The organism is Arthrobacter sp. TmtSoilC48, assembly GCF_059739425.1.
This window is the reverse complement of the sequence record NZ_AP046049.1, coordinates 1,076,381-1,188,669: the sequence shown is the minus strand read 5'-3', so window position 1 is coordinate 1,188,669 and position 112,289 is coordinate 1,076,381. Positions and strand designations below refer to the sequence as shown.

The window sequence follows — 112,289 nt, the reverse complement described above, 5'->3', positions numbered from 1 at the left end:
AACTGGGCCTGGAACTGCTGGAGCGCTGGGGCGAAGACGGCCGGAAATACCACAGCCGGACGCACTTGCTGGCTGTACTTGAAGCCTTGGATACGTTGACCGAACCCGCGCTGCCCGCCAGGACAGTGTCTTTGGCAGCCTGGTTCCACGACGCCGTGTATGAAGGCGTCGCGGGCCAGGATGAGGAGGACTCGGCACGTTTGGCCGAGGACCGGCTCTCTGCTGCCGGTTTGGCGCCCGACGATGTTGCTGAGGTGGCGCGCCTTGTCCGGCTGACCGCCACGCATAGCCCCGAACCCGGTGACCACGCCGGCGCACTCCTCTGCGACGCCGACCTCTCCGTCCTTGGTGGCGACGAAGAGTCCTACGCACGGTATCTGGCCGCCGTCCGCGAAGACTACGCCCACGTCAGCGACGCCGATTTCGCCCAAGGGCGCGCCGCCGTCGTACGCCATTTGCTGTCCTTGGAACCGCTCTTCCACGGTGACCGCGCCAAAGCGCTGTGGGCCGACGCCGCCCATCGGAACCTGGTCTCCGAACTCGCATGAGCGAAGCCGGAGCGCCGCAGCGGCAACTTCCGTACTCAGTGCGGTTTGAATGGGGGCTCGACGGCGCCCGTGCAGTGGTGCCGCATGCTGACCTTGCGGTGGTTGTGGACGTCCTCTCGTTCACCACGTGCGTCAGCGTTGCGGTTGATCGTGGGGCGGCCGTTTTCCCCTACCCGATGAGGGACGCTGCTGCGAGCGAGTTTGCTGCACATCATCACGCTGCGTTGGCGGGGCCGCGCGGTGGGGAGGGGTTGAGTTTGTCGCCGGCGAGCTTGCGTCATGCGCCGCACCTGGAGCGTGTGGTCCTGCCATCGCCCAACGGCTCGACGCTCAGCCATGAGCTCGCCAACTCAGCCCGGCAAGTAGTGGCTGTGTGCCTACGCAACGCCGCCGCGACCGCCGACTGGGTCCATGCGAACCTGCCGGATGACGCCGTAATAGCTGTCATCGCCGCAGGTGAGAAGTGGACCAATGGTTCGTTGCGGCCCGCTTTGGAGGACGAGCTAGGAGCAGGAGCCTTCATCGCCGGACTAGCAGGCTCGGGGCGCCGTAATTTCTCACCGGAAGCCGGATCTGCGGCCGCGGCCTTCGACGCAGCCGAGCCCAACCTGGCTTCCGTGATGCGGGGCTGCTCAAGTGGTCGTGAACTGATCGATGGCGGCTTCATTGAGGACGTGGCAATCGCGGCCGAGTTGGATGGCAGCACGATGGTTGCCCTGCTGACGGATGGGTCTTTTCAGGGCATCCGTCCCACCGATTAGACGACTCGCTGCAGGCCAGACGGTAGGAATCGTCTGCCGCGCTGCGAGTCGTCTAAATGGAGCGGATCACCTCAGCGATAGGTACTGACGAACGGCTGGTTGGTCGGCACAATCTGCTTGCCGAGAGGCATGAGCGACACCGGGATCAGCTTCAGGTTGGCGATTGCCAGCGGTATCCCGATGATGGTGATGGCCATGGCGAAAGCAGTGACCACGTGGCCAATCGCTATCCAGATGCCCGCGACCAACAACCAAATCACGTTGCCCAAAAGCGCGAAGACACCCGTTCCGCCTGGCTTCTCCACCACCATCCGGCCAAACGGCCACAAGCAATAAGCGCCGATCCGGAACGAAGCGATGCCCCAAGGAATGGTCACAATGAGCACGCAACAGATAATGCCTGCTGCGAAATAGCCCAATGCCAACCAGAAACCACCGAAGACCAGCCAAATGATGTTGAGCAGCGTTTTCATAGTCTCAATTCTCCCTTGCCGGACCGACATTAAGCCTAGGGGTGTGCCCTGAATTGGCCCTGACTTTTGCTAGGCCAGGAGCCCGTCCAGCTTGTCGAAGGACGTTCCCCAGCCCTCGCGGGTCATGTCAACCCATTCTTCGGATTCGAACGGCCCCTGCGTCATTACCAGGCGGGTTCGTCCGCCCAGGTCTTCGAACTCCAGGCGCATCTCGAGCTCATCGCTGCTGGATTCCTCGCCCGATTTCGCTGAGGCCACGAGAAGCGCCGGCGGGTTGAGCTCCGTGATGACAGCATCGATAGGACCTTCTTTGGTTTCATCGCCCTCCGTCCAGGTCATCACCACTTGCCACACGCCGCCAACGCGCGGGTCAATGACGATCGTCTCGCGCGGAGAATCAACCCCGGCCGGCCCGAACCACTTGGTCAGCTGATCTGGGTCCATCCAGGCGTCGAAGACGCGCTCACGGGGAGCATCGAACTCGCGGGTCATGGTCAGGGTGTGTTGTTCTGTGCTCATTGTGTGACTCCTGGTTTTCGTGTGGTCCGTTGGCTTGGTTCCGTGTTCCGTGCGGGTCCGTGTGTGGTTCCGTGCGTGGTTCCGTGTGTGGTTCCGTGTGTAAAGTCCAGTGGCGTGTTCCAGTGAATCGTGTCGTCGGGAGCGAGTCCAGGGTGTGCCAGTGCTAATTCGGATGCTCTCTCACATCATCACCCGATTTGTCCAACGTTCTCTCACATCATCACCCGAATTGCCCAACGTTCTCTCACATCATGAATCGTCGGAGACGTCGTGTCAGCCGCAGGACGTGAGAGAGGAACACACCAAAAACCGCAGGACGTGAGAGAGGAACACACCAAAAACCGCAGGACGTGAGAGAAGAACACACCAAAAACCGCAGGATGTGAGAGAGGAACGCACCAAAAACCGCAGGACGTGAGAGAGGAACGCACCAAAAACCGCAGGACGTGAGAGAACGTCAGGCTTTTGCAGCTTCCACGAATGCTCGGATCTTCGCCAGGTCCTTCACTCCCCGGGACGACTCAACACCCGAGGAAACGTCCACGCCCCAGGCATCGGCCGCTGCGGCAGCGAAGGCCACGTTTCCGGGTTCGAGTCCGCCTGCGAGCAGCCACTCCCGGCCGCCGAGTCCCTTCGCCCGTACTGAGGCATAGTCCCAGGATTCTCCCGAACCCGGCACGGCGGCATCGATCAAGAGCAGATCCTCGCCCAGATCACTGAACTCGTCCGGAGCGGCACCCATGGTGACGGCCCGGATGAGCCGCATCCCGGCGTCGTGCACTGTTTTGACGTCCTCGGCAGTCCGCGTGCCGTGCAGCTGAACCCAGGTGAGTCCTGCGGCGCGCGCAACAGAAACGGCATCGGCGGCGGGCTCGTGCCGGAAAACAGCCACGGCCTTAACGTTTGCGGGGACCAGTGGCAGCAGGATACGCACCTGGTCCGGGGTGACTTCACGTGGGCTCGAAGTCAGCACAAAGCCGACGGCGTCCGCACCCGCGTCCACGGCAGTGCGCACGGATTCGGGCGTGCTCAAGCCGCACACTTTGACGAACATTCCGTGCCTCCAACCGTATTCCCACGTTTTCCACATATGACGTTAGCAAGCCATGCTGACAACGCAGAAGCTGTGTCCACCACTAGGCTGGTCGGATGGAGATCATCCGCTTTGCCGACATCCACCCCGAACCGTGGCGCAACGGAGGCGGGGTGACGCGCGAACTAGCCAGCCACCCGAAGGTCGCCTCGGCCCAGGACGGGGCTTGGGATTGGCGCGTCAGCATCGCCGATGTTTCCAAGGCCGGAGACTTCTCCAATTTTCCGGGCATGGAACGGGTCATCACCATCATTGACGGTGAGTTGCTCCTGCTGACCGTCGACGGCGAAGAGCACCCGCTGGAGAAGTATCGTCCGTTCCGTTTCTCCGGAGAGGCGGCATCGTCGGCCACGCTGCCCACCGGCGACATCCGGGACCTCAACGTCATCGCCCGCGCAAGTGCCTTCAAGGGGTACACCTCCATCGTCGAGATCTCGAAGAAACGCGCCCACCCCGTGTTCGAGGGACAGTTGGCCGTCCTGCTGGAAGGCAAGGCGACGGTCGCTCCTGGCACGGATCCGGTGGAAGGCGCCTCTGTGGAGAATGAGTCCGACAGCGCCAGCCCGGCTACCAGCGCGGCCGAACCGGTTGAACTGAACCGCTACGACGCCGTGGTGGGCTCCGATACGCGCAGCCCCGAGATCTCGGGACGGGGTTTTGTTGCCGTGATCTCCATCGACAAAGTGGACCCCGCGAACGTCTAGGCTGGTGACTTTCGCCACCCGAAGTGGCCACGGTCTGCAGGAGTTGCTAGCCTGAAATGAAGGTTCCGCTCTGGAACCTCCGGACGACGGTTCAGTACCCGGCACGCGACAAGACTGGCCAAAGGATCTGTCATGTCGTGGTTAATTCTCATTCTCTCCGGAGCGCTCGAGGCCGTTTGGGCTGCTGCCCTTCACCGCTCAAAGGGATTCCGCAAGCCAGTCCCCACTGTCATTTTCCTGGTAAGTGTCATCGCCAGCACCGGCGGCCTCGCGATCGCCATGCAATCCATTCCCACGGGTACGGCGTATGCGGTGTGGGTGGGCGTCGGCGTCCTCCTGACGTCGGCTTACGCCATGGTCACCAAGGTGGAACGCGCGACGACGGCCCGGCTCCTGCTGCTCGCAGGTATCGGCGCGTGCGTGGTTGGCCTGAAGGTGGTGGCGTAGCCATGGCTGCCACAACGACCACCCGGAACTCTGCGAAGAACGGCCTCTTCTGGCTGGTTCTCCTTGCCTCCGCCGTCCTCGAAGCCGTGTGGGCCACAGCTCTGGGACTCTCCAACGGCTTCACCCAGCTCGCACCGACGATGGTCTTCGCTGTCACCGCGCTGCTGAGCATGTTCGGTTTGGGCATAGCCGTGAAGCGCATCCCCCTCGGCACGGCCTATGCGGTATGGGTGGGCATCGGTGCGGCGCTCACTGTTGGCTGGGCCATGCTCAGCGGCGTCGAACCCGCCAGCCCGTTGAAGCTGTTCTTCATCGCCGGAATCGTGGGTTGTGCTGCCGGTTTGAAGGCGCTGCCGTCCGACAAACCCCAGGCGTCCGCCGAGTAGCCAGCACTCCTCCGCGCTCCTTCCCAGTTGCCTCTCCCGGCACCCCTGGTCGAGCAGGAGAAACCCCGCAATCACAGGGGCGGGCATGCATGCGGGCCGGGTGCTACCCGGACCAACTGGGAAGGAGCGTCGCCCACACCCGGAGAACCAGCAGGAATACCCAAGCCCACGGCGGGGTTCACGCCAACAAAGGGCACTTCGAATACCAACACGCATGGGAGAAGTTCATGACTGCAGTTCAACTCGGCGATGGCCTTACTGTGAGCCCCCTTGGCTTTGGCGGCATGGCCCTGACACCGGTCTATGGGGGAATCGACCCCGCTGAAGCCTTGCAAACCCTGCGGCATGCGGTGGATGCGGGAATCACCTTCATCGATACCGCAGATGTTTACGGCGCCGGAAGCAACGAGGAGTTGGTGGGCCAGCTCCTGAAAGACCGGCGGGACGAGGTCCAATTGGCCACGAAGTTCGGGATAGAGGGCAACGCCGCGAACGGGTACACGGGAGTTCGCGGCGATGCGCCCTACGTCAGGCAGGCAGCAGAAGCGAGCCTGCGCCGCCTGGACACTGACGTCATTGACCTCTATTACCTGCACCGCCGTGACCTCCGCGTTCCGATAGTGGAAACCGTGGAGGCCATGGCGGAGCTGGTCCGTGAGGGCAAAGTTCGCCACCTCGGCCTGTCTGAGGTGACAGCCGAGGAGCTTCGGCAGGCCAACGCCGTCCATCCCATTGCCGCAGTCCAGAGCGAATGGTCAATCTGGAGCAGGGATGTTGAGCAAAACGTTGTTCCTGCAGCGAAGGAACTCGGTGTTGGCTTTGTGCCTTATTCGCCGCTCGGCCGCGGGTTCCTCACAGGAACCATTAGCGCGAGCGACTTGGGCGAAAACGACTTCCGCCACAAGATTCCCCGCTTTGGTGACGAGGCCCTTGATGCAAACCAGGCCGTCGTGGCCGCGGTTCGTGAGGTAGCCGATGACCTGGGTGCAACTCCTGCCCAGGTAGCACTGGCCTGGCTGTTCACCCAGGGCAAGCGCCTTGGGCTGCCGGTGGTCCCCATCCCCGGTACGCGCAAAACGCACCGCATCGACGAGAACCTTGGCGCGCTGTCCCTGCAACTGGGAACAGCGCAACTTGAAGTGCTCGACCAAGCCGCGGACGCCGTCGTGGGTTCACGTTCTGCGGACCCCAACTGGGTGTCGCAAGGCCGCGAAGCCAACAGGACCACTGCGTAGACTGAGCCGATGGATTCGCTTATTCACTCATCGCGCGACGTCACCATACGGAGCATCTCCGTCAGCGAGATGAACAACAACGTGTATCTGCTGACCTCGAAGTCCACAGGCGTGCAGCTGTTGATCGACGCCGCCGATGACCTTCCAGCCATTCAGCAACTCCTGAAGGACAGCGAAGCGGATACTTCCGAAGTGCCGAAGCTGGTCCGAATCGCCACTACCCACCAGCATTGGGACCACATCCGCGCCTTGGGTGAGCTGGTGTCCGCGACCGGCGCCAGCACTTCTGCAGGAGCGGACGACGCCGATGCGCTGCCCGTTCCGGTGGATGTCCGGCTTGGTCACGGCGACGTCGAGCGGTTCGGCGACTTCGAGATCACGGCGGTCCACTTGCGCGGACACACCCCTGGCTCGATCGCTTTCATTTACCAGGATCCGGACGGGCCGGCCCACATTTTCAGTGGAGACTCGTTGTTTCCGGGAGGCGTCGGCAACACACAGGGCGATCCTTCACGTTTCACTTCACTGTTGAACGACGTGAAAGAGCGGCTGTTCGACGTTTATCCGGACGAGACCGTGGTGCACCCGGGCCATGGATTGCCCACGACCCTCGGCGCCGAGCGGCCACACCTTGAGGAGTGGCGCGCCCGAGGCTGGTGAGCAGGCGTTGCGGGGACTTAGCGGCCGCGACGCTCGTTCGACGCGGGAGCCGAGGCGCGACGCGGGCCACTGCGTGCCGGACGACCCGCGCCTGAGCCCCCACGAGCGGAGTTGCCGGAGGCACCCGAACCGTAGGATCCACCGGACGTAGCGCCCGTAGCGGAAGACCATACGGCCTTGTTTCCGCTGGTACGGGTGCTCGTGGTGGAAGCCGTGCGCGGAGCCGAAGCCGAGCGCTGGCCACCGGTGGCAGCGCGCTGGCCCGAAGCGGGACGACCACTACGGCCGCCTTGGCCCTGCGAGCCGGGAACGTCGTTGCGGTGAGTTGCGCCAGCCTTGCCGCGACCACGTGAACTGCGGGCGACGTCGTCGTTCATTGCCGCGCGACGATCAGCGCGGTTGATGTCCGTGCGAACCGGCTCAGCGGCGACCTTGCCGCGTCCGCCGCGGCCGCCACGGCCACCCGTTGTGGGAGCCGCCTGACCGCCAGTACGGCGTGCGCGCTTGCGCTGGGCATTGGCGCCCGTGGAGGTGCCGCCACCCTGCGGGGCTTTCGCCGCGAGGAGGGCTGCACGGGTGCGGGGGTCGACCTTGTCCGCGATGTCGCCCACGAGCTCGGCGACAAGCGGGGAGTTGGCCGTGACGCGCTCGAACGATACGTCCACGCCGGCAGCCTTCATGAGCTTCTTGACGTCGCTCTGCTGCTCCGGGAGTGTCAGCGTTACAACGGTGCCATCGGAACCGGCGCGGGCCGTACGGCCTGAGCGGTGGAGGTATGCCTTGTGCTCCGTGGGCGGGTCAACGTGGATGACGAGTTCGACATCGTCAACGTGAACGCCGCGGGCTGCGACGTCGGTGGCCACCAGGACGCGAACGTCACCGTTGGAGAACTCGGCCAGGTTGCGGTCGCGGGCGTTCTGCGACAGGTTGCCGTGAAGGTCGACGGCGGGGATGCCGGCGTCGGTGAGGGTCTTGGCAAGCTTGCGGGCGTGGTGCTTGGTCCGCATGAACAGGACGCGGCGTCCGGCGCCGGAGGCCAGTTCGACGATGAGCTGCTTCTTGACGGTCTGGTCGTTGACTACCAGGACGTGGTGTTCCATGGTGGTGACGGCAGCCTGCGGGTCATCCACGGAGTGGGTGAGCGGGTTGGAGAGGTAACGGTTGACCAGCTTGTCAACACCGTTGTCCAACGTCGCGGAGAAGAGCAGGCGCTGACCCTGTGTGGGGGTCATGTCCATGAGCTTCTTGACCACCGGAAGGAAGCCGAGGTCTGCCATGTGGTCTGCCTCGTCCAGCACGGTAACTTCGACGGCCTCAAGGGTCAGGATGCGCTGGCGGATCAGGTCTTCGAGACGGCCCGGGCAGGCAATGACGATGTCGACGCCGGCGCGCAGTGCCTTTTCCTGGCGTGCCTGGGAGATGCCGCCGTAGATCACCGTGGTGTTCAGGCCCATGGCCTTGGCCAGCGGCTCGATGGTGGCGTTGATCTGGGTAGCCAATTCACGCGTCGGAGCAAGGACCAGGCCCATGGGGCGGCCCGGCTTGCGGAAGTGCTTGGCTTCACGCTCGGCCAAGCGGGCCACAAGCGGGATGGCGAAAGCGATGGTCTTGCCGGAGCCGGTGCGGCCCCGGCCCAGGACGTCGCGGCCTGCGAGCGTATCCGGGAGGGTCTTCACCTGGATGGGGAATGCCTCTTCGATGCCGTCTGCGGCGAGGGATTCAGCAATGGCCTTGGGCGTGCCAAGGGCAGCAAAAGTAGTCATTTACTAATGTCTTTCGGGCGGTGTCCAGTTGCGGACATCGGCCCCCGACGCCGGTTGGGCCAGGGGTTCGCCGAGGAAAAGTCAGGTGGTCTACCGGTTCGCTGCTGGAGCGTTGGCCGGGACCAAATGGAACGCGTTCATCGACGCAGGATGTGCCTCTCACATGAAAAATGCCCCGTCACGTAGCCTTTTGGGCCACCTGCTTCAGGGCGTCACCGCACATCAAGTGTCCCCAGTCTAGCAGTGTTCGGCGTCGAGTCCCGCATTGGGCTACTTATGCGTACGTTCGGCTACTTATGCAGCGAGGGCTCAGGTTGGGCTTCCCGCGTTGTGGAGGCGGCCGCCCGGGTGGCGACCCGGGGCGCCATGGCGAGCCCGACGACGGCGATCACCGCCGTCAGTGCGAAGACCCCCGCAAACGGGTTCGTCGTCGTAAATGCTGCGAAGACGAGCCCCGTGGCAGCGAGGGCCAGGGCGCCTCCCAGGGAATCGGAGATGGACATCGCTGCGCTGTTGAAGCCCTGGTTATCGGGAGTCGAGAGAGCCAACGTCATGACGCTCAGGCGTGGGTACATGAGCCCCATGCCCCCGCCGGCAAGGATCCAGCCCCCAATGGCAATGGCTGCCGGCAGCGCCAATGCCGCAGTCACCAGGGCCAGCACGATTGCCACCAGCACCAGCGCGGCACCAATTTTCACCGCAAGGGCATCGGGCAGCTTGGAACCCAACCGGCCTTGGAGGGCAGACGCCCCTGCCCATGCGAGCGCAGCGCCGGTCAGTGTGAGCCCGGCAAACGTCGGCGTGAAAGCGTACTGTTCGGTCAGCAGGTATGGCAGGTAGACCTCGGCACCGAAAAACGCTGCCGACGCCAAACCGCGGGTGAGGATCACGCTGGGAAGGCCGCGGTGGGCGACCAGCGTTCCGCGCGGGACCAAGGGCCGTACCGCCACCACGGCAAGGACAAGCGCGACGACGGCAATCACCCCGCCCACGCCCGGCACCTCTGCTGACAGGTTCAGTGCGAGGACGGTCAGGGCGGCCAGCGCCGCCCAGCCCATGCGTCCGAAAGCCCACGGCACAGTTTCGGTGGCGGGCTCCGAGGTCATTCCCCGCACAGCCGGCACCACCATCAGCAGTGCCGGAACAACCAGCCCCACCACGCCCAGGAATACCCAGTGCCAGCTGCTGAGCTGCGCCACGATGCCAGCGGCGAACGGGCCCACGAGTGATGGGATAACCCAGGATGCGGCAAACGCGGCGAAGATTTTGGGATGCAGAGCCGGCGGGTAGACGCGGGCCACCAACACATACAGGGCAACGGTCATGGCACCGCCACCGAGTCCCTGCACGAGGCGCCCCAGCACCAGGACTTCCATGCTTCCGGCTGTTCCTGCGATCAACAGGCCGGCGACGAACAGTGCCACCGACGCGTACAACGGTGCCGCCGGACCCCGGCGATCCGACCAATTACCTGCTCCGACCATGCCCATCACGCCGGTCGCCAAGGGGCCGGCGAAGGCCAGCGCGTAAAGGGTGGCTCCGTCCAGGTCGCGGCTGACGAGCGGCATGATGGTGGTTACCGCCAGGGACTCGAAGGCGCTGAGGAAAACGAGCGCACAAGCACCAACGGTAGCCAGCAGGTATGGACGGCGGAGTATCCCGGCCGTTGAGGTGTCAGAGGTCATGGACGCTACCCTAGAACCTCAACTAATGTTGAGGTCAATCCACCACGACCAGCACCGGAGGACCAGCCATGCCACAAGTTCCCGGCAGCGCCCATCGGCCCCTGAGCATTGGCGAGCTTTCCGAGCGGAGTGGGGTATCGCCGTCGGCCCTTCACTTCTATGAACGAAATGGGCTCATCACAGCCGAACGCACGGCCGGAAACCAGCGGCGGTACCGGCGTGAAACGCTGCGGAGGGTGGCTTTCATCAAAACATCGCAAAGAGTTGGCCTTCCTCTGAAGGACATCCGCGAGGCGCTGGACTCCCTGCCGGACGGACGGACGCCCACCAAACGGGACTGGACACGGTTGTCGTCGCGGTGGCGCAAGGAACTCGACGAACGGATTGCTGCGCTGCAACACCTGCGGAACGATCTGGATGGCTGCATCGGTTGCGGTTGCCTGAGCCTGAAATCGTGCACGCTTCAGAATCCGGCCGACGAGCTGGGGGCGACCGGGGCAGGAGCGCAACGCTGGAACCTGTCCGGCCAGCCGCATTAGATGATCGCCGTCATGACGTTCCATCCCACTCCCACCTGCACGCGCGGCGAGTATCCCCCGAAGCCCTGCCCTGGGTAGAGCCACAGGGTCCCGCTGGCGTCGCGCGCCAGGATGTCCGGCACGTCGTCGCTGTCGAAGTCGCCCGGCGTGACGATGGCAGACATGACGTTCCACTCAATGCCAACCAGCAGCGGCTGATGCCAGCCGCCCGTGCCGTCCGGTTCGTAAAGGAACAGAGTTCCCCACGTATCCCGGGCAAGGACATCGCTCCCTGGCGAACGCAGGTTTCCCGGCCCCATGATGGCCGTCATCACGTTCCAGCCCGTGCCGACCTTCGATTTGGGAAGCCAACCGCCTGAGCCGTTCCCCGGATACAGCCAGAGGTCACCAGCACTGTCCCGGGCAAGGACATCGGCTTTTCCATCGTCATCGAAATCGCCTGGGGCCACGACGGCGGTCATCGCGTTCCAGCCAACGCCGACTTTGGAGCGGGGCAGCCAATCAGCATTGCCGTCGCCCGGATACAGCCACAAATCACCAGCCTCGTCGCGTGCCAGGACGTCCGGTTTGCCGTCACCGTCAAAGTCGCCTGAGGCCATCAACAGGTTCATGATGTTCCAACCGGAGCCAACCTGTGAACGGGGCAGCCAGCCTTTATTGCCGTTTCCGGGGTACAGCCACAGGCCGCCGGCGGAGTCCCTCGCCAGAACATCCGTGGCGCCGTCAGAGTTGTAGTCTTTCCAGACGTTCTCCGGCTGTCCTGTACTAACAGCCACGACGTAATTGCCCTGGTTGCCAGGAACGACGTACCCCATGGAGCCGTCCGGAACGATGACAAGTTGACGTGGAAGCAACCCGTCATCCAGGTTGATGACGCCCGCAGGCTTGAGCGTCGGCAAGCTGAGGACATTGATGCTGTGGCCAAGCACATAGAGTCGTCGGCCATCCGGGCTGACCTGGACCGTGAGGGGCCCCATGTTCATGACCGGGCCTTCAGAGAGGCTGACCGGCGTCAGTGAATTCCCTTGAAGATCGACTTCAGCCACGTAATAGTCATTGGGGCGCTGGTCCACCACGAAGGCCCGTGAACCATCGGGGGTGAAACTTGGTGCGGTGGCCACGGACTGGGTCACCACTTCCCCGATCACGGTATTCGTGGTAACGCCTGCGATGGCAATCCCGCCTTCGAGCTTGGGATAGTACAGCCTGGATCCGTCCGGAGACATGGATCCTCCGGTTGAGGTCCCGCCGAGCGGAATGGTGCTGGTCACGGTGTTCGTCGACGTCTCGATGGCGGAAACCGACTGGTCCAGGAGATTCAGTGCGAAGACCTTGGCCCCATCCGGCGTCACAAGTACCTGCGTGGGCTCGCGACCAACGGGAATCGAGGAAACCACGGACGCCGTCGCAACATCGATGACCGCAACCGAGCCCGGCGTCGAGCCCGTGTCCGCCGGCGTCCCATACACAGCCGCGTAAACGCTGGACGCGTCGGGAGTAAATGCGAGGCTGAAGACCGGGCCGTCCACCGGTATGTCCACGACCGTTATGGCGGCGGTGTCCACGACAGTCAGGAAATGCTCCTGGGACTCGCTTGTTGCCAGGTAAACCCTGGCGCCGTCCGGGCTGACCTTCATGGCAGTAACATCCCGGACATCGATGCTCGCAGATACGGTGCTGGTGGCAACGTCGATCGTGGCGAACGCCCCGGAGCCGGACACTGTGAACAGCTTGCGCCCGTCCGGACTCGCCTCAGCGAAGTTGGGGCTGGGAACCTCGATCCTGTAAGGCGTCCCGAAAGTCGCCATGGGTGCGACGGTTGGCACGGTGGCTGCCGCGACGGCGTCGGGCTTTAGCGTATTGGCCTGGGCCGGTAACCCTGAAGCCATAAGCGTTAAGGCCGCCGCCAAAGCCACAAAGGCAGCACGCGCAGTGAATGTAGGCGTCCGGAACATCATGAATCCCCCGTTTCATGCGCCACTGACTTGTGTCCGGCGCTTGGCTCAAACGCTAGTCACCATCAAATGGAAAAACCAGATCATTTGTTCGTATGTGTGTTTTGCCGAAGCAGCAACGGGCGTTGCCTTTCGTAGCCTGCTCACGGCACGCTTGGCTTATGGCTGAACACACTCACGACGGCGGCACTCCCCACCCCACGGACGGCACCTCCGGCAGCACCCTTGGCAGCGGACACCAGAACGCCCATCAGGACACTGACCACAGTGGACCGCGGCATGGCGGGCTCAACCTCCACGAGGACGCCGACAACGCCGCTGACATGTGGGACGGCATGTACAAGGAGCGTCCAAAGGTCTGGAGCGGAAATCCGAATCCCCAGTTGGTCGCCGAAGTGGCCGGCCTCCGCGCCGGAACGGCCCTGGACCTTGGCTGCGGCGAAGGTGCAGACGCCATCTGGCTCGCCGGGCAAGGCTGGACGGTCACCGGAATGGATGTATCGGCCGTCGCGCTTGAACGGGCCGCAGCCCACGCATCGGAGTCGGGCTACGCTCACCGGATTACCTGGCAGCAGCAGGACCTTGCCGAGTGGAAGCCGGAACCCATCTTTGACCTCGTGTCAGCACAATTCCTCCACAGCCCCCTCCTGCCGTGGCGCGACTCCGTGGCTTCCGCGGCAGCGGCTGTGGCTCCGGGCGGGACGTTGTTGGTGGTCGGACATCACCCTCATGGGCTCGCGCCGTGGAGCCACCACCGTGAAACGGGCATGTTTTTCTCGCCGGAACAGTTGGCTGGGGCGCTTCGCCTGGACCGCGAGCCGTGGTTCGTCAACGTCCTTACTTCCCGGGAACGCACCGTCACCGGCCCAGAAGGCGGGGCGGCTACCGTTTTGGACACCGTCCTGCGGGCCACCAAGCACCCCTGATGCTGGCGGAACCGGCACCCCAGGCCGGCCACGCCGTCGTCGTAAACCCGGGTTCGGGCGTGAGCTCACGCCGTTTCAGGCAGCAGTTCCCCGTACGGTGCCACCACTGTCCCTGTGGCGGTCGAGTCCGGGTTCAGCATCCAGCCAACCCGTTTGGCCGTGTTCAACATGACCACACTCTCCACGAGTTCGATGCCCGGGATCCGCTGCTGGATGGCGAGTTCCATCTCCATGATCTCGGCCAGCGACCGGAGCCACATGATCATGGTGAAGTTGGTGCGTCCGGTGGTGGACGCCGAGAACCTGACATTCCGGACCGAACGCAGTTCCGTCGCGGCGGCTTCGTGCCGGCCCGCCGGAACGTTCGCAAACCACTGAACGGTGATGGGGAAACCGGAGAATTTTTGGGCTATCTCACAGCGGAAGGAGAGCATCCTGCTGCTCAGCACCCGCCCCAACTGGCGCTGCACCGTGGCGGGATGGCGCCCCAGAGCCCGCGCAATCTCAGCAGCAGAAGCACGGCCGTCACGGGAAAGGAACGGGATGAGGGCCAGATGGCTCTCCGGTAGCGGCACGACTATGGCGTCGGGAGCCGACGGGTTGGCTGATTCAGGCCCCGCCAGTGCCCGGAGCGCCTGCTGTTCCCCCTTCGTGAGCACATTCAGCCGCCACGCATAGCCACTGGTGTGGATGCGTGTACACAGCGACGTGTGGTACTTGGTGAGCCCCCGGACTTCTTTGAGCCGCGGCAGCAGGCTGGTGCTGAACTGATCGAGGTCCTGGGTGATGACCGTGAGTGTGAGGTCGCGGTTGCTGGCCGCTTCTTCGACGGTGATGACCTCGGGGAGCTCTGCCAGGGCTGCCGTGACCTGCGGCCGGAGATCCATTTCGCAGTCGATGTCCACCATGGCAAGGCACATGTTCTTCGGATCGCCCATGAGATGCGCAGTAGTCCATGCCGCACCGGCAGCCTTCAGGCGGTCCCACCGCGCGGCCAAGGTTGTGGCGTGGACGCCCAGGACTTCGCCGGCGTCGGACCAGCTGATGCGGGGCGAAATCTGCAAGGCATTGATGAGGCGTAAATCCTCTTCGCTGAGTTCCATGAGTTCATTCTCGCAAACGGTGCATGAATCCTGCGTTTCTTGGCCTTTCGTGCATTTTTATAGATGTTTTCAGAATTGTGAGTTCAGTCACCACAGAATTGCAGGAAGAACCAATACCCCCAGCACGAGCAGGAGAACACATGACCATCGCCGCCGACGCCAAGGAACTCCAGGACGACATCGTCCGCCTCCGCCACGACCTCCACCGCGAACCGGAGATTGGCCTGCAACTCCCCCGTACTCAGGAAAAAGTACTGAAAGCGCTCGACGGACTCCCGTACGAGATCACCCTGGGCAAGGACACGACGTCGGTCACCGCGGTTCTGCGCGGTGGCGCTGCTTACGCGTCAGCCCAGAAGCCCGTGGTGTTGTTGCGCGCAGACATGGACGGCCTTCCGGTCCAGGAAACCACTGGCGTTGACTACACCTCCCGTGTCGACGGCGCGATGCACGCCTGCGGGCACGACCTCCACACGTCCATGCTCGCCGGAGCAGCTACCCTCCTGGCTGAACGTCGTGATCAGCTGGCCGGCGACGTCGTCCTCATGTTCCAGCCCGGCGAAGAAGGCTTCGACGGCGCCAGCTACATGATCAACGAAGGCGTCCTGGATGCTGCCGGCCGACGGGCAGATACGGCCTACGGCATGCACGTCTTCTCCGCGCTGGAACCCCATGGCCAGTTCGTCACCAAGAACGGTGTGATGCTCAGTTCCTCGGACGGACTCGTGGTGACTGTGCTTGGCGCCGGCGGGCATGGCTCTGCACCCCATTCAGCCAAGGACCCTGTGACCGCAGCAGCGGAAATGGTCACGGCCCTCCAGGTCATGGTGACCCGCCAGTTCAACATGTTCGATCCCGTTGTCCTCACCGTCGGCGTACTTCACGCCGGAACCAAGCGGAACGTGATCCCGGAGACCGCCCGCATCGAAGCCACCATCAGGACCTTCTCCGAAGAGTCCCGGCAGAAGATGATGGAGGTAGTACCCAAGCTGCTCCAAGGCATCGCTGCAGCCCACGGTTTGGAGGTTGATGTGGATTACCAACAGGAATACCCCCTCACCATCAACGACGAGGACGAAACGAACACCGCGGAAAAGGTCATCGCCGGCATGTTCGGCGAGTCCCGACTCACCCGGATGGCAACTCCCCTGGGTGGTTCCGAGGACTTCTCCCGCGTCCTGGCCGAGGTTCCGGGAACCTTCGTCGGGCTCAGTGCCGTTACCCCCGGCACCGACCACGCGACGTCGCCCTTCAACCACTCGCCGTACGCGACGTTCGACGACGGCGTCCTCACCGACGGCGCTGCCCTCTACGCCGAACTCGCCGTATCCCGCATCGCGACCCTCGCCGCCAACTAACTCCCAGCCCTACCCCACCTTGGAGAAACACATGACCGCCACCGTTGGAACGTCCACCGAAGTCAAGGTCCACAAATCCCACCTGCGGACGCTCGTAGGAACAGGCATTGGCAACGCCGTTGAATGGTACGACTGGGCCATCTACGCCACGTTCTCGCCGTTCATCGCGAGCGCACTGTTCAGCCAGGCAGACCCAACATCAGCTGTGCTGTCCACCTTGGCGATCTTCGCCGTCGGGTTCGTTGCCCGGCCGTTCGGCGGTTTCCTGTTCGGCTGGATCGGCGACCGCATCGGCCGCAAGACGTCCATGACGGTAGCGGTTGCCCTCGGCGCTCTCGGCAGCCTCCTCATCGGCATCGCTCCGACGTTCCAGGCTGTGGGCGCGTTCGCATCCGTGATGCTCCTGCTCGCCAGGCTCATACAGGGCCTTGCCCACGGTGGTGAGCTGCCGTCGTCGCAAACGTACCTGTCCGAGATGGCACCCAAGGAAAAGCGCGGCTTCTGGGCGACGCTCATCTACACGTCCGGCACCGCCGGCATTCTGGCCGGAACTCTGCTCGGCGCGATCCTCACGGCTGTCCTGACCAAGGACGACATGAGCGCATGGGGTTGGCGCATTCCGTTCCTCATCGGTGGTGCACTGGGCGTCTACGCGCTGTTCATGCGGGCCAAGATGAAGGAAACCCACGCATTCGAGGCCGAGACGCCCAAGGAAAAGCGCCTGCCCATGTGGCCGCAGATCGTCAAGTACCGCAAGCAGGCTTTGCAGGTCATCGGCCTGACGGTTGGCCTCACGGTGGTCTACTACATCTGGGGTGTCGTGGCACCGAGCTACGCAGCCACCACGTTGAAGATGGACCGCGGTGCAGCGCTCTGGGCCGGCGTGATCGCCAATGTCGTCTTCATCGCCGCACTCCCCTTCTGGGGCAAGCTGTCGGACCGCATTGGCCGCAAGCCTGTGCTGATCGGCTCGTCCATCGGTGCCATGGTCATGCACTTCCCCATGACGTGGCTGCTCAAGGATTCCCCGTGGCAGCTGACCGTGTCCATGTCCGTGATGCTGTTCTTCATTGCTGGTAGCGCGTCGATTGTCCCGGCCGTCTACGCCGAACTGTTCCCGACCCACATCCGCACTGTTGGCGTCGGCGTCCCGTACTCCATCTGCGTGGCTGCCTTCGGTGGCACTGCTCCGTACCTCCAGACCTGGCTGGCCAGCATTGGCCAGGGTTACCTGTTCAACGTCTACGCAGTGATCCTGCTGGTGATCGGCATCGCGTTCGCCTTCTCGATCCCCGAGACCAAGGGCAAGGACCTAACCCACTAGGTTCTCCCAACTAAGTCGCAGCAGATGCCGTTTTGAGCGCTCAAAACGGCATCTGCTGCGACTTACTTGGGTTAAACGAACTTGTCGCGACCTGCCCGGTAGCCGAAGAAGGCAGCCAGCGCTCCGACCACAAGGAACAGGATTCCGGCGGCCGCGAATCCGCCCGTGGCTTGGTGGAGCTGCCCCACCAGCAGCGTTCCCACCGATCCCACTCCGTAGCCGACGCCCTGCATCATCCCGGACAGGTGCGCGGCAGTATGCGCATCGCGGGTGCGGACAATGATCATCGTGAGGGCAACAGCGGTGAGCGAGCCCTGGCCGAGGCCCAGCAGTCCGGTCCAGATCCAGATCAGCCCAGTCGGTCCGAAGATGCTGAGGGCGAAGCCACCGCCGGTCATCAGTGCCACCACGGTGTTGATCACCCTCTGATCCTTGAACCGCGTGGCCAGGGCAGGGGCGAAAAGTGAACCGAGCATCTGCAACACGATCGACACCGACACAATCAGCCCGGCCGTTCCGCCATCGACGCCCCGGTCCCTCAGGATCGGCGCCAGCCACGCGAACACGCTGAACGACATCATGGCCTGCAGCACCATGAACAGCGTGACCTGCCAGGCCACGCCCGACCGCCACACGTTCACGCCGCCGTGGACGGCTTGGTGCTTGATCGATGGCTGGCGGATGGCCAGCGGAAGGAAGAGCAACAGCACGACGCCGGCAGGCACCGCCCAGGACCACAGCGCCGAAGTCCACTGGCCGGTTGCCGCAAAAACCGGATACGTGAACCCTGCACCAAGAGCCGCGGACGCACAGATCGCCGTGGTGTACAGGCCGCCCATGAGCCCGAGCCGGTGCGGGAAGTCTCTCTTGACCACGCCCGGCAGGAGTACGTTGCAGAGGGCGATGGCCGCTCCGCACGCTGCCGTTCCGGCGAGGAGTGCTGGAAGGTGCCCGGCGCCAGGGACCGCCGTTGGCCTGAGCAAGAGACCCGCCGTGAGCACCACCATCGCTCCCAGCAGGACCCGTTCTGCCCCGAACCGCCTCGCCAGTACAGGGGCGAGGGGTGCGAAAACGCCCAACAATGTCACGGGAACGGTTGTGAGGACCACCACCGCCCAGCCCGGCAGTCCGGCGTCGGACGTTATTTCCGGGAGGACAGCCGAGAAACTCGAGAAGACCGTCCGCAGGTTCAGGCCGATCAGGACCAGGCAGATGCCGAGGTAGATCAGGCCCCTCTTGGAGCGGAGCTGCGTAGGTGGGGCGGGCGGGACGTCGTCGATCTCGGCATCCACGGCGATTTCGGGCAAGAGGCGTTCTTGCTCAGACTTTTCGGTGTAGAAGGGCTTCGGGAAGGAGGTCACGCGTCCCATTCTGTCAGCCAGCCTGCACTGGGTTCATTGGGTCGGGATGTGACCACGGAACAAGTCAAAGACTCGCGGATCCCTTTTCATGCGTGCGTGAAAGTCGCAGCCAACGTCTCGATCTCAACAAGCTGACCGGGATATCCAAGCACAGCCACGCCGACGGACGGCAAGGTTGTAGGAGACTCATTCGATGCTCAGACGCGCGCGGCTTTCGCGAACATGGCGACAGCACTCGAAGACGCCGGAGCCGGATTGACGGATGTCATGAGCACCCGTCTTTTGGTTGCGTCGTCGGAACAGGAAGATCTGTGGGAGGCATGGTCGGCGCTTAGCGATTGCTATCGGACAAGCTCCACTGAAGCCATAGCAGGACGCTACCAGCCAGCACTTGACTCAGTGCCCATGACGCTGTTCACGGCGCGAACCCCCGCTTTGCCACCTTCACCCGCCGCCCATTTCGTAATACGATTTGTAGATGAGTCACGAGAAGGTCAATGGCGCGCCGGTCACCGATGAGATGATCCAAGCTTGGGCAGACGAGGCTGAGCACGGATACCCGACTGAGCAACTCCGCAGGCGAGGCCGCCGTCCAGTCGGTGATGGCCCCGGCGAAGTGGTGCCGGTGCGCATGGATGCCGAGCTGCTGCGGGAACTCTCCGCTCGAGCCGAGCATGATCACCTGAGCCGGTCGGAAGCCATACGCGCGGCCGTACGGGCGTGGATCAGCGCCGCGTAGTGCAGGCGCATGCTTCCGCACTCAAACACGGCATCAGCGCCGAGGATGGAATCCACGCGGCGGGTCACGCGGTCTACATTGCGGACCTCGACGAGGACAGCCCGGCTCGCCAACTAAGGCTCGGATTCGACGCAGCGGGGCGCCTCCTCGAAGTTGTCGTTCTTCGCTTCGACAGCGGCAATGAGTTGCTAATCCACGCAATGAAGGCTCGGACGCAGTACTTGAACCTGCTCACCTGAAATTCATCACAGCTGGCACAAAGCAGATGACGAAGCTCAGCCTGGGTAGGACGAGAGGGTCAGCCGCGGGGTTATGGAAGGCGCTCGGACGGCGGTGCCCAGACGCCCGCCCCTACTGCCCACCGGAACCCAAGTATTCTGGAATGGATGAGTGAAACCCCAGATTCCCCGCGACCAGTCACGCCCGGCAGCCAGGCTTCCTTCGGAACCTACGGCGGCCGGCCGGTCAGTTTCGTGCGCCGCGGCACCCGTTTGCAGGGTCGCAGGCAGGCCGCGTGGGAGGAGCACGCCGAGCGTTGGGCCGTCCAGGTTCCGCGTCACGTCGCCAACACTTCAGTCCACCCCGATTACACGTTCGACGCCGAGGCAGTGTTTGGGCGCAAAGCTCCCCTGATCGTCGAGATCGGTTCGGGCTTGGGTGACGCCGTGGTCCATGCCGCCGAACAGAATCCGGACAAGGACTTCCTGGCTGTCGAGGTTTACACGCCGGGCCTGGCCAACACCATCATCAAGATCAACAGCCGTGGCCTGACCAATGTGCGCGTGGTGGAAGCCAATGCGCCCGAAGTTTTGGAGTCGATGCTTCCTGCCGGTTCGGTCAGTGAGCTCTGGGTATTCTTCCCCGATCCATGGCACAAGGCACGCCACCATAAGCGCCGCCTGATCCAGCCGGCTTTCGCTTCCGTGGCCGCCAAGGCGCTGGAAAAGGGTGGCTACTGGCGCATTGCCACCGACTGGTCCAACTACGCCGTACACGTCCGCGAGGTTCTTGCAGGCTCAACGGAATTTGAGAACATGCACGAAGGCGAGCGCAGGGGCGAGGAGAGCCCTCTGACGCAAGTGTGGCAGTCCGGCGTCGAGTCTGTTGTGGGAGGGGCGCCGGTCCGGGAAGGCCGGGCACCTGTCAGCACTGAACATACGGGTCCGAACGAGGGCGTGGACGAGGAAGGCGGCTGGGCACCCAGGTTCGAGGGCCGTATCCGCACCAGCTTTGAAAACAAAGCCCACGAGGCCGGGCGTATGATTTTCGACCTCACGTATCGCAAGATCTAGCGCACGGACTTTGGGGGAAATATGAGCTATCAGCCACCGGTTGAGTACTACCAGCAGCAACGGTCCCGGACACCGGGGTTGGGTGCGGGCATCACAAGCATCGTCTCCGCGATCCTCTCGCCGATTGCCGCAGTGGTCAGCATTCCCTTGGGCGTCGCCGCTGTCGCTTCGGCGATGAGCCGCTACAACCCGGGCAACGACGTCTGGTGGTTCAGTGCGCTCATTCTGGCGCTGGTTGCCGTGATCCTTGCGATTGTGTCCGTCGTCAGTGGCCTGATCGCCGTATTTCGGGCCGGGCGCATGAATGCCGGCCGCATCACAGGGATCATCGGACTGGCGATCATGGCGGTCAATGTTTTTGGCGTTGCCTTCATGGTGCTCCTGGTGCTCGGTTCAGGGCAGGGGTCCTGAATGCCACAGGTCCGCGCCGAGCGGTTCATCCGTTTGGATCCCGAAACAGCCTTCGCACTCTCGCAGACCACTGGTGAATTCAGGCTCAGATGGGATCCGTTCATTTCGGCCCAAAGCTTCGTGGACGGAGCCAAGGCAGCAGGCAAGGGAGTCCGCACACGAACCGTGTCCCGTATGGGACTGAAAATGGTCAGCGAGTACGTCTCCTACGTCCCTCCCCGAAACGTAGGAATGACCATGGTGTCCGGGCCTTGGTTCTTCGAGAACTTCGGCGGCGGCTGGCGATTCACCCCCGACGACGGCGGCACCCGGGCGGTCTGGAAGTACACCTTTTCCTGCCGCCCGGCTTGGGTGAAGCCCGTGGCAGAGAGAATCGGGAGCTGGTTGTTGGGCCGCGAAATCGAGCGCCGGATCGAAGCATTTGCACGGGCTTGCGAAGACCCAGCCCTCGTAACCGAGCTGCGGGCAAACCTGCTGCACTGAGACCTACACCTGCACTGAGACCTACCGCACTGAGATCTACGGCACCGATATTGAGGCCACTGTCTTTTCGGCCTCATCCCGGAGTTCCACTCCGGCTATACCGCCAAGCTGCACGGGCGTAGCGCCAGTGATCTTGATGCGGCCACTCGGCGTTGCCGTCCAGCCGCAGGTGCGCTCTTCCGCCCCGTCCCGGCCCTTCACCCAGAGGTAGAGAGTTCCTTCGAGCGGCATGCTCTTGCCTTCGACCTCAAGCTGGGTGCCCCAGGTCTTCTTGACCATGCCCACTGTCAGCTGGAGCCCCGTTTCGGACTGGACCGAGTAGCTGGCATCGGGTTTTGGTGGCTGGTTCAGCAGCGGGCCCGCAAGGAAGCCAAGTGCCAGGCATGCAGCGGCGACCGCCCCCACGAAAGCCGCCCACCGCCGTCGTGATTTCTTCCTGCGTGCGGCAAGGTCAACCAGGATCTTCTGCGGCAATGCTTCCCGGCCCAGCTCCAAGGGTGAGAGGGCACCGGCGGTACCCGCCACGGTGAGTGCGACGGCGTCGGAGGCAGGAACGGCGTCGAGCAGCGCGGGGAGGCTTTCCAACTCCTCGAGTTCGCGCCGGCAGGCAGCACATCCGGCGAGGTGCTCTTCAAACGAGCGGGCCTCCTCGGGGTCGAGCCCTCCCAGCAGGTAGGCGCCCAGCAATTGGTGGACGGTGTTGCCGTTCATCGTTCCACCCCCATTTCATCAAGGATCGTTCGGAGGGCTTTCACAGCATAGAAAGCCCTGGATTTCACGGTTCCGGCCGGTATGTTCAGCTGCAGCGCTGCCTCAGTGACGGTGAACCGCTGGTAGTGCAGGGCCACAAGGACCTCGCGGTGTTCGTGGCTGAGCCTCAGGAGTGCCTCTTCCATGAGGACTCGGTTCAGGAGCTCATCAACGCGTTCCGTCGCAACGTGGTCTGGAAAGTCGTGCTCGCCTGCCTCAACAGGGCGCCTCTGGGCCTTCCTGTAGTTGTCGATGATGACGTTGCGGGCAGTCCGGAAGAGGTAGCTGCGCAGACTGCCCGTGATCTCCGGCGCGTGCTGCCACACCTTGAGGATGGTTTCCTGCACGACGTCGTCTGCTTGGTGCGTGTCCGAGGTGCAGCTGAGCACAAAGCGTTTCAGGGCCGTGCCGTGATCGCGGTAGATTGCCGCCACCACGTCCTCGTCCAACGGCATAGCCACCTCCTTCGCCTTGTTTCCTGCTGCCCTACCCCCATACGACGCCACGTGCAGCGAAAAGGTTCAGTTCCTTGAACCATTCTTCCCCCGCCTGCGTCGTAGGGGTTAGCGCCGACCCATTCCGGCCGGCCCGTCAAAGGAGCTAAAGATGAGAAATAGACTCAGCGTTGGACTCGGCGCAGTGGTTTTCGCCGTGGCTCTTACCGGTTGCGCCGGGAGCCCCGGGACAAGCACCACGTCTACTACCGCGCCGACGGCCGCCACTTCCTCGACGGCACCTACCTCCATGTCCCCAAGTACGGACGCAATGTCCAGCCCGGCCGCGGCAGGCGCAGAGATGAAAGTTGCATCATCCGGCGCCGGGCAGATCGTGGTGGACAGCAAGGGCATGAGCCTGTACTTCTTCACCAAGGACGTCAAGGATTCAGGAACCAGTGCATGCACGGGCGCCTGCCTGGCCGCTTGGCCGGTGTTCACGACGACGTCGGACAAGCCGGCCGTTGAAGGCGTCAGTGGCACCGTGGGAACCATAGCTACCCCTGACGGGAAGAAGCAGGTCACACTCAATGGCATGCCGCTGTACTACTACGCCAAGGACAAGGCTCCGGGCGACGTCAACGGCCAGGGCGTGATGAACGTCTGGTACCTGGTAAGCCCCAGCGGCGAGATGATCAAGGGCGCCGCCTCGGGATACTGAAGCGTGACACCGAGATCGTGGGAAGCCTGCCGTGTCGCCGAAGGGTTACGTGCGTACAGGCAGGGTTCCCACGCACTCGCGCTCAGGCCGCATCACCTGAGTGCCCGAAGGATGCGTTCCTTGAAGGCGCGCTCTTGAAACAGGTCCTTCCACTCGATCCGGATAAACCGCCATCCCTCCTCGACGAGTGCCTTTTCCCGCCGTCGTTCTTGAAAGATGACCTCCTCTGTCGGATTGAAGTCGAAGTATTTAGTGCGACCGTCAAACTCCAGAGCCAGTTTTTGCTCTTCCCAAGCGAAATCCATGCGATGGCGACCCAATCGGGACTGCACCTCGAATTGTGGCTGTGGGGGCCTGATGCTGAGCCTTTGCATTAACTCACGGGTAAGCGTCTCGCCAGCAGACTCGGAGCGGGGGTCTGCGTTGTCCAAAGCTTTGCGCAGCGTGCGGATACCCCGCTTCCCGGAGGAGACCGTGGCCAAGGAGGTCAGCCTGCTTCTATCAGCGCCGACGCGTAGTCCATGATCCATAATCACCAGTGCTTTGGGATAGCTAAGCATCCTTGCACTGTCAAAGATGGTGCGTTCGAGTGTGGTCGCCCGCAAACCCTGAACCTGCACGACGTCGTCCTCAGTGAAGCTTTCTGTGTGTCCCCGAACGTCCTTGCCCCATCTGTCGGAGGAAGGCCTGGTCGTGTGCAGAACATGAACCTTGTCATCCACGCCCCACACAAACAGGCCGTGGAGTCGTGCCGCCGACAAATGGCTGTAGACGAAACCGCCTGTTGACGTTGTCAGCGTCCCGTGCGCATGTGCCAGGATCCGCTCCTTGGCCTGTCTCCTCGGACCCAGTGCATTCCACTTGCTGCCCCTGATGTAGCAGCCGTACCTCAAGCGGTGCAGCTCACCGGAGTCCACCAGGGCCTTGACCTTTCGACTGTTTAGGCCGAAGCGGAGTAACTCGTCGGTTCTCCACATGTACCCGCGCACAGGAAGCAGGTGGACTAACGGGGCGGTGCTTTCAGGCGATGATGTTGGATCCATGGCCTTAGCATGCCGACGAAGCATCCAGTCCTTAAAGGGGTGCGCGACGCTATGTGGACATCCGAGTGCCGAGGCTCCGGGAACGATGCGGATACGCCGGAAGTTTGCCCACGAACGCGCACGTTTCCAGCGAAGTGAGGAGACGCCAGGCCTACGATCACCGCAGGGGTGACAGCCAAATCGCCCGAAAAGCGCGGGATCGCCGGAACGCTACGGCGATTGCGGAGCGTTCCGGCGATCTCGGCGGTCTTTCCCGCGAACTCAGCCCTGCGGGGGTGAAGCCTGCAACGCTGCGGCCTACGCTTCCGCGAGCTCGTCGGACTCTTCGAACTCCACCGCCGCGATGATTTCCTTGGTCTCAGGGTGGATCATGAAGGCTTCCTCATCGTCCTCCACCATGATGTAGTCGCCGTGGTCGGTGGAGAAGTGCCAGGCGAGGGTCTTCACGCCGTCGTGCTCGTAGTTGGGGTCTCCCATGGTGATCTTCTGCAGCGCGTAGCCGGCCACGTCGCACAGTTCCCGGATGATGACCTCAAACTCGGGTGCGTTGGCGAGGGCTTCTTCGTCAGCTTCGGCTTGGCGCTCGGCAAGGTCCGGAATCAGGGCAACGCGCTTGGCAATGTGTGCTTCCAACTCCTCGTCAGACAGAACCAGCAGCCCGGGCTGGTTCCGAAGGTAAGCGGCGTTGAGGTCGATGATGTCCTCTTCCTCCAGCAAGGCTTCGAACTCGCCGTCGAGCTCATCCAGGACAACGACGGCCTCGAGGGGCGCTTCGGAATCGTCCAGCTCGCCGTCGAGGTAGGCCTCGGCGTCGTCCTCACTCAACGCATCAAAGGCTGCAGCGGTGCGGTTGAACAGGTCCAGGTGCCGGGTGGCACCCATGCCTTCCAAACCGGCACGCACGTAGGCGTCCAACTCGTCACGCTCCGGGGCGGTGAACACGTACTGGGCGAATCCACCGGCCAACGCCTGTGTCAGGTAGAAATCAACAAAGTAGCTGTTGAGCGCGGGGGACGCGATTTCGTCGCTGTTGAGGAGCTCCGCATACATCTGGTTCACGACGTTGACGTTGGAATCCACTACGTCTGCATTGCCTGCTTCGAAGCTGGCCTTGTTCAGGACGACGGGGTACTCGTTGGTAGTCATGGGAAATCCTCACTGCTGAAAGCTGTTGGTGCTCCGGACCCTTTCAACGTACGCATGGGAGCGGTTCGGCAATCGAGGTTGAGGTTAACGGAGGGCGAAGTTTGGGAGCCGTTTTCTGCTGACTAAGATTGAGCAGATAACCTCCTGCCGAAAGTAGCCCGACGCATGCCGTCCCACACAGACGAAACCTGGGAACTGGCCATTCAGACTCCTGCCATTAACGACCGCTCCCTGGCGGCCGGATTGGCCTATGCCATGGGCAGCCGCGTGAGCGGAATTTCTTTCGATTCGGCCACCGGCCTCCTGCTGGGCAAGGTCCGCGGCACCGGTCCGCAACCATATTCGACGTCGGCCAAGCTGGTTCGCAAGCCCAGCGGCTGGAGCTGCACCGTAGGTATTTGCAGCTGCCCTGTCCGCAAGGACTGCAAACATGTGGCTGCCCTGCTTTTCACGGCTGAAGACCACCCCACTATCCGTGCCCAGCTCCTGTCCCAGGCACCCGGGATCCAGACCTCGCGCCTTGGTTCCTCCGAGCAGGGCGGTGCCGGGCGGCCGGCTTGGGAGCAAGCCCTCAACAGGCTGATCGCGAAGCCGGGCACCGCGCCGAGCACTGCCGGCATTCCGCTCGCCCTGCAGTTCGAGGTTGAGGAACCGGCCGCCCACTTCTCCTACACAGGCCGCCGCGATCCCATGCGCAGTGTCCGGCAGCTCAAGGCCCGGCCCGTGATGATGGGTGCCAAGGGAAAATGGATCCGCGGCGACGTCTCCTGGAACAACCTGAGCTACATCAGTTTCCGCCGCGAATTCAATGAGGCACACGTCGAGTGGCTTCAGACTTTCCTCGCTGCCCATGGTTCCAGCAATGGTCGCCAGCAACCGTCGGGCGCCATGTGGTTGAGCCTGAATGATTTCGCCGCCAAGAACCTTTGGACCCTTCTCGCCGATGCAACTAAAGCCGGCATTCCGCTGATTCACGCGGCTGGTAGCGAGCCTGTCCACGTCGAGACCCAACCCGCCGTCGTCGGACTCAGTTTGGCGCGCCTTGAAGCGTTGGGCGGCAAAGACGGGAAGCAAACGCCCGACGGCGGCCTGCAGCTTGCGCCGTCGGTGACGGTAGGCGGTGAGCAGATTGATGCCGGGACTGTGGGCTTCCTCGGCAAGCCCGCGTATGGGATTTTCTTCACGCATTCCGGCGCCGAAGCCTTGCCCGGGGTGCCGCAGCAGAACAACCTGATCACGCTCGCCCCGATTGAGGGCGGTATCAGCGACGAACTGCTCGAGTTTGTCACCGAGGGCGAGACCCTTCTGATTCCGGCCGAAGATGAGAGCCGGTTCCTGACCTCGTTCTACCCGAAGCTGCGGCAGTCGACGCCCGTCAAGGCAGCGGATGAATCGGTGGAACTGCCAACCCTGGCGGTCCCCACGCTTTCCCTGCTCGCCAACTACGGCACCGACCACAAAGTCCGGCTGCACTGGGAATGGCATTACAAGTCCGGCACGTTGGTCACCGCGCAGCCCTTGTGGCGGCACCCGGATGACCGTGGCTACCGGGATGACCTTAAGGAAGCCCGCATCCTGGATTCGATCGGTCGGCCGTGGGACGTGGTTCCGGCGTTGGCGGAATCGGCTACCGGCGGCTGGGGCGCTCCGCGGCTCGCGGCCTCGGCTGAGCTTTCCGGCCTGGACACGCTGGCTTTCACCGAGGAGATCCTGCCGGCGCTCAAGGACCTGCCCGACGTCGTCGTAGAGACCTCCGGTGACATCGCTGATTACCGCGAAGCCGCCGAAGCTCCCGTTGTCTCCATCTCCACGAAGGAAACAGCGAGCGGCGACTGGTTCGATCTCGGCATCGTCATCACCCTCGAAGGCGAACCGGTCTCGTTCGCCGCCGTGTTCTCCGCCCTCGCTGCCGGGATGAGCCGCATGCTGCTCCCCAGCGGCGCCTATTTCTCCCTCGACCTGCCTGAGCTGCACCAGCTCCGAGCGTTGATCGACGAAGCCCGCTCCCTTCAGGACAACCCGGACAACAAAGACGGCACCCTGCAGATCAGCCGATTCCAGGCCGGGCTCTGGGATGAACTCGCGCAACTCGGCATCGTTGACGAACAGGCCGCAGCTTGGCGCGAAGCTGTTGGCGGATTGCTCGACGACGGCGTGACCGGGCTGCCGCTGCCGGCAGGCCTTAACGCCGAGCTGCGTCCGTATCAGCTTGAAGGTTTCAACTGGCTCAGCTTCCTCTTCAAGCACAGCCTCGGCGGCGTGTTGGCCGATGACATGGGCTTGGGCAAGACCGTGCAGGCGATCGCGCTGATCTGTGCGGCCAAGGAGCTGGCTGCTGCTGTTGATTCCGCTGACGTCGGTGTGGCCGACAGCCCGCCCCGCGCTCCGTTCCTGGTGGTGGCCCCAACCAGCGTGGTGAGCAACTGGGCCGCCGAAGCGCAACGGTTCGCTCCCGGACTCATTGTGCGGACCGTCGGTGAAACTTTCGCCAAGAGCGGGCTGTCACCTGTCGACGCGCTGGCGGGTGCCGACGTCGTTATTACGTCCTATGCGCTGTTCCGCATTGATTACGATGCCTACGCATCGTTCCAGTGGGCGGGGCTCATGCTGGACGAGGCGCAGTTCGTAAAGAACCACCAATCCAAGGCCTACCAGTGCGCGCGGAAGCTTCCGGCCCGGTTCAAACTGGCCATCACAGGCACGCCGCTGGAGAACAACCTCATGGAGTTCTGGGCACTGACGTCGATCGTGGCGCCTGGCCTGTTCCCGAGTCCCAAGCGGTTCGCGGAAAACTACCAGAAGCCGGTGGAGAAGAACGGTGACTCGGCGCAGTTGGCCAAGCTCCGGCGTCGTGTCCGTCCACTGATGATGCGCCGCACCAAAGAACAGGTCATCAAGGATCTGCCGCCGAAGCAGGAGCAGGTCCTTGAGGTCGTGCTGAACCCGCGGCACCAGAAGGTTTACCAGACGCACCTCCAGCGCGAGCGGCAGAAGATCCTTGGACTGATCGACGACGTCAACAAGAACCGTTTCACGATCTTCCAGTCCTTGACGTTGCTGCGTCAGCTGAGCTTGGATGCGTCGTTGGTGGATTCGTCGTTGTCAGGGGTGCGGTCGTCCAAGCTGGATGTGCTGTTCGAACAGTTGGAGGATTTGATCTCCGAGGGCCACCGCGCCCTGATTTTCAGCCAGTTCACGGGCTTCCTGGGCAAGGTTCGGGAGCGTTTGGATGCCGAGGGCGTGGAGTATTGCTACCTCGATGGCAGCACCCGGAACCGTGGCGATGTGGTCAGCGAGTTCAAGAACGGGGCCGCTCCGGTGTTCCTGATTTCGCTGAAAGCCGGTGGCTTCGGGCTCAACCTCACTGAGGCTGATTACGTGTTCCTGCTGGATCCGTGGTGGAACCCGGCGTCCGAGGCACAGGCTGTGGACCGTACGCACCGCATCGGGCAGGCCCGCAACGTCATGGTCTACCGGTTGGTTGCGAAGGACACCATCGAAGAAAAGGTCATGGCGCTGAAGGCCAAGAAGTCGCAGCTGTTCGCGGATGTGATGGAAGGCGACGCCCTGGCTGGTGGCTCGTTGACGGCGGAGGACCTGGCGGCGCTGTTCGCGGAATAGTCGCTGCTTGGCTGTAGACTCTCCCCGGCCCAAGAATGTGGTCGCTGGCACATCAATAGGGGGAGCTGCAGTGACCACTCTGCTGTTTTCGACGCAAGAACATTTGAGGGCCCGTTCAAAGGGACTCCTGCGGACTCTTTCCGCTACGCTGCTTGCCGTGAGCCTGACGGCCGCCGCTCTGTTCGGAATGGCCTCGCCAGCGCAGGCGGACGTGCGCGTCGCAGACATCGTGACAGGCAGCGCTCCGACGGAAACTGTCGTGAATCCGGTGACGAATAGGATTTATGTTGCCAACCATGGCAGCCCCTTCCTAACGGCAGTGGATGGGGCGACGAACGCTGCGAGTTCCATCCAGTTGGCGGGACGGGCGTCGGGTTTGGCCGTCAACTCGGTGACCAACACGGTCTACGCCTCGGTGGATGGAACCATCGTAGCCATTGACGGCGCCAGCAAGGCTGTGTCAGTTGTCCACTCCGGCCCGGTCGGAGGAGAACTCGCCGTCAATGAGACAACCAATCAGATCTTTGCGGTCAACCAAACCGGTATGTTAATCATCGACGGCGATACAAAGGTAGCCGTTACGGTCCCCCTCGATGGCTATGCATCGAGGATGGCCGTGAACTCGGCAACGAACACGGTCTACGCAATTGGATGGTATGAGAATGCAGTGTTCGCTGTGAACGCGACCACCAAGAGCTCCACCAAAATCGCGGTGGGAGAAAGACCTATACAGGTCGCCGTCAACAAAAAGTCCAACAAGGCCTACGTCACAGCTGAAAGTGTCACTGAAACGTCAATACCCGGGGTAACTGTGATTGACGGTGCAACCAACGCCACAACAAGCATCCCGTTCTACGACTACACCGGCGCCCTTGCAGTAAACGAGAAGACAAACAAGGTTTACGTTTCAACGGGCGCCTATTACCTGTCCGAATTGGACGGAGCAACGAACAAAGTCAGGAAATTCGAATACGGCGACTTCCTGGACTCCCCCGTCAGCCTGGTTGTCAACGAAACCACCAACAAGGTCTACGGTGTCATTCCAAACCGCGGCAAACTGATCGTACTTCGCGCCAGCACTGGCGTCTTTGAAATCATCCAGGTGGGCAACTGGCCTCAAGTGGCGGCCGTCAACGAGGTAACAAATAAAACCTACGTCGCAAACCAGACGGGCGGCGCACTTTCAGTCATCGACGGCGCTGACGCTCCTCCAGCATTTACGGCAAGCCAGCCGCCCGTAGCGGCAACGGTAGGCTCGGCCTACAAATACACCTTCCAAGCGAAGGGCTCGCCAGCACCTAAATTCTCTGTCTACGCGGGCACTTTGCCTCCAGGGCTGACCCTGGACAAGCAGACCGGCGTTCTTTCCGGCATCGCAACCAAGGCGGGGACCTACAAAGTCCAGGTGGCTGCGTCCAATGGTGTCAGCCCCTCAGCCTTCAGCAAGTGGTTCGCGATCACGGTCAACGCTGCCAAGAACGATTTCACCTCCGATGGCAAAGCCGACACCCTGGCCCGGGACTCGGCAGGCACCCTATGGCTATACGCGGGCGACACAGGCGGTCACTTCCTGCCCCGTGTTCAAGTTGGTTCCGGCTGGAACGCCATGACATCGCTCGTGGCTCCAGGCGACCTCAACGGTGACGCCAAGCCGGACGTCCTTGCACGTGACGCAGCCGGAGTCCTGTGGCTTTACCCAAGCAACGGGTACGGCGAATGGTACCCCCGGATCCAGGTCGGTGCCGGTTGGAATGTCATGACCTCAATCGTGGGCCCTGGCGACTTCAACGGCGACGGCAAGCACGATGTCTTAGCAAGGGACTCTTCAGGGACATTGTGGCTGTATCCGGGTAACGGTGCTGCCGGGTGGCTCCCTCGGGTCGCGGTCGGCTCAGGCTGGAATGCGATGGACAAGATCGTGGGCCCCGGAGACTTCAATGGAGACGGCAAGCACGATGTCTTTGCCATCGATACCGGGGGCACGTTGTGGCTCTACCCCGGCAACGGCACAAGCGGCTGGCTCCCCCGCGTCCAGGTGGGTTCGGGCTGGAACTCCATGACCGCCGTCGTTGGTCCCGGCGACTTCAACAGCAACTTCCTACCGGACGGCACAGCCGACCTCCTGGCCCGCGATGCTGAAGGCGTCCTCTGGCACTACCCCGGCGACGGCAAGGGTGGCTGGATGCCGCGCTTCGCTGTTGGTTGGGGATGGGGCGTCATGACGGCTATTCTCTAGGACTATCGACGGCGGCCTTCCGCGGGGAGGCCGCCGTACACCCTCGCGCTCCGATACTGAGTCCGGATCCATCATTTTGAACGCGCTTCTTTGCCTCTCCGGCAACTGGTCCCTCAGATCCGTATAGCTATCAGTGAACGTGACCCACAAAACGTGACGGATGGAGCCAGAGGCGGCCGCTCAAAACAAAGTCAGTCGTCCAGCCGCACCCCGCGCAGCAACAGCATCGTTCCGCCCACGGCCACAGCGGACGCCAGGAAAACACCCGCAGCACCGAGTCCTACCGCCACAACACCGATGGCGCTCGGCAGGACAACTTGCCCCACCCTGTTCCCGGCAAGCCTCAAGGCCAGCGCACGTCCGCGTTGGCCTTGAGGCGCTTGGGCCGACAACCAGGACATGGTCAGCGGCTGTCCGATTCCCAGCCCGAGGCCCAGGAAAGCCATGACGACGAACAGCAACCACATCGGCATCGGAATGGCAGCTACTGCCAGCGAGACCGTGGAAACCGCAAGGCTCAGGACCAGCAACCTCATCCGCCCCAACTTCCGGGACATGCTGCCAAGCCCAATCCGGGAGACCATCGAGAACCCCGCGCGAACAGTCAGCATGAGACCGACTGTGGCCGCGGTCAGACCCCGTTCGGCGCCAAGCGCAGGCAGGTAGACCACCGTAAGATCCACCACTGCCAGGACGGTTGCGCTCGTTGCCAATGCCCGGACCACGCCCGGCGTTCTCAACAAGGAGATGGCACCGCCTTTGGGGCTGTCCGCTGTTTTGGCCTTGTCCCTCCGGCCACTGACGCGGGACGACACAACGAACGTCGCGAGGAACAGCACCAGGCTCATCGCCGTCGCGAGAAGGAAGATCGCGTTCGTATCCGGGCGGACAGAGGCGCCGCCCACCAAGGAAATCGCCAACGGCCCAAGTGCCTGGCCCAGCGACGCGGCGAACGTCAGGTACCCGAAGGCTGAATCGAGCCGGGTGGAGTTGGCATTGTTCGCAACCACCGCCTGCTGCCCCACCACGCAAGCCAACTGGCCGGCGCCAAGAAGCGCAGTTCCGGCCACCAACGCAGGAACCGACGTTCCGAACAACAGCAGAAAAGCGGAACAACCCAGCACGACGGCGGAGCCGATCGCCATGAGGCGACGCTCACCGAGGCGGTCCACCAGTCCGCCGATCGGCAGCGCGAGGAGTAGCGGGAAGACTGCATAACTGGCAGCGAGAAGACCGAGTGCAAACCCGGGGACATCGAGTTCCAGTGCCCGGTAGCTGGTGGCTGGCCGCACCAGGAACGTGACTGCCTGGATGAGTGCGGAGTGGATCAGAAGTGCAAGGGACGAGCGTCGCCCGAGTTCGCCAATCATTCGACCACAAGGCCCGCGCCTGAAATGGCACGCAACGTCTCGTCACGGGCGGCGATAACGTGGTCGAACGCGATCTTCGCTGCCTTGTCTGGCTTCTTTGAGGCTATGGCTTCCACCAGTACGCGGTGGTCGGCAAGGGCCTGTTCCCGGCGCTCACCGGAATTGTTGGTGAAATGCCGGTATCGCTCAACCTGGCTGGAGATCTGGTCATGGAAGCGTTGTGCCCACGAATTTCCGGCGATCCCAGCGATGGTGGCGTGCAATGTCACGCCGTATTTCATGGCTTCATCGGCGAATCCCACCATGGCCGCATTTCGCTCAAGGATGCCCTGCAGCTTTTCGATATCTTCAGCAGTTGCCTTGGCACACGCTTCCCGTGCCATCAATGATTCCAGTGCTGCCCGAACGTCGTACAGTTCGGCAATCACCGTCTCATCCAGCGCTGGAACCACCACTCCCCCGGTTGCCTGTTGCTCCAGGAGGCTCTCCGAAATCAAGCGCCGGATAGCTTCCCTCAGCGGGGTTCGGCTGACTTGCAGCGCAGTAGCCATGGCCGGCTCGTAAACGCGCTCACCTGGCTTGAGCTCCAAGCTGAGGATCCGGCGTTTGAGCTCGTTGTAGACCAGGTGTGCCCCGGTGTTCCGTGGTTGTTGATGGGCCATGCGGCTTCCTTGGCTTGGATATGTGTACTTGTATACATCTATACATTGCACGCGCAGCCAAAGCAACGCGGGGTCACTTACGGCCCATGTTCTCGGCGATAACCGGCCGTAAGTGACCCCGCGTTGCGTAATCCGCTGATTCGCTGGTCCGCCAAGGGTGAAGCCGGGCGCTCAAAGTGAGTTTCGACGTCGGGCCTTACCTGGGCACACAGCCGACGCCGTCCGGGGCTTCTCTTCAATCATGTGAGAGAGCATCCCGGATTCTGGGCGGTGATGTGAGAGAAGATCCAGGATTAAGGGCGGTGATGTGAGAGAGCATCCAGGGTTGCCTGACCCGAATCGGTTTCTGTCGCACATCCCAACGTCTTTTCCGGTTCCAGACGCAAGAAGGGGACCAGCTCAGCTGGTCCCCTCCTTCGCGTTCATTCGCCGTTAGGCAGCGGACATCATTAGCCGCGGCAGAGTTCGCCGTACTTGGTGCCGGCTTCCTGGTAGGCGGCGGAGAGCTCGCCCATCTTCTTCTCGTCCGGGGATTCCTTCACGAGCTCATCCGAGTATTCAAGGATGGCCGTGACCACGGGCTTCATTTCGTTGGAGGCAACGGGTTCAATGGGGCGGATGGCGTTTGCGACTCGAATGGTCGCGGTCTTGCTGGCGTTGCTCGGGAGGCTGGCAACGGCGACACCCACCCGGTCACACGTTTCTGCGGTGGTCAGCTGCGGCGAGGAGCAGGCTGATGCCGTGGCAAGCAGCCCGGCAGCGATCAGGACAGTGGTGAGTTTCTTCATGATTCCCTCAATAGACGGCGCGTCCCTTCGATTGTAAACAGTGGAGGGGCGAGGCCGCGCATTGGGACCCGTACCGAACAGCACGCCTCCCTGGCCTAGGCTGGAGAACATGGCGATCATTCACAAGGCAACCCTGTCCCCGTCCAAGCTCGAACTCATCGCTGGATACCTGCCGACGCAGCCCTGGTTCATCCAGGAAGGGGCCCCGGAGCTCATTGGGGCCTACCGTTTTGACGACCCCGCCGGCGAGGTAGGGCTCGAGACGCATGTGGTCGCCGCCGGCGAGCGCATCTACCAGGTACCCCTGAGCTACAGGGGCTACGAACTGGCCGGCGCCCAGGAATGGCTCATCGGCACCATGGACCACTCCGTCCTCGGCAAGCGGTGGGTCTATGACGCCTGCGCAGATCCCGTTTACGTCAAAGCCCTGGCCACGGCTATCCTCACGGGCCAGGAAGAGGCCGCGCTGATCGTCGACGGCGAGCCTGAGCCCCGGCCCAGCTCCGTCAACGTGAAGGGAAGCGGAACGCTCGACGCCGGTGTCCCCGCCTTGAGTGCCTCGGCCCCCGTGTCGGGCAGTGGCGTGACCATCATTGACGCAGGTGAGCTTCGCTTGAAGGTTGCCAGGGTGGTGGATGTCGCGGCTGAGCTCCACAACGAGTTGACCCTCAGCGGCAAGTGGGCCGGACTGGAGAACCCCGTGGAGCTGGCAGCCATAATCCCGGCCTGAAAAGAGCGCTGCGTTCAGGCACCTTTTGGTCCTGCAGCCCGCGGCGTAGTCTGGCAACGGGGCCATCTACTCCGTGAGGGGTTCATATGTACAAAGCACAAAACATCATTCCGGCAGTGCAGGACCTCGCAGCCGAGTGGGTGAAGCACGCAGCGGAGGGCACGTCGTCGCAAGCCGACGCAGTAGTGGGGTGGGCGTTATCCCGAATCAATCACGCCGATGTCCCGTCGGTGGTGCACGGCGTAATGCTCACGCTGACCGGGAACCGTAAAGCCGCGAAGAGGGCTCGGCGCACCGCAGCCAGAGCGGTAAAAAGGGCGACGCAAACTTTGAGTCGTCGAACCAGTCAGCGGAGTTCCCCTCGTGCCGGGTGGTTGGTTGCTTTGGCAGTTGGTGGCGTCGGCGCGGGCCTGGTGCTGGCGTGGCGAATGATGGTGCCTCCCGGCGAGCCGGTCCCTGCCAAGCCGGCCACGCAAACGGCGAACCCGTCCACGTCCAATGACCCCGCTGGTACGTCTGCGGACGTGCCGCCGGAGACGTACTGAAATCAGCCGGATTTCTACGGGCTGGCCCGCGCCGGGCTGACCCGGTGCCGGGTTGAAGCGGTGCTGGGCTAGCCTGGCTTGCCCTCATCGTGTCGCCGAGTCCTTCTCCTAAGGACCATCCTGCTGAACAGTAAGTAGGCGCCTGTTCCAGCGAGCAGGAACCCGACCACACCCACAAGGACGAGTTGTGTGATGATCCCGGCAATGACCATTGCAAAACCGGCCAAAACTGCCAGGACACCAAAAACTGAGCGCGCCACCGCACCGCGCGGCCGCCCCGACTTCAGCTGAAGGTCCAGGTCAGGATCCGATGAAGCGAGATCCCGCTCAAGCTCTTCCAAACTCCTGCGCTCTTCATCCGACAACGACATCGGAATCTTCCCTCACTACACGAGCATGGGACGCTTTCCAGCGCCTACACGCCAACCACCAGCACGTGCACTTCTTGCCGTGCCATGACATTATTATCGTCCTTTTCCGGCCACTATCCACAGCATAAGGAAGCCCTACCTGGCGTTGGGTGCCGGCACGGTCTCGTTGAGTACGCGCAGGGCGTTGAGCGTACGTGGATACCCGATGTACGGCAGCAACTGCGTGATGACGTCAAGCATCAACCCGCGGCTGTTACCCACGTTCAGATTGGCCAGAATGTGCCCCTTGACCTGTGGCTCGCAGCCGCCAAGGGAAACGAGCATGGACAAGGTGAGGAGTTCACGCCTTGGAACATCAATGCCGGTGCGCGTCAGAAAATCGCCGAAGCAGTTCGCGGCGAGGTACTCCTGAAAGTGCATTTCATCAGCTGAGGCAGCTGCGCGCATGTCGTCGATGCGTTCTGCCCCTATGATCTGGATAGCCAGCCCTTTTTCCGCCCGGTCCTTGGGCGTCGTGGTGGACTGGCCCGGAACAGGAAGCTCCACGCCGAATTCTTTGAGGATTTCATTGGTGGCGTGCAGGAAATCGGAAACTTTGCCCATGCCGACATACGGGACGGCTTGGTAGACAAGTTCCTTCACCTCCACCGGAGTTACCCCAACGGTAAGGGCCGCGCCGAGCAACGTCCGGTATTCCCGCATTCCTTGTGACGCGATAAGGGAGGCGAGCTGAACCATGAGCCGCGTCCTGGTATCCAGTGTTCCGTAGCTTAAAACCTCGTCGAATGCGAAGTTGTTGAAAATCTCCACGAGCTCGGGGTCTGTAACCGCCAGGGCCGGAAGCTGACCTGGGAACAGTTCGTCGTGATTTCGTCGTGCCGTTTCGCTGGGTGCCATCGTAGGCCTCTCTTTCGTGGGAGCTCTCCCATCAATGCGTGGCTCCTGTGGATGCCCCACCGCGGGGTCCAGCCACGAACCGCGGCGTTGCTACTCAGGCCGCGGCCTCCACACCACGACGGCTTGCGACCGTGCACGGGGACGTTGACCGCGGGCCAGACTGACGACGTCGCCGGCTGCTCCCGCTGCGAAAATACGGGTGTCCAAGGGGCTGCGGCGTCGGGTCAGTTCCTCCGTCAGCTCGGCCACGCGGTACTGCAGTGCAGCGACTTGGTTTTCCAGGTCCAAAATGCGCTTGATGCCTTCGAGCGAGACGCCGGACTGCGAGAGGCGCTGGACCTCCCGCAGCTTTTCGACGTCGTTCTGGGAGTACCTGCGCGACTTCCCGGGGGCGCGGCTGGGCGAGACGATGCCCAGGCGGTCGTATTGGCGCAACGTCTGCGGATGCATGTCGGCAAGCTCCGCGGCGACGGAGATGACAAAGATCGGCTGGTTGACGTCGATTGCCATGACCGTCTCCTTACAACCGGGCCTTCGCGGCCAGGTCGTGACGCGGGTTGGCGTCGGTGGTCGCGGCAGCAAATGCCTTCACCGCCTCCTCCGCTTCCTTGTTCAGGTTCTTGGGGACGGCGACGTCGATAGTCACCAGGAGGTCTCCGGTCGCCTTGGACGTTTTCACGCCCCGGCCCTTGACCCGGAGGGTACGACCCGACGGTGTTCCGGCCGGGACACGCACCTTGACGGTGTCGCCGTCGAGCGTTGGAACCTCAATGGTCGCGCCAAGCGCAGCTTCCGCGAACGTGACAGGCACGTGGATGCGGATGTTGTCGCCGTCGCGCTGGAAAAACTCGTGTGGCTTCACGTTGACCGTGATGATGAGATCGCCGTTGCCGGCGGGACCAACGTTGCCCTTGCCGCGCTGGCGGACTTTCTGCCCGTCCTTGATGCCGGCGGGGATTTTGACGTCGATCACGTGGCCGTTGCTTTCGCGCAGGCTTACCGTAGTGCCCTTGATGGATCCAGCAAAGGAGATGGACGTCGTCGCAGTGCGGTCCGAGCCCTTCTGCGGTGCCCGCTGGAATCCGGTCTGGCCACCACCAAAGCCGCCACCAAACAGGTCAGCAAACTCCGGAGGAATGCCACCGGCACCCGAGGGCTGACGCGCGCCGCCACCGAACAAGCCACCGAACAGGTCCTCGAACCCACCATTGGCACCAGCACCACCACGCCCGGCCCCCGCACCGGGAGCGAACCGGGCACCACCCATGGCACGGATCGCGTCATACTGCTGCCTGTCCTCAGGACTCGACAAGACAGAATAAGCCTCGGAAATGTCCTTAAACTTCTTCTCCGCAGCAGCATTCCCGGAATTGGTATCCGGGTGATACTGCCGCGCAAGCTTGCGGTAAGCCTTCTTAATATCCGCGTCGGACGCGTCCTTGGCGATACCAAGGATCGCGTAAAAATCCTTTTCAACCCAGTCCTGGCTGGCCAAGAGCGTTTCCTTTCAAATCAATAAACAAGCACCTGCGTCCACCCACCTTAGGTGACCCGACAGCGGGAGCGGAGCGAGACAAGGGGCCCGGGAGTGGCTTCGGGCCTACCGGAGCCGGGTGGCTTTGGATCGAAGATCCCAAGTCACCCGGCGTAGGGGCGGGGCCCCTTGTCTCGCTTCGCGGTGGAACTTACGCCGGTACAGCCACGATCACCTGGGCTGCACGCAGGACCCGCTCACCTGAGCGGTATCCGGAGCGCAGCACCTGGCTGACCGTGTCCACGTCGATGTCCTCGCCGGGCTGCTGGATGAGTGCCTCGTGGATGGTGGGATCGAATTCGACACCCGTTTCCGCGATGCGTTCCAGTCCGTACGTCTTCAGCGCGTTTTCCAGTTTGGTAGCGATGGCGGCGAAGGGGCCGTCCTCGAGGTCACCGTGCTGGCGTGCGGCGTCGACGTCGTCCAGCACCGGGAGCAGGGAGTTCAGGACGCCAATGACGGCCATTTCTCCTGCTACGGCGCGGTCGCGTTCGACGCGCTTGCGGTAGTTGACGTATTCAGCCTGAAGGCGAAGGAGGTCGTTGCGGAGCTCCGCTGCCTGGGCTTCAGCCGCGGCGCCGGAGGCTACCGACTCCTCGGCAGGGACCTCTACCCCGTTGAGGATTTCCTCAGCCTGGGACAGAGCGTCACCTTCCGTGGGGGCAGCGTTGCCTTCGGTGGGAGCAGCAGCTTCGCCTTCGGGGTGGCGGGCAGCCCCGGTCTCCGGGTCAACCTTGCGGTTGTCCCGAATCACCGGTTTCTGCTGACGGGCGCCTTCGCGCTCGTCGCCGTTTCCTTCAGAGTGCTCTGCTTCGTTGCCGTGGTGGGGCATGGCTACTTCTTCGCTTCGTCTTCGTCGATGATTTCAGCGTCGACGATGTCTTCGTCGGCTGCAGTCTTCTCGCCGGCCGGAGCGCCTTCAGCGCCGGCGCCCGGAGCGTCAGATGAGGCTGCCTGCGAGTAGATGGCTTCGCCGAGCTTGGTCTGGGAAGCCTGCAGCTTCTCGAACGCAGTCTTGACGGCGGCGTCGTCGGTGCCTTCCAGCGCGGACTTGAGGGCGTCGACGTCGGCCTTGACCTCGGTCTTGACCTCTTCGGGCAGCTTGTCGTCGTTGTCGGCGATCAGCTTGTCCACGGAGTAGGCGAGCTGCTCGGCGGAGTTACGGGTGTCCGTAGCTTCGCGGCGGGCCTTGTCCTCTGCGGCGTGTTCCTCGGCTTCACGGACCATGCGGTCGATGTCTTCCTTGGACAGTGCCGTGCCACCGGTGATGGTCATGGACTGTTCCTTGCCGGTGCCCTTGTCCTTGGCGGACACGTGGACGATGCCGTTGGCGTCGATGTCGAAGGTGACCTCGACCTGCGGGACGCCACGCGGTGCCGGAGCGATGCCGGTCAGTTCGAACGTGCCCAGCGGCTTGTTGTCGCGGGTGAATTCACGCTCGCCCTGGAAGACCTGGATGGCCACGGACGGCTGGTTGTCGTCTGCGGTGGTGAAGGTCTCGGAACGCTTGGTGGGGATAGCCGTGTTGCGCTCGATGAGGTGCGTCATGACGCCACCCTTGGTTTCGATGCCGAGGGACAGCGGCGTGACGTCGATGAGGAGGACGTCCTTGCGCTCACCCTTCAGGACACCGGCCTGCAGTGCCGCACCGACGGCCACAACTTCGTCCGGGTTGACGCCCTTGTTGGGCTCCTTGCCGCCAGCAAGTTCCTTGACGAGCTCGGAAACAGCGGGCATACGGGTGGAACCACCCACGAGGACGATGTGGTCGATGTCCGAGACCTTGATGCCGGCTTCGGCGATGACGTCGTGGAACGGCTTCTTGGTGCGGTCCAGCAGGTCCTTGGTGAGGTCCTGGAACTTGGCACGGGTCAGCTGCTCGTCCAGGTGGACCGGGCCGTCGGGGGTGACGGACAGGTACTGGAGGGAGATGTTGGTGCTGGTGGAGGAGGACAGTTCCTTCTTGGCCTGCTCTGCAGCTTCGCGGAGACGCTGGAGGGCGATCTTGTCCTTGGAGAGATCGATGCCCTTGATCTTGAGCTGGTTCAGCAGCCACTCGACGACGCGGTTGTCCCAGTCGTCGCCACCGAGGCGGTTGTCGCCAGCGGTTGCGCGGACCTGGATGGTGGAGAAGTTGTCTTCGTCCTTGCCAACCTCGAGGAGGGAGACGTCGAAGGTACCGCCACCGAGGTCGAAGACCAGGATGAGTTCGTCTTCCTTGCCCTTGTCCAGACCGTAGGCCAGTGCAGCCGCGGTGGGCTCGTTGACGATGCGGAGGACGTTGAGGCCTGCGATTTCGCCGGCTTCCTTGGTGGACTGGCGCTCGGCGTCGTTGAAGTATGCCGGAACGGTGATCACGGCGTCGGTGACCTTTTCGCCCAGGTAGCTCTCGGCGTCGTTCTTGAGCTTCATGAGGATACGCGCGGAGATTTCCTGCGGCGTGTACTTCTTGTCATCGATGGCGACGGACCAGTCGGTGCCCATGTGGCGCTTGACGGAAGCGATGGTGCGGTCGATGTTGTTGACGGCCTGGCGCTTTGCGATTTCGCCAACCAGGACCTCGCCGGACTTCGAGAACGCAACGACCGACGGCGTGGTGCGGCCGCCTTCTGCGTTGGCGATGACGGTGGGCTCGCCACCTTCAAGGACAGAGACCACGGAGTTAGTGGTTCCGAGGTCGATACCTACTGCACGTGACATATCTTGTTTCCTTTCAATGGCCGATGTTGGAGATTGCCCCCGGCACCGGTCCGTTGGGCGGTTGGGTTATCGGGAGCCCACTCAACAATCGGCTAGTTGAGCGTTCTGCACTCAACTGTACTCAGCCTCGTTTCAATGTCAATCCAAAGTTGAGTGAGGTGCGCTCAAGTTTGTCTTTCGGGCCAAAATTTGTCCCGGAATCACGCGGTTCTGAGGGGTGGTTTCGCCCAGCGTGAACTGGCAGACTTACGCGATGGACTTCGCTGGATTCATGCCGCCGGATGCGTTCTGGGCTATGAACGACGAGCTGGAGGAGAGGGTCCGGCATGCTGCCGAGCGCCTCCCCCTGTTCCGGCTTGAGGATTGGGGCGGACCCTTGATGCTGGGTTCATGGCAGATGGACGCTAGTGAGGGTGGCGTAGTGCACGGGAACGCGTTTCCTGCGAATCCAGCCACTGGCCCGCTGGAACGGAACCGACTACTGGTTCGCGGCGGGAGCTGCAGGCAGCTATGGAATCGTCATCCATGCGCGGGGCAACCGTAGCGATACGCAAGCCATGGACCTCAGGCGGATTCCCGACGTCGAGCCTTTACTCCAAGCCAGGCGCGCGGCGCTCAAGGCCGCCCGCGGCGAAGCGTGATGCCACGCAAACGGCCCGACGTCACTCCGGCGGGCGGGCGACACGGATATCCGGGCGTCCCCCGCGAATTTGGGTGTCGTCAGGGATTCGGGTGTCGGCAGGGCCCAAGGGTGGCGGCTCAGGTTTGTACACCCACGCCACGAGCACCACGGAAATGATCATCAGCAGGAACCAGGCGAGGAGCTTATCGATCGAGACCGCCTGCCAGCCATTCACCTGGTTGGGGTAGAGCCACGCGTGGGACCACGTGCCGATGTTCTCGGCGAACCAAATGAACAGCGCCACCAAAAGGAAGGACACCAGGATCGGCATCCGGAAGCGCTTACGGAACACGCGGAAGTGCATCACACACCGCCCGTAGACAAGCACGACGGCGGCAAGCAGCACCCAGCGTGCGTCAAAGATGTAGTGGTGCGAGAAGAAATTCACGTAGATCCCGGCAGCCACAAGAGCCGTGATCCACCGCCATGGGTAGTGGTCGAAGTGGAGGTCAAAGAGCCGGAACACACGAACCATATACGAGCCCACAGCCGCATACATGAAGCCGCTGAACAATGGAACAGCACCGATCCGGAGGAAGCCCTCGGCCTCGTAAGACCACGAGCCCACGTCTGTCTTGAACAGCTCCATGACTGTTCCCACCGCATGGAACAGCAGGATCACCCGCAACTCGCGAAGCGTTTCAAGCTTGAAACTGATCATCAGGATCTGAATGACGACGGCAGCGATGGTCAGGAAGTCATTCCGCGCCAGGCCGGCGTCGTCCGGGTACCAGAGACGCGCCGCGATGATCACCGCGAGCAGGGCCGCACCGAAGACGCAGGCCCATGCCTGCTTCAGTCCGAACACCACGAACTCGGTAAGGCGCATGCGGAGTCGGCCACCGTGGGCGTGCTGCATGTCTGCATGCGTACGCTGCAGATAGCGGTGCGCGAGGTCGTCGATGGCTTGCTCCACCGAGGTCGAATTACGCATTCCCTGCCCTGCCCCTCGACTTGGACGGGGTGGTTTCCAGGTGGCTGAGGTAGTAGTCCTTGGGCCAGTGCCGTATCCGCCGCGGGATCCGGGGATAGACGCGTCCGAGCCACCGCATGGTCCGCTCGAAGCGGCGGTCATCGCGGGGAGTCCACTCCAAGCCGAAGCCCTCGCGCAGGTGGTCCGGAAGCAGGCCGGCGGTCAGGAAGCGGGCAAGCGGCATGGCCAGGCGCATGAGTGCAGGACCACCTGCCGGATACAGCAAATCCTTGGCTATCTTGCGGGCTTTATCATCAGGCCTAAGCGTGTCCACGTGCGAAGACCAATACCCTGCGAAGGCCGCACGGTCCGGCGGCCACATGTTAGCGGGAAGCTGCAATGCCGTCCCAATGCGTGCATAGTCGCGGTACATGCGCTCGGCTGTATCGTCGTCGAGCGGTCCATGCACTTGCTCGTAAACGGTGACGGCAGTGTCGTACAGGGTGGCGACAACCCAAAGCTGCGAACCGGGGTCGAAAGCGTTGTAGCCCTTTGTCGCATCGTCCGGGTTCCGGCGCACCGGAGCGTGGGCGCGGTTGACGGCGCGGCGAACCGCAGCAACTTGCTCGTCTGAACCGTAAACAATCGCATAAACGTACGTCAGGGTGGCCCGCAAACGATCCTGCGGCCGCTGGGCAAAGTCGCTATGGTCCGCGACGCCGTGCCCCACCCTCGGGTCAGCGATCTGAAGGAGGATGGCGCGCCCGGCACCGGCGAGCAAAATGCCCTCCGCGCCGATGTCAGCAAGCCCTCGAACCATCTTGATACTTTACCGTCTGCTGCTGGTCGCTGGTCCGATGGTCACAGGCCCGATGAGTCACAGGCCCGCCATGCCCTGGAGGACCAGCAGTTGGTGCTCGAACAATTCGTCGCGCGCGGCGAACGTATCCGGCCCATACTGGCCGAACACTTCAAAGCTCACAGCCCCGAAGATGGACGTCCACGCCAGCACGCCCCGAGCGAGCGCAGACTCGGGCACCGTGATGCCAAGTTCAGTCCGGATGTTCCGCATGTCTTCTGCCAGGCCTGGTGGGATCACGACGGCGGGATTCACTTCCGCCTTCAGGGCGCCTGCGCGATGAGCTGCCTCAAAGATGCCCACGAGGCGATAGATGACACGCGTTCCGGGAACCGTGGTTCGCTCACCTGGTGCCTGATAGCCGGGAACCGGGCTGCCGAAAAGCAGGGCATAGCTGGCTGGTTCCTTGAGCGCCCACGCACGAACAGCCTTGCCCAAGGCGCGGAACCGGCCTGCGAAATCATCCTCGGGAACAGCCGCTACGGCTGCATCCACTTCGTCGCCGAGCTCGTTGTAGCCGTCGATGAGCAAGAGCGTGAGGAGTTCGTCCCGGCTTTCCACGTAGCGATAAACGGCCGAAGAAACGACGCCAAGGTCCCGGGCAACAGCCCGCAGCGACAGTCCCGCCGCACCGTGGACCGCGAGGTGCTCCCGGCCGAGGCGGACAATATCGGCGATGGTTTGAGCACGTGCACGCGCGCGGGGAGTTTGGGGCTTGGCTTTCAGCTGGGCTTTAGGGGCAGCTTCGGCGCCGGGCGATGTGGAGGACATGGAACCAGCTTGCCACAAGGGAGAGCACCATCAACAAATGAGAGCACTGCTCTTGACTTTGACAGTGCTGAGGTTCATTCTGAATTTAGAGAGCAGTGCTCTCTCACTAGATTGGACTTCGAGGAAAGAGATCAGCATGTACGTCGTCACCGGAGCAGGACCCGTTGGTTGGACCGTCGCCGAACAGCTCGCTGAGCAGGGGGAAGACGTTCGCACTCTGACCCGCTCCGGCAGCGGCCCGGACCATCCCCTCATTGAACGGATGCGCGTCGACGCCTCCGATCCCAAGCAAATAGGCCAGGCACTCAACGGTGCGGCCGCGGTCTTCCATTGCATCCACGGATCGGCATACCGCGCCGCAGCGTGGGCGGCAGAGCTACCGCAAGCCGAACAAGTGGTGATGGATGCAGCGGCAGACGCGGGCGCCGTCGTCGTATTTCCAGAGAGCCTCTATTCGTATAGCGAGCCGGACAGCGTGATGACTGAAGCGGGTCCTCGGGAAGCCTCAGGCGGCAAGCGCGGGGTCCGTACACAACTACTTAAGGCGCGCGCTGCGCACAAAGCCAACACAGTCAGCGTCGTGGCCGGTGACTTCTTCGGCCCGCTCGTGCGGACAGCCCATGCAGGCGAGCGGATGGTGCCGCTGGTTGTGGAGGGAAAGTCCGTCCAGGTGATCGGCAGCGCCCGGCAACCGCACTCGTTCACGTACGTCCCGGACCTCGCGGCGTCCATGATCGCGGCGGCCCGGAATCCGAGCCTCTGGAACACCGTGCTCCATGCTCCGACCGGCCCAGCACTGACCCAAGGCGAACTTGCTGCGGCGTTCGCTGATGCTGCCGGCGTTTCTGTTCCGAAGGTGAGTGCCGTTCCCGGGTGGGTGTTGAGGATGGCGGGTCTCTTTTCGACCGATATGCGCGAGATTGCCGAGATGCTCTACCAGTTCGAACGGCCGTTCGTGATGGATTCCTCCCAAAGCCAGCGTCTCCTGGGCCTCGAACCGACGCCCCTCCCGGAAGCTGCCGCAGCAACAGTGGCGTGGTGGCGGGACGCTGTCCGGGAATTGAAGTAGGCAGCAGGTGACACAATGGTTTGAGACATCATCCGCAAGGAGTCACTTATGAAAAAGGTCAGCTACTCACCCGCGATTACCGCCGCCATGACGAAGAAGCGAGCAGCCATCCGTGTTCCTGCCGACGTTCTCGTCGAACAGGTGAGTGCCTCCATGGCCATTGAGGGACGGACGATTACCGCAAGACCTACCCTTAAGCACACGCGGGCATCCGCCGAAGCGGTTGCAAACATAGCCGCCAGATCCTTCGAGCGTAGAGAATCGCGCGGCGGCTCGAAGGAATGACCCCGAACTACGATCAAACACCGGTAGATCCCGAGGACGCCGTTGCATTCGTTGATGGCGTTTCATTTGCGACAAAACAAGAGGTCTACCAGGCCGAAGCCGAGGGAATTCTTGCCATCGAATCCGAGATGATGGAAGCCATCGCGGATGGCCGGATCACAGCGCTCGATCTCTGTGACTATCAGACTCTGTTCGACCTGCATCGTGCTTGTTATTCAGATGTTTGGGCGTGGGCAGGAAAGATCCGCGACAAGGAAGTATCCATAGGTGTGCCCCCGGAGATGATCCGGCAGAGACTTCCTGAAGAATTGGGTACGATCGCCTATTGGGTCGAGAATGATATTGACCCGTTCTGGGCGGCAATGGCCGCTCATCATCGTTTGGTCATGATCCACCCTTTTGTGGACGGCAACGGTCGGGTCACGCGACTCTTCGCTGATCTCCTCTTATATAGCCTGACGTCGCAGTACACCTTTGACTGGGGACCAGCCATCGGCTTGCCGGACTATTTCAGCGCTTTGAGGGAGGCCGACCAAACGATGAATCCTGCGGGTCTCCTCAAAGTTGTCGGACTGGTCGATTTGGGAAACTAAAGCCGATCCAACACGCACGAGCGTTCTGTTCGGAGCGGGCAACAAGGAACGGCCCGTAAATAACTCCGGCCAATCACCGGTCCTTCCATGCCGAAAGACGGCGGAGCATCCAGGAAGGTTATAACGACGTCCTGCAGCAGCGCGGTCCTCGCCAACCCAAAGAGATGCGCGATGCCGGGAGACGCTGCCAGCTGCGATGCGGGCACACCATAGAAGTCGCCGTTCACGTCTCCTCCCAGCAGCTGGAGGAACCGCACCGCATGCTCGAGCTTGACCATGTCGCAGTCACGCCCGCCGTGATCAACCTTGGGGCAGAGATTCCGCGGATTTCGTCCTCACTCCATCCGCTGGAGCCGCCGACTTTGTCCAACAGAACCTGCGGGTGCTCGAGGTCCGGATGCGGCGAAACAGCCAGATAGCGCTGCTCCATCGGGGTGCCGGCGATATGTCCACGGTCATTGAGGCCATAGCTTCGGCGTTTCCGCCGCGATCGCCGTCGGGCCGGAACGACACCGAGGAGACGACGAGTTTGCGGACAAGGTCCGGGGGCTGCAGCGATGTTGCTCCTAGAGCCGTGAATCAGGTAACCCCTCGGGCTGCCTGACGTCCGGGGTAGACCAGGAAGCCCTTGCGTGGAACGGGCGCAATGGCCACGCTCTTGGCGGCGTGTCCTATTTATTGATCCTGTTACTTACCGGTAGCGTTCGAGCAACTGCTGTGGAGGGGAAAAGTGGATATTACCGAACAAATTGCTGCTGCTTGGGACGCCGTGGAAAAATCAGGAGTCCCAGAGCATCTTCATGAAATAGCCTTCAAGGCCGCATTGAGCCTGCAAGGGGTTGCCCTGTCTTCCACCACGACAGCGCTACCTGCAGCCCCACCCCAAACCAACACTGCCCGCGGCCCTGAACCGGAAACCTCCGGCCGCCTGCCTGTCGTTCAAGAATCCAGCGATGACTTTTTCGGTAGATTTTCTCGGGAAACAGGCATTGATCGAGACTCACTTGAAGAGGTGTTCTATCTGCACGAGGGTCTGCCCGGACTGAACGTTCCAGCTAGGAAGCTTGGTCCCTCACGGTCAGTCCAGACAAGAGCTGTGACACTTGCTTTGACTGCGGCCTATCACTTTGGCCTAGATGAATCAGGCGACAGAGTAGCGGCGGTCCGAAAGGAGTGTGAGCGATTGAAGTGCTACGACCTTGCCAACTTTACACGCCATTTGGCATCGGCTAAAGGAGTGAACTTTGCCGGCCCGCCTAAGGCGAAGGTGCTCAAAACAAAACCAGACGCGATTAGCGAGTTGAAGGAATTGGTCGCGTCGATCCGCGGCACCCACGACTAGCGGGGGTCTACTTGAGGCTTGATTACGCCAAGGTAGAGAGCGGCTTTTCTGCATCGGGGATGCCCGAAGAGCTTGTGCGGGAGCTTTTGGACGCTTTCGTAGAGGCTAAACGACGCTTTCACCTCGGAGATTACATGCCGAACGCCGTGGCGGGTGGCCGCTTCTCAGAAGCTGTACTTCGGATTTTGGAATGGGAAACGACGAAAGGGTACATTGCACTTTCAGATCCAAAGTTCAAAGCTGAAACCATAATCAACAGACTGGCGGTCCTGCCGTCGGGTTCCGTTGCTGAGAGCGTCCGACTGCATATTCCTCGCGCCCTTCGAGTTATCTACGACATTCGAAACAAGCGCAACACGGCGCATCTATCGGACGGTATCGATCCGAATACACAAGATGCCTCGTTGGTCGTTTCAACAATGGGATGGGTACTTGCGGAACTAGTACGTCTCTATCATGCGATGAGCGCCGAGGAGGCTCAGGAAACGATTGAGGCGCTTGTTACACGTGAAGTTCCCATGATTCAGATTTTTGATGGTAAGCCACGCTTACTTAAGACGATCGGAACGAGCGATCACGTTCTCGTTCTGCTTTATTGGGCGGCTCCTGACACTGTCGCAAAGACAACCCTAGCCGACTGGCTCCCGCATTCTATGAGGGCAGATCTTGGCCGTACGTTGGCCGGCCTGCACCGCAAACATTTGGTCCATTACACTCCTTCCGGATCGCAGATAACGATGCTCGGGCAGCGGGAAGTGGAACTCAGGAACCTGATCGCGCCACTTTAGCCACCTTGCCCTGCAGTCGTCGTGTGGTTCCCGGGTAGAGCGAAACGACTCACCGTTGGAGCTACTTTCAGACACTGTCTGCTCCAGCGGCATTTGCTGGCCACGTGGCGCTCGAAGGGGCGGGGAAGCACTGTTAAACTCATAACCGGGCAGAAACACCGCATCCTGCGAGAAAATGACTGATGGCGGGGGCAAACTGCAGAGCTGCATCGTCGAGTGTCCTGTCGATTATCCATCGCCAAACATGCCGAACTGGCGTTTAACTCCTTCCATACAATAGGTCCGGCGTCTATGCCTAGGCCCATCCCGGCGAGAACTCATTTGGCATTTCGTCCACGACAGGCACATCGGGACCAACCAGGGCAATTGAAGCTCGCTTTCGGTCACCACGCCGCGGCACGACTCGTCCCGCTCAAAGCCCGACTGGCCCACTCCTGCACAGATTGCAATCAAGGATCTCGCCTTCACAACGTGACTCGCATCCACGCGCCCACTTGCAGATTCAATCGAATGGAGTTACTCCTGTTTCCCCAGTGACTACACGCAACAGCGGGAGTAACCTAGTCCCAGTTGCAATTCTGGTCACCTTTCGAGTTCTGGGTTCTGCCGTGGGCTATGTGCGTTCGTCGTTGACCGACCTCCTGGGGGTACTTTCCGACGCCGTCACTCCGCAGCGCGTAAGGTTCGACGACGGTTCCCCCGACGCCGTCGTTCCCACCCCTGACGCTCCCGTCACCGTCCATGCAGTCACGCTCAACCGCGTGGGAAGGTCCCGTCGCGATGGCCCGGTGCTGGACCTCGAACTCCGGGTGGCAGTGGAATGCCACGGCCCCGAACAACTGGACAATATGGAGCAACTGCTCTTGGCCGTGGAACGCCACAGCCAATACTCGGTAGTATCCACCGGCGAATTCCGTCCCGAAGAGTACTCAGGCGCTATCCGGCAAGGGCTCGGGTTCCTGGTCCGGATCCCCGTGGCGCTGCGCTTCGAAGAGCCTTCCGGACCGCCCGTCCTTGAACCGCTCATTGCCAAGACCGGCGTTGCCCGCCGAATCCACGGACGGCTCGTTGACGTCCACAACAAAGGCATCCCCGACGCCTACATCCATGCCCATTCTTCCGCCACGGCAGTCGTCAGCGATGCGACCGGCCACTTCGAGGTCCTGGCCTCGGCGGATGAACTCCAGCACTTTGCCGTTGCAGTAAGCGGCACCGAAAAGGAAGTCTCGGCCAGCACCAGCAGCCTGCCGGTCATCATCCGGTGGGAGTAAATCCGCGGACACCGCGGGCAGGAAAGGGAGCGCACCATGGCGAACTACCAGGCGCCAGGCGTCTATGTTCAGGAAGTGCCCAGCGGCGCACGCGCAATCGGGCAGGTCAACACCAGCATCGCAGCGTTCGTAGGCGTAGCGCCGGACCAGGACGCCTTGGTGGATGAACTCCGTGTGCTGGACAACTGGACCCAGTTCGTTGACCAATATGTCGGCAACGCGACAGCGGGCACGCCGCTCTCCAACGCTGTTTACGGCTTCTTCTCAAACGGAGGAAGCCGTTGTTATGTGGTGAACATTGGGGCCAACGGCAGCCTCACGGGCACAGCCACCAAGCCCACAGGCCTCACGCTTTTCGAGGCCGTGGACGACATCTCCATGGTGGCTGCGCCGGGCTTCGCGGACGCTGAATCCTATGCGGCACTGGCGGCGCATGTGGAGCACCCGCTCCGCCAGGACCGCATGGCCATCATGGACACAGTGGAAAAAGTTGACGACGTCGGGGCGCTCACCAGGGCCGCGACGTCCGGCGTTCCGGTAGGTGCGCGGGATTCGGGCACGGCAGACGAGCGGTCGACGGCGGATGAGGGGCCGGGTGGCGACGCCGGCTCGGGTGGTGGCGGCTCGGGCGACGCCGGCTCGGGTGGTGGCGGCTCGGGCGACGCCGACGAAGCTGAAGCCAGCGACGCCGAAGACACGTCTGAACAACCTGCAGGCACAGAAGCCAGCGACAGCACGCCGTCGTCCTCCTCCTCCTCGGTTTCCTCAGATTCCCCCGACTGGCCCGACTCACCGCGACCCGCCGCCGCAGGCAGCCGGGAGGGGTCAGCCATCGAAGCCGGCGGCCAGCAGGACCTCGGCGCCCCGCAATCCCCCGGCGGCTATACGGCCCTGTATTTCCCGTGGATCGTGATGATCGATCCCGTGTCCGGGAAAAAGGTGACGCAGCCGCCGTCGGGCCATATTGCAGGCGTTTGGGCGCGCGTCGACGCGACCCGTGGCGTCCACAAGGCGCCAGCCAACGAGCCCATCCAAGGCGCGATCGATCTTGTGCGGCGGGTCAGCCGCGGGGAGCAGGAGGTCCTGAACCCGGCGGGCGTGAACTGTATCCGGTACTTCCCGGGCGAGGGCATCCGGATTTGGGGTGCCAGGACCAAGGCTCCGGAAGCGAGCGAATACCGGTACGTGAATGTGCGCCGCCTGACCAACATGATCAAGGAATCGGTGGCTGACGGGACTCGCTGGGTGGTGTTTGAGCCCAATGATCACACGCTGTGGAAGTCGATCCGGCGCGATATCGGGGCGTTTCTGACCAACGTGTGGCGGGACGGCGCCCTGCTCGGAACTACTCCTCAACAGGCATTTTTCGTGAAGTGCGACGAAGAAACCAACCCTCCAGAGGTCCGCGATGCCGGGCAAGTGGTCACGCTGATCGGGATCGCGCCCGTGAAACCGGCCGAGTTTGTGATCTTCAAGCTCATGCAGTCGGCGGACAACACCAGCGAGACAGAGAGCGCAGGAGCCTGACATGACAACCCCAACACCTGCCGCCCAACCGGGCAACGTGGTGGATCCGTACCGGGCCTACAACTTCAAGCTCGTGATCCAAGGCGTGGTCCAGGGCCACTTCACCAAAGTGGAGGGCCTCGGCCTGAAAATCGACCGGATCCTCTACCGCTCAGGCGGCGAAAACAGCACAGTCCGCGTCATCCCCGGGCAAGTGGAGTACACCCCGGTGACTTTGAAGTACGGGCTCACGGACTCCACCGAGATGCTGCAGTGGCTCTTCAAAGCCGTGGACGGAAAGGTGGAACGCCGGAACGTCTCCATCGCCATGCTCAACGATGCCGGCTCCGTAGAAGTCCGCCGCTGGAACCTCCTGGGGGCCTGGCCATGCGACTGGTTCGGCGCACCCCTTGACGCACTGGGCAAGGACCTCGCCATCGAATCCCTCAGCATCGCATACGACCGCCTGGAGCTCGACGATGCCCGCGCTCCCGTCGCCTGAGCCTGGGTTTTCCTGGCGGCGGGCTGCTGCGCATCGGTTGCGGGCTGTGGCTGCGTGGCTGGATCGTGGGTCGGGCCGGGACCCGGGTTCTCCGGGTGTGGGTTCTCCGGGTGTGGGTTCTCCGGGTGCGGGTGTTTCTGGAGGTGGCGTTTTGAGTGTCGGCGCGTTGGGGCCTTCGGCCAAGGACGCGGGCGTTTCGGAGCATTCTTCGTGGGAAAGTTCGACGCCGGTGCGTGGCCTGAACGTGGAAGGTGCACCGGAGCATTGGGTCCAGTTACTGCGCGACGCCGGGTTGGTTCCTCCGTCCGCGCCGACCAAAACGCCTCCCGTTGCGAGGCCCACACTGGGTGATTGGGGACGCTCATGGCGCGCAAAGCAGGCTCCACAACACACCCCCACGCTGCGACTTCGCCCTCATCGCTCGGAGACGCCGCCCGTTGCGGGGCCCGATATGCGCCCTTCAAACCAAGAACGGGACACACAGCAGGCCCCACAAGACATCCCTATGTTGGGGCTTCGCCCTCATCGCTCGGAGACGCCGCCCGTTGCGGGGCCCGATATGCGCCCTTCAAATCAAGAACGGGAGGCAGAGCAGGCCCCACAACACACCCCCACGCTGCGCCTACACACGAATCACTCGGACGCACCCCCCGTCGTGGGGCCCCACCTGCGTGCTTCAAACCAAGAATCGAACGCAACGCAGGCCCCACAACACACACCCACGCTGCCCCTAAACACGAACCACTCGCAGACACCCGTCGCGGGGCCCGATATGCACGAGTCAAACCAAGAACGGGACGCACAACAGGCCCCACAACACACCCCCACGCGGCGCCAACACACTAATCCATCGAAGACACCCCCCGTCGCGGGGCCCGACATGCGCCCTTCAAACCAAGAACGGGACGCACAACAGGCCCCACAACACACCCCCACGCGGCGCCAACACACTAATCCGTCGAAGACACCCCCCGTCGCCAGGCCCGATATACCTGCTTCAAACAAAGAATCGAACGCAGAGCAGGCCCCACAAGACACCCTGACCCCTGCGCCAGCACTCAAGGGAGCCTGGCCGGAGCTTGCCCCGCGGCCCATTACAACCGCCAACGAATCAGGCCCGGCTACCGCTCCGCTAACCCAGGCAATCGCCCGCCAAGCCCGCCTCACTGACGAACACTTGGCGGTCTGACATGGAACGTGTCGCCTTCCTGATCGAGGACACCGGGGAACACCTTGGCTGCCTGCTCAACCCGGAAACGGTGGTGATGCAGCGCTCGGCCGGAGTGGAGCCCCGGAGAAGTGCAGGCGGCAAGCTTAGCGGCAGCGGACTGGCCGATGACCCCCTGCTTTTTACGGGAGGCGGCCACACCGAGCTGAGGCTGGACCTGCTCTTCGACGTCGACCTCGCGCCGGCGTCGCTCCATGTTCAGGACGTGCGGCAAATGACCAGGCCCATCTGGGCCCTCGCGGAGAACAGCGCGGAGGTTCAGCGCCAGCGGAGACCGCCGTCGGTCCGGTTTGTGTGGGGCCGCGCGTGGAATGTGCCCGGAGTCGTGACCGAAGTGGCGGAGCGCTTTGACCGCTTCGCCCCTGACGGTTCACCGCTCAGGTCCTGGATGCGGATGGTCTTCGTGCGCGTGGGCCAGTCTGCCGACGAAGAAGGCGGGGAGAATTACGAGCTCGCCCAGCGACTCCCTGCTGTGGATCTGACGGCCCCGCCCGTGGACACGCTGGCTGTCACGGGCGATGGCAGCACGGACAGGGACGCAGCAATGCCCGACGGCGGCGAGCTCCTTCCTGAGGTGCCGCCTGCTGAGTTGGGGCGTCTTTCGGTTGAGGCCTTCGGGACGCCCCTGCTCTGGAAGCTGCTCCTGGAGTACAACGACATTGACGACCCCGCTCACTTCAGCGGGCCGCTCGCCGTTCCGCCGGTTGGTGAAGCACCATGAGGCGTGAGACACCATGAGGCAGGTCCAGGGCCTTCCCGAACTCATCGTCAGCCTGGGTAGACGACGACTGACAACAGCAGAAACAGCTGCCATCGTTTCGGTCCAGGTGCTGGGTTCTTTGGCGAGGCCAGCTCAGTGCCTCATCAGTTGGCGACCCGGTCCGGGGAGGACTGCTGCGGCGAGGGGTGGCGTGGATCCGGCCCCCGGTGATGCCCTGAGGGTTGAGCTCGGCGGCCATCGGACCCCGCTCTTCGTGGGTGAGGTGACCGTGGTGGAGTACAGCTATGAGGCCAATCTCGGACAAGAAATCCGCATCCGTGCCTACGATGCCCTCCACCGTCTGAGGAAGCGCCAATTCACCAGGCTGCACGAGGACGTGGATCTCGCAGGCCTGGCACGGAAACTTTGCGAGGGCACCGGACTGGACGTAGTGGGAGGCGGGGCAAAGCTGGGCCAGGTGTACCAGTGCGCCCGCACGGACCTGAGCCTCCTGGTGGAACAAAGTGCCCGGGTGGGCGCCTACCCTGTGGTCCACGACGGCGCCCTGAGGCTCACAGGACTCGACGGCGAAGGCGAACCCTTGGAGCTCACCCTCGGGGAGTCCCTGCATTCGGCAGAGATCGAGGTCAGCCAGGAACCCGCGTACGCGTCCGCAATGATCAACGGCTGGCGTGCGGAGGACGCCACAGTCCACCAGGCCGAAACGAGCAGCAGCGACGCGAAGGCCCGCGTCACAGCTGACCCGACGTTGGCCAGTGTGGGCGCGGGCGGCGAACTCCGGCGGGACAACGAGGTACTGGAATCCACCCAGGAGGCGGACGGATTGGCGCAGTCCGAGCTGGACGTCAGGATGGCCGGCCAGGTCACGGCGGTGTTCGTGGCCGAGGGCAATCCGCGGCTTAGGGCGGGTGGGCGCGTCAGGATCAAGGGGGTGGCGCCATCCATCGAGGGAACGTACCTGATCGCGAGCGCCTCACACCGTTTGGACGGCACTGGCTACGAAACCACCCTGACCACCCGCCCGCCCAGCCCCGTCCCTGAACGACGACCGGACGTCTTTACGCTCGGGATCATCACTGACGTGGACGATCCCGAAGCCCGGGGGCGTGCCCGTGTGCAACTGCCGGCATACCCGGATCTCCAGACCGCGTGGGCTCCTGTGCTTACTGCGGCCGCCGGTTCCGGGAAGGGAATTGTCACCCCGCCAGCTCCGGGCGACCACGTCCTGGTGCTTCTTCCGGCCACGGATCCGGCCCAGGCCATCATCCTCGGCGGCCTGTACGGCAGCGAACAAACGCCCGACAACAACGTCAGCACACCACGGGAGAGCCGTTATACGTTCCGCAGTGCGGACGGCCAACAAATAGTGCTCGACGGCGGTGCGCGCACCGTGAGTTTCACGGACGGACATGGCTCGTCGGTGGAGCTGGGGCCGGACAAGCTTCGAATCACCGCTGCCACGGACCTGGTCCTGGAAGCTCCGGGTAAAGCCATGAGAATTCGCGCGAAATCAGTCGACTTTGAGGAGGCCTAAGCCATGAGGATCCTGGTCAAGGAGGCCATCCTGCGCTGTGGGCACGACGGCAAAGTGGAGAACGTACCGTCGCAGGAGTGGGTCCGCATCAAAAAGTCACCCATCCTGGTGGCGACGGATCCCCAAGACCGGGATATCAGCATGTGCCCGCATATTGGCATCAACATCAAACCGTGCAATAAAACCCTGCCGGTCACCAAGGGCTACTCAACCTTCATCAGAATCGGGGGCAAAGCCATCTGCCTGGACACTGTGGAGGGCTTCACCGACGGCACACCTCCGGGCGCAGTTAAATACAACGTGCGCCGGCCCGGCCAAACGTTCGTGGGGTCGGGTTCATGAGAGAGGCACTGGCATGAGCGCCCCACGCTACACTTCGATTGCTTTCATCCATCCGGACTTCGACGCCGCGGCCGGTGTCCCGGGCCTGCGCATCACCCCGTCAGGCAGGCTGGCGACTGTGACGGATGCAGCCTCCATCCGCCAAGCCCTCCTCCTCCTGCTGAGCACCAGGCCCGGCGAGCGCGTTAACCGTCCGACGTACGGTTGCCACTTGTTCCGATTGGCGTTTGCTCCGGCCGACGACACCACGGCAGGCCTGGCTATCCACTACGTAGCCCGGGCCGTGGAGCAGTGGGAGCGGCGCATCACGGTCCTTTCCCTGGATGCGTCACGCTCGCCGGAGGATCCTGAAGTCCTCGAGGTACGGCTGAAATACCGTGTCCGCACCACCCAGCTTGAGGACGAGATCGCCATCGCCCTGCCCGTGGAATCCGGCGGTGCAGCATGAGTCTTCCCGTGCCCAACCTGGATGACCGCAGCTTCGCGGACCTCGTGGCCGGTGCCCGGGAACGCATCCAGCAAATCGCCCCTGAGTGGACGGACCTCTCCGTCCACGATCCCGGCATCACCATCGTCGAGGCCTTTGCCTACCTCACGGACACGCTCATGTACCGGCTCAACCGCGTGCCGGACAAGCTCTACGCCGTCTACTTGAATCTCCTCGGCACGTCCCTGTACCCGCCGAGCACTGCCGAAACGATGCTGGAATTCAGCCGCTCATCCGCGTCAGGTACAGGCACCGATCAGGAAATCCGCATCCCCAGAGGTACACAGGTCAGCTGCCCGCCAGGGGTTCCTGGTTCACCCCAGCCGGTATTTACGACGACGGCGGCAGCCACTTTGGCTCCCGGCGAGACCAGCGTGCTGGTTCCCGCAGCCGATGTCACCATGTATGACGCGGTACCGATTGGTACCGGGACCGGCAGGCCGGGCCAGAGCTTCGTGATCCCGAACGCGCCGATCGTCTCGGGCGCTGGGCTGGCGGTCGCCGTCGAAGTTCCAGCGGGGACGCGGCTGAGCAGTGGCGAGGCTGTCCTGGTGGACGGAAAGCCGTTCCGGTACTGCAAGGAAGTGGAGGCGTTTGCTGACGCAAGGCCGGGTGAGATGCCGGTGCGGATTGATCGCAGTGCCGGCGTCGCGATGTTCGCGTGGTGGGACGACGAGTCCAAGGGGCGGACGGAACCCGGGCAGAGCCCGTTGGTACCAGGGCCGGGCGCCGAGGTTCGCGCCTGGTACCGCAGCGGTGGCGGTTCGGGCGGCAACGTGGGCGCGGGTCAGCTCACGGCGTTGCGTTCCCCTGTTCCAGGTGCCAAGGTCACTAATCCTGAACCAGCCACCGGCGGCCGCGATGGCGAGTCCTTGGAGAACGCCCTGAGGCGCGCACCCCAGGATTTTCAAGCCCGCGACCGCGCAGTCACCGTCAGGGACTACGAGGTCCTGGCACGTCGCCACGGCGGGGTGGGCCGCGCGAGGGCGTTCACGAGGAAGGATCTGTGGGCGTTTGCCAGGCCCGGCGAAGTGGAAATTGTGTTGGTGCCATTCGTTCCCGGCGGCAGGGCAGGGGCGGCCCAACCATTACGCGCAGCGGACCTTGCGTCACATGCACGCGACGAAGTGCGGACTGAAGTGGAACAATATCTCCGCAGGCGGTCCACGGTTGGCGCCGAGCCTGTAGTGCGCTGGGGCCTCTACAAACAGGTGCTGGTGGATGCGAGGATCGTTGTTCGTCCCGATGAGGACGCCGAGGCCGTGAAATCCAGGATCGCGGGCCGCCTGTCTGAAGGGATCAGTCCGCTGAGCCCGGATTCGTCCAGTTACGGATCCGGCTTTGGGAAGCCACTGCGTGTCTCCAATCTGTACCGCGCCATGGAGGAGGCCGAGCCTGGCGTTCAGTACGTGGACCGGGTCAGGCTGGAAGTGGACAAAGTTCCGGACAGTGATGCCGTGTCCTTGGTCCAGGCTGAAGGCCAGGACAAGACGTGGTTCGTGGCCCAAGGCGGCACCCTGTTCCGCACTACCAACGCCGCCGACGGCTGGGAAGCCTGTGCGGATTTTGGCGACGACGGCGACCAGGCGGAAGAAACCGTCCGCGCCATCGCCCCGTTCCGTTCCCCCGCACCTGGCCGGGTGGGTCCGGAGCGGCATCCGGGCATGGTGGCCGTCAGCACGGTGACCGGCACTGGTTCCCGTATTTACATCAGCGAGGACCTCGGCGAATCCTGGCGCAAAGCAGCCGAGCTGGGGTTCGTCGTCGCCGATTTGTGTTGGGTGGACCGCCAAGGCGAGCCGCTGCTGTTGCTCGCCGGCGAACGCGGACTGTACGAACTTTCCATGAGCCAAGGGGCAATCCCCGTGCAGAACGTGGTGGACACGTCCCAGCCGGATCGTGGCTTTTACGCAGTGGACGCCTTGGTGGACGTCCGCGGGCGGACAGGTGTCGTGGTGGCTGCGGAGGCCTCGGAAGGCGTCTGGCTCTCCCCCGACGCCGGTACCGCGGACAGCTTCAAGCAGGTCAAGGCCGCCGGCGAGGACATCCGCTGCATGACCATCCAGTACGACGGCGGTGCGAGCTATGTGTGGCTCGGCCGCGCAGTGCCGGAAGGGACCGGGACGGGATGCCTGCGGCTGAAGATCGATGAGCTGGGCCGTACCGATTTCGATGAGTCGTTCATGAATTCGTGGGAGCAGTTCAGCACTGGCTGGACCGGGGGAAGTTGCTGGGGTGTCCACGTGATGGGCGACGCTGCCTATGCCGCTACCCAGAGCGGCGGTGTGTTGCGCCTGAAACTGGGCCAGGCGTCGGCGCAGTGGAGCGTGCCGGACGTCAACTGCAATCTGCCGTTGAGGGACCGCACCCGCTTCGAGCCGGTCAAATCCGTGTCCGGGGCAATCCTTGACGGCAAACCCTTGGTCCTCGCCGCCGGTCCCAAAGGCGTGTACCGCAGCACTGACAACGCCGTGAAATGGGAGAGCTGCACACGGCGCGTGGTGGACGACGTCGTGACGCTGCCCGACACCTGGCTGTTCTGCTCGGGTGACCACAGGATCGAGGTGGTCCATGGCAATGGCTGAGCCCATGCGGCCATCCGGGTCCAAGCTGCTGAAGGTCCTGCCGGAAGTTTTCCAGGTGGCCGCCGATACCAGCTCTCCCCTGCAGGCCCTGCTTGCCGTGGCCGAGGACATGCATGAGCCCGTCCGGCAGGTCCTGGACCGTATCCATACCGTTCCCGATCCCGGCCGCGCGCCGTCGTCGTTGATTCCTTTTCTCTCGCGCTGGGTAGATCTGGACTGGCTAACGCTGCCCGGTCCGGAGGCCGGCGCTGGATCCGGGAGCATTCCGGCGACCAGCGCAATTCCCATATCGCGGCAACGGGACCTCATCGCAGCTGCGGCGCAGCTCTCTGCCCGCCGCGGCACTGTGGACGGGCTCACCCGCTTCCTGCACCTGGCCACCGGGGTGCCCGGGTTCGACGTCGAATCCGTGCCCGGCGCCTTCCATATCAGGGTGCTGGTGCCTGCGGAAGCGGGTGGGCAGCTGGAGTTGATCCGCAGAATCGTCAAAGGTATGAAGCCCGCGCACGTGACGGATGAGGTTCAGGTGCGGGGGATGAACGGTGACCACGCATGAATAAGGAGAACCGCACGCCGATTCTTGTGGTGATTGCCTGCGGAGTGATTGCGCTGTTGGTGCTGGTGTTCGGCGTCAGCTGCGGTGGCGGAAACAACGATGCCGCACGGGAATGGCAGGGCGGATTCTCCGACGCAGCCGCGGGCGCGCAACTCACGTCAGCAGACCTGTCTGCTCAAGGCGGTTCGTGTTCGGCGACCGATACCCAGCTGGTGGTTACGGGTGCGTGCGTGTTCGATGTGAAGGAATTCGGTGGAGGCCTGTTCTATTTCGGACCTCCCACCAAGCGGGCAAGGCTCGCCCCGCAGCAGGCGGTCACCGTCTCGCTGTTGGTGCAGGGCACGCGGGCTGAGCAGAATTCAGGCCCAGGGAAGACCGTGGACCTGACCTTCGGGACCTCCGGCGGACAGCTGGGAATCGACTGTCCCCTGGGGACTTGTGTGTTGCTGATCCAGAAGCCCGGAGGCTGAAATGAGCTGCTGTGTGCCGAAACTACAAACCGCGATCCCAGGAGTTGTTGTGCCATGACTGCCATCACCATGACGTTGAGCTCCCCGGATGTCGTCCTTAAAAATGGGAAGGGTTCGCTGACAGCGTCCGTCACCAACGGCTCCACCACTTCCGAGCGTGTGGTGCTCGGCGCCTTCCCCGGGCAGGTGACCAATCCGCCGTCGAAAACGTACACCACCATCCCCAACCCATTGCGGACCATCGCCGCCGGGGCCACCGAACAGTACGTGGTCAATTTCGACACCGCGGGAGCATCCGAGGGGAGCTACCCGGTGAAGCTGATCGCCTACTCCGCCGACGACGCACCCGAGGACTACGCGGACCAGGCGCATGTGGTCACCTTGACGGTTCCGGCAGCTGAGAAACCGAAGCCGACGCCGGGATTCCCCTGGTTGTGGGTGATCATCGGGGGTGTGGTGCTGCTGGCCGTCATCGGCGTGATCCTGTACTTCATGTTCAAGGACGCCAACGTTCCGGACGTAAAAGCCAAGCCGCAAGCTGAGGCGGTCCAGATCATCACGGACTCCGGCTTCAAAGCAGCCACGAGCGAGGTCGAAAGCGCCTCGCCCGAAGGTACGGTAGTCAACCAGAGCCCCGCCGGCGGCGAGAAAGTGGGCCGCGGCAGCACGGTCAACCTGGAAATTGCGGTGCCCGTGAAGGCCACCGTGCCCAGTGTCCTGGGATCACGGATCGAAACAGCCCGCAACGCCTTCCAGGCAGCACAACTGCAATTGGACTTCACCCAGGGTTCCGCCTGCCAAAGCTCGCCTCCCCTCTCCCTGACGCGCTGCATAGTGGTGGGGGTCAATCCCGACGTCGGCACTAAAGTCAACGTCAACGCACTCGTTTTGGTGCGGACTGAATTGAGGTCCAGCATCATCCTTGATCCCGTAAACATTTGTCTCAGCAACCCCCAACTTTGCGAGGTGCGGCTGAACCCGTGACTATTTCGGGACGGGTTTGCCTTGCCGGGGAGCTGACATGAAAAGATCAACCATGCGTCCGATGCAGCACTCCAGCAAACTCCAGAATGTCCGCTACGAACTCCGTGGTCCCATCCTCCAGGCCGCCAAGGCCATGGAAGCCGAGGGACACCGCATCCTCAAGATGAACCTTGGGGACACGGCACCGTTCGGGTTGGAAGCGCCGGAGTCAGTGGTGGTGGACATGATCCACCACATCCGCGGAGCCCAGGGCTACAGCGATTCCAAGGGCATCTTCTCCGCCCGGACCGCGATCTCGCAGTACTACCAGACGCGCGGACTGATGACGATCGGCGTCGAGGATGTCTTCATCGGCAACGGCGTCAGCGAACTCATTTCCATGACCCTGCAGGCGTTCATGGAAAACGGTGACGAGATCCTCATCCCGGCACCCGACTACCCGCTCTGGACCGCGGCCGTGACACTCACGGGCGGCAAAGCCGTGCACTACCTCTGCGATGAGGACGAGAACTGGTGGCCGGACATGGCCGACGTCGAATCAAAGATCACGGCGCGCACACAGGGCATCGTGATCATCAACCCGAACAATCCCACAGGGGCCGTCTACCCCAGGCACATCCTTGAGCAATTCGCGGCGCTCGCAAGGAAGCATGATCTCGTCCTGTTTTCCGATGAGATCTACGAGAAGATCCGCTACGTCGACGCCCCGCACATTCATACCGCAGCTGTCGCGGACGACATCCCGGTTCTGACGTTCAGCGGACTCTCCAAGGCCTACCGCATGCCCGGCTACCGTGCAGGTTGGGTTGCCGTGACGGGACCATTGACCGCAACGGCTGCCTATCGCGAATCCCTGGAACTGCTCGCCTCGCTGCGGTTGTGCTCCAACGTTCCCGCCCAGCACGCCATCCAGACCTGCCTGGGTGGATACCAAAGCATCGAGGCACTCATTCGTCCCGGCGGCCGCCTGCGTGAGCAACGGGACCTGGCGTGGAAGTTGTTGACCGCGATCCCGGGCGTTTCGTGCGTCCCCGCCGCGGGCGCAATGTACCTGTTCCCCCGGCTGGACCCGGAGATCTACCCGATCGAGAGCGACGAGAAGTTCGTCCTTCAACTCCTGCAGGAACAGAAGATCCTCGTCTCGCACGGAACGGCCTTCAACTGGCCCACCCCGGACCACTTCCGCTTCGTGATCCTGCCGACCGTGGAGGACATCGAGGAAGCCGTGCGCAGGATCGAGCACTTCCTCGCCGCGTACCGGAACCGCCCTGCAGATTAACCCAACTAGGTCGCATTTGTGCGCGTTTTGACGGCTCAAAACGCGCACAAATGCGACCCAGTTGGGGGTGCCAGGCGGTTAGCGCGCCGGGTCGATCATGGTCATGCCTGCGGGGCTGGCCTTATCGAAGCCGGGCAACAGGACCGCTGCTTCTTCCAGCCCGATAGTGCGTTCGATCAGCAGCTGCGGCCGGAGCGCACCCTGTTCAATGAGGGCCATCATTCCGGGATAGTCCACCGCGGCCATGCCGTGGCTGCCCAGGACATCCAGTTCCCAGCCGATCACGCGGGCCATCGGCACCTGCGGGTTGCCGTCAATGGAGGGCAACAGGCCGATCTGGACGTGCCGGCCCCGCCTGCGAAGGCTGAGGATTGCGTCTGCGCAGGTTTGTTCACTTCCGACGGCGTCTACCGCCACGTGGCTGCCTCCGTTGGAGAGGACGTTGACCGCGGCGGGGATATCCGCACCGTCAGCAAGCACGGTGTGGTCTGCACCCAAACGTGCAGCCACGGCCAAGGCCTCCGGGTTCCGATCCACGGCAATGACCTTGGCTCCCATGGCCTTGGCAATCATCACAGCGCTGAGGCCCACGCCTCCCGCGCCCACAACTGTCACCCATTCGCCGGCCTTCACCTGGGCACGGGCTGCCAGGGCACGATATGCCGTGGCGAAGCGGCAGCCGAGGCTTGCCGCCGTCGTAAATTCAACGCTTTCCGGTATGGCAACCAGGTTGCTGTCGGCAGCGTGCAGGGCCACGTATTCGGCGAACGATCCCCAGTGGGTGAAGCCGGGCTGCTCCTGGTCGGGGCACACCTGCGCGTCACCATCAAGGCACCATTCGCACTTACCGCACCCGCAAACGAAGGGGACGGTGACGCGGTCGCCGACCTTCCAGCGCTGGACGTCTTCCCCGACGGAGTCGATGACACCGGCGAGCTCGTGGCCTGGAACGTGGGGCACCGCTATGTCATCGTGGCCGGCCCAGGCGTGCCAGTCGCTGCGGCACATGCCGGTGGCCAAAACCTTCACCACCACACCTCGAGCGGGAGCCTCGGGTTTGGTGACCTCCCGAACGGCGGGTTGGGTCCGGACCTCATCAAAAACTACTGCGCGCATCGACTGACTCTAACAATTAGCCGCCCCTGTCACACTTCCGCCGCCCCTTACGACATCTCTGATGTAAGGCACCACCACGGAAGGGAAACAGCATGACCCGCATCAATATCGGCCACAGCAACAAACTCGGCTACGCCGCTGTCATCGGGCTGGAGGGCTACGCCCGGAAGTCGGTTGATCCCGACTTGTACGAACTCATCAAGCTCCGCGCTTCCATCCTTAATGGCTGCGGTTTCTGCGTGGACATGCATTCCACTGACGGTCGGAAGCGCGGGATTCCTGCCCGCAAGTTGCATGCCGTGGCGGCGTGGCAGCATTCGAAGGTGTTCTTCGATGCCCGCGAGCAGGCGGTGCTGGCCTTGACCGACGCCGTCACGCAGCTCGGTCCGGATACCGTCACCGACGAGATCTGGAATGCGGCCGCCACCCATTTCGACGACAGCCAGATGGGCGGTTTGATCCTGGCCATCTCCACGATCAATGTGTGGAACAGGATTGCCGTGAGCACGCAAATGGAGCCGCCGGTAGATGAGAAGAACCCGATCGTCTGAGGGGTAGCGTGGAGGGCATGAGTCTTGCGGTATCCGCCACGGCCGCGTGGCAGAGCGAACGGAATCGTTTGTTGGGAATCGCCTACCGGATGTTGGGAGATTTCGGCCATGCCGAGGACGTCGTCTCCGAGGTTGCCATCGATGCCGTTCGGCAGGAACGCAAGGCCGATGGCCACCGCGTGGAATCCTGGCCCGCGTGGCTGACAACGGTGTGCGTGCGGCGCTCCGTTGACCGGGTGCGCCAACTCGCCGCTGCGCGCGAGGACTACACCGGGCCTTGGTTGCCGGAGCCGGTGGACACCTCCAGGCTTCCGGAGGAAACCGTGGCCAACCGCGAGCTCCTGTCCTTGACCTTGCTTCACCTGGCTGAGCAGCTGGCGCCGGAGGCGAGAGCCGCACTGGTGCTCCACCGCGCTTTTGGGATGTCCGCGCCGGAAATCGCGGACATCCTGGAAAAGACTCCCACTGCCGTCCGCCAAATGATCTCCAGGGCCGAGCGCCGCTTGGACATCGACCCGGATGCTCCCGCTCCGAGGACCAAGGATCGCGCAGCCTTGGAGAAACTTGTACGAGCCATCGAGCAGGGTGAGATTGACACGGTAGTGGCGATGCTCGACCGGGATGCAGTGCTCTGGGCCGACGGCGGCGGCAAGGTCAAGAGCGCAATGAACCCGGTGTTCGGGGCGGAGCGGATCGGGCGGTTCTTCGCGGGCATCCTCAGCAAAGCGGTGGTTTTCGATCCCGTACAGCCCGTCACTGCCGAGATCATCGCTGTGAACGGGGAACCAGCGCTGGTACTCCGGCACTCGGGCCGCGCCGACGTCCTGGTGCTCGACGGCGGCCCTGACGGCACCATCCGCGGGTTGCGGCAGATCTCGAATCCGGACAAGCTGACGCGGGTTTCGCTGTGAGTCGGCTCGACGTAGCAGGATTCCCGCGAAGTCACCGGACTGGCGGCAAGGCTAGTCCCCCGCCGAACCGCTCACGCGCAGGGCGTTGATGATGGCGGGAATCGAGGCAATCAGCATGATCAGTGCCCACACCAGCGCCACCACCACAGTGATCAGCGCCCAGAACTGATCTCCAATGGACACCAGGGGACCCGGCAGGAACCCGTGGATCAGCCCCAGGATCATCTGAAGCAGCACGGACACCACCAGCAGCACCACGAGTCCCGTGACTTTGAGGAACTTTGGCTGGCTGAGAATCAGCAACACTGCGAACACGATTTTCAGGACCAGCAATAGTCCCAGAATCGCCGCTGCCTGCCCGGTAGGAAAGCTCCCCCACAGGGCAAGGTAGGCAATGGTTCCAAACGGGGTAGCCACGAACAACCCGATCATCAGGAACAGCTTCGCCAAAGCCAACATTGCGGTGAGGAACGCCGCGATAACCCAAAGCAGCGTCACGATAAATGTCGTGAGCCCCTGGATCCGGCCATAGGTCCGAAGATCGATGATCAGGCTAAGCCCCAGCATCACCACTGTGAACAGCAGCAAGCCATCCAGGAATGCGAGGAATCCAATGCCCGCGCCCGGCGGTTCGGCATCGGCCCGCTGCGTTTTGAGGAAGACATCCAGTGGAACACCCAGGTTGTTGGCGTCGCTTGCGGAGACGGGGTCGACGGCGGTCTGCCCCAGCAGGAGCGACATCCCCACCTCGGCCAGGACTACCAGGGCAAAGACAACAACGGCTGCAATGAAGAAGGGGCGGCGCAGGGCATCAGGGTCAGGCCCGCTGCGGAACCCCTCACGAATTGACCACGCTGCGGCCATGGCTCAATTGTGGCACCGGGGGTTTCAAATACAAGCGCCCCACCAACAATGCCGCAGCACCCAGCACTGCGGGCACCAGCAACGCCCAGCCGCTGAACAGCAGGACCACGAGCATCACGACGGCGGCCACAATCACTCCGTACCAGGCTGCGGTTCCACGGGGCAACAGGAGCACGCCTGCGGCCAGGCCAAAAGCGGTCACGGCCGTGAAGCATGCCGAGGCAGCGCCGATCTGAAACTCCATGCTGAGGAGCCCTACAGCGGCCAGGGCAAAGGAAAGCGACGTCATGGCAGCCAGCACGCCGAGGCTCACAGTGGGCACCTCGCCGGCAGCCACGCCACGCGCCAAAGGCCGCGGCAGCACGCCGTCGGACGCCAACCTGGCGCCCAGCTTGCTGGCCCCGGCGACGAAAGTATTCAGCGGTCCGAACGTCAACACGGCTGCGGCCACAGCCGTCGCGGGAGCCGCCGCCGGTCCCAGTCCTTTCGCCAGTAGTTCGGCCACCGGCACGCTGCTGCCAGCGAGGCCTGGACCGAGGACGGCGACACAGGCTGCCACCAAACCGATGTAGACAACACCCACGACGACGAGCGTCAGCCAGGTGGCCCGCTTGAGGTCGCGCTCGGGGTTGCGGAATTCGCCGGCCAGATGCGTCACGGCTTCCCACCCGGCGAAGCAGAAGAACAGCAAGCTCGCTGCGCCACCCACGGCCCAGTAGCCGTTCGGGGCGAAGGGAACGAAGTTCTCTGCCTTGGCGTAGGGCGCAGCCACGGCGACGGCGAGCGCGAGCAACGCCACGAGCAAGACCATGAGGAAGAGTTGCAGTTTGCTGGAGACCCGGATCCCCACCGCGTTGCTCAGGAAACCTGCCGCCAGGATGAACCCGGCCGCGATCAGGGCCGTCTCCCGCCCGCCGCCCATGGCATGCGCGATGTATTCCCCGCCGATCACCGCGGTGGCGGGCGCCCCGAACGGGATGGCGAAGTAGAAGAGGTAGCCGGCCACAACTGAGGCCCGCTGCCCGAAAGCGCGGGTCACGAACGTGGCGATCCCACCGGCGTCGGGCTGTTGCCTGGACATTTCCGCGAAGCTGAACGCCACCGGTGTGCAGAACACCAGCAGCAACGCCCACGCCAATAACGACGCCGGTCCTGCAACCTGGGCGGCGATAGCTGGCAGAACCAGCACACCGGATCCCAGAATGGCACCTACATAGATCCCCGTCGCCCTGAACAAGCCAAGGCCTGAATAACCCGAATTACTGACAGCTCTACTCACCTCTCTACTGAACAGTGTTCGGGCAAGGTGCAACAAGCGGGAAAACTGCCTGCTCGAGGCAATATCCTGCCGAATTCCTGCTGGGCTTATGCCGAAGGCCAAACAGGATCAGGAAGCAGCGGCAATTTGTACCCGACGCCGTAGCCGCGCTACCAGCGTGGCCGCGAGCAACGCCGTCGTGATTTCCAATCCGATCACCAGCAACAGTCCGGCGGCGCCGGAAGTATCAAAAGCGTTCGACGTCGGTCCCCCACCATGGGCGTGAGCAGCACCGCCCGCTCCCGACAGGCCTCCCGCTCCCAGCAGCAAGACGGCATGGAGGCCAACCATCGCCACGGCCGAGATGGTGACTTGGTGAAGAGCTCCGACGCGGCTGTGGCGCCAAATGTGAAAGGTGCACGGCACGCACACCGCCGCCAAGGCAATCATGAGGATGCCGAGCCACGCGCCGTGGTGTCCCGAGGCCGCGAGCCACAGGTGGACGGCGCATGACACAGCCGTGAGTGCCGCGCAGATCCGGGGATGGAGGACGGGCCCGGCTGACCGGACCCGTCCCGTCGTAGTGGTCATGTGTCCGGGGATCCGTTTAGTGGCAGTGGTCGTGGTGACCTGAGCTGGACGCATCGCCGTGTTCATCCGCAGCGGTGGCGGCAGAGCTGTGGCAGCTCGAACCTGAAGAGTTGGCGGGCACATCCAGCACGGGGCTGCGGTCGAAGAAGCCTTCGGGGCGCAGCTTGAAGCCAACGGTGTCCACGGGCATGATCGGCCAGTCCTCCACGCGGGGGAAGTGTGTGAGGCCAAATGTGTGCCATACGACGATGTCCTGGCCGTCTATCTCGCGGTCCTGAGCGACGTAAGCCGGGAGGCCCGCGCCCCCGGAGTGCTGGTTCACGAAGTCGCCCGTGGGGTAGCGTTCCTCGTCGGCATAGCGGGTGACCCAGAGGTCCTTCGTGGCGAACGCGGCGCGCTTGGCGATAGAGGAACCTGGGTCGGCCAGCAGCGTGGGCTGGTTTTCGGCGTGGAGCTTGTAGCCGACGGGTTCGCCCAAACGGTTTCGGGACTCGGGGTTGGAAATGATCCAGGTACGGCCTGAACGCGCGTCGGCCTCCCGGACGCCTTCCGACTCGCGGGTGAGCAGCGTCCGCTTGCGGGAGAAGGCGTTGCCGCGCTCGTTGCCTTGGCCCATAGCCTGGCGGACCACGTCTTCTTCTTCCACGCGGTTGGTGAAGCCGTCAATGGCCATGTCCAAACGGGCGCTGAAGAGGTGCTGGTGGAACGGGGCACCGAGGCCCGGCGCCAGCTGGGAAATGTTGTCCGAACCGCCTTCCGGGAAGGCGCTGGTGAACACGATGCCGGTGGCCTTGGCTTCGAACTCGATGGTGCCGTCCAGGTAGAGGTACCAGTAGAAGCCGTAATCGTAGTTGCCGATGGTGGTGAAGAAGGAGATCACCAGGCGACGGTTGCGGCGGGTGTAGTTGATGCCGGTCCAGAGGTCCGAGTGCTTGGAGAGGATGCCCCAGTCTTCCTCGTGCATGCAGATCCCGTTGCGGATTTCGCGGGGGTTGCCGAAGGCATCGCTGATGATGGGGCTGAGGTAGGTGATGTCGCCAAGGCAATCGCAACCTAGTTCCAAGGAGTTGGCGTACTGGCCAACGAGGTATTCGCCGGTGTCGAAGTAGTTTTGCCAGGAGCGGATGGGCGAGGGATCGCCGTACGGAACCACCATTTCGGCGATCGATGCCCGGTTGATGATGGGCCTGAGGCGGTCGCCGTCCCGGAAAGCGAGGTTGTGGAGGACAACTCCTTCCCGGACGTCGAAGCCGACGTCCACGCTCCACTTTTCCCACTCCACGTGATTGCCACCTGTGACAGTGAAGCTCGGACCTTCCGGCTGCGTGATGCTGATGGGCTTCTGGGAGGTCCGCAGAGGTCCGGTCAGTTCAGGATCCGTGTAGTTTCCATGCTCGGCCGGGATCGGCATGACGCCGAGATCGATCACCTGGGTGACTTCCTTGTTGACCACGTCCACGTACGCCACCAGCCCGTCCACAGGGTGGGCCCACGCACTGTCCTCCGGGAAGTCCTGCACAAAGGCCAGGCCACGAAGGATGCGGCGGCCGCGTTCCTCGTCGTATTCGAAGACTCCCGCGGACAACGGAGCCACGCGAACCTTTTCCACGTCCAGATCTCGTGCCGCAAGGGCGGTGAGCCAGCGCTCGTCCGTGGCGAGGAGCGTCTCCACGACCTCGAACTCTTCCTCCAGCACGGGGAGTTCGCCGGAGACTTTGGTGTCCAGTTCTGTTGCGGACAGGATCTCACCACGTGTCACCGACACCACGACGTCGGTAGGAGCCCCGCCGGAGATGTCGTGGATGAACACACGGAAGCGGCGGTCTTCTTTTGCTTGCCCGCGGGGCGGATCCACAAGGCCCAGGTAGGCAATCCGCTGCTCGGCGCCGAGGTGTCCGGCGGCCTGCAGGAGGCGCTGCACCTCAGAGATTTCGGCACCTGTGGCCAGGCGGTACTGGGTTTCCTTAACGGCTGCGTCAGTGGCTGTCTGGGTTGCTGTGGGCGTCATGGCTGCCTCTTGTCCGGGACCTATGATGGGTCAGGATTTATTTTCTATAGATGTAGAGAATAACCAAAACGTAAGATGAGTCACAAGACCTGTCCGCCAAAAAGTTTTCAGGGAGCCCCCTCAGTGCCAAAGATTGTGGACCACGATCAACGACGCCTCGAACTGGTGGACGCAACCTGGCGGATCATTGCAAGGCTGGGCATTGAAGGCGCCACCATGCGCGAAATTGCCGAAGAAGCCGGCTTTGCCAATGGCGCGCTCAAGCCCTATTTTCCGACGAAGGATCTGCTGCTGACGTCAGCTTTCGGGCACGTTTTCAACCGCACCAACCAGCGCATAGCGGCCGTGACCTCGGGATTGGCCGGCATCGCTGCCCTCCGCGCCTTCTGCGCCGAAGTCCTGCCGCTGGACGAGGAGCGCGTCAACGAAGCCCGCATCGTGATCCCGTTTTGGCAGAAGGCCCTCAACGACGCAGAGATGGCGGCCCTGCACAGCGACTCCATGAACCAGTGGCACAACACCATCACGGCGCACACGGCAGCAGCCCGCGCGGCCGGTGAGATTGCCGCCCCCATTGGGGACGCCGCCGTCGCCGATCATCTGCTCAACATGATGCTGGGCGCCCAGATCGTGGCAGCCCTCTCCCCCGGCGAGCACTTTGCCGAGGACCTTGAAGGACAGCTGGACAACTACCTAAGGTTGCTGGCGGGCTAGCTAACTGCTGGCTGCCTAGCTGCTGGCGCCCGACGCCACCACGCCGACGCCCAGTCCCGCGATCACACCGCTGCTGACACGCTCGACGGCGGTACTCACCTTGGGGCGCTTGAGCCACCGCATCGCCTTGAACGCCACCACCGCGATCATCGACAGGTACGCGAAGGCAATGACGGCAACCACGATGCCCAGAATGAGCGAGGTACCCATGGTGTCTCCGCCGTGCGGGATGAACTGCGGCACCACGGCGAGATAGAACAGGCCTACCTTCGGGTTCAGGAGTGTGGAGAGAGCTCCTGCGCCCAGCGCCGCGAGCCGGCTGTACGGGAGGGGCGCGTTGGAACCCTCTCCCTCTGGGCCTGCTTTGGCCGCCCTGGCCGCTTTCCTGGACTTGATGAACGACGAAACGCCCAGATACAGCAAGTACAAGCCGCCCGCGATCTTGACCCAGCGGAACAGTTCCGCCGACTGCTCAAGGATGGCCGCGAGGCCAACGCCCACCAGTGCAGCCCAAACAATCGCCCCCATGGCCGACCCCGCCGCCGCAGCAATTCCAGCACTGGGACGGTTCAACGCAATGCGAAGGACCAAAAAGGTGTCCGGACCCGGAGTTACGGACAGGACCAGGCAGAGACCGGCGAAGGCAGCGAGGGATGCAAGAGTCACCCGCCAAATTATCCGGTACGAAAGGCGCTGCTGGAAAGCGTTCGCTTCCCGTCAAGGGCTGTTCGTGCATAGACAAGGCGACTCCGCGTGACGCCAACCACACTGGAATCATCGCCGCGCGCCTCACCGGCCGCCAAGACTTACTACCCGAGCGGAGTACCAATGGAGACTTACGACGCCTTGCTGGCCTCGATTACCGCAGCCCCCGGCCAGAACAGCCGCACGATTCTTGACCCTGCAACGGGCCAGGCGGTCGGCGAAGCCCCCGTCCACACCGTTGAAGATCTTGACGCCGCAGTTGCAGCTGCCGCAGCTGCACAGCCAGCCTGGGCTGCCTTGGGCCACGACGCGCGGTCCGCTGCGCTCATGAAGGCGGCCGACGCCGTCGAACGCTCCGCAGAAGAGCTCGCCCAACTGCTCTCCCGCGAGCAGGGCAAGCCGCTGAACGGCCCGAACGCCCGCTTCGAAGTCGGCGCGTGCGCCGCGTGGCTGCGCGCAACCGCCGCCACACCGCTGGACCCTGAGACTGTGGTGGACGACGGCGAAACCCGCGCCGAACTGCACTACCGGCCCATCGGCGTCGTGGGCGCGATCGGCCCCTGGAACTGGCCGATGATGATCACTGTCTGGCAAATCGCCCCTGCCCTCCGGATGGGCAACGCCGTGGTGGTCAAACCCTCCGAATACACCCCGCTGTCCGTGCTCGCGCTGGCCTCGATCATCAACCAGGAACTGCCCGAAGGCCTGCTCAGCGTGGTCTCCGGAGGACGCGACGTCGGCGAAGCGCTGGCCGCGCACGACGCCATCGGCAAGGTCATGTTCACCGGCTCCACGGCCACAGGCAAGGCGATCATCCGTTCGTCGGCTGACACCGTCAAGCGCCTCACCCTGGAACTCGGCGGCAACGACGCAGGCATCGTCCTGCCCGACGCGGACCCCAAAGCCATTGCCGAGGGGCTGTTCTGGGGCGCTTTCATCAACACCGGCCAGACCTGCGCCGCCCTGAAGCGCCTGTACGTCCACGACTCGCTGTACGAGGCAGTGTGCACTGAACTGGCCGCCGTCGCCGCCGCGATGCCGATGGGCAACGGGCTCGATGAGAACAACGTCCTCGGCCCACTGCAGAACCGCCAGCAGTATGACATCGTGGCCCGGCTGGTGGAGGCTGCCCGCGACTCCGGTGCACGCATCCTGCTCGGCGGCAACCCCGACGCCGATCAGCCCGGCAACTTCTACCCCACCACACTGGTTGCCGACATCGACAACGACAACCCGCTCGTCGCCGAGGAACAGTTCGGCCCGGCCCTGCCGATCATCCGGTACAGCACCGTTGACGAGGCAGTCGCCAAAGCCAACGCCCTCGACGTCGGCCTCGGCGCCTCCGTCTGGTCCTCCGACCTGGCTGCCGCCCGCGAGGTCGCCTCCCGCATCCAGGCCGGCACCGTGTGGATCAACAAACACGGCGCAGTGGACCCACGCATCCCCTTCGGTGGCGCCAAGCAGTCCGGCTACGGCCTGGAGTTCGGCGCTGAAGGCCTCAAGGCACTGGGCGTACCGCAGATCATCAACGGCTGAGTTCCCGCTTTCCTGGCCCAACTGAGTCGCAGTTGAGCGCGTTTTGACCCCTCAAAACGCGCTCTGCTGCGACTCAGTTGGGTTGCCGGTCACAGGGTGGACCCGGTTGGGTTGCTGGGGGATCCGCGTGAAACCATGAGCACCATGTCCCAGAAGATTGCGTATCAAGGTGAGCCGGGAGCCAACTCGGATCTCGCGTGCAAGGAAATGTTCCCCGACCTCGAAAGCGTGCCCTGCGCAAGCTTTGAAGACGCCTTTGAACTGGTGTCCACCGGTGAAGTGGACCTCGCCATGATCCCGATCGAGAACTCCATCGCCGGACGTGTGGCTGACATTCACGCACTGCTCCCCCAGTCCAAGCTGCAAATCGTGGGCGAGTATTTCCTGCCCATCCGGTTTGACCTCTTGGGCATTCCGGGCAGCACCATTGAAGGCGCAACAGAGGTTCACAGCCATATCCACGCTTTGGGCCAGTGCCGCAAGATCATCCGGGAAGCTGGCCTCAAGCCGGTTATCGCCGGAGACACGGCAGGATCAGCGAGGGAAGTGCGCGACTGGAACGATCCCCGCAAGCTTTCCCTCGCTCCTCCACTGGCCGCGGGCTTGTATGGTCTGGAGGTGCTGGCCTCCGGCGTCGAAGATGACCCCACCAACACCACGCGCTTTGTGGTTCTGGCCCGGGAACGCGAAATTCCCACCAAGGAGGAGCTCCCGGGTCCCGCGATCACGAGCTTCGTGTTCCGTGTTCGCAACGTCCCCTCAGCGCTCTACAAAGCGCTGGGTGGTTTTGCGACCAACGGCCTGAACATGACCAGGCTTGAGAGTTACATGGTGGGTAACGAGTTCGCGGCCACCATGTTCCTCTCCGACGTCGAAGGGCACCCTGCGGACGCTCGTCTCCGCCGGGCGCTGGAGGAGCTGGAATTCTTCACCACGGAGGTGCGGATCCTGGGCGTCTATGCCGCCGATAGCTATCGGCAACGGAACACCGTCAACGCCTAGCGGCTAAACCCCGAACGGCCGTGCGCGAACCCGGTCGGGAAGCCGATGAAAGCTGGTTCCGGTGAAGCACAGCAGCCCGACTCCGCTTCTTCGTTGATGACCGTCGAGGGAACATCGCAGCTGGTCCCGGCGTCCGTGGAGCAGACTCCCGTTTCCGGCAGTTCCAGCTGCACCAAATCCGCTGCCTCGTGGTCACCGGCCAGTGCAGCAGCGACGGAACGGACCTGCTCATAGCCCGTGGCCAGCAGGAAGGTCGGAGCACGGCCATAGGACTTCATTCCCACGACGTAGAAGTCCTTCTCTGGATGTGCCAGCAGCTTGGCACCATGTGGAGGCACAGTGCCGCAGGAGTGGAATTCGGGGTCAATCAGTGGACCGAGCTCCGTGGGTGCCTCAACGGCAGGATCGAGGTTGAGACGGAGTTCGCGCAGGATCTCCAGGTCCGGGCGGAAGCCGGTGCACGGAACGATGACATCGACATCCAGCGTGCGTCCGTCAACGGCTTCAACGCTCACTCCGGAATCGAGCGATTTCAGGCCAGCTATGCCGAAACGTGTGTGCAGTTCTATGCTTCCCGCTTCGACGAGCCGACGAAGCCTGGCGCCGAGCTGGCCCCGCGCGGGCAATCCGTCCGCGGCTCCGCCACCGTAGACCTTCTCTGCAGAGCCGCCTCGCACGGCCCACAGGATCCGCGTGTTGGGTTCGTCCTTGGAGAGGTCGGCCAAATTGATCAGGGTGTTCGCAGCCGAGTGTCCAGCGCCCACGACGAGGACGCGGCGACCGGCAAAGGCGGCGCGGTCCCGCCCAATAACGTCCGGTAGGGGCGAGGAGATGCGGTCCGCCGCTGTCTCTTCGCCAACGGCGGGCAAGCCTGAGGTGCCCAGCGGGTTGCGTGTTGACCACGTTCCCGACGCATCGATGACGGCAGCCACAACATGATCACGGGTTTCGCCGTCCGCGTGCTCCACCCTGACCAGGAAAGGGGTGGTGTCCCGGTCACGGACGTGGGTCTTGTCCAGTCCCAGACGGGTAACGGCGATAACGCGGGCGCCCGTCTGCAAGCGGGAAGCCATGACCGGCATGGCTGCCAGCGGAGTGAGGTAGTTGTCGATGAGCTCCCCGCCGTAAGGCAGGGCCGTGGGGCGGGGAGATTCCCAGCCTGATTGTTCCAGGAGGCGGACGGCGGCGGCATCGATGTTGAAACGCCAGGGCGAGAAGAGCCGGATGTGGCGCCATTGTTCGATGGCCGCACCGGCGGAGGGTCCAGCTTCAAAGATGACCGGTTCGAGGCCACGTTCGATCAAGTGCGCTGCTGCGGCCAATCCGACCGGGCCGGCACCGATTATTGCGACGGGAAGGTTCTTCGCTGTCTCCATGGTGTCCTCTTTCATCCTTGGGATCCTCAGGCGTGGGTGGGTTCTTCCACCAGTGCCGTGGCTATGCTGTCTGCGTCCTCAAGTGCCGCCAGAAATCGTTCAGCATCCAGCGCTGCAGCGCACCCCGTGCCGGCGGCGGTGATCGCCTGGCGGTACCGGTGATCCACGGCATCGCCACATGCGAAGACCCCGGAGAGATTGGTGCAGGTGGTGGGCGAATCGACTTTGATGTAACCCTCGGCGTCGAGGTCCACCTGCCCGGCGACAAGCTCGGTGCGGGGCAAATGACCAATGGCAACGAAGATCCCTGTTGCAGGCTGTTCGCGGGTTTCTCCAGTGCGGGTATCCGTCAGAGTCACTCCGGTAACTTTGGTGTCGCCGTGGATCCTGGTGACGGCGGAGTTCCAGGCGAAGCTGATCTTGGGATTGTCCTTGGCCCGCTGGGCCATGATGCGCGAGGCACGGAGTTCACCCTTGCGGACCACAACAGTCACGGACTTGCCGAAGCGTGTCAGGAACGTTGCTTCTTCCATGGCAGAGTCTCCACCGCCAACCACAATGATGTCCTGTTCCCGGAAGAAGAAACCATCGCATGTGGCGCACCAGGACACGCCGTGTCCGCTGAGCTTTTTCTCTTCCGGCAGTCCGAGTTCCTTATAGGCCGAGCCAGTAGCGAGGATGACTGCGGGCGCTTCGTGCGTCTCCCCCGCGCCGGTGACCACCCGTTTGAGGTGAGCTTTCAGATCGACTTCCGTGACGTCGTCGAACACTATGCGGGCGCCGAACTTCTCGGCCTGCTCCTGGAGTCCGTCCATCAACTCAGGGCCCTGGATACCGCCCGGGAAGCCGGGGAAGTTTTCGACCTCGGTGGTGTTCATCAAAGCGCCACCCGCGGTAACCGAGCCTGCCAGGACGAGCGGCTTAAGCCCTGCCCGGGCCGCATAGATGGCCGCGGTGTAGCCCGCCGGGCCCGAGCCGATGATAATCAGTTGTTCGGCGCTGATGTCATTTCTCACGGGAATCTCTCCTATGCCGGAAGCCGGATTACTTGGACGCAGGGATGAGGGAATCGATCAGGCCCTCGATGCGGGTCTTTATTTCATCCCGAATAGGCCGTACCGCGTCAACACCCTGGCCAGCTGGATCTTCCAGGACCCAGTCTTCATACCGCTTGCCGGGGAAGTATGGGCATTCGTCACCACAGCCCATGGTGATGACGACGTCGGATTCCTTGACGGCTTCGGTGGTGAGTACCTTCGGGATTTCGGCGGACATGTCGATGCCCAGTTCGGCCATGGCCTCGACGGCGGCGGGGTTGACCTTGTCGGCCGGCTGGGAACCGGCGGAGCGGACCTCGATCTCCCCCTTGGCGAGAGTGCTTAGGAACGCGGCCGCCATCTGGGATCGGCCGGCATTGTGGACGCAGACAAAGAGGACGGAGGGCTTCTTGGCGGTTTCGGTGCTCACGGGTTTTCTCCTGGAAGTGTTGTGCGAACGAGTGTGTGGTGTGGAGACATGCGCCCTAACCGTAAAGCTCTGAAATACCGTATCGATCCTTGGATATTGATGAAGATCGATACATAGAAGTATCGGGCGGTATATCGATGATTGTCAATATTTGATTTTGAGGCCCACGTTTCTAAGCGGCAATGACGCGCGCAGCGAGCTCGGTGACGCGGTGGGCAATATCCTCGAAGGCTGCATCGAAGGCCGCCGGAGTATCCACCCGCAACGGATCGGCAACAGACCAGTGGATCCCACCGAGGCCGACCAACTCCTCATGGGCTTTGTCGCAGACGGTCACGATGAAGTCGGCTTCATCCGCCACTTCGTCAAGAGCGCGGGGAGCGACGTCGGGCAGATCCAGGCCATGTCGCCGGGCCGCCTCGACAGCCCCCGCGGCGATACTGTCCGCGGGGTGCGTTCCAGCCGAGGCCGAAGGTATCGCGCTGGCCTGCCGCCAAAGGGCAGACGCCAGTTGGGAGCGGGCACTGTTGCGCGTGCAGACGAACAAGACGCGACGTGCGTCGTGGGCGATGCCGGGCACAAGACCCTCGAAAGCGTCGCTGGCGAGGCGGACGTAACTACGGCGCTTGTCCGCCTCCGAGCGGTGGCGCTTTGCCAAGCCTGCTTCCTCGAGGGTGCGCAGGTGGTGGGAGAGCAGGTTGGACGGCATACCCAATTCAGCCTGCAATTCCGTTGGAGAAAAGTCCCCGAGGGTTAGCAGGTCAACTATGCGCAGGCGCGCTGGATCAGCGAGGGCGGCATGCCTTGCGACCCTTGCCTGAAAGACCTCAACTGCTTCAATATTCATTGGTTCAATTTTGACTGAGTTAATTCTTTGCGTCAAGCTGTTCCCATGACTTCACCCCAGCCACCCCTGTGGCGCCGCGCCATTGCCGAACTGCTAGGCACCTGCCTGCTGGTTGCGGTCGTTGTCGGGTCCGGGATTGCCGCTCAACAGCTATCCCCCGCCGACACCGGCCTGCAGCTGCTGCAAAACAGCACGGCTACAGTTCTCGGGCTGACAGTGCTGATCCTGGTGTTCGGGCCGATCAGTGGCGCCCACTTCAACCCCGTAGTGTCCTTGGCGGACTGGTTTCTGGGGCGGCGCAATGGGTCCGGACTGAGCCTTCGGGACCTCGGGGCGTATATACCCACGCAGATCGTGGGTGCGATCTGTGGCAGCGCCCTGGCGAACGCCATGTTTGAGATCGGGACGGACATTTCAAGGAAGGAACGTGCGACACCCGGGCACCTACTGGCCGAGATCGTTGCCACCGCAGTGCTGATCCTCCTGATTTTCGCTCTCGCAACCACGAATAGGGGTGTCCTGGCAGCCCCAGCCGTGGGCGCTTACATCGGCGCCGCGTACTGGTTCACGTCCTCAACTTCATTTGCCAACCCAGCCGTAACCCTCGGCCGGATTTTCAGCGACACGTTTGCCGGCATCGCACCGGCATCCGCGCCTCCATTCATCGCCGCGCAGCTGATCGGCGCAGCCTTGGGCCTTGCACTTCTGCTCCTGCTCTTTCCAGGCGCCGGGCGCTGCGCCAGTGAGGTGGTCATCCCACATGCGGGGGAAGGCGCGGAGCGTTAATGGAGAAGGCCCAGCAGCTCACCGGCGAAGGGCCGCAGCTTGACGGCGAAAAGCGCCACGACCATACATTGATGAATGTCAATGTTGCGGCATAATGGATAGATGACCTCGCTGCCACTCCTCGAACCGGCTACGGACAAGGACTGTTGTCCACCATCAACAGGCTCCCTTGACGCCTATGAGGCCCAGGTGCGCGCCTCCGTGTTTAAGGCGCTGGCCGATCCCAACCGGCTTCGCCTGTTGTCCATCGTCAAAAGCGCCGACGGCGGTGAAGCCTGCGTCTGCGATCTCACCGAGCCCCTGGACCTCGGCCAGCCGACAGTCTCACACCACCTGAAGATCCTGGTGGATGCCGGCCTTCTGCACCGCGAAAAGCGGGGCACATGGGCGTACTACTCCTTGGTCCCGGGTGCCATTGAGCGGACTTCCGGCCTGCTGGAGACCCTGTGACAAGCGGGACTACAGGGACGAGAGGGACTTCAGGGACAAGCGAGACTTCAGGGACGAGCGAGACTGCTCACACAACGGAGGCTAAAGACACAACGGAGACTAAAGGGACTACAGCGCGATTGCCCAACAGCGGCGTCCGGATCCGCAAAATGACCCGTTCCGATTGGCCGGTGGTCAGGGAGATCTTCACCGAAGGTATCGAGTCCGGGAACGCCACGTTCGAGCCCGCCGCTCCCGGATGGGAGCAATTCGACGCTTCAAGACTCAACGATCACAGGCTGGTCGCCGAAGCAGAAGACCGGATCCTCGGTTGGGCCGCCGTGTCCGCCATCTCCTCGCGTGCGGCGTATGCGGGTGTCGTGGAGCATTCCATTTACGTGGCCGGGGAAGCCCGCGGGTTGGGTGTGGGTAAGGCCCTTCTCCGCGCGCTGATCACGTCCACTGAAGAAGCAGGAATCTGGACGATCCAAGCCAGTGTCTTTCCCGAGAATGAAGCGAGCCTCCGGCTTCATGTTGCGGAGGGCTTTACGGTTGTCGGCCGGCGGAATCGAATCGCCAGGATGCCTCTTGGCCCACTCGCGGGGCAGTGGCGCGACACCCTAATGATCGAAAGACGCTCCGCGACTGTCTGAAACCGGAAGTGTCTGCGAAGAGGGAGAGCCATGGCTATGAGCGAGTTTCCGCAGCTTGGCTCTGCGACCGCGGACCAGACCGTGTTGGGCAGTAAAGCAGCCACTCTTTCCGAGCTCAGGGCAGAGGGTTTCAACGTGCCAGCGGGGTTCGTCGTCACGTCGGAGGTGGTGGGGCAACTCGGAAACAACCTCGCGGGCGCTCTGACAGCTGCTGCCGGCAGGACAGGCCCGGGACCCTACGCTGTCAGGTCCTCTTCCACCGCAGAGGACCTCGCAGGCGCTTCCTATGCTGGTCTCTACGAAAGCTTGCTGAACGTTGAGCGGGATGACCTTGAGCATGCTGTCAGGCAATGTTTGGCCTCCGCTGCGGAGCATAGAGTTGCAGCGTATGAGGCTGTTCTCGGAGCAGCTGCCCGCGGCGATGCGGCAGGCCCTTCCATGGCGGTACTCGTTCAACAGATGGTCCAGCCCCGTGCCGCAGGCGTTGCGTTCACTGCCAACCCGCTGACCGGGGACCACGACGAAACCATTGTCACGGCCGTCGCCGGTCTTGGGGAGCCGCTGGTGTCCGGCGAAGCAGTCGGAGAGCAATGGACAGTCCGCGCCAGCGAAGCCACGCGCACCACGGATGGCAGCATCCTCACCTCGGACCAAGCAAGGCAAGTAGCGGCGTTGGCCCGTCGGCTCGACCACCGGGCCGGGGTCCCGCAGGACATCGAGTGGGCTCTGGACCATGACGACGCACTGTTCCTCCTTCAGGCCCGCCCGATGACGGCGCTTCCCACGCCAGCAGTTTGGACAGCTCCGGGCGAAGGCCTGTGGGCGCGGAATTTCAGGCTCGGTGAATGGCTTCCGGATCCCATGACGCCGTTGTTCGAGGACTGGCTTCTTCGCCGGATCGAGACCGGGTATCTCGACGGCATGGAGGACGATATTCAGGTGCGGGTGCCATTTCGGTATGGCTCCGTCAATGGCTGGTATTAAACGCCCCGCCGATTCCGTCCCCACGGATTGTGGCGCCGTTGATACTTCGAAGCCGTGGTCGTTTGCCGTGGTTCCTTTTCAACGTCCTTCTCCGGGTCTCCCGCAATCCGGCTGCGGCACACCGCGCTGTTCTGAAGGGTCTGGAGCTGAAATGGCGACACCAGCTGCTGCCCGACTATCGGGAACTCGTGCGCAAGGCAGGGAAAGAGGTGGACACGGCTTCCCCGGCAAGGCTCATCGAGCTTGTGGATGCCATTGTCAGGCAGGCGGGAATCTACCTGTGGTCATTGGCCGTCGTGGGCGGATCTGCCTGGAAAATGGAAGCGGCCCTGGCCAGGCTCTGGCAAAAGCACCTAGCCGCTCCGCTGAGCGACACGCCGGCAGGACGCCTCGGCCATCAGGCCCTGCTCCGCGGCCTTACGGGCAGCGCAGGCCTTACGGGCAGCGCAGGACTCACTGGCAGCACAGGTCTCACCCGCAGCAGTGCGACACCATCGGACTCGGCCGTTTACTCCCTCGACTGGTACCACCCGACCTTCGGCGAGGCAGGCATCCGAAGCCCTGAAACGGCTTCAACCACGGCCGGCAAGGAGGCTCTTGACGCACAGCGAAAGGCAGCCGAAGCCGCGGCCAGGGAAGTGCTGCTTGATAGTCCAAGGGTCCTCACCCGCTTTGATTCCCTCGTCACGATGGCCCAGTACTACGCCGCCCTACGGGAAGAACAGTCCCTTTACCTCACTCTGGGATGGCCGGTCTTGCGCCGTTGCGCCAAACGCCTGGGAGAAAACCTCGCTGCGGCAGGTGCCATCGAGGACCCGCAGGACATCCATTTCCTCCATCTGGGTGAAGTAATGAACCCTTCGGCGGACTACAGGGAGCTGGTAGGAAGCCGCCGGGCAACCTGGGAGATGCAACGGCGTCTGGACGCACCACTCATCATTGGCGAGCCCGGTAGGTTTGGAGCTGATCCCGTGGCGGGCGCTGTTGACGCAGCCAGGACAAACCACGAGGTTCCCGCGGGTGCGATCGTCGGCCACCCGGCCAGCACTGGACGCGCGACGGGCAGAGTGCGGGTGATGTCAGGCCTGGAGGAATTCGACAGCTTCCTCGATGGCGAGATACTCGTAGCGCGATCCACCGCACCAGCCTGGACGCCCCTTTTCGCTCGAGCCGCCGCCGTGGTCACCGACGGCGGAACCCTTGCCGCCCACGCCTCTCTTGTTGCCCGGGAGTACGGGATACCCGCCGTCGTTGGAACCGGCAACGCGACCCGGCTACTCAAGACGGGCCAGCGAGTCACCGTGGACGGAGGTGCGGGCTACGTCGTCGCGGCCGAATGACGAGCTACCGTCCCACCGGCGTCCGTTCCTCCTCACGGGGACGCGCCACTGCATCAGCCTGTCGGCCGGACTTGCCTGGCCACCAAATCCGGTGTCCGATGTCGTACGCGAGCGCGGGCACCAACAGTGAGCGGACCAGAATGGTATCCAGCAGCACCCCGAAGGCCACGATGAAGGCCAGCTGCACGAGGAACATGATGGGAATAACTCCGAGGGCGGCGAAGGTAGCAGCCAACACAACACCGGCTGACGTAATCACCCCACCCGTAACACCCAGGCCACGCAGGATTCCAGGCCGGGTTCCGTGCTTCAACGATTCCTCGCGCACCCTGCTCATGAGGAAGATGTTGTAGTCCACGCCCAATGCCACCAGGAAGACGAACCCGAAGAGTGGAACCGTGGCATCTGCACCTGGGAAACCGAAAAACCCGTTGAACACCAAGGCTGAGACGCCCATGGCTGCCGCATAGGACAGGACCACGGACAACACCAGCAGAACAGGCGCCACAACGGAGCGCAGGAGGAGCATCAGGATGAAGAGGATGACCACCAGGACAATGGGGATGATGACTACCAGGTCGCGCTGCGCGGTGATGTTGGTGTCCAGAGCCGTGGCAGTGACCCCGCCAACCAAAGCGCCGGCGTCGACCTCTTTCACGGCCACACGGAGCGACTTCACAGCTTCCTCGGCCTCGATCGAGTCTGCGGCAGAGTCGAGCGTCGCATTGATCAGCACCTTGCCCTCTCGGACGACGGGATCGGTCGGAGTTCCCGGAGCACCGGTGATGGGCACATTTCCGTCGGCCAGGAGGTAGGCGTCACCCACGCCGTCGGCCGCTTTGACCTTGTCCAGCACTTCCTGCGCGGAATCTTCGGAGGCGACCACGACGGCGGGGCTGCCGCTGCCGGCGTCGAAATGCCGCGCCAGCGCGTCCTGGCCGTCCACGGCGTCGGAGGCCGCGAGGATGACGTCGGTTTGGGGGACACCGTTGGCCTTCAATTGCAGGACGCCTGCCGAAGCCACCAGGAGCAGCAGGACCGAAGCCACCCATACGGCGCGCGGCCGTCGGGAAACCAGCGAAGCAGTTGCCCGCCACAGACCCTTTTGCCCTTCAAGTCCAGTAACCAGCTCGGGTTCGCGTTCGTCGTCGGGCAGGAGCTTGGGGCGGAAGGGCCAGAAGGCGGCGCGGCCCAGCAGGGCCATGAGCGCTGGCAGGAGGGTAAGCGCGGCGAAGAGCGAGCAAAGGATTCCGGCAGCTGCCACAGGACCCAGCGCCTTGTTGGAGTTCAGGTCGGAGAAGAGCAGGCAAAGCAGCGCGATGATGACGGTCGCGCCGGACGCAAGGATCGGCTCGAAGGAGGCTTTCCATGCCGTGAGCACTGCCCTCGTGCGGTTGGTGGTGTGGGTCAGTGCCTCGCGGAATCGAGCCACATACAGCAGCGCATAGTCGGTGGCCGCACCAATCACCAGGATGGACAGGATGCCCTGGCTCTGGCCATTGAGCTGGATCCAGCCCAGTTTGGCCATCGCGAACACCAGGAGAATGGCCGCGCAGAGCGCAAAGACCGATGTCAGGAGGACTGCCAGAGGCAGCACAAGTGAGCGGTACACGAGCAGCAAAATGACAAACACGGCGCCAAGGGCCACCAGCAGAAGGATGCCGTCAATGCCGCCGAACGCGTTCACCAGATCGGCGGTCAGCCCGGCGGGACCGGTGACGAAGGCGCGGGTCCCGTCGGGAGCGCCCGGTTGAACAACGTCGCGCAGTTCCTGGATTTTGTCGCGCAGCTCATCCGAGGACGCTATTGGCACGATGAACTGGACAGCTTTGCCGTCCTCCGAGGGAAGAGGCCCGACGACGGCGTCACCCAGCTTGAGCGCCTCGATGTCGGCTTTCAGCTGGGCTGCTTCGCCCAGCTGGGCCGGGGTGAAGGCCGTCCCGTTCTCAACGATGACCACGGCAGGGATCTCCTTGGAATCACGGAACTTCGCCTGCCAGTTACCGACTCCCGTCGCTTCGGCGCCTGCTGGGAGAAACGAGGCCTGGTCATTGGAGGAGACTTCGTCCAGGCGCCCGAACGTTGGGCCGCCAACGCCGGCAATGCCAAGCCAGATGATGACAAGCACCACGGGCACCAACCATCGAAGCCAGAACGGTACCTTCTGCGGGTTCATGGGTCCTTCTTCCGGAAGCTTGAGAGTCTCTTTATTCCACCACAGAATATCTTTATGATGGAAGTATTCCAAGAGTGAACCATTTGCTGATGCCGGATTCCTGTTTGGCGGGGAGTAATATCCGACAGGGCAGTAATCAAGGTTGAACGTAGGCGGGAGGGCAGGATGTCTGAGGCTTCGGGCCCGCACCCCGGCGGCGAACGCCCGGAAATCGCGGCACCCCAGGATTTGGTGCGGCTCCTTCAGGACTTCACCCTGGAAGCCAACCACTATGTTGACGCCGCCGGTGGCCGGAACGACATGCACCGGACGGATCTCAACGCCCTGGCAGTGATCATGCGCCATTCTGCCGCCGGCCGGGTTGTCACGCCGGGCGTCCTCCGAAGTGAACTGCGGCTAAGTTCCCCCGCCACCACGGCGTTGGTTGACCGGCTGCACGCCTCCGGCCACCTCACCCGTGACCGCCTCGGCACCGATCGCCGGCAGGTCCAACTGCACATGACCCCCAAGGCCTACCGGGATGGAAGTGCCATGTTCATGCCGTTGGCACTCCGCATGGGCAAGGCCATGGGCGCCTACAGCGCTGAAGAACTGGACGTTGTCCGACGCTTCATGACCGATATGATCCAGGCCACCGTAGCGGCCCGCACGGAAACCGCGGAGAAGAGCCCCTCACCGCCTTCCGCCTAAATCCACCGCCGAAGTTGTAGCGTTTCCCTATGAACGCGCACCAGCCTGAAGATGTCTACACCCACGGGCACCACGAGTCGGTTGTCCGGGCCCACGCCTCGCGGACGGCCGAGAATTCGGCCGCGTTTGTCATACCGCATCTCACCCCGGGGACGTCGGTCCTCGATGTCGGGTGCGGACCTGGCAGCATCACGTGCGACTTCGCGGGGCTGGTTGCGCCCGCACAGGTCATCGGCCTGGACCGCTCGGCGGAGATCGTCGCCCAGGCAACCGAGCTGGCCAAGGACCGTGGCGTGGACAACGTAGAGTTCCGCATCGGCAATATCTACGATCTCGAGTTTGAGGACGAGTCCTTCGACCTCGTCCACGCCCATCAAGTCCTCCAGCACCTGACTGACCCCGTCGCCGCCCTGCGTGAAATGCGCCGCGTGGCCAAGCCGGGCGCGATCGTGGCCGTACGCGACGCCGATTTCCACGGCATGAGCTGGTACCCGGAGGTTCCCGAGCTCGACGACTGGATGGAGCTCTACCAGAAGATCGCCCGACGCAACGGTGCCGAACCGGATGCCGGCCGCCGGCTGGTCTCTTGGGCGCAGCAGGCAGGCTTTGCCCAAGTGGCACCCAGCAGCAGCAACTGGCTCTACGCGACAGCCCAACAGCGGGCATGGCAGTCCCGTGTGTGGAGCGAACGCGTCCTCCACTCCGCCTTTGCCGAGCAAGCCCTCGAATACGGGTTCGCCAACGAGGCCGATCTCGCCAGGATCGCCGCAGGCTGGCACCGTTGGGGAGCCACCGACGATGGCTACTTCCTCATTCCCAACGGCGAGGTGATCGCCCGGGCCTAGGTTGCGCGTGGCTTCCCGACCCAAAAAACTTTGCCGAGCCATGTAGAAAAGCGCCCCGCAGTTCCGACCCATGAGTGAAAGCACCCAAACAGGGCGCCACTTCATAAGGAGTTTGAGATGAAATACATGATCATGATGTTCGGGTCCGCGGAGGGCATGATGGAAACCGCCGACCCGGAGTGGGTCAAGGAAATGATCGGGTTCATGATCCAGATCGACAAGGACCTGACTCAGTCCGGCGAACTCGTCTTCAACGCCGGACTGGCCGATCCCGGCACAGCCAAGCTGGTCAAGCAGACCCCGGACGGCATCATCACCACCGATGGGCCGTACGCCGAGTCGAAGGAATCGCTGATCGGGTACTGGGTGGTGGATGTGGCCAGCGAGGAACGCGCCGTGGAAATCTGCTCGAGCATCGTCAAGTACTCGCAGGTGGTGGAACTCCGCGCTATCCCGGACGGTCCCCCGGAGGTCTAGTTTGGCCGTTCCCCCACGCGACATCGAGGACCTGCTGCGCACGTTGGCGCCGCAGGTCCTCGGCGTGCTGGCACGCAAGCACGGCCAGTTCGATGCCTGTGAGGATGCCGTCCAGGAGGCCCTCATTGAGGCAGCGGTGCAATGGCCATCCGGGCTGCCAACAAATCCCAAAGGATGGCTGCTGGCTGTCGCATCCCGCCGGCTGGTTGATGTATGGCGCAGTGAAAGCGCGCGCCGTGCCCGGGAGGAACGCGTCGCCGCAATGGAAGTCAGCTTCCAGGACAGCACGGCGTCTGAAGCCGACGACACCCTGACCCTGATGTTCCTGTGTTGCCACCCCTCAATAAGTGCGCCATCGCAGCTCGCCTTGACGCTCCGGGCCGTAGGGGGACTCACGACGGCGGAAATCGCCTCTGCTTTCCTCGTCCCCGAGGCGACCATGGGCCAGCGCATCAGCCGTGCGAAACAGGGGATCCAGAAGGCAGGCGCCCGTTTCGACATGCCGCCGGAGTCCGAGCGGAAGGCGAGGCTCGGCGTCGTACTTCACGTCCTGTACCTGATTTTCAACGAAGGCTACGCCGCAAGCTCGGGCGACTCACTGCAGCGCGAAGACCTCACCACCGAAGCGATCCGCTTGGCACGCCTGCTGGTGGGCGTGGCGCCGGATGAGTTCGAGGCCACCGGTTTGCTCGCTCTGATGCTGCTGACGGACTCCCGTCGTGCCGGGCGCACCCTGGCTGACGGAATGCCCGTGCCGCTGTCCGAACAGGACCGGAGTTTATGGAACCGCGGGCAGATAGAGGAAGGCATCGCGCTCCTTTCTTCCGTGCTCGGTCGTGGCGCGGCTGGACCGTACCAACTCCAGGCCGCGATCGCCGCCGTTCATGCCGAGGCGCCCTCTGATGCCGAAACGGACTGGCCCCAGATCCTCGCCTTGTACACGGTCCTTGAAGCCGTGGCGCCAAGTCCCGTGGTGACGCTGAACCGTGCTGTGGCTGTGGCCATGGTGAAGGGGCCAACCGCTGGGCTTGAGCTGCTCGCAGGGCTGGATTCGGCGATCGGTCGCTCACACCGCCTGGATGCTGTGCGGGGCCACCTGCATGAAATGGCAGGCTCTTATGTGGACGCGCGCGCCGCCTACCTCGAGGCCGCCAAAAAGACAGGCAGCCTCCAGGAGCGGCGGTACTTGATGGGCAAAGTGGCGCGAATGGACGAGTCTTGACCCCATATAGTCGAATCCATGGAACAACGCATACTTGGTAAGACCGGCCGGTCGGTGTCCACCGTTGGACTAGGCACGTGGCAACTCGGAGCGGACTGGGGTGACGTCACAGAGGAAGACGCACTTGCCGTCCTGGAGGCCTCGGTCGACGGCGGGGTTACTTTCTTCGACACGGCCGACGTCTACGGCGATGGCCGAAGCGAGCAACTGATCGGACGCTTCCTGCGCGCCAATCCCGGGCTGGACCTGCTGGTTGCCACCAAGATGGGCCGCCGCGTGGACCAGGTGCCCGAAAACTACACGCTCGCCAACTTCCGCGCGTGGACTGACCGTTCCCGGCGGAATCTGCAGCAGGACACCCTGGACCTCGTCCAATTGCATTGCCCGCCCACCGCCGTCTACACGAGGGATGAGGTGTACGACGCCTTGGACACGCTCGTCAGCGAAGGCGTCATCCGCAACTACGGCGTCAGTGTCGAGCGGACCGACGAAGCCCTTGAAGCCATCAACCGCGGGAATACCGCGTCCGTCCAGATCATCCTGAACGCCTTCCGGCTGAAGCCGCTCGATGAAGTTCTCCCGGCAGCAAAGCAGGCCGGAGTCGGCATCATCGCCAGAGTGCCGCTGGCGTCTGGACTGTTGTCCGGAAAGTACACGCCGGAAACCGGGTTCGCGGAGAACGACCACCGCAACTACAACCGCGACGGCTCCTCATTCGACGTCGGCGAGACCTTCTCGGGCGTCGATTTCGCCACCGGCGTTAAGGCCGCACAAGAGTTCAGCGCATTAGTGCCCGACGGCGTCAGCACCGCCCAAGCGGCCCTCGCCTGGGTGATCGCCCAGGACGGTGTCAGCACGGTCATCCCCGGTGCCCGTTCTTCAGTGCAGGCACATGCAAACGCTGAGGCGGGAGCGATGCAGGACGTCGGTTCAGGACTCACCGCCGGGGTCCAGGACATCTATGACCGCTATTTCCGCGAAGCGATCCACCCGCGCTGGTAGCCGGCCGACCGCCGTCGTGCATGTCACCATCCGCTACGTGTCGGGGTGTGTCCCTTTCGTGCGTCGTCGGGCATCGACATTTCGGCGCGTAGTCCCAGAAGCCGGATGGGACGGTCGGGCTCGATCCGCGCCGTGACGTCCAGGGCTTGCGCCAGGACTTCGTCCCGGTCGAATGTCTCCGGGATCTTCCTTGCGTAGGTCTTGGTGAAGAACGGCGCGTAACGGACTTTGAGGGTCAGCCCCACGACCGGCCGCCCCTCAGCTGCCACGTCTTCGAGGACGCGTGCTGTCAGCTCCTTGATGGCGTCGCTGATCTGTGAGGGTTCCGTGAGATCCTGCTGGAACGTGGTCTCGCGGCCGTGTGCGCGGGCAACCCACGGGGTGTCGTCCACTTCGTTGGAGCCTTCACCCCGACCTAGCTGCGCATACCAAGGGCCCATCTTGGGGCCGAACTCCGGGACCAGGTCCTGGGGATCGGACGCGGCAAGCTCGGCGACTGTGGTGATCCCATGTTTGGCCAGCCGGGCAGACACCTTGGGTCCAACGCCCCACAGCTCCTTGGTGGGTTTGCTGCCCATGACCGTGAGCCAGTTCTCTTTGGTCAGCCGAAAGATTCCGGCAGGTTTGCCAAAATCCGTCGCATTCTTCGCGCGGACCAAGGTGTCCCCGATTCCCACGCTGCAATGCAGCCGGGTTTGCTCCAGGATGGCAGCTTGGATCTGTCGGGCGTATGCCTCAGGATCTTCGGTTTCAACGCCCACAAAGGCTTCATCCCAGCCCAGCACCTGAACCGTGGCGCCCGGCTGTGCGCGCAGGGTGGACATCACCACGTGCGAGGCCGCCAGGTAAGCCTCCTGGTCGACGGGAAGGATCACGGCATCGGGCACTTTCCGGGCAGCTATGCGCAGTGGCATTCCGGAACCCACGCCGAACGCCCTGGCTTCATACGATGCCGTGGACACCACAGCGCGTTCCGTAGGATCCCCCCGGCCGCCAACGATGATCGGCTTGCCGGCAAGCTCAGGCCGCCGGAGGACTTCGACAGCCGCAATGAACTGGTCGAGGTCAACGTGCAGCACCCACGGGATTCCGCTCACGGCACCAGTTTGCCCTAAGCAGTAGCTTCCTGACCCTCATCGGACGCCAGGCCCCCGGAAATCAACCCATTTGGGCTTCAACCCACTATCTGGATGGCCGAACAAGGTCAGTACCCAGCGCGTCCCGGGCACCCGTCTCACCGGCATAAGCTGAGATGGTGCAGTTTTCACTTTGGCTGGCCCTGGTTGGCGCCGGTACCCTGATCAGTTTCACTCCCGGCGCCGGTGCCATTTTCACCATGAGCAATTCGCTCAATTCAGGCTTCCGACGCTCCATTTGGGGCATCCTCGGCCAACAATTGGCCTTGGTCATCCACATCGTCATCGTGGCCTTGGGCGTGGGTGTGTTGGTCTCCAATTCGCCCGTGATATTCAACGTCGTCCGCTACGCAGGCGCCGCGTATCTGGTGTACCTGGGGATCCGGCAGTTCCTGCACAAGCCGGACCTGGACGAGGAAAAGGTGGACAGCCGCAAGAACGAGTCGGCGATGTCCATGTTCCAGCGCGGTATCTGGGTGAACCTGCTGAACCCCAAGGCGATCGTGTTCTTCCTTGCCTTCATGCCGCAATTCATCAGGCCAGAGCAGCCGCTGCTCCAGCAATATGCAGTGCTGACCGCCACGATCCTGGCCATCGACATCATGGTGATGTGGCTCTTCTTCGCTCTGGCAGCACGTTCATTCCAGCGCTTCACCCATGACGAGCGCGGCCAGAGGGTCCTCAACCGCATCTTCGGATGCCTTTTCGTCCTGGTTGGCATCCTGCTCGCCACCATCCACTAAGCGGGCCAGAAGCCGCGCTAGACCAGCGATGTAGAACCGCGAACCACCAGGGAGCTCTCCAGCGTCACGTGGGGCTCCTCCAAATCCCGGCCCTCCATGAGCCCGCGCAGCTGCTCCCCCGCCTTGAGTCCAAGCGGGGTCGCGGGCAGGTGCACGCTCGTGAGGCTGGGATTGCTGGTGGCTGAATACGGGAGGTCATCGAAGCCCGCCACAGCCAGTTCGGCAGGAATCCGCACGCCCGCCACACGCGCTTCCTGCAGCACGCCATACGCGTGGGTATCGGTACCGCAGACGACGGCGGTCACCCCCTCACGCTGCCACGCGGGCCAGGCGTCGGCGAACGCGGCGGCGGCAGCACCGACGTCGATCGCGGTACTGATGACATGCCCGTCGGCAACCAGGAGCCCGCACGCGGCGGCCTCCTCAAGGAAGGCTTCCCTGCGCAGGTGGAAAGTGGTGGTGCCGGTAATGCCGTCCACGTAGGCGGCCCGGGTATGTCCGGAGGCTGCCAGGTGTCGGGCCAACTCACGTGCGCCTTGCGCGACGTCGAGGTTCACGGACGGGGCGTAGGACTCCAGCCCCGGGGCATCCAGGAGCACCAGCGGTCCGGCCGCGGCCAGGTCCTGAAGAAACCCGGCACTGGGGGCACCCACCAGCAAGCCGGCCGGACGGAGGGCCAACAACTTGCGGACATCCTCAGCTTGCGGCGACTCCCCTGCATCGGTCACCGAGAGCAGCAGTTGGTATTCCGGGCCCAGCGATTCCCGGACGCCTGCGATGACGTTGGCGAAGAACGGGTTGGAGACGTCGGGCGTCACGAGGATGACGATGGAGCTGACTCCGCGTGCCAGCGAACTCCCAATGCTGTCAACCACATATCCAAGTTCGGCGATCGCTGAGCGGACCCGCGAGATGTTGTCCTCGGATACCCGTCCTTGCGTCTTGCCGTTGGCCACCAAGGAGACCGTGGCGGTGGAAACCCCGGCCCGGGCAGCCACCATCGCAGCCGTTACACGGGGTGCGCGGGCGTTCCGCCGATCCAGGGTATCCATGCATCGATCGTAGCGTTGTTGCGGCACGCACTACTCCCCTCAAGGCATCAAGCGTTTAACGCAATTAACGTTAAGCGCTTGACGTGAGACCGGAAGCAGTGCCAGAATTCCCAATGAATGCTTACCGCCCTGCTTCAGGCAAGACCCTGGCAGGCCCCAATGACGTGGAGACGAAACGTGGACCCCAACCCCATGACAGCACCCAAGAAGATCATTCTTGACTGCGACCCCGGCCATGACGACGCAGTGGCATTGCTTCTGGCCCACGGCAACCCGGACATCGAGCTCCTCGCAGTGACAACCGTCGTGGGCAACCAGACCCTCGAAAAAGTCACGCGCAACGCCCTCTCGGTAGCCACGATCGCTGGCATCACCGGCGTTCCCTTCGCAGCCGGCTGCGACCGTCCCCTTGTGCGCACCATCGAGACTGCCCCCACTATCCACGGAGACTCCGGCATGGACGGCCCGGAGCAGCCCGAGTCCGCCATCGAACTGGACCCGCGCCACGCCGTCGACCTCATCATTGAAACCGTCATGGCGCATGAGCCGGGCACCGTCACCCTGGTCCCCACCGCAGGGCTGACCAACATCGCCATGGCTGCCCGCAAGGAGCCACGCATCGTGGAGCGCGTCAAGGAAGTTGTCCTCATGGGCGGCGGCTACCACGTAGGCAACTGGAGCGCCGTGGCAGAGTTCAACATCATCATCGATCCCGAAGCTGCGCACATAGTGTTCAACGAAAAGTGGCCCGTGGTGATGGTCGGCCTGGACCTCACGCATCAGGCGCTGGCCACCGACGAAGTAGTGGAACGCATCGCAAAAATCGGCACCAACCCGGCCAAGTTCGTCATGGAACTCATGGACTTCTTCCAAAAGACCTACAAGGATGCCCAGGGCTTCGACTTCCCGCCGGTCCACGATCCGTGCGCCGTCGCCTACGTCATCGACCCCACCGTGATGACCACCCGCAAGGTCCCAGTCGACATCGAGCTGCAGGGAAGGCTCACTCTGGGCATGACCGTTGCCGACTTCCGCGCGCCCGCCCCGGAGGACTGCCACACGTCCGTGGCCGTGGATCTGGATCACAAGAAGTTCTGGGATTTGGTCACGGACGCGATCGAACGGATTGGCGAACCAACGCTCGACGCCGGAGCTAACGCCACGGCTGCGGCGGACGTCACCGACGCTGCAGCGGCAGTGGCAGCAGAAGAGGCCAAGTAATGTCCATCCCCGCAGAAACCAAGTCCACGCGCGGCAATGTCACTGCCCTCATGGTCGCCCTGCTGGCAGCTTGCGTAGCCTTCCAGCTCAACGCCTCCATGCTCAGTCCCGCCTTGGTCACCATGGGCAATGAGCTCCAGACCGACCAAGCAACCATCGGCCTCTCCCAGACCTGGTTCTTCACGGCCGCCGCACTGTTCTCCCTCTTCCTCCCCCGCCTCAGCGACATCGTGGGCCGCAAGAAGATCCTTGTGGGCATGATGCTCCTGATGGCAGTTGGTTCAGTCATCGCCGCACTCGCACCCGATGTCACGTGGCTCTTCGTAGGCCGCATCATCCAGGGTGTCAGCGGTCCCACCGTCCCGCTCTGCCTCATCATGCTCCGTTCCGCAGTGAGCAGCCCCCGCAAATACGGCACGCTCATGGGCCTCATCACCGCGGTGAACGGTGGGGTGGCCGGCGTCGACTCGTTCGTGGGCGGCTACTTCGCCGAGAACTTCGGATTCCGCAGCATCTTCTGGCTCATGGTGGCCCTGGCACTCGTGGCTACGGTTCTGATCGCTGTCCTGGCCGGTGAAAGCAAACCTGCTGCCGGAACCACCATGGACTGGCTGGGCGTCTTCTTCATCGTGTTCGCCGTGGGCGCACTATTGACGGCACTGAACGAAGGCTCCAAGCTGGCAGCGGCCTTCGACGCCGGCACCTTGACCCTCGCAGTCGCCCTCATCCTGGTTGCCGCCGTCGCGTTCTTCGCCTTCTGGACTGTTGAAAAGCGCGCCAAGCAGCCCATGGTCGAAACCGTGCACCTGCGGCAGCGTTCCACGTGGGCTCCGCTTTTGACCACCACACTGACCATGACCGGTATCTTCGCCGTCATTAATGGGATCGTCCCTGCCTTCGTTCAGGCGGCCGAACCCGGCTTCGGCGTCGGTCCCACCGAGATGTCACTCATGATCCTCACGCCGTACGCACTGCTGGGTTGGCTCTTCGGCCCGATCAGCGGCAGGCTCGCCCCGGTCCTCGGCTACACGAAGGTCCTTCGCATCGGCCTGGTGGGCAGCCTCGTAGCCTTGGCGATCATCGCGCTCTTCGGCCTGAACAACCTGCCGATGATGATCGTGGGCACGGCCTTGCTGGGCATCATGTACGCCGGTACCGTCAACATCATGCTGAACGGACTCGGTGTGGTCCTCTCGCCCCTAGGCAATCCGGGCTTCCTTCCCGGAATGAACGCGGGCGCCTTCAACCTCGGCGCCGGCCTGAGCTTCCTGGTCCTGCCCGCGGTCCTCGTTGCAACGTCGGCACTGGGCGACGCAAAGGCGGCGTACCTCACCGTTGTGGTGGTGGGTCTCGCCATCACCCTCGCCGCCTTCGGAGCCTCACTGCTGATCCCCAAACCGGTTGATGCCGAAGTCACCGAAGGTGCGGACAACGAGACATCCGAGAAAGAGGTCACCGCATGAGCACAGAAGCCAAAGCACCCACGGCGGGGATCGTCGTCGTCGGCTCCCTGAACGCCGATTTGACGATCTACTGCGACCGCCTCCCGAAGCCCGGCGAGACGGTCCACGGCAATGGTTTCGCCGTAAATCCCGGTGGCAAGAGTGCCAACCAGGCGGTGGCGGCCAGCAAGCTCGGTGCCCAGGTCAGCCTGGTGGGCGCAGTGGGCGATGACGCCAACGGCACCATGCTCCTGGAGTCGACCGCCAACGCCGGCGTGGACGTTACCCGCGTCCGACGTTCAGATGCCGCGACGGGCGTCGCGGTCATCTCGGTGGATGCCGGCGGCGAGAACAGCATCATCATCTCGGCCGGGGCAAACGGGACTCTAACCCCGGCGGACGTGCGCGCGGCAGCGGACACCTTCAACAATGCTGCGGTGGTCTGCCTCTGCCTTGAAGTCGCGATCGATACTGTGATCGCCGCTGCACAAGCAGGGCACGACGCCGGCGCTACCGTCTTGTTGAACCTCTCGCCTTACGCGGAGGTGCCGGAGGTCCTGGCCGAGTTGAGCGACGTACTGCTGGTCAATGCGCACGAGGCCTCACTGTTCCTTGGTGGCGAAGCCGACGTTCCTGCCGCCGACGCGGAGGCCGAAGCGTGGGAGCCGGTACGTAGCCAGTTTGCTGACCGGGGTTTGCAGCGCGTGCTGGTAACGCTGGGCGCCCACGGGTCTGTTGTGCTGGATTCTTTGGCCCGGGGTACCCAGGACCAGATCACGCGCATTCCCCCTACCCGCGTTTCGGCCGTCGACACCACGGGTGCCGGTGATGCTTTTACGGGGGCGGTCGCTGCACGCCTGGCTGCCGGAGACTCCCTCGCCGACGCCGCCGGGTTCGCCTCAGTGGCTGCCGCGTTGGCGGCCACGAAGAAGGGCACCCAGGCCGCCTATCCCAGCATCGCGGATGTGGAGCGCTTGCGGAGCGTTTAGTCCCAGCGTCCCAGGTGGTTAGCGGGACTTGCGGGCTGCGCGTTGGGCCGAGCGCTCCACTGCCTTGCGGGTGAGGGCGCCGTGGCCGGCCATGAGCTTGGGGACCACAACGTAGACCGCGGCCGGGACCACAAGCGCCGTCAGCAGGAGCGCCCGAAGGATAGGGTGCCACGGCTCCATGATCGGGCCGAGCAACAGCATGCCGATGGATACCAAGGGGAAGATCGCGAGCCAGGTGATCAGTGCCCTCACGTGGACGGAGGGCACTTTCGGGCGAGCCGGGACTGCGGGTGACGATGACTGAACGGCGATTTCCGGCGTTGTTTGAGTGGTCATGGCATTCTCCAACCAGATAGTTGCATTTAGCTTGGTCCCACCATAACCGCACTCGGGAGCAAATACAACTAGTTGGTTGGGAAATGGTAATCTGTAGTTATGGCATGGGACACAGAACGCACCAAGTCACTCCTGCTCGAGGCGGCGACGTCCGAGTTTTGCGCGCGCGGACTTGCCGGGGCCCGGATTGACCGCATCGCGGCTGAGGCGGGTGTCAACAAGGAACGCATCTACCAGTACTTCGGCAACAAGAACGGCCTTTTTGACGCGGTTATCGTCGCGGCGCTCAGCTCCCTCATGGACGAAGTACCCATTCATGGAAAGGGTCCGGAGGCCATGGCTGACTACGCTGGCCGGCTCTTTGACCACCACCAAAAAGATGCGACCGCGCCGCGCCTCCTCTTCTGGGAAGGCCTGGAACGCGGCGCTGAAGTTGTGGGCCTGCCCAAACGGATGGCCAACTGTGCGTCCAAGGTCAACAGCACCATTGCAGCCCTTCCTGGAATCTCAAGGGAAGACGCCGGCGATCTCCTCATCACCATCGTGAGTCTTTGCGATGCCGCGCCCGTGCTGCCTGCACTCGATGGACTCATGGCCGGGAACGACCCCGGCCGCCTCGAAAGGCGACGCGCCGCCGTCGTGCGTACCGTCTACCTGACTGCCTCCGCGCTCGCTGCGGAAGCGGCACCTGTCGGGTCGTCGGCCACAGAAATTACGCCAGCTCCAGTGGTCCACTAACTGCCCCTCATACACCCTGTGACAGCTTTGACAGGAAAAGTGACTTCGTTGTGAAGTGGCCCCTAGCCAAGAAGGGGTGCCATCAACCATGCTTGCTGCATGTACTCAACGACGAGCCCATACCGCATCATCACGGTCTGCACTGGAAACATCTGCCGCTCGCCCATGGCAGCGCTCATGCTTACCGAAGCCTTCGAAGCGGAAGGGCTCGGCAAGCTGGTCGTAGTGGACTCAGCAGGCACCACCGGGTACGAGGTGGGGCACCCGATCGATCCCCGGGCGGCCCGCAAACTGACCGCCCACCACATCGCTTCCGAGGATCACGTCGCACGCCAGTGGCGGCAGGAGTGGTTCGCTGAGCGGGATCTCATCCTGGCGCTGGACGTCGACCATTTCGGCTGGCTCCAGGAGGGCGCGCCGGATCGCGAATCGCTGGCCAAAGTCCGGATGCTGCGCAGCTTCGATCCCATGATGGCTGGGCGCAGTTCCCTGGATCTGGGCATCGAGGATCCCTGGTACGGCGGCCACACCGACTTCGACAACACCTGGACCCTCATCAAAGCCGCCATTCCAGGCATTGTGCGCCACGTGGGCGCTGCCCTTGCGGAAGACCCAAGGAGTAGCGCCAGCGACGTAGGTAACGGAGCCACCGAGCACCAGCAGGTAACCTCTATGTCATGACCCCTGCACCCGTGATCATCGCCGTCGACGGGCGGTCCGGCGCGGGCAAGACCACGCTGGCCGTCGAGCTGGCGGCCCGCCTTCGGGAGCACCACAAGGTTTCCCTTTTCCATCTGGAAGACATCTATCCCGGGTGGAACGGCCTTGCCACAGGCATCGAACGATACATCGCAACGGTCCTGACGCCCTTGAGCCAAGGCGAGGCAGCAGAGTGGGTCAGCTGGGATTGGGAAAAGCATTACGACGGCGCGCTGCACGTAACACTGCCAGCCGAAATCGTGATCGTCGAGGGTGTCGGGGCTGCAGCAATCGCCGCGCGCCCCATGCTGGACGCCGTCGTCTGGGTCGAATCCCCCGGTGACGACCGCCGTCGACGGGCTTTGGCCCGTGACGGAGATACCTACGAACCCTACTGGGACACCTGGGCCGCGCAGGAAGACCTTTGGCTCGAAGCTGACCCTGTCATCGGCGCAGCAGACATCCGTGTGCAAAACCTCGCGGATGGCAACGCCCCGGACGACGTCCTGCAGGCCATGCGGTACCTGCCGTCGCTGGCAGCGATCCTCTCGCCGGAACTCAGCGCGCGCCGCGGCCTGCAGCTCCGGTCCGAAAAGATCAGCGCCGCTCCTGACGCCGAGGCGCTCTTCCAGAACCTCTACGGTTCCTCGGCCAACGCTGTCTGGTTGGATTCCTCCAACGCATCCGCGGTTTCAGGGACGTCCCAAGCCGCAGCCCGAAGCCGCTTCAGCATTCTGGCGGACGACGGCGGCACGTTCGGACAGTCCGTCCAGCACCGTCAGGGAACCACCCAGGTAACGGCCGGAACAGCCACCGTGGAAACCGCCGGACCCTTCTTCCGCTGGCTCGATTCCGTATGGGGACGCCGGGCCGTGCGCGCACCCCGCGGCTACGATGGCCAGTTCACGCTCGGCTGGTTGGGTTATCTGGGCTACGAGCTCAAGCGGGAAACCGGGGGGAACGACGTCCAGGCAGGGACTCCCGACGCCGCCCTGCTCTTCGCTGGACGGGCCGTGGTGCTGGATCATCGCGAGCACACTGTGTGGCTGCTCGCCTTGGACGCGCCCGACGCCGATGACTGGTTCCGCGAGGCTCGAACCGCCGTCGGGGCTGCTTCAACCGCCCCTGCTTCCGCCGTCGGGCCAGCTTCCGAGGTGGCTCCGGAATTCACTTGCCGTGACAGCGCGACGGACTACAAGCGCAAAATCGCCGACGCCCAACATGAAATAAGCGAAGGCAACTCGTACGAGGTCTGCCTGACCACCATGCTTGAAGCCCCTGCCGGCGGGCTTGATCCGTGGGAGAGCTACCGGGCGTTGCGCCGCCGCAATCCGGCACCCTTCGCCAGTTACCTTCGGTTCGGCGAGCTGGTTGTCGCGAGCACTTCGCCCGAACGCTTCCTGCGGATTCTCTCCGACGGCGGCATGCGGGCCGAGCCGATCAAAGGCACGCGTGGGCGTTCCGCCGACCCCACGGAGGACGCCGAACTGCGCCGCGACCTGGAGACGTCGCTGAAGGACCGCGCCGAAAACATCATGATCGTGGACCTGCTGCGAAATGACCTGAGCCATTTCGCCATTCCGGGCTCGGTGACGGTCAGCCGCTTGTGCGCGATCGAAAGCTACGCCACGGTGCATCAAATGGTGAGCACCGTGGACGCGCATCTCCGCCCTGGCGCTCCGCGGGCAGAGGCGGTGGCTGCGGCCTTCCCTGCCGGTTCAATGACCGGGGCGCCGAAAATCAGCACCATGGACATTCTTGACCAGCTTGAGGCGGGCCCCCGCGGTATCTATTCGGGAGCAATCGGCTACTTCTCGCTGAATGCTGCCACGGACCTCGCCGTCGTGATCCGAACCTTGGTTGTTAACCCTGACGACGACGGCGGGCGCGCGCTGAGCCTGGGCGTTGGCGGGGCAATCACCGCCGATTCCGTGGCCGACGACGAGTACGAAGAGATCCGGACCAAGGCGTTTGGCGTGTTGTCGACGCTCGGGGCCGACTTCCCCGGCTGAGGACTATTGGAGCGTCGCGGTCAATCTCGCGACGTTATCCACATACTTGGCCAAGGGGGGTCTGTCCATCCAGTCGTCCAACGTAAGCTCACGGGATACCTCGCGATACGTGGACTCCACGGCCCGCATGAGGTTCACGGTTTCGGCGCCCAGCAGCATCACCGAAACTTCCATGTTCAGGGAGAAGGAGCGCATGTCCATATTGCTGGAACCGAGAACCGCAACTTCGTCGTCGATCGTGAAGTGCTTGGCGTGGAGTACGTACGGCGCCCGGTACAGGTAGATGCGGACACCCGCTTCCAACAGTGCTTCGTAGTAGGAGCGTTGGGCGTGGTGGACCAGGAATTGGTCACCCTTTTCCGAGACAAAGAGCTCCACATCCACGCCGCGCTGGGCAGCTGTAGTGATCGCATAGAGCAGGGAGTCATCAGGCACGAAGTATGGGCTGCAGATGGAGATCCTGTGCTGCGCCGAGTAGATCAGCGTATTGAACAGGCGCAGGTTGTTCTCGGTGGCGAACCCTGGACCACTGGGGACCACCTGGGCCGTGACCTGTCCCGGGGAGGGCTGGGCGGGAAGGCGAAGCTGGCTCTCGAGTGATTCGTCGGTTTCGCTGAGCCAGTCGGTTGCGAAAACTACGTTGAGGGTGGCCACAATCGGCCCTTCAAGCCGGGCCATGAGTTCAACCCATTGACGGCCCGCACGGCGATGCTTGGGATTGTTATAGGAGGGCTCGATCAGGTTCTGGGAGCCGGTGAAGGCCAGCGTCCCGTCAATGACCAGGATCTTGCGGTGGTTCCTGAGATCAGGGCGGCGCCACTGGCCGTGGATGGGCAGCAGTGGCAACATCCGCTTCCACTGGATCTTGCCTGCCTTGAGCCGGCGGACCAAGCGGCGGTAGCCCTTGATGCGCAGCGTTCCGATGTGGTCAAAGAGCAGCCTGACGGTGACACCCCGCTCGGCGGCCTTCTCCAGTTCAGTGAGCAACTCATCCGTTACGAAGTCGCTGCTCATGATGTAGAACTCTGCGTTGACGTAGTCCGTAGCACCCCGCACTGCCTCGGCCATGGCTTTAATGGACTCCTGGTAGCCAGGAATGAGCTCCACCTTGTTGCCATCGACCATCGGCAGCGAGCCAAGGCGATGGTTCAACTCACCCGCCGACTTCACCCATTCCGGGCCAGGATAGGTGCTTACGGGGTCGGCCAGGTCGGAGGTGACAGCGCGAACTCGATGGTTCACTTGTTCCTGCTGCTCACGCCGCCGCTTGGACAAACGGAAATTGCCAAAAAGCAGGAAGAGCACGAACCCAACGGTCGGGACGAGGAAAACAGCCAGAAGCCAGGCCATGGCCGTAGTGGGGCGACGGTTTCCGGGAATGATGCCCAGCAGCACGATGCGCATGATGACTTCCGCAATGGCCCAAGCACCTAAAAGCCAGGTCCATTCCGGGCCAATCGGAAAAGGAAAAAGCACTCCACAACCCCCACGGTCCAAGAACTAACGGTGACCACAGCCTATCCGCCCGCCGTGCAGGAGGGCCGCACCGGGGTGCCGCACTAAGCTGGGAACATGACTTCTCCTGCCCCCACGGTTCTCGTTTTCCTGGACCCGGCCTTCGAAAACGGCCGCATTGCCGATTCCAGCCAGCCCCAGCTCATGGCCACGGACCTGGGCGCTACCCGTGGCGACGGTGTGTTCGAGTCCCTTCTGGCCGTGCAGGGCAGGGCGCGCAAAGTGCAGGCACACCTGAACCGGCTGGGCACTTCCGCAGCTGCCTTGGACTTGTTTATTCCGGAGCAGGACGTCTGGCGAAGGGCGATTGACACCGCGATCACGGAGTTCCGCACGGTGCACCCCGCGCCGACACCCGAAGAGGACGAAGTCGTCATCAAGCTGATCGTGACCCGTGGCGTTGAAGGTGCGGCGAGCCCCACATGCTGGGTACAGGCCTCGCCCTCACCCGCAGGCAGCCGCCGGCAGCGCGAGACGGGCATCGACGTCGTCCTCCTGGACCGCGGCTTCGACACCGAAGCCGGCGAGCGTGCGCCGTGGCTGCTGCTGGGCGCCAAGACGCTCTCCTACGCCGTGAACATGGCTGCGCTGCGTTACGCCCACAAGCAGGGCGCCGATGACGCCATCTTCACCTCCACGGATGGCCGCGTCCTTGAGGGGCCAACATCCACTGTGTTGCTCGCCCACCTCGAGACAGTGGACGACGGCGAGGGTACCGTCAGGACTGTTCGTCGCCTCATCACGCCGCAACTGGATAGCGGCATTCTCCCCGGTACATCGCAGGGCGCGCTGTTCGCCGCCGCGAAGGCTGCCGGCTGGGAGCTCGGGTATGGGCCGCTGGTGCCGCAGGACCTGTTCGACGCGGACGCCGTTTGGCTCATTTCGAGCATCCGCTTGATCGCGCCCGTGAATCACATCAACGGCCACGAGATCGGTACTCCCGCTGTCCGGAAACAGCTCACTGCCGAACTGAATGAGCTGTTTGCCGGGATCGAGTAATTCCGGCCGGCCAGACTGAGGCCTACTCTGCTCCGCTTGGAACCTAGCAGATGACAAGTAGAGTAATTGCTCGCATGACTTATTGATAAGGAACTCTTGGTCTCAGCAGTGAGCTTCACGGGGGTTCAATCGCGTTCCTTATCCTCCTTGAAATGGGCGTCCGTCATGTGATGAATCTTGTTCTCGTGTTAGTTGGATCACGTCCTCCCAACACCATTTGAGACTTTGCTGGCTAACTTCCCGGAGGGAATATGGGACACAGCTCCCCCACAACAGCCGAGGCATCGGCACCCGAGGCGCAGTCGGAGACTGGCGCCTCACAGGCAGGGCTTCGCCGGTCCATGGAGGCCCGGCACCTGGTGATGATTGCCATGGGTGGCGTCATCGGCTCAGGCCTTTTCGTCAGCTCGGGTTACACCATTGCCACCGCGGGCCCTTTGGGCGCCGTTCTCGCGTTCCTTATCGGAGCCGTGGTGGTCTACCTGGTGATGGCATGCCTCGGGGAACTCGCCGTTGCGTTCCCCGTTTCCGGCGCCTTCCACATCTACGCTGCCAGGACCATCGGACCTGCCACCGGTTTCGCCACGGCCTGGCTCTACTGGCTTTGCTGGGCGGTGGCGTTGGGTTCGGAATTCACTGCGGCCGGCCTGCTCATGCAGCGCTGGTTCCCTGGCGTCGACGTCTGGATCTGGTGCTTCATATTCGCCAGCGTCCTGTTCACCCTCAATGCCATCTCATCGCGCGTCTTCGGTGAATCAGAGTTCTGGTTCGCGCTCATCAAGGTTGCCGCCGTCGTCGGCCTGATTGTCTTGGGCGGCGCAGCTTTGATGGGCTTCCACCCGCTGGCCGCAGGCGACTACCCGTCGCTCACCAGCAACTTCAGCACACCCGAGGGGCTGTTCCCCAACGGCTTCACGGGCGTCTTCGTCACCTGCCTGGCAGTCTTCTACGCCTTCTCAGGCTCCGAATTGATCGGTGTGGCCGCCGGCGAAACATCCAATCCCGGCGCCAACATCCCCAAGGCCATGCGGACCACCGTCATCCGTCTCATGATCTTCTTTGTCGGCGCGATTACCGTCATCGCAGCGACCATCCCCTATGAGAAGGTCAGCGTTGACGAAAGCCCGTTTGTCACCGTCTTCTCGATGCTCGGCATTCCGTTCGCTGCGGACATCATGAATTTCGTGATCATCACCGCCCTGTTGTCTGCTGGAAACTGTGGACTCTACTCCTGCGCCCGCATGCTCTTCTCGCTGGCCGACGAAGGACACGCCCCCAAGGCTTTCAGGAAGCTGACCAAGCGTGGCATCCCGATGATTGCCCTGTGCGTCAGCATGCTCGGTGGCCTTGCCTCGCTGATCAGCAGCATTGTGGCGCCGGCAACCGTGTACCTGGTTCTCGTCTCGATCGCCGGCTTTGCAACTGTGGGTGTGTGGATGTCCATCGTGGCCTCGCACTTCGTGTACAGGCGCACGTTTATCAGGAACGGCGGCGACCTCAGTACGCTCCCTTACAAGGCACCGTTCTTCCCGCTGGTTCCGATCCTGGCGTTCGCGCTGTGCGTTGTCTCCCTGATCGGCATTGCCTTTGACCCCAACCAGGTAGCGGCACTGCTGTTCGGCATCCCGTTCGTAGGGGCTTGCTACGCGTTCTTCTACTTCAAGTACGGACGACGCGCCAAGATTCCCGTGGCTTCCTGACCTTCTTTGGCGGCAGATCAGCCCCTGCGCAACCCATTCCGGCTGCGCAGGGGCTGATGTTGTTTGAAAGTAGGTCAGGACGCCAAACGGCCTCCCAAATTCAGGACTTCGGCTTGGCCGTCCTTACGGGGTGCTCGCTCAGGATGGACAGGCGGTTGAAGGCGTTGATCCCAATCGCGGCCATGCAGAGAACACTGATTTGCTCGTCGTTGTAGTGCTCCCGGGCGCGCTCGAAGAGTTCGGGGCTCGGCCGTGACGTGCTCATCCGGGTGATCTGCTCAGTGATTTCCATGGCCACCCGCTCAGCCGGTTCAAACAACGCCACTTCCTTGTAGACAGCCACCAAGGACAAACGCTGTTCTGTTTCGCCGTACCCCAAGGCCCTGCGATGGTGCAGGTCCAGGCAGAATGCGCAGCCGTTGATCTGCGACGCAAGGTAGTTCAGAAGTTCGATGGTCCGGCGTGGGACACCTGTGCGGTCGGCTTCTCCAACCACCTGTTGGGCATAGTGGCTCAGCGTTGCGTACAGCTCGGGCTGTTGCTTATCCAGATAGCCGGCGAGACGTGCTTTTGTTTCCTGTTCAGGCATGCTTGGAGCCTAGCGCAACTGGTATGGGGTGCCGGAGGGAGAGGCATCCACCCACGTAGTAGCACCGGCCCGAAATCAAATAGAGATGGGCGGTGGAAGCCGCATTATCGACATTTTATGACCAGTTCATCACAAGCTGGAAATGAGACTTGACTACTAATCGATGCAAATGGAGTACTCACCCAAGGACGCAAATAAATACGCTTCCACTTTCTATTGCGCGCTCATTCCAACAGTGGTTCACTGAGGCGCAGTGATCCCTGCTGGGGCGGGAGAACTCCCTCTCTGTCCGGCAGGACACACTGTTTTCACTACGCCGTGGGAACAGAATGTTGATGGAGGGCATCATTGTGAGTGCAGTTTCTTCGTCCCAAAATTTCAACCACGGGTTTCCTACGCCCGGCCCCCAGGATCCTTCCCCGCAGAAGGTCATGGACCACGTATTTTTCCTCAATCAGGAAGAATGGAAAGACGTCCGCGAAACGGAACAATTCGATCATATTGTCATCGGCAGCGGGTTCTGCGGGTACGCGTTCGCGGAGAGGACCCTGACCGTTAACCCCCAGGCCAGGATCCTGGTTATTGAGCGGGGTCCGTTCTTCCTGCCCCAGCATTTCCAGAACCTTCCGTTGCCCTATCGCGAGACCCTGGGCGGCCTTTCTGAAACATTCCCATGGACGCTGGCTGCCGCCACGGCCAACCAACCCGCCGGCAAGATCTCCTGGCAGCACGGAATGGTTCCGTTCTATGGTGGCCGCTCCATTATGTGGAGCGCTTGGTGTCCGCGACCTGAAGAGGACGAGATGCGCGGGTGGCCACGCGCAGTCATGGATGCCGCAAAAGCGCACTTCACCACCGCAGAGGATCTGCTGAATGTGGTCAGCGCCGACCAAATCGACGCCGGGGCGTCTGCCGACGTCGTGGATCTCATCAACAACACCCGGCCCGTCTACGGGATCATGCAGAAGGCACTTCAGGACCGGCTGGCGGCCGGCTTGCACAAGATTGACTCCGCCACCCGCTCCATGCCGGCACCACTGGCAGCAGCTTCGGGCGCGACCTCAGGCATTGACTTCGCCAAATTCTCAACGCCATCGGTGCTGCTTGAACTATCGGACAGGCAGCAACGGCTGGCAGCAGCAGGCAAGGGATCCCCGCTCCGCATCGTTACGGACTGCACTGTGAACAGCATCATCCAACAGGACGGCCGGGCCACAGCGCTCGATACCAGCCGCGGTGTGGTGAACATCGGAGACGCAAACCTGGTGCTTGCCATGGGCACGTTGCCACCTGCCACCTTGGTCCTCAATTCGTTCCCCGAAGTGCCTGGAGTTGGTGAGCAGTTCAGCGCCCACTTCATTACGTCCGTCGTGGCAAGGGTCCCCCGCAAGGATTTCGAGTTCAGCGAGGCCCTGGGCGAGTTGGAACTGGCCGCCATCTACATGGCAGGCATGAGTCCCGCGGGCATGCAGTACCACGTGCAGCTCTCAGTGCTCTCAGATCGGAGCCCGGACAAGAACGCCCAGAAGTCCGAGCGTTACGCACCTGACGTCGTTGCCACCGCCTCGCTGGCCCAATTGCAGTCCTCAGAGGACTACCTGGTGTTCGTGTGCGCGGTACTGGGCGAACTTGACATCGATAACCCGGAAAACCACCTGCGCTATTCCGGTGGAGCGGACCCCACCAACAACGTGACTCTTCAGGTGCTGGCCAACTCCACGGACGATGCCACATGGGACACCATGGACGAGGGCACTTTCCAGATGTTGGAACGCGTACTGTCACCCGACGGCGCGGATCATGTTGAGTATTGGCACGGCGACCCGGACACCGGAACCTGGGGACCGGACCGGCCCGGCATTCCCGAGCGCCGCGTCCCGGGACTCGTGCACGAGAGCTCCAGCCTTCCCATCGGCGAGGACGAGGACTCCACCGTCGGCACCGACTACCGCCTCAACGGCGTCGAAAATGTCTATGTCGCGGGCGGTTCACTGTGGCCGACCGGCGGGTCCTGGAACCCAACCATGACCATGGTTGCGTTGACGCAGGACCTCGCCGAACGGTTGGAGGCCGACGGCGGCACGGGAGTTGCGCTGTGACCGCGGTTCCGGCCCTGGACCCGGCAGTCCTGCCCACGTTGCCGCCGATGACAGTTGCCGACGTCCTGGACAGGCAGGATGGCATCTATTGGGTGGTCAAGGACGCGAATTCCGTTTTCCTGTGGGTGAACCAAAACTTCGCCGACCTCGTCGGGATGACCAAGGACCAATTGATTGGGCATCAGGACTCGCGGGCAGCCCATGTTGCCCATGACAAGGAGGTGATGGCCAGCGGAAAACCCCTGCTCAATTTCCACGAAGTCATCGAGGTTCCGCTAAAGGATGGCGGGACGGTGAACGTGGACATCGTGACCCAGAAGGGGCTCCTCCGGTCGCTGGACACCGGGGCCATCATCGGAATCACTGTCTGCTTCTCACTTGCGGATCCCCTCAATGACTGACGTGGATCTGGCAGGCGGCAGTCCGGGCATCCACGCGGCCAGCCCGGACGCGGCCAGCCCGGACGCGAAGGAGTGGATCAAGCGGTTGGACATGACGCCGTCGGGCGTTGGCGGCTGGTTCGCGCCGGCAATGGTGAGCGACGAGCTAATCGCCGGGCGGGCATTGCCACCTCGCTTTGGCAGTGACCATCCGCTGTACAGCTCCAACTGGTATTTGTTGCAGGCGGGCGAAGTCCTCCAGCTGCACACTTTGAAGCAGGACGAGCTGTGGTTCTTCCATCTGGGCACACCCATCCGGCTGCACGTTTTTTCGCAGACAGAGGGGTACTCATCAACGGTCTTCGGTCCGGATCCGGAGGCTGGTGAGATTCTGCATGGCGCGGCGCCGCATTCCACGTGGTTCGGAGCTGAGTTGGCTGGGGACGGGTTTGTCCTGGTGAGCTGCAGCCTGTCCCCCGGCTATGAACCGAGCGATTCCGCGAAGCCCACGAGCAAAGATGTGGAGGCACTCGTGGCGCAGTTCCCTGGTCAGTCGGAGTTGATCAGGAGGCTCGCGGCCGGCTAACCGCCGCTGAAGGGTGCGCCCGTAAGAGGCGGGTGCACCCTCCAGCGGGGCGTGAAGTGAGAGAACATCCGCCCAAAAGCCGCTGGAAGTGAGAGAAGATCCGCCCAAAAGCCGCTGGAAGTGAGAGAACATCCGCCCAAAAGCCGCTGGAAGTGAGAGAACATCCGCCCAAAAGCCGCTGGAAGTGAGAGAGCAAGCTATTCGGTGGCGTCGCGGGCCAGGTGGATGCCGTTCTCTGCCAGCCACACCGGGTTGAAGGCCTTGCTCAGGTAGTTCGTTCCGGCGTCGGGCGCTATGGCAACCACCACCGAACCGTGGGGTGCGGCCCGGGCCACGCGCAGGGCAGCAGCCACCGCGAGTCCGGACGATGGACCCAGCGCCAGCCCTTCTTCGTCAAGGAGCCGATGCACCGTGGAGTAGACCTCGTCGTTGGGGATGCGCAGGAAACGGTCAACAATGGAGCGGTCAAAGGCCTTGGGCCATTCAGCCTGCGGCCAGGAGTTACCCACGCCGTCCACCAGGATCTCGCCCGGATGTCCCCCACTGTATGCGGAGCCGTAGGGGTCGGCGCCTATCACTTCAAGATGCCCGCCCGGCCGCGATGCTGCAACCTTCTCTTTCAGGAACCGGCCGTTGCCGCTAATGGTCCCGCCGGTTCCGATGCCGGCCACGAAATGCGTCACCAGGCCGTGGGTCTGCTCCCAAATCTCGGGCCCGGTAGTTTGGTAGTGCGCGGCAGGATTGGCAGGGTTGTCGAATTGCATGGGCCGCCACGCACCGGGCGTTTCGGCCGTGATCCGCGCTGCCACAGCGCGGGCGTTCTCCGGCGATTCGGAGGGCGCGCCCCAGTCTGTCAGCACTACGCGCGCACCATAGCTGTGGAGCGCGGCCAGCTTCTCCTGGGAGATGGTGTCGCCCGTAACCACCACCACGGGGTGCCCCGTCAGGCGCCCAATGAGCGCCAGCCCGATCCCGGTATTACCGGACGTGCTCTCCACAATGGTTGCGCCCGGCTGTAACTCTCCTGAGCGCTCCGCCGCCCGGACCATGCTCAGCGCAGTACGGTCCTTGATGGATCCGCCCGGGTTCTCGGACTCAAGCTTGATGTGCATGGTGCTGCCCAATCCACGGCCCAGGGCTTCCAATTTCACCAGCGGAGTGTTGCCCACTTTATCCAGGACGGAGGCATCCAGGCCATCCGGCAGCCCTGCCGCCGCATGTGCGCCCTGTTTGCTGATTGCGGTACTCACGTGGTCCCCTCCCTTTGAGCCATCGGCGGCAATTCCAGCGCCACCACATCACGCAATTCACGTCGGGCGCGCTCCACCAGGTCCGGAGCGGACGGCCGATCTGCCAGCACATCAGCCAGCCGGCCCGCGACGGCGCCGGTCCCCTTCCCAAGCGGTTGGGCGGCCCCCGCTTCGAACAACAGATACGACGCCGTCAGGGCCTCAATAGCAAGCAATTTCTCCAAGGCCTCCAAGGACCTTTCAAGTTGCTGCAACGCCAGCGGCGCCAAAGTGGAGTGGTCCTCGACGTCGGCCGAGAGGGTGGGTGCCCCGAGCGTCGCCGGCGCTGCCAGGAACTTCAGTTCGGACAGGAGTCCCGCTGCGGAGTACCAGAGCAGCCCGGGCAACTCCTCCTGCACAAGCCCTGCGGCCGGTCCGGACCCGGAAACCGCATTCGACGACGAATCCTCCAGGTGCCTGGCGGCAGCCTCCAGATGCCTGGCCCGGATCACCCGTTGTGGCGGATACAGTTTGGCGATGCGCCGCTCGCTGGAGATCCCCACGTGCGCCAACGCAAGCCGCAGGCCCTCAAAGGAAAGAGCCAGCTGCATCGGTTGGAAGTTCCCTCCGGACACCATTTGCCCGCTTTCAATATCAACCAGGGGGTTGTCGCCACGCCCGTTGAGCTCCACGCTCAACGCAGCGCCGAGTTGTGAAACCAGGGAGCGAAAAGCGCCATGCGTCTGGGGCGCAGAACGGAATGACAAAGCGTCCTGCACCGAGACTTCGGGACGAACGTCCTCCAACCATCCGCCGCGCAAAAGGTAACGGACGGCTGCCGCCGAGTCCTTCTGCCCGTCCACCGCCTTGCCCGCTTGGATAGCAGGCGAAAACGGGCTGAGGTTCCCGCCGCCGTCGTACCTTGCAATGGCTTCAAGCGAGAGGGAAAGCGCGACGTCGGCGAGTTCCGCCAGCTGTTGCAGGCGCACCAAGGCGAGGGTGCCGGCCCCCACCGAGTAGGCGTTTGCGCTGACCAGGGCCAGGGCCTCACCGGGCGCGAGCCGCAGCGGCTGAAGACCGGCGTCGGCGAGCGCTTTCGCCCCGGGTACCAGGGTGCCGTTCGCGTCGATCGCTTCACCTTCACCGATGGCGACGGCGGCGACGGCGGCCAGCTGGGTGAGGTCCGAGGAGCCGACTGAGCCTTCGCGCGGGATGGCGGGAAGAACCCCACGGTTGAGCAGTTCCGCATAGAACCGGGCTGTCTCCGGCTGCACGCCGGAGCCGCCGCGGCTGAAGCCGATGAGCCGGGCGAGGATCACAGCGCGGGCGGAGGGCCGGTCCAGATGCGCGCCCACGCCGCTGTTGTGGTATCTGACTACTTGGATTTGATAGGCAAGAACCGATTTCTCCTCCACGGCCGTATCCCGTCCGGATCCGAGGAGGGTGTTCAGGCCGTAGATTCTCTGCCCTGAGGTCGCAGCGCGCTCCAGCACTTCGCGTGAGCGGCCGATCAAAGACAACGCATCATGGTTGAGTTTCACGTGAAACGCCGGATCCAAGGCAGCCTGCGCTACGCGCTCAGGGTCCACCGGCGATGTGCCGATCAACAGGGTCCGGGGCTCGGAGGACATCGTCAGAAGTCCAGAAGGTTCTGGCGGAAGCCACCGTCGCCGTAACTCTTCCTCAACAGGCCACGGCGGCGCAGTTCGGGAGTGAGCTTGTCCAAGACGCCGTGCACGGTGACGGGGTCCACGAAGCCGGAGAAGAGGAAGCCGTCGCCACCCACAGCCTCGCCGGTCTCCTCGAGATAATCCGAGATTTCACCAACCGTGCCGATGATCGAATCACCGGCGCCACCGCTGCGTGCCTGAAGGATCTGGCGCAGGGTAGACCCCGGAGGTGCCGCCTTGGCGAAGTGCTCCAACGTGCCTTGGTTGCTGTTGGTGCTCAATTCGGGCAACGGCGCATCAAGGTCGAATTGCTTGAAGTCGATCACGGACAGGTAGGAGATCGAATTGAGCTGGCTGTCGATATCACGCTGGGTTAGCTCCCGGCGCTGCGCACGCAACTCCCCGGCCTCGGCCGATGAACCAACCACGGTGGGCTTTAGCACGAAAAGTACCTTGACGTCGTCGGGGTTCCTGCCCGCCTTGGCAGCCTCGGCACGGATGGAATCCCGGTAGGCCTTCATGCCGTCAACGCCACGGGCCAAGGCGATCGCCACGTCTGCATGCCCACCCGCGAACGCTTTGCCGCGGGGAGAAGCGCCGGCCTGCACCAGTACGGGCTCCTCCGGCAGAGGTGCGGTGTTGAGGGGACCGCGGACCTTGAAGAAGTCACCCTGGTGGTTAATAGGGTGCACTTTGGTGTGGTCGGCGAATACGCCGGCCTCAACGTCCTCAAGGACGGCGTCCGGTTCCCAGCTCCGCCAAAGCCTGCGGACGACGTCGACGAATTCCTCCGCCTTCTCATATCGAAGGTCGTGTTCAATCTGCTGGTCCAAACCGTAATTCTGCGCTGCGAGGTCGCTGCCGGAGGTGACAACGTTCCATCCCAACTGCCCCTCGGAGAAATGCTGCAGCGTGGCCAGGAGGCGGGCCGCAGTGAAAGGCGGATAGAACGATGCGCTGACCGTCGGGACGATTCCAAGGTGCTCGGTTGCGGACAGGAGGTACGGCACCAGGGCCAAGGGATCATGTTTGGGCGCAAAGGAGGCGTGTGCCAGCGAGACCTCGGCAGTGCCGCCATAGGTATCGGGAACAGTAAGGGAGTCCTCGATGATGAAGAGGTCAAGGCCGGATTGCTCAAACGCGCGGACGGCGTCTTGATACAGGGCAGGCTTCTTCCAGTCGTAGCCCAGGCTGTAGCCGGGAGTTCCCCATCCCTGGACACCAAAACCGTGGCCCACGAACCATCCAAAATGCAGCATGGGCTTGAGTGTAGAGCTGCCTTGTCCGTTCACCGCGACCTGATTTCTTGCGAAGTTACAGGGGGTCGTACTGCGTCAATTATGCTCCCGGGGCGTCACATTTGGGCTGCTACTCCAGCACCGGCCGGTTACGCAACATGACGACCGCGTAACCGCTTGCAAGTGCGGGCCGCCGCCGCGGGATGTTACGTTTTTCTTGAGTAATGAGCACCAGCGCCAAGCCCTGACTTGCTGGTCGGCAACCCTCTCTCCGGCGGGGTGCCTCAGGTGACTACTCGGCGTATCGACACTTCGAACTGCAAGCGTGACTGAGGAGCACCAGCCAATGCCTGAAACCACTGAAGAAAAACTCTCCTACCGCCTGATTACAGGTCCGGATACCCGTGAATTCTGCGAGCGGATCACCACGGCCCTCGCCGACGGCTACGTGCTCCACGGCAGCCCGGCAGCCACGTTCAATGGCACGGATGTCATCGTGGCGCAGGCGGTCGTCCTGCCCGCTGCCATCGCCAACGCAGACGCCGCCGTCGCGAATGCTGTTGACCAGTTGGAGAACGACGACGACGAAGAAGCATTCGAGGGACACGCATGAGTTACGCAGGTGACCTGACCCCGCAGGACGCGTGGGCCAAGCTTGAAGAAGGCGCAATCCTGGTAGACGTCCGCACCGAGGCCGAGTGGGCCCACATCGGCATCCCGGACACCAAAGCCACAGAGAATGATCCCCTGTTCATTCAGTGGAACCTCGCCGGTGGCATTCCCAACTCCCGCTTCATCGAGGACCTGCAGCAGCAGGCACCCGAGGGTGAGGGCGTGGAACTCGTTTTCATCTGCCGCTCAGGCCAGCGCTCCATCTCGGCCGCCATCGCCGCGACGCAGGCCGGGTTCACCGCCTACAACGTGCTTGAGGGCTTCGAAGGCGACCCGGACCGCTACGGCGAACGGACCATCAACGGCTGGAAGAACCGCGGCCTGCCAACCAACCTGGGGAACGACTAAGTGACTTTCAATCCCGATGCCGCCAGCTGGAGCCCTGACACCCAGGCAGTACGCGGCGGCCTTGACCGTACCAACTTCCAGGAGACGTCCGAACCCGTTTTCCTGAACTCCGGCTTCGTCTACGAATCCGCTGCCGCCGCCGAACGCGCCTTCACCGGCGAGGACGAACGCTTCGTTTACTCCCGCTACGGCAACCCCTCTGTAGCCACGTTCCAGGAACGGTTGCGGTTGCTCGAAGGAACCGAGGCATGCTTCGCGACGGCGTCAGGCATGTCCGCGGTGTTCACCGCCTTGGGTGCCCTCCTGGCTGCCGGTGATCGCGTGGTTGCCGCCCGTTCCCTGTTCGGCTCGTGCTTCGTAATCCTCAACGAGATCCTGCCGCGCTGGGGCGTGGAGACCGTGTTCGTCGACGGTCCCGACCTCGACCAGTGGCGGGCTGCCCTCTCCGAACCGACCACCGCCGTGTTCTTCGAGTCGCCCTCGAACCCCATGCAGGAAATCGTGGACATCGCCGCCGTCAGCGAGCTGGCGCATGCTGCGGGAGCGACCGTCGTCGTCGACAACGTCTTTGCCACACCCTTGCTCCAGCGTTGCGGTGACCTGGGCGCGGACGTCATTGTGTACTCCGGAACCAAGCACATCGATGGCCAGGGGCGTGTCCTCGGCGGCGCAATCCTGGGCACCAAGGCATTCATCGATGGCCCGGTCAAGCAGTTGATGCGGCACACCGGACCTTCACTCTCCGCCTTCAATGCCTGGGTGTTGACCAAGGGCCTGGAGACGATCGGCCTGCGGGTGAACCACAGCTCGGCGTCTGCTTTGAAAATCGCGGAATGGCTCGAGCAGCAGCCTGCCATCAACTGGGTCAAGTACCCCTTGCTGAAATCGCACCCTCAGTACGAGCTGGCAGCCAAGCAAATGAAGGCCGGCGGTACCGTGCTGACCTTCGAGTTGCTGCCCTCCTCCGGGCGTTCGGCCAAGGATGCCGCGTTTGCATTGCTGGACGGTCTGCGCGTCATCGACATCTCCAACAACCTGGGCGACTCCAAGTCCCTCATCACGCACCCGGCCACCACTACCCACCGGGCCATGGGGCCCGAAGGGCGTGCGGCCATTGGGCTGAGCGACGGCGTGGTCCGTTTGTCCGTTGGCCTGGAAGACGTGGACGATCTCATTCTGGATCTGGAGAAGGCCCTCAAACAGGTCTAACCTTGCTGCCATGAGCGGGAACCACCCCCATCGCCGTGCCGGAGCAGTCATCGTTGC

Annotated in this window: 113 protein-coding genes, 1 pseudogene and 2 riboswitches (2 of these 116 running past the window's edge); of the genes and pseudogenes, 70 read left to right on the top strand and 44 right to left on the bottom strand. The window is 63.1% G+C overall.

The features are described 5' to 3' along the window. Positions 1–548, top strand: the 3' portion of a protein-coding gene (locus AC6I97_RS05700; RefSeq protein WP_497944335.1) for a DUF4031 domain-containing protein. Its footprint begins 322 nt before the window's first position; only the last 548 of its 870 coding nucleotides appear in the window; its start codon lies beyond the left edge, outside the window; the stop codon is at positions 546–548. Continuing rightward, a complete protein-coding gene (locus tag AC6I97_RS05695; RefSeq protein WP_224165452.1) occupies positions 545–1,309 on the top strand; it encodes a 2-phosphosulfolactate phosphatase in 765 nt (254 codons plus the stop codon). The genes AC6I97_RS05700 and AC6I97_RS05695 overlap by 4 nt, the downstream gene beginning before the upstream one ends. A gap of 71 nt (positions 1,310–1,380) precedes the next feature. On the opposite strand, the gene AC6I97_RS05690 is transcribed toward AC6I97_RS05695, so the two are convergent. The 3 genes from AC6I97_RS05690 to AC6I97_RS05680 all read right to left on the bottom strand — a co-directional run bounded on the left by AC6I97_RS05690 (position 1,381) and on the right by AC6I97_RS05680 (position 3,355). Further along, entirely contained in the window at positions 1,381–1,782 is a 402-nt protein-coding gene (locus AC6I97_RS05690; RefSeq protein WP_216926600.1) for a YccF domain-containing protein, read from the bottom strand. 69 nt (positions 1,783–1,851) lie between these two features. Continuing rightward, positions 1,852–2,301, bottom strand: coding sequence for an SRPBCC family protein (locus AC6I97_RS05685; protein ID WP_497944334.1), 450 nt, complete (start codon positions 2,299–2,301; stop codon positions 1,852–1,854). A 457-nt stretch (positions 2,302–2,758) separates the two neighbouring features. Further along, the gene (locus AC6I97_RS05680) at positions 2,759–3,355 is read right to left on the bottom strand and encodes a phosphoribosylanthranilate isomerase (protein ID WP_497944333.1); all 597 of its coding nucleotides are present in this window, start codon (positions 3,353–3,355) and stop codon (positions 2,759–2,761) included. Positions 3,356–3,450: 95 nt separating this feature from the next. Between AC6I97_RS05680 and AC6I97_RS05675 the strand changes: the two genes are divergently transcribed. The 5 genes from AC6I97_RS05675 to AC6I97_RS05655 all read left to right on the top strand — a co-directional run bounded on the left by AC6I97_RS05675 (position 3,451) and on the right by AC6I97_RS05655 (position 6,826). Continuing rightward, a complete protein-coding gene (locus tag AC6I97_RS05675; protein WP_497944332.1) occupies positions 3,451–4,098 on the top strand; it encodes a HutD/Ves family protein in 648 nt (215 codons plus the stop codon). Between the two features lie 57 nt (positions 4,099–4,155). After that, positions 4,156–4,221, top strand: a riboswitch (guanidine-III (ykkC-III) riboswitch). Between the two features lie 9 nt (positions 4,222–4,230). Then, positions 4,231–4,545, top strand: coding sequence for a DMT family transporter (locus tag AC6I97_RS05670; RefSeq protein WP_224165456.1), 315 nt, complete (start codon positions 4,231–4,233; stop codon positions 4,543–4,545). A 2-nt stretch (positions 4,546–4,547) separates the two neighbouring features. Further along, a complete protein-coding gene (locus AC6I97_RS05665) occupies positions 4,548–4,931 on the top strand; it encodes a DMT family transporter (protein ID WP_224089120.1) in 384 nt (127 codons plus the stop codon). A 227-nt stretch (positions 4,932–5,158) separates the two neighbouring features. Next, positions 5,159–6,166, top strand: coding sequence for an aldo/keto reductase (locus AC6I97_RS05660; protein ID WP_497944331.1), 1,008 nt, complete (start codon positions 5,159–5,161; stop codon positions 6,164–6,166). A gap of 9 nt (positions 6,167–6,175) precedes the next feature. Continuing rightward, positions 6,176–6,826 carry an MBL fold metallo-hydrolase gene (locus AC6I97_RS05655; protein WP_497944330.1) on the top strand — a complete coding sequence of 217 codons (651 nt, stop codon included), beginning with the start codon at positions 6,176–6,178 and terminating at the stop codon, positions 6,824–6,826. A 17-nt stretch (positions 6,827–6,843) separates the two neighbouring features. Here the strand turns inward: AC6I97_RS05655 and AC6I97_RS05650 are convergent, their stop codons facing one another. Then, the gene (locus AC6I97_RS05650; RefSeq protein WP_497944329.1) at positions 6,844–8,589 is read right to left on the bottom strand and encodes a DEAD/DEAH box helicase; all 1,746 of its coding nucleotides are present in this window, start codon (positions 8,587–8,589) and stop codon (positions 6,844–6,846) included. A 290-nt stretch (positions 8,590–8,879) separates the two neighbouring features. After that, on the bottom strand, positions 8,880–10,274 hold the full coding sequence (locus AC6I97_RS05645) for an MFS transporter (RefSeq protein ID WP_497944328.1): 1,395 nt from the start codon (positions 10,272–10,274) through the stop codon (positions 8,880–8,882). Positions 10,275–10,342: 68 nt separating this feature from the next. Here AC6I97_RS05645 and soxR point away from each other — a divergent pair, with 68 nt between their 5' ends. After that, entirely contained in the window at positions 10,343–10,813 is a 471-nt protein-coding gene (soxR, locus tag AC6I97_RS05640; RefSeq protein WP_224165461.1) for a redox-sensitive transcriptional activator SoxR, read from the top strand. Here the strand turns inward: soxR and AC6I97_RS05635 are convergent. After that, positions 10,810–12,771, bottom strand: a complete 1,962-nt coding sequence (locus AC6I97_RS05635; RefSeq protein WP_497944327.1) for an FG-GAP-like repeat-containing protein — start codon at positions 12,769–12,771, stop codon at positions 10,810–10,812. The genes soxR and AC6I97_RS05635 overlap by 4 nt on opposite strands. 158 nt (positions 12,772–12,929) lie before the next feature. On the opposite strand from AC6I97_RS05635, the gene AC6I97_RS05630 reads away from it, so the two are divergent. After that, positions 12,930–13,694: an SAM-dependent methyltransferase gene (locus AC6I97_RS05630; protein WP_497944326.1), complete on the top strand. Its 765-nt coding sequence runs from the start codon at positions 12,930–12,932 to the stop codon at positions 13,692–13,694. 65 nt (positions 13,695–13,759) lie between these two features. On the opposite strand, the gene AC6I97_RS05625 is transcribed toward AC6I97_RS05630, so the two are convergent. Then, positions 13,760–14,797: an Lrp/AsnC family transcriptional regulator gene (locus AC6I97_RS05625; RefSeq protein ID WP_497944325.1), complete on the bottom strand. Its 1,038-nt coding sequence runs from the start codon at positions 14,795–14,797 to the stop codon at positions 13,760–13,762. A gap of 140 nt (positions 14,798–14,937) precedes the next feature. Between AC6I97_RS05625 and AC6I97_RS05620 the strand changes: the two genes are divergently transcribed. Together AC6I97_RS05620 and AC6I97_RS05615 are read left to right on the top strand one after the other, a co-directional pair. Beyond that, positions 14,938–16,155: a M20 metallopeptidase family protein gene (locus AC6I97_RS05620; protein ID WP_497944324.1), complete on the top strand. Its 1,218-nt coding sequence runs from the start codon at positions 14,938–14,940 to the stop codon at positions 16,153–16,155. A 31-nt stretch (positions 16,156–16,186) separates the two neighbouring features. Then, entirely contained in the window at positions 16,187–17,479 is a 1,293-nt protein-coding gene (locus AC6I97_RS05615) for an MFS transporter (protein ID WP_497944323.1), read from the top strand. A 71-nt stretch (positions 17,480–17,550) separates the two neighbouring features. Here AC6I97_RS05615 and AC6I97_RS05610 read toward each other — a convergent pair whose 3' ends face one another. Beyond that, the gene (locus AC6I97_RS05610) at positions 17,551–18,840 is read right to left on the bottom strand and encodes an MFS transporter (protein ID WP_497944322.1); all 1,290 of its coding nucleotides are present in this window, start codon (positions 18,838–18,840) and stop codon (positions 17,551–17,553) included. A gap of 168 nt (positions 18,841–19,008) precedes the next feature. Between AC6I97_RS05610 and AC6I97_RS05605 the strand changes: the two are divergent. The 6 genes and pseudogenes from AC6I97_RS05605 to AC6I97_RS05580 all read left to right on the top strand — a co-directional run. Then, positions 19,009–19,359 (top strand): annotated as a pseudogene (locus AC6I97_RS05605) (Rid family hydrolase); the annotation flags it as partial. Beyond that, entirely contained in the window at positions 19,319–19,579 is a 261-nt protein-coding gene (locus AC6I97_RS05600; RefSeq protein WP_309928514.1) for a ribbon-helix-helix domain-containing protein, read from the top strand. The pseudogene AC6I97_RS05605 and the gene AC6I97_RS05600, both read left to right, overlap by 41 nt. Beyond that, a complete protein-coding gene (locus tag AC6I97_RS05595; RefSeq protein ID WP_497944321.1) occupies positions 19,579–19,818 on the top strand; it encodes a toxin in 240 nt (79 codons plus the stop codon). The genes AC6I97_RS05600 and AC6I97_RS05595 overlap by 1 nt, the downstream gene beginning before the upstream one ends. Before the next feature lie 147 nt (positions 19,819–19,965). Then, the gene (gene trmB, locus AC6I97_RS05590; RefSeq protein WP_224165466.1) at positions 19,966–20,871 is read left to right on the top strand and encodes a tRNA (guanosine(46)-N7)-methyltransferase TrmB; all 906 of its coding nucleotides are present in this window, start codon (positions 19,966–19,968) and stop codon (positions 20,869–20,871) included. Between the two features lie 21 nt (positions 20,872–20,892). Continuing rightward, on the top strand, positions 20,893–21,282 hold the full coding sequence (locus AC6I97_RS05585) for a hypothetical protein (protein ID WP_224165467.1): 390 nt from the start codon (positions 20,893–20,895) through the stop codon (positions 21,280–21,282). Further along, complete coding sequence (locus AC6I97_RS05580) at positions 21,283–21,765, top strand: SRPBCC family protein (RefSeq protein WP_497944320.1); 483 nt, start codon at positions 21,283–21,285, stop codon at positions 21,763–21,765. Between the two features lie 36 nt (positions 21,766–21,801). On the opposite strand, the gene AC6I97_RS05575 is transcribed toward AC6I97_RS05580, so the two are convergent. Next, a complete protein-coding gene (locus AC6I97_RS05575; RefSeq protein ID WP_497944319.1) occupies positions 21,802–22,476 on the bottom strand; it encodes an anti-sigma factor family protein in 675 nt (224 codons plus the stop codon). Then, a complete protein-coding gene (locus tag AC6I97_RS05570) occupies positions 22,473–22,970 on the bottom strand; it encodes a sigma-70 family RNA polymerase sigma factor (RefSeq protein WP_224089146.1) in 498 nt (165 codons plus the stop codon). Before AC6I97_RS05570 ends, AC6I97_RS05575 begins: the two co-directional genes overlap by 4 nt. Before the next feature lie 151 nt (positions 22,971–23,121). Here AC6I97_RS05570 and AC6I97_RS05565 point away from each other — a divergent pair, with 151 nt between their 5' ends. Further along, positions 23,122–23,670, top strand: coding sequence for a COG4315 family predicted lipoprotein (locus AC6I97_RS05565; protein ID WP_497944318.1), 549 nt, complete (start codon positions 23,122–23,124; stop codon positions 23,668–23,670). A 92-nt stretch (positions 23,671–23,762) separates the two neighbouring features. Here the strand turns inward: AC6I97_RS05565 and AC6I97_RS05560 are convergent, their stop codons facing one another. Then, positions 23,763–24,713, bottom strand: a complete 951-nt coding sequence (locus tag AC6I97_RS05560) for a type IV toxin-antitoxin system AbiEi family antitoxin domain-containing protein (protein WP_497944317.1) — start codon at positions 24,711–24,713, stop codon at positions 23,763–23,765. Positions 24,714–25,010: 297 nt separating this feature from the next. Next, complete coding sequence (locus AC6I97_RS05555) at positions 25,011–25,859, bottom strand: DMP19 family protein (protein ID WP_497944316.1); 849 nt, start codon at positions 25,857–25,859, stop codon at positions 25,011–25,013. Between the two features lie 165 nt (positions 25,860–26,024). On the opposite strand from AC6I97_RS05555, the gene AC6I97_RS05550 reads away from it, so the two are divergent. Further along, a complete protein-coding gene (locus tag AC6I97_RS05550) occupies positions 26,025–29,480 on the top strand; it encodes a DEAD/DEAH box helicase (RefSeq protein WP_497944315.1) in 3,456 nt (1,151 codons plus the stop codon). Positions 29,481–29,550: 70 nt separating this feature from the next. After that, positions 29,551–31,716 (top strand): FG-GAP-like repeat-containing protein, encoded by a 2,166-nt coding sequence (locus AC6I97_RS05545; protein ID WP_497944314.1) that lies wholly within the window; start codon positions 29,551–29,553, stop codon positions 31,714–31,716. Between the two features lie 191 nt (positions 31,717–31,907). On the opposite strand, the gene AC6I97_RS05540 is transcribed toward AC6I97_RS05545, so the two are convergent. The 3 genes from AC6I97_RS05540 to AC6I97_RS05530 form a co-directional block, all read right to left on the bottom strand. Continuing rightward, entirely contained in the window at positions 31,908–33,086 is a 1,179-nt protein-coding gene (locus AC6I97_RS05540; protein ID WP_497944313.1) for an MFS transporter, read from the bottom strand. Continuing rightward, positions 33,083–33,748 (bottom strand): GntR family transcriptional regulator, encoded by a 666-nt coding sequence (locus AC6I97_RS05535; RefSeq protein WP_497944312.1) that lies wholly within the window; start codon positions 33,746–33,748, stop codon positions 33,083–33,085. The genes AC6I97_RS05540 and AC6I97_RS05535 overlap by 4 nt, the downstream gene beginning before the upstream one ends. A 449-nt stretch (positions 33,749–34,197) precedes the next feature. Continuing rightward, a complete protein-coding gene (locus tag AC6I97_RS05530; protein ID WP_224089164.1) occupies positions 34,198–34,536 on the bottom strand; it encodes a hypothetical protein in 339 nt (112 codons plus the stop codon). A gap of 109 nt (positions 34,537–34,645) precedes the next feature. On the opposite strand from AC6I97_RS05530, the gene AC6I97_RS05525 reads away from it, so the two are divergent. Further along, on the top strand, positions 34,646–35,266 hold the full coding sequence (locus tag AC6I97_RS05525; RefSeq protein WP_497944311.1) for a CG0192-related protein: 621 nt from the start codon (positions 34,646–34,648) through the stop codon (positions 35,264–35,266). Positions 35,267–35,352: 86 nt separating this feature from the next. Then, the gene (locus tag AC6I97_RS05520; protein ID WP_497944310.1) at positions 35,353–35,811 is read left to right on the top strand and encodes a hypothetical protein; all 459 of its coding nucleotides are present in this window, start codon (positions 35,353–35,355) and stop codon (positions 35,809–35,811) included. Positions 35,812–35,879: 68 nt separating this feature from the next. On the opposite strand, the gene AC6I97_RS05515 is transcribed toward AC6I97_RS05520, so the two are convergent. From AC6I97_RS05515 to AC6I97_RS05475, 9 genes are all read right to left on the bottom strand, one after another. Beyond that, positions 35,880–36,182, bottom strand: coding sequence for a DUF3040 domain-containing protein (locus tag AC6I97_RS05515; protein WP_497944309.1), 303 nt, complete (start codon positions 36,180–36,182; stop codon positions 35,880–35,882). A gap of 135 nt (positions 36,183–36,317) precedes the next feature. Beyond that, positions 36,318–37,079 (bottom strand): carboxymuconolactone decarboxylase family protein, encoded by a 762-nt coding sequence (locus AC6I97_RS05510; RefSeq protein WP_497944308.1) that lies wholly within the window; start codon positions 37,077–37,079, stop codon positions 36,318–36,320. 90 nt (positions 37,080–37,169) lie between these two features. Further along, on the bottom strand, positions 37,170–37,589 hold the full coding sequence (locus AC6I97_RS05505; protein ID WP_224089172.1) for a heat shock protein transcriptional repressor HspR: 420 nt from the start codon (positions 37,587–37,589) through the stop codon (positions 37,170–37,172). Positions 37,590–37,599: 10 nt separating this feature from the next. Further along, positions 37,600–38,574 carry a DnaJ C-terminal domain-containing protein gene (locus AC6I97_RS05500; protein ID WP_497944307.1) on the bottom strand — a complete coding sequence of 325 codons (975 nt, stop codon included), beginning with the start codon at positions 38,572–38,574 and terminating at the stop codon, positions 37,600–37,602. Between the two features lie 190 nt (positions 38,575–38,764). Continuing rightward, the gene (locus AC6I97_RS05495) at positions 38,765–39,445 is read right to left on the bottom strand and encodes a nucleotide exchange factor GrpE (RefSeq protein ID WP_309928529.1); all 681 of its coding nucleotides are present in this window, start codon (positions 39,443–39,445) and stop codon (positions 38,765–38,767) included. 2 nt (positions 39,446–39,447) lie between these two features. After that, a complete protein-coding gene (gene dnaK / locus AC6I97_RS05490; RefSeq protein WP_497944306.1) occupies positions 39,448–41,313 on the bottom strand; it encodes a molecular chaperone DnaK in 1,866 nt (621 codons plus the stop codon). A gap of 662 nt (positions 41,314–41,975) precedes the next feature. Continuing rightward, positions 41,976–42,929 carry a DUF817 domain-containing protein gene (locus tag AC6I97_RS05485; protein WP_497944305.1) on the bottom strand — a complete coding sequence of 318 codons (954 nt, stop codon included), beginning with the start codon at positions 42,927–42,929 and terminating at the stop codon, positions 41,976–41,978. Further along, entirely contained in the window at positions 42,922–43,728 is an 807-nt protein-coding gene (locus tag AC6I97_RS05480; protein WP_497944304.1) for an oxygenase MpaB family protein, read from the bottom strand. Before AC6I97_RS05480 ends, AC6I97_RS05485 begins: the two co-directional genes overlap by 8 nt. A 57-nt stretch (positions 43,729–43,785) precedes the next feature. Continuing rightward, on the bottom strand, positions 43,786–44,538 hold the full coding sequence (locus tag AC6I97_RS05475; RefSeq protein WP_497944303.1) for a TetR/AcrR family transcriptional regulator: 753 nt from the start codon (positions 44,536–44,538) through the stop codon (positions 43,786–43,788). A 136-nt stretch (positions 44,539–44,674) separates the two neighbouring features. On the opposite strand from AC6I97_RS05475, the gene AC6I97_RS05470 reads away from it, so the two are divergent. The 3 genes from AC6I97_RS05470 to AC6I97_RS05460 are packed head-to-tail and all read left to right on the top strand — an operon-like array spanning position 44,675 to position 46,485. After that, complete coding sequence (locus AC6I97_RS05470) at positions 44,675–45,607, top strand: NAD-dependent epimerase/dehydratase family protein (protein WP_497944302.1); 933 nt, start codon at positions 44,675–44,677, stop codon at positions 45,605–45,607. A 48-nt stretch (positions 45,608–45,655) separates the two neighbouring features. Then, entirely contained in the window at positions 45,656–45,892 is a 237-nt protein-coding gene (locus AC6I97_RS05465; RefSeq protein WP_224089186.1) for a hypothetical protein, read from the top strand. Continuing rightward, positions 45,889–46,485, top strand: coding sequence for a Fic family protein (locus tag AC6I97_RS05460; RefSeq protein ID WP_224089191.1), 597 nt, complete (start codon positions 45,889–45,891; stop codon positions 46,483–46,485). The genes AC6I97_RS05465 and AC6I97_RS05460 overlap by 4 nt, the downstream gene beginning before the upstream one ends. On the opposite strand, the gene AC6I97_RS05455 is transcribed toward AC6I97_RS05460, so the two are convergent. Further along, a complete protein-coding gene (locus tag AC6I97_RS05455) occupies positions 46,482–46,763 on the bottom strand; it encodes a hypothetical protein (RefSeq protein WP_497944301.1) in 282 nt (93 codons plus the stop codon). The genes AC6I97_RS05460 and AC6I97_RS05455 overlap by 4 nt on opposite strands. Before the next feature lie 452 nt (positions 46,764–47,215). Here AC6I97_RS05455 and AC6I97_RS05450 point away from each other — a divergent pair, with 452 nt between their 5' ends. The 14 genes from AC6I97_RS05450 (at position 47,216) to AC6I97_RS05385 (ending at position 62,080) form a co-directional block, all read left to right on the top strand. Beyond that, complete coding sequence (locus tag AC6I97_RS05450; protein ID WP_224089195.1) at positions 47,216–47,827, top strand: hypothetical protein; 612 nt, start codon at positions 47,216–47,218, stop codon at positions 47,825–47,827. A gap of 11 nt (positions 47,828–47,838) precedes the next feature. Beyond that, on the top strand, positions 47,839–48,615 hold the full coding sequence (locus AC6I97_RS05445) for a hypothetical protein (protein WP_497944300.1): 777 nt from the start codon (positions 47,839–47,841) through the stop codon (positions 48,613–48,615). Positions 48,616–49,223: 608 nt separating this feature from the next. Continuing rightward, the gene (locus tag AC6I97_RS05440) at positions 49,224–49,886 is read left to right on the top strand and encodes a hypothetical protein (protein WP_497944299.1); all 663 of its coding nucleotides are present in this window, start codon (positions 49,224–49,226) and stop codon (positions 49,884–49,886) included. A 36-nt stretch (positions 49,887–49,922) separates the two neighbouring features. Further along, positions 49,923–51,413, top strand: a complete 1,491-nt coding sequence (locus AC6I97_RS05435; RefSeq protein WP_497944298.1) for a phage tail sheath family protein — start codon at positions 49,923–49,925, stop codon at positions 51,411–51,413. Position 51,414: 1 nt separating this feature from the next. After that, positions 51,415–51,894, top strand: a complete 480-nt coding sequence (locus tag AC6I97_RS05430; RefSeq protein ID WP_159708998.1) for a phage tail protein — start codon at positions 51,415–51,417, stop codon at positions 51,892–51,894. A 1,190-nt stretch (positions 51,895–53,084) separates the two neighbouring features. After that, a complete protein-coding gene (locus AC6I97_RS05425) occupies positions 53,085–53,843 on the top strand; it encodes a CIS tube protein (protein WP_309928538.1) in 759 nt (252 codons plus the stop codon). 13 nt (positions 53,844–53,856) lie between these two features. Continuing rightward, a complete protein-coding gene (locus tag AC6I97_RS05420; RefSeq protein ID WP_224089206.1) occupies positions 53,857–55,377 on the top strand; it encodes a phage baseplate assembly protein V in 1,521 nt (506 codons plus the stop codon). 3 nt (positions 55,378–55,380) lie between these two features. Next, on the top strand, positions 55,381–55,719 hold the full coding sequence (locus AC6I97_RS05415) for a hypothetical protein (protein WP_224165488.1): 339 nt from the start codon (positions 55,381–55,383) through the stop codon (positions 55,717–55,719). A 13-nt stretch (positions 55,720–55,732) separates the two neighbouring features. Beyond that, a complete protein-coding gene (locus AC6I97_RS05410) occupies positions 55,733–56,167 on the top strand; it encodes a GPW/gp25 family protein (RefSeq protein WP_224089213.1) in 435 nt (144 codons plus the stop codon). Next, positions 56,164–58,791, top strand: a complete 2,628-nt coding sequence (locus AC6I97_RS05405) for a baseplate J/gp47 family protein (RefSeq protein WP_497944297.1) — start codon at positions 56,164–56,166, stop codon at positions 58,789–58,791. The genes AC6I97_RS05410 and AC6I97_RS05405 overlap by 4 nt, the downstream gene beginning before the upstream one ends. Continuing rightward, entirely contained in the window at positions 58,784–59,347 is a 564-nt protein-coding gene (locus AC6I97_RS05400) for a hypothetical protein (protein ID WP_497944296.1), read from the top strand. Before AC6I97_RS05405 ends, AC6I97_RS05400 begins: the two co-directional genes overlap by 8 nt. Further along, positions 59,344–59,817, top strand: coding sequence for a hypothetical protein (locus AC6I97_RS05395; RefSeq protein WP_497944295.1), 474 nt, complete (start codon positions 59,344–59,346; stop codon positions 59,815–59,817). The genes AC6I97_RS05400 and AC6I97_RS05395 overlap by 4 nt, the downstream gene beginning before the upstream one ends. 54 nt (positions 59,818–59,871) lie before the next feature. Next, entirely contained in the window at positions 59,872–60,801 is a 930-nt protein-coding gene (locus AC6I97_RS05390) for a PASTA domain-containing protein (RefSeq protein WP_497944294.1), read from the top strand. A 52-nt stretch (positions 60,802–60,853) separates the two neighbouring features. Continuing rightward, positions 60,854–62,080: a pyridoxal phosphate-dependent aminotransferase gene (locus AC6I97_RS05385; protein ID WP_497946944.1), complete on the top strand. Its 1,227-nt coding sequence runs from the start codon at positions 60,854–60,856 to the stop codon at positions 62,078–62,080. Positions 62,081–62,158: 78 nt separating this feature from the next. Here AC6I97_RS05385 and AC6I97_RS05380 read toward each other — a convergent pair whose 3' ends face one another. Then, positions 62,159–63,196 carry a zinc-dependent alcohol dehydrogenase family protein gene (locus tag AC6I97_RS05380; protein WP_497944293.1) on the bottom strand — a complete coding sequence of 346 codons (1,038 nt, stop codon included), beginning with the start codon at positions 63,194–63,196 and terminating at the stop codon, positions 62,159–62,161. Between the two features lie 92 nt (positions 63,197–63,288). On the opposite strand from AC6I97_RS05380, the gene AC6I97_RS05375 reads away from it, so the two are divergent. Together AC6I97_RS05375 and AC6I97_RS05370 are read left to right on the top strand one after the other, a co-directional pair. Then, positions 63,289–63,747 (top strand): carboxymuconolactone decarboxylase family protein, encoded by a 459-nt coding sequence (locus AC6I97_RS05375; protein WP_224089223.1) that lies wholly within the window; start codon positions 63,289–63,291, stop codon positions 63,745–63,747. Positions 63,748–63,764: 17 nt separating this feature from the next. Next, positions 63,765–64,658, top strand: a complete 894-nt coding sequence (locus tag AC6I97_RS05370) for a sigma-70 family RNA polymerase sigma factor (protein ID WP_497944292.1) — start codon at positions 63,765–63,767, stop codon at positions 64,656–64,658. A 51-nt stretch (positions 64,659–64,709) separates the two neighbouring features. Here the strand turns inward: AC6I97_RS05370 and AC6I97_RS05365 are convergent, their stop codons facing one another. From AC6I97_RS05365 to AC6I97_RS05350, 4 genes are all read right to left on the bottom strand, one after another. Further along, a complete protein-coding gene (locus AC6I97_RS05365; protein WP_497944291.1) occupies positions 64,710–65,522 on the bottom strand; it encodes a hypothetical protein in 813 nt (270 codons plus the stop codon). After that, complete coding sequence (locus AC6I97_RS05360; protein WP_497944290.1) at positions 65,497–66,801, bottom strand: APC family permease; 1,305 nt, start codon at positions 66,799–66,801, stop codon at positions 65,497–65,499. Before AC6I97_RS05360 ends, AC6I97_RS05365 begins: the two co-directional genes overlap by 26 nt. Before the next feature lie 108 nt (positions 66,802–66,909). Continuing rightward, positions 66,910–67,371, bottom strand: coding sequence for a hypothetical protein (locus tag AC6I97_RS05355; RefSeq protein ID WP_497944289.1), 462 nt, complete (start codon positions 67,369–67,371; stop codon positions 66,910–66,912). Positions 67,372–67,387: 16 nt separating this feature from the next. Further along, the gene (locus tag AC6I97_RS05350; RefSeq protein ID WP_497944288.1) at positions 67,388–69,379 is read right to left on the bottom strand and encodes a primary-amine oxidase; all 1,992 of its coding nucleotides are present in this window, start codon (positions 69,377–69,379) and stop codon (positions 67,388–67,390) included. Positions 69,380–69,502: 123 nt separating this feature from the next. Here AC6I97_RS05350 and AC6I97_RS05345 point away from each other — a divergent pair, with 123 nt between their 5' ends. Further along, positions 69,503–70,093 carry a TetR/AcrR family transcriptional regulator gene (locus AC6I97_RS05345; RefSeq protein ID WP_497944287.1) on the top strand — a complete coding sequence of 197 codons (591 nt, stop codon included), beginning with the start codon at positions 69,503–69,505 and terminating at the stop codon, positions 70,091–70,093. Between the two features lie 15 nt (positions 70,094–70,108). Here the strand turns inward: AC6I97_RS05345 and AC6I97_RS05340 are convergent, their stop codons facing one another. Next, positions 70,109–70,759 carry a LysE family translocator gene (locus AC6I97_RS05340; protein WP_224089244.1) on the bottom strand — a complete coding sequence of 217 codons (651 nt, stop codon included), beginning with the start codon at positions 70,757–70,759 and terminating at the stop codon, positions 70,109–70,111. A 162-nt stretch (positions 70,760–70,921) separates the two neighbouring features. On the opposite strand from AC6I97_RS05340, the gene AC6I97_RS05335 reads away from it, so the two are divergent. Both AC6I97_RS05335 and AC6I97_RS05330 read left to right on the top strand, forming a co-directional pair. After that, the gene (locus AC6I97_RS05335; protein WP_497946940.1) at positions 70,922–72,334 is read left to right on the top strand and encodes an aldehyde dehydrogenase family protein; all 1,413 of its coding nucleotides are present in this window, start codon (positions 70,922–70,924) and stop codon (positions 72,332–72,334) included. Between the two features lie 144 nt (positions 72,335–72,478). Next, positions 72,479–73,336 (top strand): prephenate dehydratase, encoded by an 858-nt coding sequence (locus AC6I97_RS05330; RefSeq protein WP_497944286.1) that lies wholly within the window; start codon positions 72,479–72,481, stop codon positions 73,334–73,336. Here AC6I97_RS05330 and AC6I97_RS05325 read toward each other — a convergent pair. The 4 genes from AC6I97_RS05325 to AC6I97_RS05310 all read right to left on the bottom strand — a co-directional run bounded on the left by AC6I97_RS05325 (position 73,333) and on the right by AC6I97_RS05310 (position 77,026). Beyond that, positions 73,333–74,712, bottom strand: coding sequence for an FAD-dependent oxidoreductase (locus AC6I97_RS05325; RefSeq protein ID WP_497946937.1), 1,380 nt, complete (start codon positions 74,710–74,712; stop codon positions 73,333–73,335). The genes AC6I97_RS05330 and AC6I97_RS05325 overlap by 4 nt on opposite strands. A 26-nt stretch (positions 74,713–74,738) precedes the next feature. Further along, positions 74,739–75,716 (bottom strand): thioredoxin-disulfide reductase, encoded by a 978-nt coding sequence (gene trxB / locus AC6I97_RS05320; protein WP_309928671.1) that lies wholly within the window; start codon positions 75,714–75,716, stop codon positions 74,739–74,741. 40 nt (positions 75,717–75,756) lie between these two features. Further along, complete coding sequence (locus AC6I97_RS05315; RefSeq protein ID WP_224165502.1) at positions 75,757–76,179, bottom strand: arsenate reductase ArsC; 423 nt, start codon at positions 76,177–76,179, stop codon at positions 75,757–75,759. A 172-nt stretch (positions 76,180–76,351) separates the two neighbouring features. After that, positions 76,352–77,026: a metalloregulator ArsR/SmtB family transcription factor gene (locus AC6I97_RS05310; RefSeq protein WP_497944285.1), complete on the bottom strand. Its 675-nt coding sequence runs from the start codon at positions 77,024–77,026 to the stop codon at positions 76,352–76,354. A gap of 45 nt (positions 77,027–77,071) precedes the next feature. On the opposite strand from AC6I97_RS05310, the gene AC6I97_RS05305 reads away from it, so the two are divergent. The 5 genes from AC6I97_RS05305 to AC6I97_RS05285 all read left to right on the top strand — a co-directional run bounded on the left by AC6I97_RS05305 (position 77,072) and on the right by AC6I97_RS05285 (position 81,218). Beyond that, positions 77,072–77,812 (top strand): MIP/aquaporin family protein, encoded by a 741-nt coding sequence (locus AC6I97_RS05305; RefSeq protein WP_497944284.1) that lies wholly within the window; start codon positions 77,072–77,074, stop codon positions 77,810–77,812. A 102-nt stretch (positions 77,813–77,914) separates the two neighbouring features. Continuing rightward, positions 77,915–78,262 (top strand): ArsR/SmtB family transcription factor, encoded by a 348-nt coding sequence (locus AC6I97_RS05300; protein ID WP_224089258.1) that lies wholly within the window; start codon positions 77,915–77,917, stop codon positions 78,260–78,262. A gap of 149 nt (positions 78,263–78,411) precedes the next feature. Beyond that, positions 78,412–78,894 (top strand): GNAT family N-acetyltransferase, encoded by a 483-nt coding sequence (locus AC6I97_RS05295; RefSeq protein WP_497944283.1) that lies wholly within the window; start codon positions 78,412–78,414, stop codon positions 78,892–78,894. 36 nt (positions 78,895–78,930) lie between these two features. After that, positions 78,931–79,878 carry a PEP/pyruvate-binding domain-containing protein gene (locus AC6I97_RS05290; protein WP_497944282.1) on the top strand — a complete coding sequence of 316 codons (948 nt, stop codon included), beginning with the start codon at positions 78,931–78,933 and terminating at the stop codon, positions 79,876–79,878. A gap of 62 nt (positions 79,879–79,940) precedes the next feature. Beyond that, complete coding sequence (locus tag AC6I97_RS05285; protein ID WP_497944281.1) at positions 79,941–81,218, top strand: PEP-utilizing enzyme; 1,278 nt, start codon at positions 79,941–79,943, stop codon at positions 81,216–81,218. A gap of 4 nt (positions 81,219–81,222) precedes the next feature. Here the strand turns inward: AC6I97_RS05285 and AC6I97_RS05280 are convergent, their stop codons facing one another. Then, a complete protein-coding gene (locus AC6I97_RS05280; protein ID WP_497944280.1) occupies positions 81,223–83,394 on the bottom strand; it encodes an MMPL family transporter in 2,172 nt (723 codons plus the stop codon). Positions 83,395–83,559: 165 nt separating this feature from the next. Between AC6I97_RS05280 and AC6I97_RS05275 the strand changes: the two genes are divergently transcribed. The 5 genes from AC6I97_RS05275 (at position 83,560) to AC6I97_RS05255 (ending at position 87,630) form a co-directional block, all read left to right on the top strand. Then, positions 83,560–84,084 carry a MarR family winged helix-turn-helix transcriptional regulator gene (locus AC6I97_RS05275; RefSeq protein ID WP_224089269.1) on the top strand — a complete coding sequence of 175 codons (525 nt, stop codon included), beginning with the start codon at positions 83,560–83,562 and terminating at the stop codon, positions 84,082–84,084. 29 nt (positions 84,085–84,113) lie between these two features. Further along, entirely contained in the window at positions 84,114–84,929 is an 816-nt protein-coding gene (locus AC6I97_RS05270; RefSeq protein ID WP_497944279.1) for a class I SAM-dependent methyltransferase, read from the top strand. Between the two features lie 117 nt (positions 84,930–85,046). Beyond that, the gene (locus AC6I97_RS05265; protein ID WP_224089275.1) at positions 85,047–85,406 is read left to right on the top strand and encodes a YciI family protein; all 360 of its coding nucleotides are present in this window, start codon (positions 85,047–85,049) and stop codon (positions 85,404–85,406) included. 1 nt (position 85,407) lies between these two features. Then, positions 85,408–86,628, top strand: a complete 1,221-nt coding sequence (locus tag AC6I97_RS05260; protein WP_497944278.1) for an RNA polymerase sigma factor — start codon at positions 85,408–85,410, stop codon at positions 86,626–86,628. Positions 86,629–86,646: 18 nt separating this feature from the next. Continuing rightward, positions 86,647–87,630 (top strand): aldo/keto reductase, encoded by a 984-nt coding sequence (locus tag AC6I97_RS05255; RefSeq protein WP_497944277.1) that lies wholly within the window; start codon positions 86,647–86,649, stop codon positions 87,628–87,630. A gap of 23 nt (positions 87,631–87,653) precedes the next feature. Here AC6I97_RS05255 and AC6I97_RS05250 read toward each other — a convergent pair whose 3' ends face one another. Then, a complete protein-coding gene (locus AC6I97_RS05250) occupies positions 87,654–88,727 on the bottom strand; it encodes a DNA polymerase IV (RefSeq protein ID WP_497944276.1) in 1,074 nt (357 codons plus the stop codon). 155 nt (positions 88,728–88,882) lie between these two features. On the opposite strand from AC6I97_RS05250, the gene AC6I97_RS05245 reads away from it, so the two are divergent. Continuing rightward, complete coding sequence (locus tag AC6I97_RS05245; protein ID WP_497944275.1) at positions 88,883–89,509, top strand: LysE family transporter; 627 nt, start codon at positions 88,883–88,885, stop codon at positions 89,507–89,509. A 17-nt stretch (positions 89,510–89,526) separates the two neighbouring features. On the opposite strand, the gene AC6I97_RS05240 is transcribed toward AC6I97_RS05245, so the two are convergent. After that, complete coding sequence (locus AC6I97_RS05240) at positions 89,527–90,561, bottom strand: LacI family DNA-binding transcriptional regulator (RefSeq protein ID WP_224165516.1); 1,035 nt, start codon at positions 90,559–90,561, stop codon at positions 89,527–89,529. A 159-nt stretch (positions 90,562–90,720) separates the two neighbouring features. Here AC6I97_RS05240 and uriH point away from each other — a divergent pair, with 159 nt between their 5' ends. Genes uriH through AC6I97_RS05225 form a run of 3 tightly spaced genes read left to right on the top strand, consistent with a single transcriptional unit; the run spans position 90,721 to position 94,213 of the window. After that, positions 90,721–91,782: a uridine-preferring nucleoside hydrolase UriH gene (gene uriH, locus AC6I97_RS05235; protein WP_497944274.1), complete on the top strand. Its 1,062-nt coding sequence runs from the start codon at positions 90,721–90,723 to the stop codon at positions 91,780–91,782. Then, complete coding sequence (gene uriT, locus AC6I97_RS05230; RefSeq protein ID WP_497944273.1) at positions 91,782–93,245, top strand: uridine transporter UriT; 1,464 nt, start codon at positions 91,782–91,784, stop codon at positions 93,243–93,245. The genes uriH and uriT overlap by 1 nt, the downstream gene beginning before the upstream one ends. Continuing rightward, on the top strand, positions 93,242–94,213 hold the full coding sequence (locus tag AC6I97_RS05225; protein ID WP_224089280.1) for a ribokinase: 972 nt from the start codon (positions 93,242–93,244) through the stop codon (positions 94,211–94,213). The genes uriT and AC6I97_RS05225 overlap by 4 nt, the downstream gene beginning before the upstream one ends. Before the next feature lie 18 nt (positions 94,214–94,231). Here the strand turns inward: AC6I97_RS05225 and AC6I97_RS05220 are convergent, their stop codons facing one another. Continuing rightward, positions 94,232–94,549 carry a putative antibiotic biosynthesis monooxygenase gene (locus tag AC6I97_RS05220; protein ID WP_224165520.1) on the bottom strand — a complete coding sequence of 106 codons (318 nt, stop codon included), beginning with the start codon at positions 94,547–94,549 and terminating at the stop codon, positions 94,232–94,234. 99 nt (positions 94,550–94,648) lie between these two features. Between AC6I97_RS05220 and AC6I97_RS05215 the strand changes: the two genes are divergently transcribed. The 3 genes from AC6I97_RS05215 (at position 94,649) to pabB (ending at position 97,998) form a co-directional block, all read left to right on the top strand. Then, positions 94,649–95,287 carry a TetR/AcrR family transcriptional regulator gene (locus tag AC6I97_RS05215; protein ID WP_497944272.1) on the top strand — a complete coding sequence of 213 codons (639 nt, stop codon included), beginning with the start codon at positions 94,649–94,651 and terminating at the stop codon, positions 95,285–95,287. A 99-nt stretch (positions 95,288–95,386) separates the two neighbouring features. After that, complete coding sequence (locus AC6I97_RS05210) at positions 95,387–95,968, top strand: low molecular weight protein-tyrosine-phosphatase (protein ID WP_497944271.1); 582 nt, start codon at positions 95,387–95,389, stop codon at positions 95,966–95,968. After that, positions 95,965–97,998, top strand: coding sequence for an aminodeoxychorismate synthase component I (gene pabB, locus AC6I97_RS05205; protein WP_497944270.1), 2,034 nt, complete (start codon positions 95,965–95,967; stop codon positions 97,996–97,998). The genes AC6I97_RS05210 and pabB overlap by 4 nt, the downstream gene beginning before the upstream one ends. Before the next feature lie 3 nt (positions 97,999–98,001). On the opposite strand, the gene cls is transcribed toward pabB, so the two are convergent. Then, a complete protein-coding gene (gene cls / locus AC6I97_RS05200; RefSeq protein ID WP_224089291.1) occupies positions 98,002–99,474 on the bottom strand; it encodes a cardiolipin synthase in 1,473 nt (490 codons plus the stop codon). 96 nt (positions 99,475–99,570) lie between these two features. Between cls and AC6I97_RS05195 the strand changes: the two genes are divergently transcribed. Both AC6I97_RS05195 and AC6I97_RS05190 read left to right on the top strand, forming a co-directional pair. Next, the gene (locus tag AC6I97_RS05195; protein ID WP_497944269.1) at positions 99,571–100,512 is read left to right on the top strand and encodes an aminodeoxychorismate lyase; all 942 of its coding nucleotides are present in this window, start codon (positions 99,571–99,573) and stop codon (positions 100,510–100,512) included. Positions 100,513–100,763: 251 nt separating this feature from the next. Then, positions 100,764–102,212, top strand: a complete 1,449-nt coding sequence (locus tag AC6I97_RS05190; protein WP_497944268.1) for an amino acid permease — start codon at positions 100,764–100,766, stop codon at positions 102,210–102,212. Positions 102,213–102,312: 100 nt separating this feature from the next. Here the strand turns inward: AC6I97_RS05190 and AC6I97_RS05185 are convergent, their stop codons facing one another. Further along, the gene (locus tag AC6I97_RS05185) at positions 102,313–102,801 is read right to left on the bottom strand and encodes a carboxymuconolactone decarboxylase family protein (protein ID WP_224165525.1); all 489 of its coding nucleotides are present in this window, start codon (positions 102,799–102,801) and stop codon (positions 102,313–102,315) included. A 431-nt stretch (positions 102,802–103,232) separates the two neighbouring features. Between AC6I97_RS05185 and AC6I97_RS05180 the strand changes: the two genes are divergently transcribed. Genes AC6I97_RS05180 through AC6I97_RS05170 form a run of 3 tightly spaced genes read left to right on the top strand, consistent with a single transcriptional unit; the run spans position 103,233 to position 105,866 of the window. Continuing rightward, a complete protein-coding gene (locus AC6I97_RS05180; protein ID WP_497944267.1) occupies positions 103,233–104,900 on the top strand; it encodes a GMC oxidoreductase in 1,668 nt (555 codons plus the stop codon). Further along, positions 104,897–105,301 carry a PAS domain-containing protein gene (locus AC6I97_RS05175; protein ID WP_497944266.1) on the top strand — a complete coding sequence of 135 codons (405 nt, stop codon included), beginning with the start codon at positions 104,897–104,899 and terminating at the stop codon, positions 105,299–105,301. Before AC6I97_RS05180 ends, AC6I97_RS05175 begins: the two co-directional genes overlap by 4 nt. Further along, positions 105,294–105,866, top strand: a complete 573-nt coding sequence (locus AC6I97_RS05170; RefSeq protein WP_497944265.1) for a cupin domain-containing protein — start codon at positions 105,294–105,296, stop codon at positions 105,864–105,866. The genes AC6I97_RS05175 and AC6I97_RS05170 overlap by 8 nt, the downstream gene beginning before the upstream one ends. Before the next feature lie 197 nt (positions 105,867–106,063). Here AC6I97_RS05170 and AC6I97_RS05165 read toward each other — a convergent pair whose 3' ends face one another. From AC6I97_RS05165 to AC6I97_RS05155, 3 genes are read right to left on the bottom strand one after another with little or no spacing between them, the layout of a single operon-like run. Next, positions 106,064–107,116 carry a PLP-dependent cysteine synthase family protein gene (locus AC6I97_RS05165; protein WP_497944264.1) on the bottom strand — a complete coding sequence of 351 codons (1,053 nt, stop codon included), beginning with the start codon at positions 107,114–107,116 and terminating at the stop codon, positions 106,064–106,066. After that, positions 107,113–108,726: an aromatic amino acid ammonia-lyase gene (locus tag AC6I97_RS05160; RefSeq protein ID WP_497944263.1), complete on the bottom strand. Its 1,614-nt coding sequence runs from the start codon at positions 108,724–108,726 to the stop codon at positions 107,113–107,115. The genes AC6I97_RS05165 and AC6I97_RS05160 overlap by 4 nt, the downstream gene beginning before the upstream one ends. Before the next feature lie 2 nt (positions 108,727–108,728). After that, a complete protein-coding gene (locus AC6I97_RS05155) occupies positions 108,729–110,057 on the bottom strand; it encodes an NtaA/DmoA family FMN-dependent monooxygenase (protein ID WP_497944262.1) in 1,329 nt (442 codons plus the stop codon). Positions 110,058–110,223: 166 nt separating this feature from the next. Continuing rightward, a riboswitch (SAM riboswitch) is annotated at positions 110,224–110,335 on the top strand. Positions 110,336–110,349: 14 nt separating this feature from the next. Between AC6I97_RS05155 and AC6I97_RS05150 the strand changes: the two genes are divergently transcribed. The 4 genes in view from AC6I97_RS05150 to AC6I97_RS05135 are tightly spaced (at most 10 nt apart) and all read left to right on the top strand, a layout consistent with a single transcriptional unit that may run on beyond the window. Then, the gene (locus tag AC6I97_RS05150) at positions 110,350–110,616 is read left to right on the top strand and encodes a DUF1737 domain-containing protein (RefSeq protein ID WP_497944261.1); all 267 of its coding nucleotides are present in this window, start codon (positions 110,350–110,352) and stop codon (positions 110,614–110,616) included. Beyond that, on the top strand, positions 110,613–111,023 hold the full coding sequence (locus AC6I97_RS05145; RefSeq protein ID WP_216926789.1) for a rhodanese-like domain-containing protein: 411 nt from the start codon (positions 110,613–110,615) through the stop codon (positions 111,021–111,023). The genes AC6I97_RS05150 and AC6I97_RS05145 overlap by 4 nt, the downstream gene beginning before the upstream one ends. After that, positions 111,024–112,232: an O-succinylhomoserine sulfhydrylase gene (locus tag AC6I97_RS05140; RefSeq protein WP_497944260.1), complete on the top strand. Its 1,209-nt coding sequence runs from the start codon at positions 111,024–111,026 to the stop codon at positions 112,230–112,232. A gap of 10 nt (positions 112,233–112,242) precedes the next feature. Continuing rightward, positions 112,243–112,289 carry the beginning of a hypothetical protein gene (locus tag AC6I97_RS05135; RefSeq protein WP_497944259.1) on the top strand. It continues 550 nt past the right edge of the window, so only the first 47 of its 597 coding nucleotides appear in the window; the start codon lies at positions 112,243–112,245; the stop codon falls past the right edge of the window.

Coding starts and splice junctions, on each gene's coding strand:
- AC6I97_RS05695 (WP_224165452.1), top strand. CDS start 545: ATGAGCGAAGCCGGAGCGCCGCAGCGGCAACTTCCGTACTCAGTGCGG.
- AC6I97_RS05690 (WP_216926600.1), bottom strand. CDS start 1,782: ATGAAAACGCTGCTCAACATCATTTGGCTGGTCTTCGGTGGTTTCTGG.
- AC6I97_RS05685 (WP_497944334.1), bottom strand. CDS start 2,301: ATGAGCACAGAACAACACACCCTGACCATGACCCGCGAGTTCGATGCT.
- AC6I97_RS05680 (WP_497944333.1), bottom strand. CDS start 3,355: ATGTTCGTCAAAGTGTGCGGCTTGAGCACGCCCGAATCCGTGCGCACT.
- AC6I97_RS05675 (WP_497944332.1), top strand. CDS start 3,451: ATGGAGATCATCCGCTTTGCCGACATCCACCCCGAACCGTGGCGCAAC.
- AC6I97_RS05670 (WP_224165456.1), top strand. CDS start 4,231: ATGTCGTGGTTAATTCTCATTCTCTCCGGAGCGCTCGAGGCCGTTTGG.
- AC6I97_RS05665 (WP_224089120.1), top strand. CDS start 4,548: ATGGCTGCCACAACGACCACCCGGAACTCTGCGAAGAACGGCCTCTTC.
- AC6I97_RS05660 (WP_497944331.1), top strand. CDS start 5,159: ATGACTGCAGTTCAACTCGGCGATGGCCTTACTGTGAGCCCCCTTGGC.
- AC6I97_RS05655 (WP_497944330.1), top strand. CDS start 6,176: ATGGATTCGCTTATTCACTCATCGCGCGACGTCACCATACGGAGCATC.
- AC6I97_RS05650 (WP_497944329.1), bottom strand. CDS start 8,589: ATGACTACTTTTGCTGCCCTTGGCACGCCCAAGGCCATTGCTGAATCC.
- AC6I97_RS05645 (WP_497944328.1), bottom strand. CDS start 10,274: ATGACCTCTGACACCTCAACGGCCGGGATACTCCGCCGTCCATACCTG.
- soxR (WP_224165461.1), top strand. CDS start 10,343: ATGCCACAAGTTCCCGGCAGCGCCCATCGGCCCCTGAGCATTGGCGAG.
- AC6I97_RS05635 (WP_497944327.1), bottom strand. CDS start 12,771: ATGATGTTCCGGACGCCTACATTCACTGCGCGTGCTGCCTTTGTGGCT.
- AC6I97_RS05630 (WP_497944326.1), top strand. CDS start 12,930: ATGGCTGAACACACTCACGACGGCGGCACTCCCCACCCCACGGACGGC.
- AC6I97_RS05625 (WP_497944325.1), bottom strand. CDS start 14,797: ATGGAACTCAGCGAAGAGGATTTACGCCTCATCAATGCCTTGCAGATT.
- AC6I97_RS05620 (WP_497944324.1), top strand. CDS start 14,938: ATGACCATCGCCGCCGACGCCAAGGAACTCCAGGACGACATCGTCCGC.
- AC6I97_RS05615 (WP_497944323.1), top strand. CDS start 16,187: ATGACCGCCACCGTTGGAACGTCCACCGAAGTCAAGGTCCACAAATCC.
- AC6I97_RS05600 (WP_309928514.1), top strand. CDS start 19,319: ATGAGTCACGAGAAGGTCAATGGCGCGCCGGTCACCGATGAGATGATC.
- trmB (WP_224165466.1), top strand. CDS start 19,966: ATGAGTGAAACCCCAGATTCCCCGCGACCAGTCACGCCCGGCAGCCAG.
- AC6I97_RS05585 (WP_224165467.1), top strand. CDS start 20,893: ATGAGCTATCAGCCACCGGTTGAGTACTACCAGCAGCAACGGTCCCGG.
- AC6I97_RS05580 (WP_497944320.1), top strand. CDS start 21,283: ATGCCACAGGTCCGCGCCGAGCGGTTCATCCGTTTGGATCCCGAAACA.
- AC6I97_RS05575 (WP_497944319.1), bottom strand. CDS start 22,476: ATGAACGGCAACACCGTCCACCAATTGCTGGGCGCCTACCTGCTGGGA.
- AC6I97_RS05570 (WP_224089146.1), bottom strand. CDS start 22,970: ATGCCGTTGGACGAGGACGTGGTGGCGGCAATCTACCGCGATCACGGC.
- AC6I97_RS05565 (WP_497944318.1), top strand. CDS start 23,122: ATGAGAAATAGACTCAGCGTTGGACTCGGCGCAGTGGTTTTCGCCGTG.
- AC6I97_RS05560 (WP_497944317.1), bottom strand. CDS start 24,713: ATGGATCCAACATCATCGCCTGAAAGCACCGCCCCGTTAGTCCACCTG.
- AC6I97_RS05555 (WP_497944316.1), bottom strand. CDS start 25,859: ATGACTACCAACGAGTACCCCGTCGTCCTGAACAAGGCCAGCTTCGAA.
- AC6I97_RS05550 (WP_497944315.1), top strand. CDS start 26,025: ATGCCGTCCCACACAGACGAAACCTGGGAACTGGCCATTCAGACTCCT.
- AC6I97_RS05540 (WP_497944313.1), bottom strand. CDS start 33,086: ATGATTGGCGAACTCGGGCGACGCTCGTCCCTTGCACTTCTGATCCAC.
- AC6I97_RS05535 (WP_497944312.1), bottom strand. CDS start 33,748: ATGGCCCATCAACAACCACGGAACACCGGGGCACACCTGGTCTACAAC.
- AC6I97_RS05530 (WP_224089164.1), bottom strand. CDS start 34,536: ATGAAGAAACTCACCACTGTCCTGATCGCTGCCGGGCTGCTTGCCACG.
- AC6I97_RS05525 (WP_497944311.1), top strand. CDS start 34,646: ATGGCGATCATTCACAAGGCAACCCTGTCCCCGTCCAAGCTCGAACTC.
- AC6I97_RS05520 (WP_497944310.1), top strand. CDS start 35,353: ATGTACAAAGCACAAAACATCATTCCGGCAGTGCAGGACCTCGCAGCC.
- AC6I97_RS05515 (WP_497944309.1), bottom strand. CDS start 36,182: ATGTCGTTGTCGGATGAAGAGCGCAGGAGTTTGGAAGAGCTTGAGCGG.
- AC6I97_RS05510 (WP_497944308.1), bottom strand. CDS start 37,079: ATGGCACCCAGCGAAACGGCACGACGAAATCACGACGAACTGTTCCCA.
- AC6I97_RS05505 (WP_224089172.1), bottom strand. CDS start 37,589: ATGGCAATCGACGTCAACCAGCCGATCTTTGTCATCTCCGTCGCCGCG.
- AC6I97_RS05495 (WP_309928529.1), bottom strand. CDS start 39,445: ATGCCCCACCACGGCAACGAAGCAGAGCACTCTGAAGGAAACGGCGAC.
- dnaK (WP_497944306.1), bottom strand. CDS start 41,313: ATGTCACGTGCAGTAGGTATCGACCTCGGAACCACTAACTCCGTGGTC.
- AC6I97_RS05485 (WP_497944305.1), bottom strand. CDS start 42,929: ATGCGTAATTCGACCTCGGTGGAGCAAGCCATCGACGACCTCGCGCAC.
- AC6I97_RS05480 (WP_497944304.1), bottom strand. CDS start 43,728: ATGGTTCGAGGGCTTGCTGACATCGGCGCGGAGGGCATTTTGCTCGCC.
- AC6I97_RS05475 (WP_497944303.1), bottom strand. CDS start 44,538: ATGTCCTCCACATCGCCCGGCGCCGAAGCTGCCCCTAAAGCCCAGCTG.
- AC6I97_RS05470 (WP_497944302.1), top strand. CDS start 44,675: ATGTACGTCGTCACCGGAGCAGGACCCGTTGGTTGGACCGTCGCCGAA.
- AC6I97_RS05465 (WP_224089186.1), top strand. CDS start 45,656: ATGAAAAAGGTCAGCTACTCACCCGCGATTACCGCCGCCATGACGAAG.
- AC6I97_RS05460 (WP_224089191.1), top strand. CDS start 45,889: ATGACCCCGAACTACGATCAAACACCGGTAGATCCCGAGGACGCCGTT.
- AC6I97_RS05455 (WP_497944301.1), bottom strand. CDS start 46,763: ATGGTCAAGCTCGAGCATGCGGTGCGGTTCCTCCAGCTGCTGGGAGGA.
- AC6I97_RS05435 (WP_497944298.1), top strand. CDS start 49,923: ATGGCGAACTACCAGGCGCCAGGCGTCTATGTTCAGGAAGTGCCCAGC.
- AC6I97_RS05430 (WP_159708998.1), top strand. CDS start 51,415: ATGACAACCCCAACACCTGCCGCCCAACCGGGCAACGTGGTGGATCCG.
- AC6I97_RS05425 (WP_309928538.1), top strand. CDS start 53,085: ATGGAACGTGTCGCCTTCCTGATCGAGGACACCGGGGAACACCTTGGC.
- AC6I97_RS05420 (WP_224089206.1), top strand. CDS start 53,857: ATGAGGCAGGTCCAGGGCCTTCCCGAACTCATCGTCAGCCTGGGTAGA.
- AC6I97_RS05415 (WP_224165488.1), top strand. CDS start 55,381: ATGAGGATCCTGGTCAAGGAGGCCATCCTGCGCTGTGGGCACGACGGC.
- AC6I97_RS05410 (WP_224089213.1), top strand. CDS start 55,733: ATGAGCGCCCCACGCTACACTTCGATTGCTTTCATCCATCCGGACTTC.
- AC6I97_RS05405 (WP_497944297.1), top strand. CDS start 56,164: ATGAGTCTTCCCGTGCCCAACCTGGATGACCGCAGCTTCGCGGACCTC.
- AC6I97_RS05400 (WP_497944296.1), top strand. CDS start 58,784: ATGGCTGAGCCCATGCGGCCATCCGGGTCCAAGCTGCTGAAGGTCCTG.
- AC6I97_RS05395 (WP_497944295.1), top strand. CDS start 59,344: ATGAATAAGGAGAACCGCACGCCGATTCTTGTGGTGATTGCCTGCGGA.
- AC6I97_RS05390 (WP_497944294.1), top strand. CDS start 59,872: ATGACTGCCATCACCATGACGTTGAGCTCCCCGGATGTCGTCCTTAAA.
- AC6I97_RS05385 (WP_497946944.1), top strand. CDS start 60,854: ATGCGTCCGATGCAGCACTCCAGCAAACTCCAGAATGTCCGCTACGAA.
- AC6I97_RS05380 (WP_497944293.1), bottom strand. CDS start 63,196: ATGCGCGCAGTAGTTTTTGATGAGGTCCGGACCCAACCCGCCGTTCGG.
- AC6I97_RS05375 (WP_224089223.1), top strand. CDS start 63,289: ATGACCCGCATCAATATCGGCCACAGCAACAAACTCGGCTACGCCGCT.
- AC6I97_RS05370 (WP_497944292.1), top strand. CDS start 63,765: ATGAGTCTTGCGGTATCCGCCACGGCCGCGTGGCAGAGCGAACGGAAT.
- AC6I97_RS05365 (WP_497944291.1), bottom strand. CDS start 65,522: ATGGCCGCAGCGTGGTCAATTCGTGAGGGGTTCCGCAGCGGGCCTGAC.
- AC6I97_RS05355 (WP_497944289.1), bottom strand. CDS start 67,371: ATGACCACTACGACGGGACGGGTCCGGTCAGCCGGGCCCGTCCTCCAT.
- AC6I97_RS05350 (WP_497944288.1), bottom strand. CDS start 69,379: ATGACGCCCACAGCAACCCAGACAGCCACTGACGCAGCCGTTAAGGAA.
- AC6I97_RS05335 (WP_497946940.1), top strand. CDS start 70,922: ATGGAGACTTACGACGCCTTGCTGGCCTCGATTACCGCAGCCCCCGGC.
- AC6I97_RS05330 (WP_497944286.1), top strand. CDS start 72,479: ATGTCCCAGAAGATTGCGTATCAAGGTGAGCCGGGAGCCAACTCGGAT.
- AC6I97_RS05325 (WP_497946937.1), bottom strand. CDS start 74,712: ATGGAGACAGCGAAGAACCTTCCCGTCGCAATAATCGGTGCCGGCCCG.
- AC6I97_RS05310 (WP_497944285.1), bottom strand. CDS start 77,026: ATGAATATTGAAGCAGTTGAGGTCTTTCAGGCAAGGGTCGCAAGGCAT.
- AC6I97_RS05305 (WP_497944284.1), top strand. CDS start 77,072: ATGACTTCACCCCAGCCACCCCTGTGGCGCCGCGCCATTGCCGAACTG.
- AC6I97_RS05300 (WP_224089258.1), top strand. CDS start 77,915: ATGACCTCGCTGCCACTCCTCGAACCGGCTACGGACAAGGACTGTTGT.
- AC6I97_RS05295 (WP_497944283.1), top strand. CDS start 78,412: ATGACCCGTTCCGATTGGCCGGTGGTCAGGGAGATCTTCACCGAAGGT.
- AC6I97_RS05290 (WP_497944282.1), top strand. CDS start 78,931: ATGAGCGAGTTTCCGCAGCTTGGCTCTGCGACCGCGGACCAGACCGTG.
- AC6I97_RS05280 (WP_497944280.1), bottom strand. CDS start 83,394: ATGAACCCGCAGAAGGTACCGTTCTGGCTTCGATGGTTGGTGCCCGTG.
- AC6I97_RS05275 (WP_224089269.1), top strand. CDS start 83,560: ATGTCTGAGGCTTCGGGCCCGCACCCCGGCGGCGAACGCCCGGAAATC.
- AC6I97_RS05270 (WP_497944279.1), top strand. CDS start 84,114: ATGAACGCGCACCAGCCTGAAGATGTCTACACCCACGGGCACCACGAG.
- AC6I97_RS05265 (WP_224089275.1), top strand. CDS start 85,047: ATGAAATACATGATCATGATGTTCGGGTCCGCGGAGGGCATGATGGAA.
- AC6I97_RS05255 (WP_497944277.1), top strand. CDS start 86,647: ATGGAACAACGCATACTTGGTAAGACCGGCCGGTCGGTGTCCACCGTT.
- AC6I97_RS05245 (WP_497944275.1), top strand. CDS start 88,883: ATGGTGCAGTTTTCACTTTGGCTGGCCCTGGTTGGCGCCGGTACCCTG.
- AC6I97_RS05240 (WP_224165516.1), bottom strand. CDS start 90,561: ATGGATACCCTGGATCGGCGGAACGCCCGCGCACCCCGTGTAACGGCT.
- uriH (WP_497944274.1), top strand. CDS start 90,721: ATGACGTGGAGACGAAACGTGGACCCCAACCCCATGACAGCACCCAAG.
- uriT (WP_497944273.1), top strand. CDS start 91,782: ATGTCCATCCCCGCAGAAACCAAGTCCACGCGCGGCAATGTCACTGCC.
- AC6I97_RS05225 (WP_224089280.1), top strand. CDS start 93,242: ATGAGCACAGAAGCCAAAGCACCCACGGCGGGGATCGTCGTCGTCGGC.
- AC6I97_RS05220 (WP_224165520.1), bottom strand. CDS start 94,549: ATGACCACTCAAACAACGCCGGAAATCGCCGTTCAGTCATCGTCACCC.
- AC6I97_RS05215 (WP_497944272.1), top strand. CDS start 94,649: ATGGCATGGGACACAGAACGCACCAAGTCACTCCTGCTCGAGGCGGCG.
- AC6I97_RS05210 (WP_497944271.1), top strand. CDS start 95,387: ATGTACTCAACGACGAGCCCATACCGCATCATCACGGTCTGCACTGGA.
- pabB (WP_497944270.1), top strand. CDS start 95,965: ATGACCCCTGCACCCGTGATCATCGCCGTCGACGGGCGGTCCGGCGCG.
- AC6I97_RS05195 (WP_497944269.1), top strand. CDS start 99,571: ATGACTTCTCCTGCCCCCACGGTTCTCGTTTTCCTGGACCCGGCCTTC.
- AC6I97_RS05190 (WP_497944268.1), top strand. CDS start 100,764: ATGGGACACAGCTCCCCCACAACAGCCGAGGCATCGGCACCCGAGGCG.
- AC6I97_RS05185 (WP_224165525.1), bottom strand. CDS start 102,801: ATGCCTGAACAGGAAACAAAAGCACGTCTCGCCGGCTATCTGGATAAG.
- AC6I97_RS05180 (WP_497944267.1), top strand. CDS start 103,233: ATGGACCACGTATTTTTCCTCAATCAGGAAGAATGGAAAGACGTCCGC.
- AC6I97_RS05170 (WP_497944265.1), top strand. CDS start 105,294: ATGACTGACGTGGATCTGGCAGGCGGCAGTCCGGGCATCCACGCGGCC.
- AC6I97_RS05160 (WP_497944263.1), bottom strand. CDS start 108,726: ATGTCCTCCGAGCCCCGGACCCTGTTGATCGGCACATCGCCGGTGGAC.
- AC6I97_RS05150 (WP_497944261.1), top strand. CDS start 110,350: ATGCCTGAAACCACTGAAGAAAAACTCTCCTACCGCCTGATTACAGGT.
- AC6I97_RS05145 (WP_216926789.1), top strand. CDS start 110,613: ATGAGTTACGCAGGTGACCTGACCCCGCAGGACGCGTGGGCCAAGCTT.